This window comes from Haloferax sp. Atlit-12N, from assembly GCF_003383095.1.
Taxonomy (GTDB): Archaea; Halobacteriota; Halobacteria; order Halobacteriales; family Haloferacaceae; genus Haloferax.
The window spans coordinates 1,102,722-1,209,457 of the sequence record NZ_PSYW01000001.1 but is presented as its reverse complement, the minus strand read 5'-3'; the positions used below and the strand labels follow the sequence as shown (position 1 = coordinate 1,209,457).

Genomic DNA, 106,736 nt, shown 5'->3' with positions numbered 1-106,736 from the left:
TCGACTTCTTCGAGGGGCTTCCAGTCGTAGCGGTTCTCGTCTTCGCTCCAGAAGGTCCACCCGTTGAGCGCCAACTCGACTTTTGCTTCGTCGATGGCCCGTTCGAGAATTGTCTCCGAAAATGCCGCTTCGGCGAACATGCCGGCCTTGTAGCTCTCGATTTGCTGCCACATCTCGGCGTCTTTGTAGTTGCCGAGACCGAGGTTGGCGTCCGACAGGAACTGGTCTCTGTCGGTTGATTCGATGGCCTTCTCCATCACTTCGAGACTGGATTGTGGGCCACCACTCCGATGTTTGTCAGGGATGTTCGGGGTTCGGGATTTTGGTTGAGTCATGGGTTATCTGAAGGAGTCGAGACTCCGGAGAACGAGCGCCCCACCAGTCAGCATGACAAGTGATCCAAGTGGGAGCCGCGTGGGTGTCTCGACCGGCGTGTAGTCGTAATTGATCTGCGTCTCGTTCGCGTCGACGGCGACCTCTGTCTTGCCGCTCTGGTACTCAAGCGTCGTCCCGGTGACCATGACGCCGACTCCGAAGACGATGACCGCTCCGATGAGTGCGATCTCGTGATAGCCGGTGACGTAGCCAACGATGAAGACGCCAATACTGAGCGCCAATAAAAGGGCGAAAACGGTGAGGAGCATGGGGCTACCTCAGAGTCCGTCCATGGTTTTAGCGGCGAGCACTCCGAGGATGAGCAACGCCACGAACAGCGGGATGAGACCGGTAATAGTGGTCGTTGATCCGCTGGTCGCTTGATAGTCGTAGCTCACTCGGAGCGCTGCGCCGTCATCGATGCTTCCGCCGGACAGCGCGGTGACGCTCGCGGATGTGTCGTCGAAACTGTAGTCCGTCCCAGCAGTAGCTGTATTCCAGCCAGTACCGTTGTCGTAGTAGACGGTTTCAGAATCGACGACGACCTCGTAGCCGTCGAGGTCGACCGCGGTCCCGACATCAGCAGTAGCGGTCTCGTTGACCACCGACTGCGTGCCGGTGTTCCCGGAGACGGTGTTCGAGATTGGCATGAACAGCGTCGCCGCTATCGTAGCGGCAATCAGAACTGCTGCAATCCCTTTTGCGTTCATAATAAAGTACCCTGGTGGTGGTTAGATGCGACGCATGAGGGGCGACGCGAGCGCGATCAGAAGGAGCAGCGCCGCGAAGAGCGGCAGCAGTCCGAGAATCGTTGCTTCGGTTCCGGAAACGTTCGACGACGCGATTGCATCGTTGACGACCGGGATGAAGACCTGAATTGCGACGATAGCCGCAATCATCAGGCCGATGAATAGTCCGACGAGGTTGGTCTGTGCTCGGTCTTCCGACCGGGCGTTTGCGACCGCCGATTTGGCGGTGATCTTGATGAAGTCAAGCATATTGGGTGCCTCCTAAATCGGCGTTTATTTCTCCCACATATAGTATTTCTGAGAATTTGAACATGAATACGTGAGCGGTTGTACAGCATCTGTACAGATTGCTCAGAAGTATTACGTCGGTTGGCTAGAATTTCTTGGACATGGCACTATCGACGAAACACCGTCGAAATGGTCCGGTCATCAAGTCGCTTGGGTCGTTCTCTGTGACAGGCAACGACGAGAACGTGCGCGTGACGATCTCGAAGAAACTGGACTCAGCACCGTTCCCGAATGAGCCGTCTCGAAGTTTGCGCGCAGAGCTGGTCATCCCTGGTGACGATTCGTTGCCGTACCTCGAACTGCACCCTGTTCTTGACGGCGACGAGGTCGACGTGGAGAATCAGGAACTCATGCGGATGTGGGAGTCCCAGGTGGAGTGATGAGCGACTCGAATCCCAAAAAGCGTGGGACGCGGTGGGATGGCTACTCGAACTACGAGAAGGTCTCAGACCGCTATGCTCGTGCGGTCGATGACGCGCTCAACGCGTGGGCGTATATCGATGCGGCGCACGCTGAAGACGCCCAAATCCGCGCAGAAGACGCGGCCGAAGCTCGATCGCTAATCAAGGCGGCTGCGTTCCGTCTCATCCCAGAGATGGAGAACGACGAGGATGACGTCGAGCTGTACGGAGAGATTCTCGACCGGTGGCTCGGAGAAGACGGATTCATCGAGCGGTTCGAGTCGGTTTCGCTGACGACTTCGTCGCCGGGTTGGATGCACGAGTTCATGCTCGACATTCGACGCTCGGCGTGGGAAATCGGCTACTTGAAAGCCGGACGGACGCAGAAGGAAGAGCCCGAAGACAAAGTCGAGGCGGAGACTTCGGCCATGTTCACATGAGGTGACGAAGATGGAGAAAATTCAGCGATGGGTTGAGAAAATCCACGAACGGCGAATCGAGAAACAGTACGACGCAATCATCCTAGTCATCGCAGAGGAAGGGGACGGGAAGTCGACGCTGATGAACCAACTGACGTGGCTCTGGCAAGATGTTCGCGGCCTCGACCCGACGCCCGAGTCAGTCTTGGACCGCGTCGTCTGGGGTGAGAGAGACGAGTTCAAGCGCACCATGGCAACCGCGCCAGAACGGTCTGCAATCCCGGTCATGGACGCGGCACGTGCACTCTACAAGCGCGATGCAATGGATAGCGAACAGAAGGATGCCGAAAAAGATCTCCTCGACGTTCGGACGAGCGAGTATTTCATCATGTTGGGGTATCAGGGGTACGATGATATCCCGACAACGCTCGCAAAACGTCGAGCACTCGCGGCACTCAAAATCCCGCGAAACCAGCGGGGGAAACTCCGTGGGTACTCCCGTGAGTCACTCGACGAAAAATGGGAGACCGGCGAGTGGCCGGAGCCGGATATGCGAGACTCCTTCCCATCGCTCGAAGGCACGGAACTCTGGGAGGTGTTCAAACGCCGTGACAAGAAGAAAAAGAATGAGCGAATCGACCCTGACGACGACGAGGACGAGTCAGAACTCGACCTCGACCCGCGCGAACTCGCCCAAGAGATCGTCGACGAGGGGATCGGCCGCGTGGTGTCGATCCACGGCGGCAACAAGCAGCCCTACATCGCGTCTGAACTCATCGAGGTTCACTACGGTGCTTCGATGCGCAATGCGAAGAAGGTGAAATTGATTCTGGAAAACAGACCGGACGTCGACTTAGAGCGATTCGCGGAGGAAGCCTGAGATGAGACCAGACACTCACACACAGCACACACCCCTATTGACTTTTGCCTATATTTGCGCACTCGCGCTATGCGCGCGCCTGCGCGCGCGACCCCCGGTCAGATTCGATTTCGGGATTTTCTCGGGTTCTGGTGGTGGTTCTCGATGAGTTCGTCGAGTCTCTCACTACGGTTCGAGCGTTGGCAGTACCAAGTGACGATGTACGTGTCTGTCTGCGTGATCGTACTGTGCTACACCGGCTATCAATCCGGCATCGCACCGACTGTGACGGGCACATTCGCTATCGTCGGATTCGTCGTCACGCTGGTCTCCTCGAGTGGAGCTGCAACCTACGCGTTCGACGATCTCGTCAATGTTGGTATCGAGGAGGGCGATGACTGATGCCGACCCGACCGTCCCGGTCATCGAGACGTTCGTCAACATCGTCGCGGTCGTCCTTGTCGTCGACGTCGTCGCCGACTGGCTGGGTTTGTCGGAAGACGTCCACCTCGTGGTCGCCCTGGTCGCGATGGCGCTCGTCCTCGCTTTCGTCAAAGTCAGAGTTGAGCGAGGAGTTCGATGAGTCTACACGCGCGCAGGCGACGTCGTTCCCAATCTTCCTGATTCTACTGATGATTCTGTTCTTTGGAACCATCGTCCTCAACGAGTTCTGGGTGATGTTCAAATGAGCGAGGCTAAAGTCATCGAAGACGACGACGGAGAACTGTTGGTCCAGATGCCGTACGCCGAGGGATGTCGAGGGTACTGCATCGGCTTCTCTTATGCAGGCTTGTTGCTGGTGTCGGTTTCGAGCCTGATGTTCCTGACGGACGCACCGGTGTTCTGGCTGAGAGCCGCGAGATTCGGCTACATGGCAGGCATCTCGATTGCTCTTGTCGCGTTCGTCGCCGGCTACACGGTCCCGTGTCGGTTCTACGAGCTAATGGAGGATGAGCCGGATGTCTAACGAGCAAGAGGGTACTGTGGATTGCCCCCACGTCGACGGCGACGGTGCGTGCATGATCTGTATCCTCAAAGCAGACGCGAGAGGTGTCGAAGATGAACTCTAATTCCTCTGACCTAAGCAATCAACTGGGTGTTGCGATGCTTGTGACCGTTCTCGTGTTGGTGGCGGTCGCTAAGCTAATCTCAATCGAGGTCGCAGGTGGGTCTGGTGTGCTATTTCTCGCAGTTTGGGGTATTTACTTCCTGCACCCACGTGTCGAGGTGACTGAAATTGACTGAGGAAAACCAGCGAATCGACTTCTGGCACCTTGGGATTGTTATCGGCTTCACGTGCCTGTTCTCAGTCGGTGTCGCGTTCGCGAGTCTTTTCGTCGACCTCGGAGTGCCGCAGTGGTACACGGGTACGCTACTTGTCGGTTCGACAATCGCTCTCGTCGGCTGGGGCGTCGCAGGAGGGTTCCCTGGCCATGTCTAAGCTCCAATCCCGTGTCTACCATGCCGTGGGATGGGTCTTCATGGTATTACTCGGCCCGCTACACTTCGCGGGAGAAATGGTCGGGCCAACTGGCGCGACGGACTGGAGACAGTGGGCTTGCGCCATTTTAGGCACGTTTCTTTGGGTTGGTGTTGCCAGCGTGGTGATGCACAGTGTCTGATGGACTCCTCGGTGTAGTTCAGCACAAATTGTTCGGGCACAGGTTCGACTATGAAGAGCTCGACAGAGAAGAGACAGCAGTCAGGGCAACCTGTGTCTACGAGTTCTGTGACTACGACGAAGTTCTGACTGAGGAGTTGTTTGAATGACGCTCGACTCGGCGTCGGTGTTCAGTTCGTTGCCATGGGGACTCTTCGCGCTTGTCTTCGTTGCGATAATTCTGCTCGTGATTTACTACATGGTGTTCGTCGAGCGGTTCGGGTACTGGGAGGTCCGCTTATGAGTTCGGTGCGACCGCTTCCGAGAACCGACTATTCTCGTAACCAAATGCTCCTCGACGACGCGTAATCGACGTCTTTTCCGAGTAGATCAGCCCGACCGAACTAGCTAAGGTTCCGGGAAACAGAGATAACTACCAGAACTGGAACCATGCAGGTACGCCCATATCCATCGAAGTCAGGAAAGCGACTGTGGCTCTCACGCGCGGAACAAGAGAAACTCCTCTCGCTCGTCGAGGACGAATACCCACGGCGGCGTATCGCTCTGGACCTCGCACTCCACGGTCTCCGCAGCGACGAAGTCCGAAACGTGGAGCCGCGACACTTCGAACGCCTCGACGATGAGGGGAAGTGGCGACTGAGTGTCCCCGACGGCAAGAGCGGCGCTCGGGACACGCCGGTCTCGCGGAGTCTCCGCGAGCGCGTGAAGTACCTGAAGTCCGCGGCGCGATTGCGAGCTGACGAACCGGTGGTCGATGTCTCGACTCGCTCGCTTCGCGATTGGATTGCCGAAGCGCGAGAACAGTTGGCCGACGACCTCGACGACGACCGGTGGCACGACCTCGGGATGCACGACCTTCGACGAACGTGGGCGACGGATACGTTCTACTCACTCGCGTTCGAGGGTGTCCCTATCGCTGAGGAGTTGACGATGGCGTGGGGTGGGTGGGCGATGACCGATTCCGGGCGCGAGACGTTCCGTCGAAACTACCTCGGACCCGTGCCGGACCACGTCACCTCCAGGGCGATGGCTCACCTCGCTTTGGAGTAATCGACGTCTAAATTTTTCGCGCGGGCAAGCCGCGCCGAGTAGGCGCGGCGACCCCCGTTTCATCTGTTTCATCTGGAGCCTGAGCGCAGCGAAGGCTCCGGTAATCTTGAAGTGTGGCTCTTTAGCCACACATCTAACGGAGAATCAGGGGGGTCCCCCCGGATTCGGAGTGACGGCGGTTGCGGCGCTGGTCGAGGCGAGACGGCGCCAAGAAAAATGCAGTCGCTAACGTCCTGAAAACACAGACATTCTTGCCGGGACTAACGTCAGAGAACAGCGTTGCCACTCAGGAGTCGTCAGCTATCTGGCGAGCGTGACGACGTTCTTCGAGCCGACGAGACCGAGCAGATCACCGAGGAGGTATTCGAACCGACGACCCGAGCTGCGGGCACGGGCCTCGACCTCGAACTCACGAGCGAAGTCTTCGATGTCGTTGCCGGTGACCTCCGCCCAGGTCATCGCACCCGAGCGGATGATCCGACGGATGTCGTTGCGGTCAGGTTGATCGTCGAGTTCGAGGCGCTCGCGGTACTCGCCATCCTTCCGATCGACGACGTAGTTCCGAAGCCATCGCGACCACGGGTCGTTCTCGTGGCCGTAAGTGTCGGCGCGGATGATATCGTCGGTAGCCTCCTCGATCGTGGCTTCGACAGTCCGGCGCGCGGACTCGATGTGTTCGACGATCCCGTTCGCGATGTGTTTCGAGGCCAGCTCGACGCTGCCGTAATCGTGAATCACGAGATCACCGAGTCGCTTCAGCGCGCGATAGACGGTATCGATGTGGACGCCGATCCGCTCGGCGAGGTCGGCCGGCGAGATGTGGCCGCCGTCAGTCACCAGCTCCTCGGTGATCGCGACGTCCGTCTCCACGAGGTTCCCCGCGGTGGCGAACATCCGAATCTCGTCCTCCTGCTGCTGAGCGATACGCGGGAGCGGATTGTCGGCGACCTTCGCCATTCGCGCCTCGCCCTCGACGGCGAAGTAGTCGTCCGCGACGTACATCTGGTGGTCAGGCGTCACCGGCAGGTCCGACCAGTTCAGAACGTTCAGCAGCGCCTCGTCGAGTTCCTTGTGGAGCTGGTCGACGTCGTGGAACCGGAGGGTGTCGTCGTACAGCGAGTTCTGATAGGAAACACCGATCTTCGGGTTCTCCAGCGGTGTTCCAGCGACAGCGTCCGGGTTCTTCACGTGGTAGTGCTTGAACTCCTTCGGGAGTTCGTGACCACCGACGATCTCGGCCGCGCGCATCGCGCAGACCGTGGACGTGTGATACCAGCCTTCGCAGACGCGGTCGTCGCGAACAGTCTTCGAATAGCCGCTGCGCTCGCCGCCGAGGATGAGTGCGATGCGGTGAAGCGTCCCGTCGAGCGCGAACACCCGACCGGTCTCGCCCTTCTTCGCGCGGACGTACAGCTCGGCGTCGGTCACGTTCGACGACTTGTGTACCTTTTCGGGATGGAGCGCGTCGTAGTCGATTCCAGTGAACGAGTTCCAACCGAACTCGTCTTGGCGCTCGCGAAGCTCGCGCAGCGCCTCGAACAGGAGACTCGGATACTCGTCAAACTCGAAGTAGCTCCCTCGCGTCTCGACGTCGACGCCGAGGATGTCGTGCGGATTCGAGATGTTCTTCCCGCTCTTCGACTTCACACCGGGCCAGCGCGGACGGACGCGGAAGTACGCACGCTTTCGGTTGTCGTCCTTCGCCTCTTGGAACGACGGATACGTCTCGGGATAGAGTCGTATCATGAACTCGGGCACAGTATCGCCCTCGAGACGCCAATCCCACCGACCGAGGTCGGTATCTTCGTCGGGAACCGCAATTTTCGGATCGTCGGCGTAACCGAATTCGAGGTTCCACTCCTCTCCGCCGAACTCGATGCCGGCGCGGAGGTTCCCGTACTCCTCGAAGTCGTGCATCTTGTACAGCGAGATGAGGCCGAAGTACGTCGACAGCGATTCGGCCCACTTCAGGTACGCCGAGAACTCGTGCGGCTGCGGGAGGAGGAACTTCCGAAGGCCCGAGACGGCGGTCTTCGAATCCTGTCCGCGCATCGTCCGAGCGCGGGAGCCGCGTTTCAGCTTCCGCTCGTGCGCCTCCGCTTCCGAGCAGGCGTAGAAGTGGTCCTCGCGAACGTCCTTCCGGATGTGGGTACCGCCACAGAAGCGACACTCGCCAGTCGGCTCCAGGTCGCAGTTCCACTCGTGTTCGAGCGCGGCTTCCTCGGTCTCGAAGCTCGTCTGGCAGTAGCGACACGCCGCGACGAACTCGGGCATCTCGAACTCGACGTCTTCGGGGTCGTCGTCGATGGTCGAGCCGGGCTCGTATCCGTTGTCAACTGCGGACGCGATGGTGTCCTCGTCGCTCGATGTGACGACGTCCGCGTCGTCGAGGACAGAGAACTCCGCGACGACCTCGCCGGTATCGTCGCTCACCGGCGGTCACCTCCGACGTAATCGACACGGCTACCGCGAATCTCGTAGGCTTCGTAGAGCGACCACTCGGCAGACTCTTTGGCTTCTTCGTAGTCTGAGCGGACCTCGTGGCGAATGTCGCTGTTCCCGTCTCGGTAGACCTCTAAGACGACCCGGTGTTGAACGACTGCACGGCGACGATCGTAGCTCGTGTACGGTCGTTCCTCCCACTCGCAAATCTGTCGAGTGAAGCTCACCGGCGGTCACCTCCGTAGGCGACGCGAACTGGTTGGTCGAACCAGTCGACCACGGACTGCGAGGAGTAGCCGCAGATGTCACAGACGAGCACCCCGACGACCGACCCACGACTCCACTCGTGGCGTCCGTCGTCACAGGGGCCGTCCTGCGTCCGCTGTTGGAGTTCTTCGAGGACTATGCGGCGATGGTCGTAGCGGTCGTCGGAACGCCACGAGACGAGCAGGACGGGGCGCTCGTCGGCGTCGGACTGAACCGTCGCGAGGACTTCGCGAGGTCCGGTGGTTCGGAGGTAGCTCCGGAAGCGCGTCTCGAAGTCCGTCGACTGCCACGAGACTGCGAGCGCGTTGTCGACGCCGTCTGCATCGGCGGCCTCCTCGACCCGAGCCCGCGCGTGCTCAAGAGACTCGGGCGGTGCGAGGTGTGGGAGCGCGCGGTCGACGAGGTCGTCGGCCCACTCGGGAACGTCGCGGACGATAGCGAAGACTCGCGCGCGGTCGCTGGGAACGACATCCTCGTTCGCGAGCGCGGTGAAGTAGGTGCCGCGAACGCTCATCGGGACTCGACCTCCTCGCGGTCAAAGATCTGCGTCCAGGTGATCTGTCCGAAGGTCGCGCGCCCCTCCGCCTCGATCCATGAGAAGTTGAGGTCGGTGACCGAAGTCGCGGGAACGATTTTCGCAGCGATGACCTCGTCGGTGTTCGGGTCGCGGACGGTGAACAGATAGAACGCTCCGAGTTCGACGAGCGCTTCGTGCTGCTTCTTCCGAAGGTAGTAGCGACCGCGATCCTGCGACTCGTTGATGACGACCGCGCAGGATTTGGACTCGACTTCGGAGCCCTGTTCGAGGACGAGAACGCCGACGAAAGGAAGGTCCGGCGAGGGCCAGACCGCGCGAACGCAGACGATGTCGTACGGGAGTTCTTGCCCGTCGTCTCCGTTCTTCGGCGCGGCTTCGAAGCCGTCGACGCGCTGGATCTGGTCCGCTTCGGCGCGTTCGCCCGCACGCTTCGATGGTGCGAGGCTCACGCGCAGACCCCCCTCTGTTCGGGTGGAAAACCGCGGCAAAACAGGCCGCTTTGTTTATATACCCAATGGGACCGCCCGGATTTGAACCGGGGTCACGGGCACCCAAGGCCCGAAGTATACCAGGCTAACCCACGGTCCCGCATATACGTCTCTCCCCGTCGCGGAGTAAAGGGTTTCGTTCCGCCCCGTCAGGTCAGGGGGAAGAAGTACGCGACGCCGAGCGTCGTCACGACCCCGAGGAGCAACTGTAGCGGGCCGCCAACGCGGATGTAGTCCGTGAACTTGTAGCCGCCGGGGCCATAGACGAACAGGTTCGTCTGGTAGCCGACGGGGGTCATGAAGGCCGTCGACGCCGCGAACATGACCGCGAGGACGAACGAGAACGGGTCGGCGCCGAGCGTCGTCGCGGCCTCGATGGCAACTGGAATCATGAGCACGACGCTCGCGTTGTTCGAGATGACGTTCGTCAGGAGCGCCGTCACGAAGTAAAACACCCCAAGAACGGCGATGAGGGGGAGGAAATCGCCGGTCATCACGACCAGTTCCGCGAGGAGTTCGGCGGCCCCGGAGTTCTCCATCGCGATGCCGAGCGGGATGACGCCGGCGAGGAGGAAGATAACGTCCCACTGAACGGCGTCGTACAACTCAGTCGGCCGGAGACACTTCGTGGCGACCATGGCGAGCGCGCCGAGGAGCGCGGCGACGACGATGGGCAGGAAGTTGAGCGCGGCGAGCGCGACGACGCCGGCGACGATGCCGACGGCGACGGGAATCTTCGATTCGCGGTAGTCGTGGCGCTCGATTTCCTGGGCGACGATGAAGTTGCGGTTGTTGTCGAGGCGCTCGATGCTCTCGACGGTCGCCTGCACGAGCAGCGTGTCGCCGACGCGGAGCGGGAGGTTGTCCATCCGCCGGCGGATGAGTTCGCCGCCGCGGCGGAGCGCGAGCACGGTCGCGTCGTACCGCTGTCTGAAACTCGCCGAGGCGAGCGACTCGCCGACCAGCGCCGACCCCGGTGCGACGACGACTTCGACGAGGTTCTGGCCCCGGTCGGCGAGTTCGAGTTCGTCTTCGGTGACGGTCGCCGGTACGAGGTCGAGCCCCTCCACGTCGAGCAGTTCGACGAGCGTGTTGCGGTCGGTTCGGAGGGTAAACACGTCGCCCGGTTGGATTTCCTTCGGACCGAGCGGTTCGAGGAAGACGCTCTCGCCGCGGATGAGTTGGAGGAGGTCCACGTCGAACTCGGTCTCGACGAGCGCCCGCTGGACCTGTTGGCCGACGAGCGGGGAGTCCTCACGGACGACGACCTCGGTCAGGTACTCCGCCATCTCGAACTCCTCGGTGAGGTCGCGCCGGGGCTCGATTCGCGCCGGCGTGAGCCGCCGACCGACGGTCATGAGGTAGACGACGCCGACGGCCATGACCACCGCGCCGAGCGCGGTGAACTCGAACATTGTAAAGGGCGCTTCGCCCGTGATGCGCGAGTAGACATCGCTGGCGAGGATGTTGGTCGAGGTCCCGATGAGCGTCAGCATGCCGCCGAACATCGAGGCGTACGACAGCGGTAAGAGGAGTTTCGAGGGCGACGTTCGCCCGCGCTCGGCGAGGTCGGTCACCATCGGGAGCAGGATGGCGACCGCGGCGGTGTTGTTGATAAAGCCGGAGATGGGGCCGACGACGCCGACGGTCGCGCCGAGTTGCCGGAGTTCGCTGTCGCCGGTGAACGTTGATATTTTCGCGCCCAGAAGCTGGATGATGCCGGTCCGCTGGACGCCCTCGCTGAGGATGAACATCGCGAGGACGGTCAGCGTCGCCGTGTTGGCGAACCCCGAGAGGGCGTCGCCGGGGTAAGAGTCGAAGAGAACGATGGGCGCGCCGAGCATCCCCGCCGAGGCGAGCGCCTCAGAGGCGGGCTGAATCAACATCAGCGACACCATCACGCCGATGGCCGTCACGTCCACCGGGACGGGCTCGGTCGCGAAGAACGCCAACGCGACGAGGATGACGGCGAAGACGACGAGGATGGCCGGCGTTATCGCTACCACGCGGGCATCGACGCGTTGGCGGCCAAAAAGCGTGCGGGATTCGGAATGTCAGCCTCGGCCGAGCGCGTCGGTCGCTACCGGCCTTCCTCGTCGAGTTCGAGGTCGGCGACGATTTCGTACGGTGACGACCCCTTTCGGATGCCGTCGAGGATGGCGAACGCCTCTCTCGGCGAGAGGAACTGCCGGGTCACGGCGAGGCCGAGCGGTGTCGGGTCGAGGCCGTCGATGAAGCCCCACTCTAGAAGCTTCCCCACCGCGTGGGTCGTCGGCACCTCGCCGAGCATCCGGCTGTTGAGCGCCTTCGCCTTCTTGCCGGCGACGACGATGTTCGCCAGCGTCTCTTCGACCGCCGAGGACTGGTCGTACACCGTCCGGACCTCCTCCATCTCGCCTTTGAGGAGCTTGAACGCGACCTCGTCTTCGGTCATCTCCATCGTGTTGTGATAGCTGGCATCGGGTTCGACGAGTAGGTAGACGACGCCCTTGTCGTGGTAGTCGGGGCGGCCAGCGCGGCCGAGCATCTGGCTAAACTCCTGGACGGAGAGCCATTCGATGCCCATCGCCAGCGTGTCGAAGATGACCTGCGACGCCGGGAAGTCGACGCCGGCGGCGAGCGCGGCGGTCGTCACAACGGCCGCGAGGTCCTGATTGGCGAACTGTCGCTCCACGCGCTTTCGCTGGCCGTAGTCCAGTCCGGCGTGGTACGCCGCGGCGTTGTAGTCCATCTTCCGGGCGATTTCGTGACACCGCCGCCGGGAGTTGGTGAAGATGATGGTCTGGCCGCGGTAGCCCTTCGAGGACTTCGAGTCGAACGCCTGCCGCACGAGGCGGTTTTCGATGCGCGGCTTTTCTTGACCATCGGCGAAGGTGACGTGGCGCTCGATGGGGACCGGGCGGTCCTCGTACTCGACGAGATTGGCCCGGAGGTTCTGGGCGAGCCACTTCGGGTTGCCGACGGTCGCAGAGAGGTAAATCCACTGCGCGCCGCCGTACCCCTCACGACGCTTCGCGCGGGCCTCGCAGTAGTGTTTGAGGCGGGCTATCATCCCGTCGAGGCGGTGCCCGCGTTCCTCTTCTTTCAGGGTGTGGACTTCGTCGATGACGACCGTGCCGATGTCGCCGAGGTCCTTGCCCGTCCGGAGCGCGTGGTCGATGCCCTCGTAGGTGCCGACGATGACGTCGGCGTTCGGGTCGAATCGGTTGCCGTCGTCGTTGATTCGGCTCGCGCCGACGCGGATGGTCACCTTGCCGAGGTGGCCGTAGCGCTCCTTGAAGTCCTCGTGCTTCTGGTTGGCGAGCGCGACCAGCGGGACGAGAAACAGCATCTTCCCGTCGTCGTTCAGCATCCGGTCGATGCCGGCGAGTTCGCCGACGAGCGTCTTCCCGGTCGCCGTCGCGCTCACGACGAGCTGGTCGTCGCCGTCGAGCAGTCCGTTGTCGATGGCGAGGCTCTGGACGGGGAGCAGGGTGTCGAAGCGCTCGGTCAGCATCGACTTCAGGTTCGGGTGGAGGTCGAGCGTGCTCGTCTCGACCAGTTCCACGTCCTCCGTCGTCGCGCTGATGGTGTCGAACTTCGTCAGGTCGGGGTCCAACTCGCCCTGCAGTAAGTTCGTGATGCGGGTCAGGTCGCCCGTCTCGTAGAGCAGTTCCTCCAAGCGCTCTTGGGCCGCCTGCGTGAGCCCGCCCGCGAAGGAGAGTTCGCCCTCCAGTTCTTGGACGGCGCAGTCGCGGCAGATGTGCTCGTGTTCGGCCTTAATGGCCGTATCGTCGGTGATGGGCGAGTACCGGCCGTTGACTGCACAGCGGCGGCAGGTCCGCACCGTCAGCGCCTCCAACTGGTAGCCGTCGAGCATCTCTTTCAGCTCGTCGCGGCCGTCTTTCGGCGTCTGCTGAGAGATGCGGATACGGGCGGCCGACCGGGCGAGTTCGACGAACTGACTCGGGTCGCGCGGCGAGTCGTCTCCCTTTCGAGTCACCAGAAAGCGCAGGGGACGAGGCCCCGCGTTCGTCTCTTTGAGTTCGAGCTTGCCGCGGAGCACCCGCTTTCCGTCCCGGCGGGCGACGACGAGGTAGTCGTCTCCCGTCTGGTGGAGAAAGAGCGTGTCGACGCGGGTGACCTGTTTAGACACGGTGCCTGCTACGGCGACGTGGTATTTCAGCGATTCGCCTGCGAACGCTCAGGGACGATAGCGACCCGCATGCGCCCCCGTGGCTTGGTTCCGACGGTCACCGACGCCCGGCCGCGCTCAGGCGTCGGCGTCGTCGGCGAGTTCGATAGCGTCGTCGCCGTTGGGGACCGCACAGAGAAACGCCCCCTCCTCGTCGGACTCGTTTCGGTACCAGTGGACGACGCCGGCGGGAATCAAAAGCGAGTCGCCGGCTTCGACCTCGTACTCCTCGTCGCCGATGCCGACGACGTACCGCCCCGAGAGGACGTACTGCTCGTGTTCGACCTCGTTGGTGTGTTTCGGCACCGTCGCGCCGGGGTCGAGGACGAACCGCCGGATGGCGAAGTTCGGCGCGCCGTCGGCCTCGGAGACGAGGACGCCTTTCGACATCCCGTCGGCCGCGCCGACCGCCTCGTACTCGATGTCCGCGCTCCGCTTGACCACCGGCTCCGGTCGGGAATCGCTCATGTCTCCCCGTCGATTGCCCGCCCGCGTAAGCATTTCCCCGTCTCTTCGCCCTGACTGCTTAAGGCCCCTCCACGGTTACTACGGGTATGCGAGGAATCCGCATCGGTAGCGCCTTCGGCATCCCGATAAAGTTGGACCTCACGTTCCTCATCGTTCTCCCGCTTTTCGCGTGGCTCATCGGCTCGGACGTGACGAATCTCGCGCTCGTCGTCAACGACCTCTTCGGCTCGAACATCGACGGCGCGGCCATCTCCGCGGGGTCGATGCAGTGGGTGCTCGGGAGCGCGGCCGCTATCGGCCTGTTCGCCGGCGTCCTGCTGCACGAGTTCGGCCACTCGCTGGTCGCCATGCGCTACGGCTACGAAATCGAGTCTATCACGCTCTGGCTCTTCGGCGGCGTCGCCCGGTTCAAGGAGATTCCCGAGGACTGGAAACAGGAGTTCACCATCGCCGTCGCGGGTCCGATCGTCTCGGTCGCCATCGGCGTCGTCTCCTACGTCGGCTTCCTCTTGCTCCCCGAGTCGCAGGCTCCCGCGCAGTTCGTCCTCGGCTACCTCGCGCTGGTGAACGTCTCGCTCGCCGTGTTCAACATGCTCCCCGGCTTCCCGATGGACGGCGGGCGCGTCCTCCGGGCGCTCCTCGCGCGGAACCGCCCCCACGCGAAAGCAACCCAGATGGCCGCCGAGGTTGGCAAGGTGTTCGCGTTCCTGCTCGGCCTGTTCGGCCTCTTTTTCAACCTGTTTCTCGTCGCGCTCGCCTTCTTCATCTACATGGGCGCGTCCGGCGAGGCCCAACAGACGGTCCTCAAGGCGACGTTCCAGGACGTGGTCGTCCGCGACATCATGACCGGCCGCGAGAACCTCGACGTGGTCGACGAGAAGACCTCCGTCGCGGAGCTTCTCGAACGCATGTTCGTCGAGCGCCACACGGGCTACCCGGTCCTCAGGAACGGCGACCTCGTCGGCATGGTCACTCTCGACGACGCCCGCGGCGTCAAGGAGGTCGAACGCGACGCCTTCCGCGTGGACGACATCATGAGTGACGAACTGGCGACCATCACCCCCGACGCCGACGCGATGGACGCCATCGCACTCATGCAGGAACGCGGCGTGGGTCGCCTCCCGGTCGTCGATGAGGCGGGCGAACTCGTCGGTCTCGTCTCTCGGTCGGACCTCGTCACCGCCTTCAACATCATCCGCAGTCGCGGGTCGCTCGACGCCATGCCCCGCTCCGACGCCGGCCTCGCCCAACTCCGCTGATTCGCCGACTCACGCTCAGTTCTCGGGTGCGTCACTCCCTGCGTTTCTCTCGCGCGCCGCCATCACAGCCGCTTCGCTCTCGTAGAGGTCGACCGTCGCGTTCGCCTCGAACCACGCCATCGCTTCGTCGAGGACCGCCGGGTCGCCGCCGCTGAGTTTGATTCGCGTCGGCCCGCCGCTGTTGGGGTAGCTCCCGACGCCCACGCCGAACCGCTCGGCGACGACGCCGAGTTCGCGGGCGACGGCCCCCTCCGGCGCGTCGGCGTAGCACTCCCGTGACTGCGCGTCGCCCGCGAACCGCTCGGCGATGGACTCGAACATCGGCTTCATCTCCGTGGGGATGCCCGGCAGGACGTAGACGTTCCCCGCCCGACAGCCGGGCGCGAGACCCTCCTCGTTCCGGAGCACCTCGGCGTCGGCGGGCATCGACGCGTACCACTCCGGTTCGAGGTCGAAGTCGATGTCAGGCCGGCGTTCGAGAATCGCCGCGATGGTCGCTTCGACCTGCGCTTCGGCCTCGTCGTTGACGACGAACGCCCTGTCGAGACCGGCGGCGACGGCCTCCATGGTGATGTCGTCCGGCGTCCCGCCGAGACCGCCGGTGACGAGCACGGCGTCGAAGGCGGCCGCCCAGTCGGCGACCGTCTCGGTGATGACCCCGTGGTCGTCGGGGACCGTCTGAATCCGCGCCACCGTCGCCCCACCCTCGGTGAGCCGTCTGGCCAACCACGTCGCGTTCGTGTTCTCGATGTCCCCCGCGAGCAGTTCGTTGCCGACGGTGAGGATGGCGACCTGCATGGCCGGGTCGTAGGACGCCCGATAGAAAGACGTGCTCGTTTCCGGCGTTCCCTTCGGGTTGTCGGCGACGGCCCCGCTATCGACGGTTCGAGACGACTCTCGCTCGGTGGTTCGAGCGCGGAAAAGCGAGGTGGACCGACGGCGACCTGCGGAACCGACCGGTCAGCCTGTCGGTACCGTGGGGCCGACGGGCGCTTCGTTGTCCTCCGGGTCGCCGCGGTTGAGTATCGCGTCGCGGATGCGGTCGAACACCGAGTTGTCCGCGCGGAGTTGGGTTCTCATCCCACGTCGAATGTTAGTCCATGACATACTTGGTTCTGGTGGGAGTCTGAACCGGGCGTGTTGTCGGGCAGGTGTGAGAATTGAACGCCGTGAGGCTCCGCCTCGCGTACTCACGCTCGTTTCACTCGCGTGAACCTCAGTCGCTTCGTTCGCTCTCGCTCACTTCGCTCCCTGGTTCAATTCTCTCGGTCCGACTTCGCACATTCTCGTGAGTTCTCGCGGTGCTCGCTGGCGCGAGCACACGCTCGAAAGGTGAGAATGTAAAGAAGAGGTCCAGGTGCGAGAATTGAACCCGCGTCTCAGCCTCCACAAGGCTGAAGGATAGTCCACTACCCCAACCCGGACACGTTGCAACCCTTCCTAATCCGCTACGACTAAAATACGTTACGCTACGGTCCCGGAATGACAGTACGTAACAGAGCTCATCCGCGTCGACGACGCTGCGCCGGCGAGCGGGACGCTTTTGCCGCGGTGGCCCGAAGTCGCGGGTAGCAGTGGCTATCACCGACAAGATTTATCTCAAAAACCACCGCCAAATCGTCTCGCAACTGGATACGAACATCCCCAAGCGCGTCTTCAGCGGTGCGACCCTCGAAATTCTCTACTCCGGCGAGGGACTCGCCAAGGTGGACGACGCCACCCGCGACCGCCTGCTCGACTTCGCGCAGGACTTCCTCGACTGCGAGAACTCCGACGACATCTACACCGGCTACCCCGAGCGCCAGTTCATCGAGTATCTGCTCGAACTCCGCGCGCAGGGGCTCGGGCCCGACGCCATCGTGGACGTGATGAGCGACGACTACATGGTGTACGCCTACCCCGGCGACGTGCTCTCGTTCCTCGACGACGCGGTCCGGACGCTCGAATCGGTCGAAGCGCTCGCGGACGTGGAAGGAAACAGAGAGATGCAGGACGACGCGCGGCGGGCGAAGCAGGACCTCGTCGGTCCTCGCTGAAATCGGTGGGTGCGGACGCCGCAGAGAACAGTACGGAGCTTAGTTTACTTAGCTTAGCTTAGCCGAGGCGGAACGACGGCTCGTCGCCCGTGTCGAGGTCCTCCAGTTGGATGACCTCTTCGACGTCGTCGTGGTCGTTTTCGACCTGCTCGCGCAGATAGTTCACGTAGCCCTTGTGCTCTTCGAGCTGCTCGCGGAGGTGTTCGGCCTCCAGTTCGAGGCGCTCGTGCTCGCGGATGAAGCTCTTGGGAACTTCCACGGTCGGGGGGAACGACTCGTCTTCGCCCTCGCGCAGCTTTTCGAGTTCGTGTTTGGGGACGACCTGCACCTGACCGTCGTGGGCAACTAACGTGTCCACGTAGTCGCGGAAGACGGCGGACAGGGAGATGTCCCGCTCCTCGGCTATCTCCCGAAGGGTCTCGAACGCGTCCTCGTTGACGCGAAACGAGATGGTCTTGTTCTTGTTGCCCATGATATTCCTCGGTCCGTGGTGAGGCCACTTAATGGTTCGTCAGACGAGGGGTTGCGGGCGTCGTGATTCTCGGAAAAAGGGGCGTGTGACGGTGGAAATCGGCCGTCAGTCGGTGTTCGAGGGCGTTCGGTGGGTTCGGTGACCGATTCGAACCCCGCCGATGCGCCGGGTCGCGGGCGAGACGCTCGCTTACGCGCTGAGTTCGTCGGCCTGTTCGAGGCTTTCGAGCGCGGCGATGGCGGCGCGTTTGTACTCCTCGGGGTCGAGGTCGTAGTGCTCGCGGGCCATCCGCGCGTACTCGTTGCCCTCGTCGTCGAACGCCGCGATGCGGTCGAGTGTCTTGTCGGCGGTCTCGGTCACCCAGCGGTCGCGCGTGGCCGCGTCGACCTCGGTGATGGACTCGGGGCGGACGGAGACGTTGATGCTTCCGTCGTCGGTCTCGTACGTTCGCGGCTTGCCGACGACCGCGACGTAGGCGGGCGCGTCGAGGTCGCGCAGGGCGCTGGCGGCCTCGGGCTGGTACTGGCCGGCGTAGACGAAGAACGTCCCCGTCGGGTCGACGATGCGACCGCGCCAGTACTCGTTGTCCTCGCCGACGTCTTCCTTCTCGGTCAGCGTGCCGACGAGGAAGACGCGGTTCGCGCTCTCTCCCGTCGGGAGCAGCAGATAGACGGGCGCGCGCTCGTCGTCGGACTCTTTGAACGTGTAACCGGCGTCGTTGAACTCCTGTGCGAAGACGCGCCGGGCGACCTCTCGGGTGGGGATTTCGTTGGAACTCATTTACATCGACCTCGCTTTGATGAGCAGTTCTTCTGCGTCCGCTGGCTCGCTCAGCCGTTCGACTTCGTTGGCGAGCACGTACCGACCCAGCGTCGGGCCGGTGACGCGGTAGTAGAACCCCACGAGGTCACCGCGCATCTCCTCTTCGACGATGGTGGTGTCGAGGGCATCCATGGCCATCTGCTTTGCTTCGTCCAGTTCGATACCGGTCAGCTCCTCCGTCATCTCGCGGTTGAAGATGACTTCGTGGACCTCCTCGCCGTCGTCGACGACGGCCTTGATGCGGAGGTCGAACTCGCCTTCGACGCTACCGTGTTCGGAACAGCGCCCGTTCTGGAGGACGCGCGTACAGCCCTCCCCGGGACAGCGCTTGATGAGGCCGCTTCCGGACTGGATGTCCACGAGCGCGCCCTCGACGCTGGTCGAGTCGTCGCCGACTTCGATCTCTTCGTCGAGTTCGGTGATGCTCGTCGTCCGGTTGAGCTTCACGGAGAAGTTGCCCTGGTACTCGTCGGTGACGACGTTGCCGAGCGCGTACGACTTCCCTTCTTCGAGTTCAGGGAGTTCGGACGTGGTGAACGAGACGAACTTCATCCGCCCGGAGTCGTCGCCGAGCAGGCCGACCTGCGCGATGGACTCGCTCCGGGGTTCCCAGAGTTCGACGACCTTCGCGCGGACGTCGACCCACTGCTCGTCTTGGTCGATGTCGTTGAGCAGGGTCTGTTCGTTCCCGCCGGAGCCGCCGGCGAGCTCGTCGCGCTCGATGCCGGCCTCGTCGAGGTAACTGTTGACGACGCTCCGCCGCGCTTCGTCGACGGGGACACGGTACTCGCTGACGAGGCTCTCTAATCGTTCTTCGACTTCGTCCGCGGACACGTCTAGGTGGTCCGAGAACTGGTCGGCTATCTCAGCCGCGTGGGTTCGCAAATCAGTCATGGTCTACCTCGCCTCCACCTTGGTTTCCATTGGGAGGCATACTGAGCTTGGATGCGTACTCATATAAAAAGTTGCAAACGGCGCAGTGAAAGTGAACGTCACACCGGAGCGCGCGTCAGAACCGTCGCACCGAGCGAGGAATTGATAGCCTCGGAGACGCATTCGACAGCATGGACGACCGCCTCGAAAGCATCATCCGTAGTGCCGCTCGAAACGCCGGCAAGCGCTACGAGGAGGCCAAGCGAGCCTATCGAGACGGTCGCGACTCCTCTCCGGCGCACTCGCTCCCGCGGGACGGCGAGGGCCGCGCCAAAATCGTCTGTCGCCGCCACGCCGAGCGCCGCGCCGTCGCCGTCGACGGGAAGGGCCGCCCCGCCTGCTTCGACCCCGACCACCCGGACTGTCAGGGCTGCGTCGAGGACATCCGCGAGGGGATGGTCGAGACGTGGTAGGCGGAATGGTCGGCGACATGAGCAGCGATATGGTCGGCGATGTTCGGTGACGTAGGTAGCGACGTGGTACGGTTTTGAGGCTGTAGCGCCACCGGCCCGTATGGACCGACCACTCGTCGCGCTCGTCCTCGCCGGCGGCACCGGCACCCGCCTGTACCCCGCGAGCCGGAGCGACCGGCCCAAACAGTTCCTCCCGCTCGGCGGCGAGCGCTCCCTCCTCGCCGAGACCGTTGCCCGCGCCGACTTCGCCGACCATGTCGTCGTCTCGACGCGCCCAGAGTTCGCGGACGACGTCGCCGACCACGCGCCCGACGCCGAGGTCGTGGTCGAACCCGCGGCCAAGGACACCGGCCCGGCGCTCGTCTACGCGACCCACCGAATCGCCAAGTTGTACGACGACCCGGTCGTCGTCGTCCTCCCGAGCGACCACCACGTCGGCGACGGCTTCGCCGAAGCGATGACCCGCGGCGCGCGCGTCGCCGCCGACACCGACACCCTCGTCGCGTTCGGAGTCGAACCGACCCGCCCGGACACCGGCTACGGCTACATCGAACCCGGCGCTGACCGCGGCGACTACCGCGACCTCGCCGCGTTCCACGAGAAGCCGGACGCCGAGACGGCCGCCCGCTACGTCGAGCAGGGCTATCTCTGGAACGCCGGGATGTTCGCGTGGACGCCCGACGCGCTGTTTTCGGCCGCGCACGACTCGTCGCTCGCTCCCCTCCTCGAGGCCCTCGACGACGGCGACACGGACGCCGGCTTCGAGGCAGTCGATGACGTCAGCATCGACTACGCGGTGATGGAGCGCGCCGCCGACGCGGCGGTCGTCCCGGTCCACTTCGAGTGGGACGACCTCGGCTCGTGGGACGCCCTCGAACGAATCGTCGCCGCCGACGAGGACGGCAACGTCGCGCTCGGGGACGACCCGGTGTTCGTCGACGCCGCGGACAACGTGGTCGCCACCGACGGCGCGAACGTCTCGCTCGTCGGCGTCTCTGACCTCGCGGTCGTTGCGTGGGACGACCGCGTGCTCGTCGTGCCGAAAGAACAAGCGCAGAAAGTCCGCGACGCGGTCTCGGTTCTCCGCGACCGCGACGCGTTCTGAGTCGGGTCGAGCGCCGCGTCAGGCGCTCCGCAGTCGGCCGCCATCCACCGGGACACAGGCCCCGGTGACGAAACTCGCGCGGTCGCTGGCGAGGAACGCGACCACGTCGCCGAGTTCGCGCGGGTCGCCGACGCGGCCCAGCGGAATCCCGTCGGACCACGAGTCGAGGCCCTCCTCGTAGGTGTCGTGGTCGCCGCGCTCGACGGCCGCCTCGACCAGTTCCTCGATGCGACTCGTCTCGTGTGCGCCCGGCAGCACCGCGTTCACCCGCACGCCCGGTGCGAGTTCGCGCGACAGCGACTTCACGAGGCCGATGACGCCGCGGCGGACCGCGTTCGAGAGGATGAGGTCGTCGATGACCTCCCTGACAGAGGTGGAGGTGATGCAGGTAATCGTGCCCGCGTCGCTCGCTTCGAGGTGCGGCCGCGCCGCTCGCACGGTCCAGACGGCGCTCATGACGAGCATGTCGAACGCGCCGTACCACTCCTGTTCGGTCAGGTCGGCGAAGCCGCCTGGCGGTACGCCGCCGGCCGAGGTGACGACGTGGTCGACGCCGCCGAACTCCTCGACGGCCGCCTCGACCAGCGACTCGACGTCGCGCTTGCTCGTGATGTCGGTCTCGACGCCGAGCACGTCGCCGTCGAGGTCGCCCAGTTCCGATTCGGTCGCCGCGAGGCGCTCGGGGTCGCGCCCGCAGACGACGACGTTCGCTCCTTCGTCGGCCAGCGCCGCGGCGCTTGCGCGCCCGAGGCCGGCCGAACTCGCCGTGACGACGACCGTGTCGCCGTCGAGTCCAAGGTCCATGTCCGTGGCGACGACCGCCGCGAGCAAAAGCGTGGGCCTCGCGGCACGACGTGGGGTGAACCGAGGCCGTCGGATACGAGGGTGGCACCGACACCGACGCCGTCCGACACGGGCGCGGGCTCAGACTCCGTCGGCGTGCCGGCGGACCCGAACCCGACCGTCGCTCGTGACGCCGACGAAGAGCTGTTCTTTGATTTCCCGCCCCTCCACCGCGTCGCCGGCGGCGTCGGAGACGATTTTCATCAGGTCCGGCGCGGTCTGGTTCACCTTCACGCCCGCCTCGTCGCAGGCGTCGTACACCTGCTTGGGAACGTCGTAGAGGTCGCTTCCCGCGGGGACCTCGACGCGGACCGGCGCGGTGAGCGCGTCCACGAACGTCACCGTCTCGCGGGCCTTCTCGACGTTGGCGCGGGCGCTGGCTTCGATGCTGGAGACGTTCGCCCGCGAGGTGCCGAGGGAGTCGGCGATAGTCGACTGGCGGACGTCCCGCTCGCGCAGCGCGAGCACCTCCGCTTGCCTCCGGGTGAGGACGCTCGTCTCCGGGTCGAACCCGGCTCTATCGAGGAGTTCGTCTACGTCGGGGACCGTCTCGTCGTCGCGTCCGGCGTCGCTCATACCTCGGGGTAGGTCTCGGGGGTGAAAAAAGATACAGCAGGCTGACTGTCCACGGGACGCCGCCGACGACTCGGCGTTACTCGCCCCAGAAGTTGTCTCGGCTCCCGAGCGCCTCGGGACGCTTCGGGCCGTCGCGACCGCTCCCCTTGGACTTGGTGTCGGCTCCGGTCTCCTCGTCCGCGTCCGCGTCCGAGCCCGCGCCCGAGCCCGAATCTACGTCTTCGGCCTCGGGGTCGAGCGGCAGGCGCTCGACGATTTTCTTCGCGCGGGCGTGGCTCCCCTTCACCCGGTCGATGCGGACGATGGCGCGCGCGTCCGGCAGGAGCCCGTCCACGAAGACGATGAAGCCGTCTTCGGTCCGGCCGACTCCCGCACCGCTCTCGTGGATGTCCTCGACGGTGACGATGACCTCCTCGCCCGGCTTCACGGGCTGCTGTTTAAGCTCGTAGATGGGGCGCTCGTAGTGGTCGCACCACTCCGCGCCGCCGCGGTCGCCGTAGTACTGGCACCCCATGCCCGCGATTCGTTCTGAGAAGCTCGGGCAGTCGTCCGCGAGTGGACAGTCGGACATGCGGGGAGGTACACTAGGGGCACTCTAAACGCTTGCGGGTAGCCCGTCCGCCGCCGAAACGCTTTCCGTCGCTCGCTCGAACCCCGCGGTATGGCAGAACGCGTCCCTGAGTTCGCACTCCTCATCGGCGTCTTCCTCGGCCTGTCGGCGACCGTCTCCGCGGCGGTTCTCTCGGGGACGCTGTTTCGCCCGCTCCTCTTCGGTGCGGTCGTCTGTTACCCCTTCGCCGCCTTCGGCGTCCTCCGGTCGGCCGACCCCTCGGAGGCGCTCCCGCCGCGGGTCGTCCTCGGCCTCGGCGCGGCAATCGGCCTGCTGACCGCGGCGACCGCCGTCCTCGAACGCGCAACGGTCGAACCGCTCGACGGTCTGTTCGCCACCGTGGTGGTGTCGCTTCCGCCCGTCGCCTATGCGGTCCGGTTCGGCGCGGACGTGAACCCCCTGTCTCCGGTCCAGTCACTCGTCTGTTGTGCGGTCGTCGGCGCGGCGTTCCTCGCACTCGCGCCCCGGCTCGGCACGGTGAGCGCGCTCCTCGGGTTCGTCCTCGGGCTGTCGGGGGCGCTCTACGCCGACGCCCGCGGCTTTCGGCCGACACATCGCCAACAACGCGCCGGTATCGCCGCGGGCGTCCTCGTCGGCGTGTCGGTCGCCGCCATCGGCATCGCGATGCAACTTCCGCTCGGACCGACGACGGCCGCGGCGGCGGCGCTCGCGCTCACGCCGAGTCTGTTCGTCGCGCTCACGAGAACCCGGGCGCGGCGGCACCACCGCTTTCAGTCGTGATGGTGGCGTGATAGTCTGGAGGAAACAGAGAGAAACTCAGGCCAGCGGCGTCCGCTCGACGACCGTCCCAGTCCCACCTTTTTCCGGAGTTCGCTCACGCTCACTCCGCAAAAACCTGGACCAAAAAGAACGCAGAACTTAGGCCAGCGGCGTCCGCTCGACGACCGTCCTAGTCCCACCTTTTTCCGGAGTTCGCTCACGCTCACTCCGCAAAAATCTGGACCAAAAAGAACGCAGAACTCAGGCCAGCGGCGTCCGCTCGACGACCGTCCCGTCGTAGGTCGGGTACTGCTCGACGATTTCGCCGTCGTCGACGTCGCCGTCTTCGATCATCTCTTCGAGGAGCCACCACGCGACCTCGACGTGGTTCGACTTGATGCTGTAGAACTCGTCGGGGACGCCGAGTTCGATGAAGCGCTCGGCGGGCGTGTAGGTCTTGCCGTAGACGAGCGTGCCGTCGTCTGTCACCTCGTCGAACGGGCGGCGGAGGTTGCGAGCCATCCGCTTCAGGCGGTTTCGGTGCTGAGCGGCGTCCTTGAACACGGAGGTACAGAAGTAGACGCGCTCGTGGTCGCCCATCTCGTCGAGGATGGCCTCCTTCGAGCCGTCGACCGCCGACATGTGGCCGTCCTGCAGTTCGTAGCCCTTCTCCTGCATCCGGCGGTAGTTGCCGTCGGACATCTCGAACTCGTTGATGTTGCAGAACTCCGCGGCCCCCTCGTCGAGGAAGTCGAGGAACTCCCGCTCAGCGCGGATGCCCGGAATCTCGAACGCCGGGGTGAGGCCCTCTTCGCGGGCGATGTAGAGGATGTCCTCCCACTCGGTGCCGTGCATGTCGCCCCAGAGTTCGAGCGGCGGGTGGAAGCGAATCTCGTCGAGTCCGGCCTCGGCGAGGCGGCGCATGTTCTCGCGGCCGCCCGTAATACCGGTGTAGAGGTGGATGTGGTGGTCCTCGCCGAACTCGTCTTTGAGAAGCGAGATGTAGCGGCAGGTCTTGTCGAGCGCCTCCTGCGGTTCGCCGCCGGTGATGGACGAGCCGAGTGCGTCCATGCGTTTCGCCTCCTCGATGACGTCGGCGTCGGACTCGACTTTCCGCTCGTTGGCGTACACGTCGGTGACGTTCTTGCGATTCTCGCCGAGCGGGCAGTAGAAACAATCGCGCTGGTCGCAGTACCCGTAGACGAACAGCACCATCTTACCGCCCATGGCGCACTGTTCGCATCCCTTCGAGATCATTCGATTACGGAACCGTACTTGGCGCATCGTCAAAAGGCGTCCGACTTTGCCCGGGCAACCTTCCGCTCGCCGGTACGGTTATTATTGTATATGACTGACAACATGTCATGTCTCTCGGTCACGTCGTCCACGCTGAAGGTCCGGTTCGGGTCCTTCTCGTCGACGACGACCCCGAAACCGTCGCAGACACGGTTTCGGCGCTCGAGGCGTGCGACCGTCTCGAGGTCTCGGCGGTCGACGACCCGGCCGCGGCGCTCGAGGCGCACGCCGAGTCGCCGTTCGACTGTATCGTCACCGAGTTCGAGTTCGACGGTTCCACGGGCTTCGACGCGCTGCTCCACCTCCGAGAATTACCCAACCCGCCGCCGGTGATTCTGTTCACGAGACTCGACTCCGCGGACGTCGTACGGGAGGCGTTCGACGCCGGCGTCGCCGACGTGGTCGAGAAACCGCCGACAGAGGCTCAACTCGCGGTGCTCGCCTACCGCATCTCGAAGGCGGTCGCCGCGGCCCGTCAGTCGACTGAACTCGACGAACTGTACGCGTGGGTCCGGGTCATCGCCGACCAGTCGCTCGTCGGCCTGTACGTGATACGCGACGGTCGAATCGAGTTCGTCAACGACTATCTCTCGGATCTGCTCGGCTACGACACCGATGAGGTGGTCGGCCGCCCAATCACCGACTTCATCGTCGAGGAGGACCGAGCCATCGTCGACGAGAGCCTGAAGAGCCGGGAACACGGCAGCGTCGAATCGATGTCGTACACCGTCCGCGTCAGTGACCGAACCGGCGGGCAGACAACGCTGGAAATCACCGGTCAGCGGACGGCGGTCGACGGCGAGTCCGTCGTCGTCGGGACCGCGATGGATGTCACGGCCCGACTGGAGTCCGAACGGCTCCTCAGGCGCTCCGAGCGCCTCACCAGGCAGATAATCTCGTCGCTCCCGGATATGGTGTTCATCTCGGAGCCGACCGAACTGGACATCGTCTACATCAACGACCAGTTCGAGAGTGTCTGGGGACGAGACGTATCGCTCCTCTACGAGAACCCGCGTTCGTTCCTCGAACTCGTCCACGTCGACGACCGCGATCAACTGCGGCGGGCCATCGACGAGATGTTCGCCGACATCCGAGACGGCGTCGTCGACAAGGAGTACGAGTACGAGTACGAGTTCCGGTTCATCCCCGAGGGGAGCGAGACTATCCGCTGGGCGAACGCCCGCGCGGTCCCACTCCTCGACGAGAACGGCGACGTGACGAACATCCTCGGCGTGATGTCGGACCTTACGGAGCGCATCAGTCACGAACGCGAACTCGCCCAACAGAACGCCCGACTCGACGCCTTCGCTCGGGTTCTCTCACACGACATCCGCGGGCCGCTGGCAGTCGCTCAGGGCCGACTCGAACTCGCCCGCGAACTCGACGACGACAGCCACCTCGACCACGTCGAACGCGCCCACCAGCGCATCACCGACGTGGTCGAAGACGTGCTGTCTCTCGCCCGCGACGAGCAGTCCGTCCTCGACGCTGAGGACGTCCCGCTGGCGGACGCCGCGGCAACCGCGTGGGAGATGTGCTCCTCGAACGCCGGCAACGTGAGTTGTGAGGTCGGCGAACTTCCGGTGGTCGAAGCCGACGAGAGCCGGGCGACGCGGCTCTTCGAGAACCTGTTTCGGAACGCGCTCCAGCACGCCCGCAGTTCCCGAGACGACGACTCGGGACTCGTTATTCGCGTCGGTGCCCTCCCCTCGCACCGCGGCTTCTTCGTCGAGGACGACGGCCCCGGCATCCCGGCGTCGATTCGCGACCACGTCTTCGACTCGGGATTCTCGACCAAAGACGGCGACGGAAACGGTCTCGGCCTCGGTATCGTCCGGCAGATTGTCGACTCTCACGGCTGGATTATCCGGGTCGCCGACAGCGCGTCCGGGGCGCGCTTCGAGGTGCTTTTCGACCCCGTCGGCGAGACCGGCGCGTCCGACTGACCGGGGCGGCTCGCGGGAGGTCACGACCCCGCCGCGGCGGCCGACCGTCCGCTCCGCGAGACCGACGGACCGCGCCACCGCGACCGCGCCCCCGAAAGCAGATATATCCCCGTGGCATAGGAGTCAACGATGCTCTTGGTCCTCTGTGTCGACCTCGACGACGACCTCGGCCGCAAGACGGGTCTCTCGACGCCCGTCGTCGGCCGACAGCGCGTCGAGGACGCCGCGGTGGCGCTGGCCACCGCGGACCCGGAGGACTCCGACGTGAACGTCCTCTTTCAGGGCATTCAGGTCCACGACGAACTCCTCGAATCGGAAGACGAGGAGGTCGAGGTCGCGGCGGTCACCGGGTTGGAAGGCAGCGACGTGAAAGCGAACCGCGCTATCGGCGACGAGATAGACACCGTCCTCGCGAGCCTCTCGACCGGCGAACCCGTCCACGCCATCGTCATCACCGACGGCGCGCAGGACGAGTCGGTCCTGCCGGTCATCCGCTCTCGCGTCCCCATCGACGGGGTCCGTCGGGTCGTCGTCAGACAGGCCCAGAACCTCGAATCGATGTACTACACGATGAAGCAGGTGCTCGCCGACCCCGAGACCCGCGGGACCATCCTCGTCCCGCTCGGCATCCTGCTTCTCATCTACCCCTTCGTCACCATCGCTAGCTTCTTCGACGTGCCCGGCGCGGTCGTTCTCGGCCTCATCTCGGCGCTGCTCGGTCTGTACACGTTGTTCCGCGGGCTCGGCCTCGAATCCGCGGTCGACGAGGCGGCTAACCGGGCGCGCAACGTCCTCTACGCCGGTCGTGTCACCATCATCACCTACGTCGCCGCCGCGGCGCTCCTCGTCGTCGGCGGCGTCCGCGGGGTCGAACTCCTCGAAACCGTCTCCGACAGCGTCGGCGGCGACCCCGCCGCGGGGCTCATCCTCGCGACGCTCGTCCACGGCGCGGTCGAGTGGTTCGCCGCCGCCGGTATCACGAGCAGCCTCGGGCAGGTGACAGACGAGTACCTCCACGACCGGTTCAAGTGGCGCTATCTCAACGCGCCGTTCTACGTGTTCGCCATCGCCATCGTGCTGTACGCGCTCTCCGGCTTCTTCCTCCCCGAGGGCGTCCTCGGCGTCCAGAAGTTCTACCTCCCCGGCCTCGCCGTCGCGCTCACGGTCGGCACGCTCCTCGGTGTGCTGAGCACGCTCACGTTCGCGGTGGCGGAGTCGCGGTATCCGACCGGCTCGGACGGCGACGCCGAGCAACCGGCGTAATCAGTCGCGGGCGGTCGCTTCGCTCGGGGTGTTCTGTGGCGTCTTCCTCGCAGTCGGGACGAACCCGAACTCGCCCCGTTAGCTCTCGCGGACGATGACGAACTCCGCGAGGTCGCGGAGGTACTCGAGTGGCTCCGAGTCCTCGACACCCGAGGAGTCGAGAGCCGAAAGCGCTTCGTTGGCCTGCTGTCGGGCCCGGCGGTTCGCTTCTTCGGGGGTCAGGTCCGTCACCTGCACGAGCGACGGTCGGCCCATCTCGGCGTCCTGTCCAGTCGGCTTGCCGAGTTCCTCGGCGTCGGCCGTGGCGTCGAGCACGTCGTCGCGAATCTGGAAGGCGACGCCGACGCGGGCCGCGTAGTCGCCGAACGCCTCGACGACGTGGGCGTCGCCGCCGGCGGCGACCGCGCCGAGTTCGGCGGCGGCGCGGAACAGCGCGCCCGTCTTGCGGTGGGCGAGCTGCATGTACTCCTCTTCGTTTGACGGGACCGCGACCAGTTCGGTCGCCTCTCCCTCGCCGAGTTCGACCATCGATTCGGCGACGATGCGGGTGGCGCGGTCGGACGACGAGAGGAGGGCGAACGCCTCGCCGAGCAGGCCGTCGGAGGCGATGATGGCCGGGCCGTAGCCGTACTCGGCCCACGCGCTCGGCGTGCCGCGGCGGATGTCGGACCGGTCGATGATGTCGTCGACGACGAGCGAGGCGTTGTGGACGAGTTCGACGCCGACCGCGAAGTCGACGGCGTCTTCGGGGGTGCCACCGACGGCCTCGCAGGCGAGGATGGTCACGGCGGGGCGGACGCGCTTGCCCCCCGCGAGAGCGACGTGGTCGAGTTGGTCGGCGAGTTCCGACGGCTCGACCGCCGAGACGACCTCCTCGAGGCGGTCGTTTACCATCGTGACCCGGCGCTCCAGGTATTCCATTGTCGGTTCGTAGGGTTGGGTAGGGAAGTACGTACCGGATTTGGAGAAACCGCGCGACTGGGATGCGGCGGTGCTCGGAGAACACGCGACCCGGAGACGTCGCTCACGAGTCCGCATCCGCAAAAATCTGGACCAAAAACGGGAGGTGCTTACTCGAACTGCTCGATGAGTTCCGGAACGACCTCGAAGAGGTCGCCGACGATGCCGTAGTCGGCGATGTCGAAGATGGGCGCGTCGGGGTCGGTGTTGATGGCGACGATGTTCTCGGCACCCTTCATCCCGGCGACGTGCTGGACGGCGCCGGAGATGCCGATTGCGATATAGAACTTCGGCGTGACGACCTTCCCGGACTGGCCGACCTGTCGGTCCTTCGGGAGCCAGCCGTTGTCGACGATGGGCCGCGACGAAGAGAGCGTCGCGCCGAGCGCGTCGGCGAGTTCCTGCACGAGTTCGATGTTCTCTTCTTCTTCGATGCCGCGGCCGACGGAGACGAGCACGTCGGCGTCGGTGATGTCCACGTCGCCGCTGCCGACTTCCTCGAAGCCAGTTACGCGCGAGCGCACGCGAGACTCATCGAGGTCGAACGAGAAGGCCTCGACCGCGGGCTCGCCCGGCTCCTCGGCGGCGTCCCACTCGCCGGGACGGACGGTGACCGCGGCGCGGTCGGCGTCGACCTCGACGGTCGATTCGACCTTCGAGGCGTACATCTCGCGGGTGACGACGAGGCCGCCGTCGTTCTGGAGGCCGATGGCGTCGGTCACGAGCGGGCGGTCGAGGCGCTCTGCGACCGCGGGGGCGTAGTCGAGGCCGTTGACCGTGTTGCCCATGAGGACGTACGTGGGGTCGAGTTCCTCGGAGAGGGCCGCGACGGCCTGCACGTACACGTCGTGGTTGAACTCGTCGCCCTCGGCGACGGTGTGAATCGCGTCCACGCCGGCGAGCGAGAGCTCTTCGGCGAAGGCGTCCACGTCGCCGCCGATGACCGCGAGGTGGAGGTCGCCGCCGGTGTCGCCGACGAGGTCGGCACCGGCCGTCACGAGTTCGAACGACACGTCGCGGAGGCTTCCGCGGCGGTGCTCGACGACGGCGAGCACGTCGCTCATTGCGCGCCCACCCCCTTCTCGCGGAGGACGGTCGCAAGGTCGGCGGCCTGCTCCCCGGCGTCACCCTCGAAGTAAGTCGCGTCGGACTCGGTCTCCGGCTCGTACACGTCGGTCAGGACGAGGTCGGACTCGACCGCCGCGGCGTCGAGGCCGAGGTCGGAGAGCGCGAGCGGCTTGATTTCCTTCGACTGGGCCTGCCGAATCCCGCGAAGGCTCGCGTAGCGGGGCTCGTTGATACCGGTCTGGATGGTGAGGACCGCGGGCAGGTCAACCTCGGTGAGTTCCTCCACGCCGCCTTCGAGCTCGCGGCGGACGTTCGCCACGCCGCCGTCGGCATCGAGATCGAGCGCGTTCACGACCGCGGCCCACTCGAAGTCGATTGCCGAGGCGAGCGAGACGCCGGTCGCGCCGAAGCTGTCGTCGTTCGCCTGCACGCCTGTCAGGACGAGGTCGGGGTCTTCCTCCTCGACGACTGCCGAGAGCAGGCGCGTCTTCGCGCCCACGTCGAGCAGGTCCACGCCGTCGAGCGCGTCGTCCCACACGCGGACCGCGCGGTCGACGCCCTTGGCGAGCGCCATGCGGATGGTCTCCTCGGACCGCTCGGGGCCGATGGTGACGGCGACGACCTCCACGTCGTCGTCGCTCTCCTCGGCGATTTGGACGGCTTCCTCGACCGCGTACTCGTCCCACTCGTTGAGGTCGTAGTCGAGGTACTGGTCCGCCACGCGGAGCCCGTCGAGCTCGAAGTCCTCTTCGACCTCGGCGACCTCCTTGACGGTTACGAGAACTTTCATCAACGTTCACTACCGACGGGGGAGAATAAACGTTTTCGCACCGCGGCCGTCGGCGACGCCGTCGCCCGATTACTCCTCGTCTTCGTCCTCGTCGGGGAGTGAGATGAGGTTCTCGCGGCCGAGGCGCAGTTTCTCGACGCGCCCCTCGTCGGCCATCGCCGACAGGAGCTGTGAGACCTTGGCGTCGGACCAGCCGGTCTCCTTGACGATGTTCGCCTGCTTCATCCGCCCGCCGCTCCGTTCCAACAGGAGTTCGACCCGCTCTTCGTCCGAGAGTAAGTCGAGGTCGATATCGTCGGGCGCTTCGCCTGCTTCGCCGTCGTCGTCAGCCTCCTCGTCGGTGCCGAGTTCGTCGGCCGGCTCCGGCATCGGCTCCTGACGCCGCGTGGGCGTCGATGCCGACAGTCCGCCCGTGTCAGCGTCGGTCGGTCGCCGCCGGGTGAACAGGACGACTCCCGCCACGAGCACCAGGAAGACGATGGCACCGCCACCGACGAGCGTCCACGGGATGGCTCCGTCCGACCCTGTGGAAACGTAACTCACGCTGAGTTGCTCGGTCGACTCGAACGTCCGCGGCCCCTCGGCGACGACGGCGTTGTTCTCCAGCGGGATGTCCGTGTCACTGACGGCGTAGCCCGGGGGCGTCTGAATCGTGAGGTTCTGGTTCGACTGCAGCGAGGAGAGCCACGTCCCGCCATCGGCAGCCGAGAAGGCGTCCCCGACGCGCAGTCCCTCGTCAGTCTGTTCCGCGAAGTTCGTCCACGTGAACCTCAACACGAGGACGCCGGTCCCGTTTTCGACGTGGCCCGTCGTCGTCGCGTTCTGGACGGTCATCGACCGGCCGGTCTGCTCGGCGGCCGTCTGGCTGACGCGCTGAAAGAAGGCGGCATCGGGGCCGACGTCGGTGGTTCCCTGCTCGTACTCCTGTACGAACGATTCGAACGCCGCGGTCTCGTTTCGCGTCTCGAGCTCGTAGCGCATCTCGATGCGCCAGTCGGCCGAGCGGTCGTCGCGAACCCGAATCGATATCTCCGTCTGTGGCGACTGTTCGAGACTCGACTGCTGTGTGACGAGCGGTGCGCGGCCGAGGGAGGCAGGCGCTTGCGAGCGCGAGTCGGAACCGAAACCGTCGACTCCGGAGTCGTCGACTGCCGCGTCAACGCCGTGAGCGCCAGCCGCAGTCATATCTGTGGCCGCCGCCGGGACTGCGACGCCGGAGACGATGGTGAGGAGGGCAACGATGAGGGCGGCGCTCCGCATACGTAAATCCGTTTCATCCGGCGATGAAAACGCTTTCCATCGATTCAACAGCGTCATACGCCGCCGAGGTATGGTCTCCTTGGTCACCGTCGTCGACGGCGGCAAGAGGGTCATTTTAGTACCGGCGCCGTGTACTCCCACGTCGATGAAGGCCCTCCCGCTTGTCGTCGTCATGCTGTTACTGGCGTCGCCAGTGCTCGGCGCGGTCGGACCCGCCGACGGTTCGACCCGAGCGGCGGCTCTCGACGGGGCGGACCCCGCGCAGGTAGAGTCGCCGTCCAACGAGACGATTCACGTCCTCGATATCCCGTCGTCTGAACTGGTCCAGGCGACGGTCGAAGCACACCACGTCGACCTCGGTCCGTCCCTCGACTTCGCCGCCCTCAGGGCCGGTGAACAGATTCAGACGGGGGCGTCCATCGAGCGCATCGAATCGGCGACCAACGACAACACCCGACAACAGCTCATTCTCGACGAGCTAAACAGCATCGAGCAGCGCGCGATTGCACTGCAAAGCGCGCAACGCTCCGCAATCGAACGGTTCAACCGTGGGGACCTCACCGAGCGCGAACTCCTCGTCGAACTCGCGCGAATCGACGCCGAGGCCCGCGGACTCAACGAGCGACGCGTCGCCCTCCGCGAACTCGCCACCGAGACGCCGGACTTCTCTATCAACTCCGGCCGACTCGCGGCGCTTGAACGCGAGCTCGACACGTTCACCGGTCCGGTTCGGAAGTACGCCGTTACGGTCATGTCCGGCCAGTCCGACACCGCTCGGTTCTCCGTCCGAACGAGCGAGATGGGCGTCGTCCTCAGCGTCGTGGCCGACGGCGAGTACGTCCGCGAGGCCTACCGCGCCGGGCTCCGCAACCGCGACCAGAGTACGGTCTCTTACGAGGAGGCCCTCGACATCGTCGCGGAGAGCTACCCCACGATCTACTCGAGCCGCGCCGCGCAGAACGGGACCAACGTCATCAGCGCCGGAGACAGCCACCGGGTGCGAATCAACTACGACCGCGGCCAGCTGACCGCCTACGTCGATGCCGGAAGCGGGCGCGTGTTCAAGGAGTCGCAGACTCGGCCCCTCGGCTCGATAGCGACCGGTGCCGTCGCGACTGAGGTCAAAGACGGCCTCGCGCTCACCGTCGACCGGACCTACCCCGGCGGACCGCTCCGAATCCAACTGAACGAAAGCAGGAGCGACGACCCGGTAGACGCGAACGTGACCATCGGGCTCGAGGCCAGCCAGGAGAGTACCCTCCTCGGTCACACCGGCTCCGACGGGATGCTCTGGACCGTCTCGCCGTCGTCTCCCTACACGATTACGGTGATTAAGGGTAACTCGGCGGTCGTCCTCACTACTTCACCGACGTCGATGCCCATCCTCGTGACGAACACGACCGCGGGGACGAACGACACCGCCGCGATGGCGTCGTCGACGCCGACAGAGTCGAGCGAGAGCGCCTCGGTCGTCTCACACGGTGCGGCGGTCGGTCCGCCGGCAGTCATCTGACCGGAGGTTCTTATCTCATGACGGGACCACCCCGTCTCGATGTCTCGTCAGTTCCGCCGCTCGACTCGCGGCTCGTCCGTGCTTCTCGGGAGCGTGCTCCTCATCGGTCTCGTGGTCGTCGTCGCGGCCGCCGTGGGCGCGGCGGCGTTCGACGCGGCCGACTCCTCGCCGACACCGACTCGGCCGACGGCGCTGTCGCTCGGGGTCTCGGGTGACACACTGTCGCTGACGCACGAGGGCGGCGCACCACTCGACGTGGAGTCGCTCGCGATTCGAATCTCCGTGGATGGAGAACCGCTCGCACACCAACCGCCGGTCCCGTTCTTCTCGGCCAGCGGGTTCCGGCCGGGGCCGACCGGTCCGTTCAACGCCGCGGCCGACTCCCGGTGGACCGCGGGCGAGACGGCGACACTCGAACTCGCGGGGACGAACGACCCTGATATCGAACCGGGCGCGGCGGTGACCGTTCGCGTCTTCGACGGGGAGACGCCGGTCGCGGCGCTCGAAGCGAAGGCGTCGTGAGTCAGCGGTGACGAAAACGAGCGTCCGAGTCGAACGCGGCGGTCGCGTTTATTCCTCTGGTGCGCGCGCGATGGTCACGATGGCCCGTGGACTGCCGGGTTGGCGCTGGAGGATGTGGTGTTCGATGTCGACGAAGCCGGCGGCCTCGAACATCCGGTCGGCTTCCTCCTCGTCGTAGAACAGCATGATGGCGTCCGCCAACTTCTGGAAGACGCCGGATTTCGGGTCGTCGGGACCGACGACGAGAACTTTACTCCCCGGCTTCACCACGCGTCGGAACTCCTCGAGCGCGGTGACCGGGTTCGGCCAGTACTCGATGGAGCCGGACGACCAGATGACGTCGAAGGAGTCGTCGGCGAAGGGGAGCCGCTCTGCGTCCCCGCGATAGAACCTGACCTCGTCGTTCTTGCCGAACTTCTCCCACGCCTTCTGCATCTGGTGGATGCTCTGGTCGAGGCCGTGGACGTCGTCGGTGTAGCGGAGCAGTCCCTCGGTTCCGAAGCCGGTGCCACAGCCTACGTCGAGGACGCGGTCGCCCTGCTGGATGTCGAGCATCTCCAGCGCCTCGTCGCGCATCTCCTCGTTCCAGATGAACGGGTTCACCCGGTCGTACACCTTCGAGAGGTACTTGTAGAACAGGCGGGCCCGCGCTTTGTTTTCGAGGACTCCCATCGCGCCGGGATTAGGACTCACCGATGATAACGGTGCGGATTCGCCGCGCCGGTCGGCGTTCGCGGGGGGTTCGACCCCCCGTTTCGCGGGCGTCTGTCACAGACTTTCCGCAAACACCTTATACAGCGCTTGTGCAACGTTCCTGTGATACGAGTATGCCGAGACAAGAGGTTCTCGAACGAATCAAAACGGCCGAGCAGGAGGCCGACGACATCGTTGAAGAGGCCGAGGCCAAACGTGAGGAGCTCGTCGCGGAGGCGCGTCGCGAAGCCGATGAGATTCGCTCCGAGGCCGAAGAAGAGGCCGCAGAGCTCGAATCCGAGCGTCTACAGGAGGGACGCGCGGACATAGAGTCGGAGCGGGAACGCATCCTCGAAGAAGGCGAGGACGCCCGCGACGAACTGGTTGCCGAGGCGGAAGACCACATCGACGACGCGGTCGAATTCGCCATCGGCCAATTCGAGGAGGCGGTTGATGCTCAGACCTGAGCAGATGAGCAAGGTCTCGGTGACCGGTTCCAAGGGCGTCATGCCCGAGGTCATCGAGGCTGTCCACGACCTCCGACTGCTGCACGTCACCGAATACGACGGTTCGTGGCAGGAGGAGTTCGGATTCGAGACGGGGTCGCCCATCGAAGGCGCCGAGAGCGCGTCCGACAAGCTCGTCACCGTCCGCTCGCTCAAGAGCATCCTCGGGGTCGAAGACACCGACTCCGGCCGGCAGCGCATCGTCCCCGACGACGCGCTCGGCGAGCCCCTCGAAGAGATTCGAGCCGAAGTCAATGAACTGGACGACCGCCGCTCCGAGCTCGAAAACGAGCTCCGCGCGGTGGACGAAGAAATCGACGCGATGGAGCCGTTCGTCGACCTCGGACTCGACCTCGACCTGCTTTCGGGGTACGAGACCCTGCAGGTCGTCGTCGGACAGGGGAAGGTCGAACCCGTCGAGCGTGCCGTCGTCGACGCCGACGACATCAACGCCTACGAGATCTTCTCAGGTGAGCGCACGCACGCCATCTTCGGTCGCCCGGTCGACGGTGCCGACGAGATGGCGCTCGCCGACGCGCTCGTCGGCGTCGAGTTCGCCACGCTCGAAGTCCCGGACGCCTCGGGAAGCCCCGAAGAGCACATCCGCGACCTCGAACAGCAGAAGCGCGAAACCGAGTCGAAGCTCGAGACCGTCGAGTCCGAGCTTCACGACATCGCCGTCGAGGAGGGCGAGTTCCTCCTCGCCGCCGAGGAGCGACTCGCAATCGACGTCCAGAAGACGGAAGCGCCGCTTTCGTTCGCGACGACGGAGAACGCTTTCGTCGCCGAGGGCTGGATTCCGACCGAGCGCTACAACACGTTCGCGAGCACGCTCAAAGACGAGGTCGGCGAGCACGTCGCGGTCGAAGAACTCGAACGCGCCGAGTTCTCGCGTGACGGGCACGACCACGCGCGCGAGGACGTCGCCGAGACCGGCGGTACGGTCGCCGCCACCGACGGCGGAACGGTCTCGATGTCCAGCGACGACCCGCCGGTCGTCCAGAAGAACAGCGGCGCAGTCAAGCCGTTCGAAATCCTCGTTCAGGCGGTCAACCGCCCGAGCTACTACGAGTTCGACCCGACCATCATCCTGTTCCTGACGTTCCCGACGTTCTTCGGGTTCATGATCGGTGACCTCGGGTACGGTGTCATCTACACCGCCATCGGCTTCTTCCTCTACTCGAAGTTCGACGATGGCGCGCTCAAGAGCATGGGTGGCGTCACCATCGCCGCGGGGCTGTTCACGACGTTGTTCGGCATCCTCTACGGCGAGATATTCGGCTTCCACCTCATCACCGAATACTTCTGGGAAGGAGTGCTCGGGATGTCGCACCCGCCGATCGAGAAGGGACTGTCGCCGGCCACCTCTGAGTGGGCCCTCGGTTGGCTCACCGTGAGCGTCGCCGTCGGTATCTTCCACGTCAACGTGGGGTACATCCTCGACTTCTTCGAGAACTACGAACTCCACGGTGCGAAGGACGCAGTCCTCGAAAGCGGTTCGTGGATCCTCATGCTGAACGGCCTGTGGATCTGGATCTTCAGCGACGCGCTCGGTGGCGTGCCGCCGGAGTTCCTGTTCACCACGTTCGCGGCTGACGGGCTCATCCCGCTCGGCTTCTCCGGCTTCTCGTTCACCGTCGGCTGGATCGGGTTCGGGATGTACATCCTCGGCGCGGTGCTCCTCGGGATGGCCGAACTGGCCGAACTCGTCGAGTTCGCCGCCCCGCTTTCGAACGTCCTGTCGTACACGCGTCTGGGCGCGGTCCTCATCGCGAAGGCGTCGATGGCGTTCGCCGTCAACCTGCTCGTCTTCGGCGTGTACGTCGACGACCACGGCGGCTGGCACTTCGGGCTCGGCGGAATGCCCGACTCCGCCGCGGTTGCGGCACTCGGCGCGGGTGAAACGCTGAGTTACCACGGCTACGAAGTGACCGAAGTCCTGTTCGGCGGCATCTTCCACACGGGTGCCGCGGGCGTCGTGGGCGGACTGCTCGTCCTCGTCGTCGGTCACCTCGTCGTCCTCGCACTCGGCGTCACGAGCGCCGGCCTGCAGGCCGTGCGTCTCGAGTACGTCGAGTTCTTCAACAAGTTCTTCGAGGGCGGCGGCCGCGAGTACAACCCGTTCGGGTACGACCGCGAGTTCACGACCGAAGACTAACCCTCACCGACGATTCTTTTTTGAGTTTTGTCTGCTGGGAGCGACTGCTTTTGCAATGACGACGATTCCGCCGTCGTAGATAGACCGCTCCAGACGTTTTGGGAACCTTTATGATACGGCTGACGCCACATGCAGACGTTCGGAGACGACAATCCGGTACTCAGGAACACACAATGATTGAAGCAATTGAACCCCTCATGACTGCACTGCAGAATGAAACCGCTTCCTCGCCTGCTATCACCGCCGACGCTGCGGCGGCCCTCTCGGTCGGTATCGCCGCCTTCGCCGCAGGCTACGCGGAGCGTGGCATCGGTTCCGCTGCGATGGGTGCCATCGCGGAAGACGAGGACCTCTTCGTCAACGGGCTGGTCCTTACGGTTCTCCCCGAGACCCTCGTTATCCTCGCACTGGTCGTTGTCTTCGCGGCCTAAGCACCCCCTCTCTTTCCCATTATGAGTTTGGACAACGTCGTTGAGGACATCCGAGACGAAGCCCGCGCACGCGCAGAGGACATCAGGCAGGACGGCCAGGAACAGGCAGACGAGATCGTCGCCGAAGCCGAGGCCGATGCCGAAGAGCTCCTCGAATCGCGGAAGGCGGACGTCGAGCAGCAACTCGAACGGGAGCGCGAACAGGCGCTCTCCAGCGCGAAGCTCGAAGCCAAGCAGGCTCGACTCAGCGCCCGTCGTGACGTGCTCCAGCGCGTCCGCGAGCAGGTCGAAAGCGAGCTCGCCGAGCTGGAAGGCGACCGTCGCGAAGAGCTCACCCGCTCGCTGCTCGATGCGGCGTCGGTCGAGTTCGAGGACGAAGACGAAGTCTTCGTCTACGGCCGCGCCGCCGACGAGGACCTGCTTTCGAGCATCCTCGAAGACTACGACGGCTACGAGTTCGCCGGCGAGCGCGACTGCCTCGGTGGCGTCGTGGTCGAGGGCTCGAACTCGCGCGTCCGGGTGAACAACACCTTCGACTCGGTCCTCGACACAGTCTGGGAGGACAATCTGAAGGAAGTGAGTGCGCGACTGTTCGACGACCAATGAGCACTACAGGCGGCTCGAATCCCGAATACGTCATCGCTCGCGTTCGAGCGCGACGTAGTGCCCTGTTCGGCGACGAGGAGTACCGCAAACTGGTCCGTATGGGACCGGCCGAAATCGCTCGGTTCATGGAGGAATCGGAGTACGAGACCGAGGTCAACGCGCTCGGGAGCCGTTTTTCGGGCGTCGACCTCATCGAGTACGCGCTGAACCAGAATCTGGCGAAGCAGTTCAACGATATCCTCGACTGGGCAGACGGCCGCCTCTACGACCTCATCGCGCGGTACCTCCGCAAGTTCGACGCGTGGAACGTGAAGACGATTATCCGCGGCATCTACTCCGGCGCATCCCGTGAGGAGGTCGAATCCGACCTCATCCGCGCCGGCGAGTTCGACGACCGACTCTTTTCGCGACTGCTCGACGCAGGCGAGATGGAGGAAGTCGTCAGCATCCTCTCCGGCACCATCTTCGGTGACGGCCTCGCGGCCGCCTACGAGGAGTACGAGGAAGTCGGCGTCCTCGTCCCGCTGGAGAACGCGGTCGACCGCGCCTTCTACGAGCAGTTGCTCGAAGGTCTGGTCGTCGGCGAAGAGGCAAAGCAGTACCGCGAGTTCCTCGAAGCCGAAATCGACTTCCGAAACGCCCGCAACGCGCTCCGCATCGCTCGCAGCGGTGCCGACCTCGACCCCGTCGACTACTTCATCGAGGGCGGCACGCTGTTCCGTGCGTCGGAACTCGCGTCGCTGGCGACCAGCCCGGACGAGCTGGTGTCGAAGATTCGTGACAGCCGATACGGCGACCGCCTCTCGACGGCCCTTTCGGACCTCGAAGAGGCAGACAGCCTCATCGGCTTCGAGCGCGCCCTCGACGCGGCGCTCTTGGAGTACGCGGACACGCTCGGTTACGTGTTCCCGCTTTCTGTCACGCCAATCGTCTCGTACATCCTCGCCAAGGAGCGCGAGGTGGACAACATCCGGGCCATCGCCCGCGGCCGCGAAGCCGGGCTGGACCCCGATGCAATAGAAGAGGAGCTGGTCATCCTATGAGCCAGGAAATCGCAGTTATCGGCAGTCCGGACTTCACCACGGGCTTTCGGCTTGCGGGCGTCCGCAAGTTCGAGAACGTCCCGGACGAAGCGAAGGACGACGAACTCGACGAGGCCGTGACGCGAACGCTGGAGGACGAGGACGTGGGCATCATCGTGATGCACGAAGACGACCTCGACCACCTCTCGCGTAACGCCCGGCAGTCGGTCGAGCGCAGCATCGAGCCGACGCTCGTGACGCTCGGCGGTTCCGGCGGCGCGAGTGGCCTCCGTGACCAGATCAAGAGAGCAATCGGTATCGATCTGATGGACGAATAACCAAACATGAGTCAGGCAACACAAGATTCCGTTCGCGAGGACGGTGTCATCGCAAGCGTGAGTGGTCCGGTCGTGACCGCCCGTGGCCTCGACGCCCGCATGAACGACGTCGTCTACGTCGGCGACGAAGGCCTAATGGGCGAGGTCATCGAAATCGAGGGCGACCTCACGACTATTCAGGTGTACGAAGAGACCTCCGGCGTCGGTCCCGGCGAACCCGTCGAGAGTACGGGCGAACCGCTGACCGTCGACCTCGGTCCGGGGATGATGGACGCCATCTACGACGGCGTGCAGCGTCCCCTGGACGTGCTGGAGTCGAAGATGAACTCGGCGTTCCTCGACCGCGGTGTCGACGCGCCGGGTATCGACCTCGAAAAGGGGTGGGAGTTCGAACCCACCGTCTCCGAGGGCGACGAGGTCGCCCCCGGCGACGTCGTCGGGACGGTCCCCGAGACCGTGACCATCGAACACAAGGTCATGGTCCCGCCGGACTTCGAGGGCGGCGAGGTCGTCGCCGTCGAGGAAGGCGAGTTCTCCGTCACCGAGACGGTCGTCGAACTCGACAACGGCGAGGAGATCACGATGCACCAGGAGTGGCCGGTGCGTCAGGCTCGCCCCGCCGCCGAGAAGAAGACCCCGCGCGAACCCCTCGTCTCGGGGCAGCGCATCCTCGACGGCCTGTTCCCCATCGCGAAGGGCGGAACGGCCGCGATTCCGGGTCCGTTCGGGTCCGGGAAGACGGTCACCCAGCACCAGCTTGCCAAGTGGGCCGACGCGGACATCGTCGTCTACGTCGGCTGTGGCGAGCGCGGTAACGAGATGACCGAGGTTATCGAGGACTTCCCGGAGCTCGACGACCCGAAGACCGGGAACCCGCTCATGGCCCGGACGTGCCTCATCGCGAACACGTCCAACATGCCCGTGGCGGCCCGCGAGTCCTGTATCTACACCGGCATCACCATCGCGGAGTACTACCGCGACATGGGATACGACGTCGCGCTGATGGCCGACTCCACCTCCCGGTGGGCCGAGGCCATGCGCGAGATTTCCTCGCGTCTCGAGGAGATGCCCGGCGAAGAGGGGTACCCCGCGTACCTCGCCGCGCGTCTCTCCGAGTTCTACGAGCGCGCCGGCTACTTCACGACCGTCAACGGCGAGGAAGGTTCCGTCTCCGTCATCGGCGCGGTTTCGCCGCCGGGCGGCGACTTCTCCGAGCCGGTCACGCAGAACACCCTGCGTATCGTGAAGACGTTCTGGGCGCTCGACGCGGACCTCGCAGAGCGCCGTCACTTCCCGGCGATCAACTGGAACGAGTCGTACTCGCTCTACCAAGAGCAGCTCGACCCGTGGTTCGTCGAGAACGTCGAGGACGACTGGGCAGAAGAGCGCCAGTGGGCCGTCGACGTGCTCGACGAGGAGAACGAACTGCAGGAGATCGTTCAGCTCGTCGGTAAGGACGCCCTGCCGGAGGACCAGCAGCTGACCCTCGAAATCGCTCGCTACCTCCGCGAGGCGTACCTCCAGCAGAACGCGTTCCACCCGACGGACACGTACTGCTCCCCCGAGAAGACGTACGGTATCCTCACCGCCATCCACACGTTCAACGACGAGGCGTTCAAGGCGCTCGAAGCCGGCGTCCCCGTCGAAGAGATTCAGGCCATCGAGGCGGCTCCCCGTCTGAACCGCATCGGTGTGCAGGAAGACTGGGAGGCGTACATCGAGGACCTCAAAGCAGAGATCACCGAGCAGCTCCGCGAGCTGTACTGAGACCATGAAGGAATACCAGACCATCACCGAAATCAGCGGCCCGCTGGTGTTCGCCGAGGTCGACGAGCCGATCGGTTACGACGAAATCGTCGAAATCGAGACGCCCCAAGGCGAAACCAAGCGCGGACAGGTTCTCGAATCCTCCGAGGGCCTCGTCGCGATTCAGGTGTTCGAAGGCACGACCGGTATCGACAGGAACGCGTCCGTCAGGTTCCTCGGCGAGACCCTCAAGATGCCCGTGACCGAGGACCTCCTCGGGCGCGTGCTCGACGGGTCCGGCCAGCCCATCGACGGCGGCCCCGAAATCGTCCCCGACGAGCGTCGGGACATCGTCGGCGCGGCAATCAACCCCTACTCCCGCGAGTACCCCGAGGAGTTCATCCAGACCGGCGTCTCCGCCATCGACGGCATGAACACCCTCGTCCGCGGCCAGAAGCTCCCTATCTTCTCCGCGTCGGGGCTTCCCCACAACAACCTCGCGCTCCAGATCGCCCGTCAGGCGACGGTGCCCGAGGACGAAGACAGCGGCGAAGAGTCCGAGTTCGCAGTTGTCTTCGGCGCGATGGGTATCACGCAGGAAGAGGCGAACGAGTTCATGGAGGACTTCGAGCGCACGGGCGCACTCGAGCGCTCCGTCGTCTTCACGAACCTCGCGGACGACCCCGCAGTCGAGCGGACGGTCACGCCGCGTCTCGCGCTGACGACCGCCGAGTACCTCGCGTTCGACAAGGACTACCACGTCCTCGTCATCCTGACCGACATGACCAACTACTGCGAGGCGCTCCGCGAAATCGGTGCGGCTCGCGAAGAGGTCCCCGGTCGCCGTGGCTACCCCGGTTACATGTACACCGACCTTGCACAGCTCTACGAGCGTGCGGGTCGTATCGAGGGACGCGAAGGGTCTGTCACGCAGATTCCCATCCTCACGATGCCGGGTGACGACGACACGCACCCGATTCCGGACCTGACCGGCTACATCACCGAGGGTCAGATCTACATCGACCGCGACCTCAACTCGCAGGGTATCCGCCCGCCGATCAACCCGCTTCCGTCTCTGTCGCGTCTCATGGACGACGGTATCGGCGAGGGCCTCACCCGCGAGGACCACGCCGACGTATCCGACCAGATGTACGCGGCGTACGCGGAGGGTGAAGACCTGCGCGACCTCGTGAACATCGTCGGTCGCGAGGCGCTGTCCGAGCGTGACAACAAGTACCTCGACTTCGCCGAGCGCTTCGAAGCCGAGTTCGTCAACCAGGGCTTCGACACGGATCGGTCCATCGAGGACACCCTCGATATCGGCTGGGACCTCCTGTCGATGCTCCCGAAGTCCGAGCTCAACCGTATCGACGAAGAGCTCATCGAGGACTACTACGAAGAAGACGCCGAGTCGGTCGAAGCGGAAGCCTAGACCCCGACGAACGCCGCGTTCGTCCCTCGGTTCGATTCTCCTCTTCTATTCGCGCCGTCAGCTTCTCGAGCCGCGCGGCCGCGCGCCGCCCGCGAGAACTTCCTTACGTCTCGCCCACGACGACTCCACATGGACGCCACTTCGTCTCGCGCTCGCGTCCTCGCGGTCGTCGGTCCCGCCGTCGACCGGGAGCGACTGCTTGACGTGCTCTCGCCGCTTTCGGTGTCGGTCACTTCGTCGGTCGGGGCGGCGGGCCAGCGCGCCGAGGACGAACAGGCCGACTGCGTCGTGCTCGCGACTGACCGACTCGCGGACGTCGAAGCGGTCCACGGCGCGCTCTCGGTCCCGCTCGTCGTCGTCGTCCCGAGCGACGGCGACCTCTCGGCGGCGGCCGCCCGTGACGCCGGCGCGGCCGACGTGGTCCCGGTCGTCGATTCGAACCTCTTCGAGCGGCTTCCGGAGCGGGTCGAAAGCGTCGTCGCGTGGCGTCGCCGCGGCGCGGCGGCCGCGAGCAAGATAACGGATGACCTGAAAGAACAGGCGATAGACGAGGCTCCGGTCGGTATCACCATCGCTGACTGCTCGTTGCCCGACCGGCCGCTCGTCTACGTCAACGAGGCGTTCGAGACGATGACCGGCTACTCGGCCGACGCGGCGCTGGGGCGGAACTGCCGGTATCTTCAGGGGCCGAACACGGACCCCGAGCGCGTCGCCGAACTCCGCCGCGCCATCGAGGCCGAGGAGTCGGCGTCGGTCGAACTGCTGAACTACCGGGCGAACGGCGAGACGTTCTGGAACCGGGTCGACGTCGCGCCGCTGAGCGGGCCGGACGGCGAGGTGACACACTACGTCGGCTTCCAGACCGACATCACCGAGCGCGTGCGCGCGGAGGCGGCCGCCGAGCGGTACGCCGAGAGAGTCGACGAGGAGCGCGCGCGGCTCCAGACGCTCGTCGAGCACATCGAGGGGCTGTTGGAAGATGTGACGAGCGCGCTCGTCCGCGCGGAGAGCAGACAGGAACTCGAAGCGACCGTCTGCGACCGAGTCACCGCCGCCGGCTCGTTCGACTGCGCGTGGGTCGGCCACTGCGACCTCTCGCCTGCGGTCATCGTCCCGAACGAGCGCGCGGGCGCGGACGCGAACACGAACTTCCTCGACGGCCTCGAAATCGACCGGTCGGACCCCGCCGACCCCACGGCCCGCGCCGCGGAGACGCGGACCGTCCAGTCGGCGGCCGTCGGCGACGGGAGCGTCTCCGCGGAGGCGTTCGTCCCGTTCGACTCCGTCATCGCGGTCCCGCTGGTCCACAGCGGGACGCTGTACGGCGTCCTGACGGTCTACACCGACGTCGCGGAACTCGACGACCAAGTCCGGGTGGTGTTTGGGACGCTCGGCAGGGCGGTCGGCGCGGCCATCGACGCCTTCGAGAGCCGGCGGTCCCTGCTGTCCGACGAGCGGCTCGAACTCGAACTCGAGGTGCGCGACGAGACGCAGCCGCTGGTCCGACTCGCCGCCGCGGGGGACTGCGAACTCTCGTACCGCGGCTCGGCCCAACACGACGACGGGACCGTGAGTCTGTTCGTCTCGACGGACCCCGCGACGGAGTTCGAGGAAGCCGACACCGACCTCGACGGTCTCCGGAGCGTCGACGTCCTCCCCCGCGGTGACGACGCCGAACTCTACGAACTCACCTTCGCCGACGGGTCGCTCGTCCACCTCGTCGCCGACGCGGGCGGGCGGCTCGTCGACCTCGAAGTCGACCGCCTCGGCTGTCGGTTCACGGTCGTCGTCCCCGACCGCGTGGCGGGGCGGGCGCTCCTCGACGACTTCAAGACGGTCGCGGCGAACGCCGAACTCCGCTCCGTCACGAACCGGTCCGAACCGCCGGAGGCGCGCCGCGAGTTCGTCGCGAGCGTCAACGACGACCTCACCGACCGCCAGCAGTCGGCCCTCCAACTCGCCTATCTCGGCGGGTATTTCGAGTGGCCCCACGCCGTCACCGGCGACGAACTCGCGGAGACGATGGGCGTCTCGCGGGCGACGTTTCACCAACACCTGCACGCGGCGGAGCGAAAACTCATCTCTCGATTTTTCGATGGAGAACCGTACTAACGGGCATATCAGACGTTTCGACAGTCGCTCGATGTCTCCCGTCTCCGGGACGCCGACAGCAGCGCCCGTCGACCCGCGAACTGAATCGCGGTCTCGACCTACAGATGTGACGCCTTCCAGTCACGACCGATTCCAGCCGGTCTGGCCGGCCAGACAGTAAAAGATTAACACCCCAGGCGAACAACCCCCGCCAACGATGGCCGAAGACGTCAAGCCGACCCGCAAGAACTTGATGGCGATCGAAGATCGCATCGAACTCTCCGAGCGGGGCCACGACACGCTCGAGCAGAAGCGTGACGGGCTCATCATGGAGTTCATGGACATCCTCGACCAGGCCCAGGACGTGCGGGCCAACCTCAATCAGGACTACGAGCGCGCGCAGAACAAAATCAACATGGCCCGCGCCATGGAGGGCGACGTGGCGGTCCGCGGCGCGGCCGCCGCGCTGAAAGAGTACCCCGAAATCACGACGCAGTCGAAGAACATCATGGGCGTCGTCGTGCCCCAGATCGAGTCCTCGCGCGTGAAAAAGACCCTCGACCAGCGTGGCTACGGGCTGCTCGGCTCCTCGGCCCGCATCGACGAGGCCGCGGACGCCTACGAGGAGCTCCTCGAATCCATCATCCTTGCCGCGGAGGTCGAAACCGCGATGAAGAAGATGCTCGAAGAGATCGAGACGACGAAGCGCCGCGTCAACGCGCTCGAGTTCAAGCTCCTGCCGGAACTCTACGAGAACCAAGAGTACATCGAGCAGAAGCTCGAAGAACAGGAACGCGAGGAGATCTTCCGTCTGAAGAAGATCAAGGCGAAGAAGGAAGAAGAAGAGAAAGAAGAGCGCGCCGCCGAGAAAGCGGCAGCCGAAGCGGAAGCGGCGACGGCCGACTAACCCGACTGACCCGCTCTCTCTCGACCCCGTTCTCTTCTCGGTCGAGTCTCCGACCGTTTTTCACTGTCTCGGCGCGTAGAGACTCTCATGTCCTGTCCCGACTGCGACGGCGAACTCGCCGTCTTCGCAGTGCCCGAACCGCTAGCGTCTCACGCGCCCGAGGCGGCGCTGACTGTCGGGTTGTGCGCCGACTGCCTCCGACTTCACCCGGCGGAGACGGTGCCGACCGACGGCGACTCGCGGCCGCTCGCGGACGTGCTTCCCGAGGGTGATGCGGGCGCTGCGGTCGCGCTCCTCGTCGGCATGCTCGACTCGCTGGCGCTCAACCGCGCCGGCATCGTCGACTGCGTCGAGTTCGCCGAACAGTCTGGCATCGACGTGCATCTCACGCTCGACCGACTCCAGCGGGAGGCGACCGACCCGCACTTCGACGTCGCCCGTCGGCAGGCGCAGTTGGACGCGTTCCTCTGAGCGCCGCCGCTCTGTGCCGTCTGACACCGTGGCGCGCGAAGACGCCGAGGAGGAGTCGCTTAGACGCCGGTGGAGTACCGGAGGATGCCGGCGATACCGCCGAACGCGTCGTAGAGCTGTTCGCCTTTCTCGAAGTCCGTACTGATGAACTTCGTCTCGGTGCCGCGCTGGTCGGCGAGGTCCATGAGCCACTCGATGACGTCCTCGCGCTCTTTCAGTTCGGCCTCCGAGCCACCCTCGCACTCGTGGGTGGGCGTGTTGTGACGGTGGTCGACGAGTTCGTACTCCTCTTGCCCGTCGCAGTCGTAGATGGCGATGTCTTTCCGCAGGTCCTCGGAGATGAGGAGGCGGTCGACCGACCCCATCACGAGGTTCTTCCGGGTCGCTTCGAACCCGTAGGTGGACTCGTTGCCGCGGTGGAGTTTCTCGAAGAACTCCTCCATCTGCTTTTTGTCCTTGATGACCTCTTGGTCGGCCAGCGCGTCCTGGCCGGCGTCGACGAGGTCGTAGAGGCCGGACTCGTCGGTGTAGGCCACGTCGAACTTCCCGACGACGAGGTCCTGCAGTTCGTGGTGGAGGTAGTCGCCGTCGAGGAACTCGTCTTTCGTCGGCGAGGGGCCGCCCACGAGGATGCCGTCCATCTCGTGTCGTTTGGGGACGAACAGGTCGTTCGCCATGCCGGCGACCTCCTGGTAGAAGTTGTCGATGGCTTCGAGGCGGAGGCGGGCGAAACGCTGGGCGGACTGACCACCTTTGCGCTGCTTACCGGGGACGAGCGACGAGGCGCTCTTGACCGGCTCGACGCGCTTGCCCTTGAGCCAGCCGACGTTGGCCTCGCGGCGGTCGAGGACGATGAGGCCGAACAGGCCCTTGTCCATGAGCATGTCCTCGAGCGGTCCGGTGAGGAAGTTCGAGTCGCAGTGGTATCGGAACGACTGAATCGGCTCCGGCGGGCTATCCAGCACCTTCGTGACCATGTCCGTCTGGCCGCCGCCGGCGTTGACCGCGCCGGAGAACATCACGATGCCGTTGTCCGGCGGGAAATTCCCGTAGTACCGGAGCCGGTCTTTGATGCTCGTCAGGGCGTCTTGGACGTTCGTGCGCGTCTGCTTCGATTTGATGTTAGACGCTTCGCTGTGCTCCGTGATGACGTGTTCAACCACGTCGGAAATCTGCTTGTCTTCGGGGATGTAGATGGTGACGAGCTGCGTTCCTGACCCTTCGTACTCTCGCAGGTCCTCGATGACCTTCTTGAATTCGTACTTTCGGCGGTCCTCGCTCGCCTCCTCGGCGTCGCTACTCATCACTCCACCTAGTCCCTCCAGCGGCTAAGTAACCTTTGACTGGTCACGTTCCGCGGTATCCCGCCGCACGAGCCGCCCTACGTCCCGACTTCGAGACGAGCGCGGTCGGAGAACATTTATGTGCCTGTCACGGGTGGACTTCGACGTTGGAATTATGGCCCGGGTGTACGCAGTTGCCAGCGCGAAAGGCGGGGTTGGAAAGACGACGACCACGGCCAACCTCGGGACGACGCTCGCGATGGCCGGTCACGATGTCGTCGTCGTCGACGGTGACCTCGGGATGCCGAATCTCGCCGGCGCGCTCGGCGTCGACCCAGATGGGGCGACGCTTCACGACGTATTGACAGGCGAGGCGGCGGTCGAGGCGGCCGTCTACGAGGGACCGGCAGGACTCTCGGTGCTCCCCGGCTCGAACGCCCTCGAAGCGTTCGCGACGGCGAACGCCAAGGAACTCGAACCGGTCATCTCGGCGCTCGAATCGAGCTACGATATCGTCCTCATCGACACGGGTGCGGGGCTGAGCGACGACACCTTCGTCCCGCTGAAGCTCGCCGACGAAGTCGTCTTGGTCTCGACGACCGAGCGCGAGGCGCTCGGCGACACCGAAAAGACCCGACAGCTCGGCGAGCGCATCGGTGCCGACGTGGTCGGCGTCGTCCTCACGCGCGTCAACCAGTCGAACCCGAACGCCGACGTGGTCGCCTCGCTCCTCGACGCTGGCGTCATCGCCGTCGTCCCCGAGGACCCGGCCATCCGCGAGGCGCTCAGCACGCAGGTTCCGGTCGTCGCCCGCTCGCCCGACAGCATCGCGGCCGCGGGCTACCGCGCGCTCGCCGAGGCGCTCACCGGCGAACCGGTCCCGATTCCGGACGACGCAACCGACTCTCCCGAGAGCGAAGCCGACGCGACGAACGAGGCGGACCAGACCGCCGAACCGACGGACGCCGCCGACGCGCCGGAGACGGACGAACACACCTCGGTCGTCAACGTCGACGCCGACCCCGCCGCAGAGTCCGAGCCGGCCCCGGAACCCGAACCGGCCCCGGAACCCGAAGCCGACCCCAGCGACGTCGCCGCCGCCGTCGCGGACGACGACCGAGTTTCGGCGGATGCTGAACCGGACCTGAGCCCGGACACGGAACCGGACCCGGAACCGACGTTCGAAGCCGAGTCGGAACCGGGAACCGACTCAGCCGACGACGACCTCGCGGCGTCGATTCCGTTCTCCGGGGGTGCCGCCGAGGCGTCGGACGACCCCGTGGACCCCGACCCGGACGCCGCCGAAGACGGAGACGACCCAGCGGTCGAAACGGACGTGGTCACCGACCCGATGGACGCCGACGCCTCCGTCGAATCTGACGCCTCCGTCGAACCCGACACCGAAGTCGAGGCCGAAGACGCCGACGCGCCGGCCGACCCACTGGCCGCCGACGCGCCCGACGACTCGGTGGTCGCCGACCCCGACCCGGTCGGCGAGGAGGACCCCGACACCGACCCGCTGGCGGCGGACCTCGAAGCGGTCACCCGCGGAACGTCGGCCGCCGACGAGGAGACGCTCGGCGACGACGACCCCGTCTCGGACGCCGACGCCGGCGCGACGGGCGCGGACCCGCTCGCGGAAGATGCGGTCGAAGACGATTCGCTCGCCGCCCCGGCGGCCGATTCGCCGGTCGATGACTCCTCCGAGACGGTCGTCGAGGCGTCGGACGACGATGCCGATTCGGGGTCTGACATAGCCGAGGACTCCGAATCAGTAGACCCCGAACCGACAGACCTCGACCCCGCCGTCGAGGAGGTGGACGCGGCCGCGTCCGGCACGGACGAACCGCTCGTCGCCGAGGCCGAACCGGGCGCTTCCGAGGATGGTTCGGACGCTGACGCGGGTGCCGACCAACCGTCCGAAGACGGCGGCGACGAGGAGGGCGTCTACACCACTTCGCTCGTCGAGGAGGTCGAGTCGTTCGACGACGACGAGCGCGACGAGAAGAAGAAGGGATTCTTCAGTCGCTTCCTCGGCTAAACGGGAAGGCCTTTTACTCGCGTCTGCGGAAAGCCCTCTATGGCAGACTCTGAGTCCGTTCCCTTCTGGTGGATAGTCCTGTTTCTCGTCCTCGCACTCGGCAGCGGTGCCGCCGTCGTCTTCTCGGTCGGCGGGTCGCTCATCGCCGGGGCCGCGGCGCTCCCGCTTTTCTTCTGAATCGCTCGAAAAAAGCCGTCGCCGAAGAACTCGCTTAGCCCGCGGTCACATCGACTCGGGCGCTTCCACGCCCACGATTGAGAGCGCGTTCGCCACCGCGTTCCGCGAGGCCTCCACGAGCGCGAGGCGGGCCGCGCCGACCTCCTCGTCGGCGTCGAGCACGGGGCACTCGCGGTAGAAGGTGTTGAACACCTCGGCGAGTTCGCGGGCGAACGTCGCCACGGTGTGGGGTTCGAGGTCGTCGGCCGCGGTTTCGACGACCGCGGGGAACCGCGCGATGGTCGCCAGCAGGTCGCGCTCGGCGTCGGTCGTCAGCACGGCGGGGTCGACCTCGCTCGCGTCGAGGCCGGCGGCGGCCGCCTCGTCGGCGATGCCGCAACAGCGCGCGTGGACGTACTGGATGTACGGCGCGGACTGGGCCTCGAAGTTGAGCGCCTGGTCCCACTCGAAGGTGATGGTCTTCGTGGGCTGTTTGGAGACGATGTCGTAGCGGACCGCGCCGATGCCGACCTGCCGGGCGATGCGGTCGATGTCGGCCTCGCCGAGGTCGTCGTCGCGGGTGCGGCCTTCGAGGCGGGTCTCGACCTCGTCGCGGGCGCGGTCGATGGCCTCGTCGAGGAGGTCGTCGAGCATGACGCCCGTCCCCTTTCGGGTGGACATCGTCTCGCCGCCGGGGAGGTTGACCCACGAGTAGATGACGTTCTCCAGTTTGTCCACGTCGTTGCCGAGAATGTCGAGCGCGGCCCGGAGCTGTCCGGACTGGAGCTTGTGGTCCTCGCCGAGGACGGTCACGGCGCGGTCGTAGTTGTCGAACTTCCACTCGTGGTGGGCGAGGTCGCGCGTCGTGTACAGCGAGGTGTCGTCCGACCGGAGGAACACGAGGTTCTTCTCGAAGCCGTAGTCCTCGAGTTCGAGCTGCCACGCGTCTTCCTCATAGACGGCGTGGTCGGTCTCCTTGAGGCGCTCGGCGAGGTCACGGGTGCTCCCGTCGAACATGAAGCGCGTCTCCTTGACGAACTCGTCGAACTCCGCGGGGAGGCGTTCGAGACACTCGCGCATACCGCCGAGCACCTGGTCGACCACGGTCTCGACGCGGGCGTACGTCTCCTCGTCGCCCTCCTCGATGCCCTGGAGAATCTCGGTGATTTCGGCTTCGGCCTGTTCGACATCCTCGGGGTCGGCTTCTTCGAGGAAGGCGTTGCCCTTGCGGTAGTAGCGGACGAGGTCGTACTCGACGCGCTCCCGTGCGGGTTCGCTGTCGAGGTCATCCTCGTCGAACGTCTCGTAGGCCCACGTGAAGACGGCCATCTGGCGGCCGGCGTCGTTCACGTAGTAGTGGCGGTCGACGTCGTTGCCGGCGAAGTCGAGCAGGTTGGCGACGGCGTCGCCGATGACGGGGTTCCGGGTGCGACCGACGTGGACCGGGCCGGTCGGGTTCGCGCTCGTGTGCTCGACGACGACGCTGTCGCCGGTCGCGGGCAGGCGACCGTACTCCTCGTCGGCCGCGGCGGCTTCGAGGGTATCGTCGTAGTAGGCGTCGGAGACGTGGAAGTTGACGTACGGCCCCTGCGTGTCGACCGCGGCGAGGTAGTCGTAGCCCTCGACGGAGAGTTCCTCGGCGATGTCGGCGGCGATTTTCGGCGGCGGCGCGCCGACGACCCCGGCGAGTCGGAAGGCGACGCTGGAGGCGAGCGTCGCGGGTACGTCCTCCGGCGGTTCCTCGACCCCGAGGTCGTCGGTGGGCAGGTCGAGCGACGAGAGCGCCGCAGAGAGCGCCGTCTCGACCTCCTCACGGAACTGTCTGAACATGTACGCGGATTCTCGATAGGCGGCTAAAGGCCTTTCCGAACCGTCCGAGCGACCGCGCGCCGCGCCGGACGAGGACGTTCGTTTCCCTCGGTTTTCGGGGTGGTCTTAGCACCGCCCACGTCGATACCTTACCAGTAAGGTAATAGTGGTATATCGTAAGGGGACGACATTCAAATCACGGGCGGCGACCCGCCGCTCTCACCACCCCACCCATGAGTCAATGCAACCACTGCGATGCGTTCGTGTCGAACAACTTCGTCCGCGTCTTCGGCGACGAGGACGGCAACGTCTACGCGTGTCCCAGTTGCTCGGCGAACGCGGGTATCTCACAGGTCAGCACCGAGCGGAGAGCGTCGTCTCTCTGAGGTCGCCGTTCGGTCGCCGGCCCCGACGGACCGAAACGCGCGGAATCGCACGTACGGTGTTACTCGTACGGTGTCACCCCGTCGCTCACCCCACAGCGGTCCCCCGGCGTACCCCTGCCGTCGCACGCGCCGCCGACCCGTTCCACTTTGCCCCAACTCGGCCCGACGTTCCCCGATTCGGTCCCGGTCTATCGCCCCCGACCGCGGACCGAACCCCGGCCGTGAGACGCCCCACACCGATTTCAGCGACTGACGCCTCGCCCGTCGAATCACGCGGTACGACCGCGCTCCCTCCGGAATGACTCTTTTCACCGCGGTAGACTGACCGACGGACTTACCCGTCCGCGATTGGAACTGTCGCGTATCCACGGCGGTCGCGTCCGTTCGACCGCTCCGCCACTCCATCTCATTTTTGGAACGCATCTCACTTACGATACGCTTATGGGGCGCGCGTTCGAATCCGAGAGTATGTCAGAATCGGCAGTCGCCGCGGCGGTCGGGTACGACGAGTTGGCCACGCTCAAACTCGTCGCGCTCGACGGCGGGCGCTCCGGCCCGGTCAAGCTCTCCTGTTCCGGCGTCGCGAACCGACTCGATGTGTCGAACCAGACGGCATCGCGCCGCCTCCAGCGGCTCGAAGAGGCCGGTTTCATCGACCGCGAGGTCGTCGCCGACGGCCAGTGGATAACCATCTCCGACGCGGGCGAATCGGCCCTCAGACAAGAGTACGCCGACTACCGGCGCATCTTCGAGACGCCTTCCGTGGTCGTCCTCGACGGCGAGGTCACCGGGGGAATGGGCGAGGGCCGCCACTACATCTCGCTTTCGGGCTACATGAAGCAGTTCAAAGACCGACTCGGCTACGAGCCGTTCCCCGGCACGCTGAACGTCCGCCTCGACGACGACGCGGTCCGCGCCCGCGCCGGGATGACCGCCCTCGACGCGGTTCCCATCGACGGCTGGGAGGACGACGAGCGCACCTTCGGCCCGGCGACGTGTTACGCCGCCTCCGTCGCGGTCGGCGACGAGTCCTACGAGCCGGTCCACATCATCGTCCCCGAGCGGACCCACCACGACGAGTCGCAACTGGAGATAATCGCGCCGGATAAGCTCCGCGACGAACTCGACCTCGACGACGGCGACGCGGTCACGGTCCGCGTCGAGGAGGCGGCGTACGAATGAGCCGAACTGCCGAGTCGACCGGCGACTTCGACGCCGTCTCGCGCGTCCTCGACGCCTTCCGCGCCGGCGAGCCGGTACTGGTCCACGACTTCGACGACCGCGAGGGCGAGACTGACCTCGTCTACCCCGCGGGGGCGGTCGGCTCCGCCGATGTGGCCCGGATGCGCAACGACGCCGGCGGTCTCGTCTGCGTCGCCCTCCCGAACGACGTGTCCGAGTCCCTCGGCCTTCCGTTCATGGACGACGTACTCGACCACCCGGCCGCGTCGTCTCACGACCTCGCGTACGACTCGCGGTCGTCGTTTTCCTTCACGGTGAACCACCGCGACTCCTTCACGGGCATCACCGACCGCGACCGCGCGATGACCATCTCTCGGCTCGCGCCCGTCGCCGAGGCCACCCGTGCCGGCGAGTACGACGCCGACGACTTCGGCGGCGAGTTCCGCGCGCCCGGCCACGTCCACCTGCTCCGCGGCGCGCCGGACCTGCTTTCGGACCGGCAGGGCCACACCGAACTCGGCCTCGCGATGGCCGACGAGGCGGGTATCCCGCCGGCGGTCGTCGTCTGCGAGATGCTCGACGACGAGACCGGCGCGGCGCTCTCGAAGGACGCCGCCCGCGACTACGCCGACCGACACGGCTTCGCCTTCGTCGACGGCGACGGCCTCATCGACGAACTCGTCTGAGCGACGAGGGAGTCGCCCCGATTTACCTTCTCACGCGCGCCCGTCGCGCCACGACCACGTCGGTTCCCAGCCGAGCAGCCGCTCCGCCTTCTCGGTCGAGACGAGCGCCTCGTGGCCCGAAAGCGGCGTTCTCACCTCCGCGCCGGGGTAGACCTCGCGGGCGACTGTCGCTGACTCGACGGTCGTCGAGGTGTCGGCGGCCGCGGCCCAGAACACCTCGTGCCCCCCGAAGTCGGCTTCGAGCGCCCGGCGGACGAGTCTCGCGGCGTCCTCTCTGCCGAGGTACGAAAAGAGCGTGTTGCGCGCGGTGTGGAAGTGCCCGGCGTCCCGCAGTCCCGACAGCGAGCGGTCGGCCTCGGCGAATGTTTGCCTCGCCTCCTCCTCGCTCGGCATCCACGGGAACCGGAGGCTGGCGACCGTCTCCGGGGCGTCATCGCGGCGGACGAACCCCGCGGCGGTCTGCTCGGCGACGTACTTCCCGAGGCCGTAGGGGTTCGAGGGCGTCGCGCGGTGGGTCTCGTCCACCGGGAGGAAGTCGATTCGAGCGGGGTCGGGTTCGAAGCTTCCGCCGATGGCGCTCATGCTGGAGGCGAGGACCACGCGGTCGATGCCGAGCGCGGCGGCGACTTCGAGGACGACGTAGGTCGATTGGACGTTGCTCTCGAAGACGCGGTGGCCGGGGTCGGTCGTCGGCGTCGAGATGGTTCCCAGATGGACAACCGCGTCGGCGTCGACGTCGCTGAGCGCCGCCGTGAGGTCGCCCGGGTCGAGCGCGCTCACGCGGTAGTCGTGGTCCGCGAGCGACGACTCGCTGTGCCGCGAGAGATTCGTGACGGTGTAGCCGCTCGCGCGCAGGTGGGCGAGGACGGCCGGCCCGATATTTCCGGTCCCGCCCGTGACCGCGACGGATTCGAGGCTCATACCCCGTCATGGCGGCCCGCGAACAAAACGCCGGGGGCGGCGGTGGCCGGGTCGTCATGATTTTAGAGGGGGGCCGCCGAAGGCCACTACATGGGATTTGAAGAGATGGATGTCTCGACGATCTGGCAGAGTGGAGAGTACAAGGACTGGGAGGACGCGACGGTGCACGTCCTCACCCACGGTCTCCACTACGGGACGGGCGTCTTCGAGGGGGTTCGCGCCTACGACACCGACCGCGGCCCGGCCATCTTCCGCTGGGAGGAGCACCTCGAACGGCTCTATCAGTCCGCGAAGCCCTACGACATGGAGATTCCCTACACGCGTGAGGAACTCACCGAGGCGACGCTGGAGGTCATCCGGCGCAACGACCTCGACGGCGGCTACATCCGTCCCATCGCGTTCTACGGCTACGACTCGCTCGGCGTCAGCCCCAAGGACAACCCGACGGAGGTCGCCATCGCGGCGTGGCCGTGGGGCACCTACCTCGGCGAGGACGCCCTCGAAAACGGCGTCGACGTGATGGTCTCGTCGTGGCGCAAGCACGCCTCCAGCCAGATTCCGACGAACGCGAAGACGACCGGACTCTACGTGAACTCCATGCTCGCGGGCGAGGAAGCCCGCCGCAACGGCTACGTCGAGGCCATCGTCCTGAACAAGGAGGGCAACGTCGCCGAAGGTCCCGGCGAGAACATCTTCATGGTCCGCGACGGGAAGATTTACACCCCCGGCCTCTCCCAGAGCATCCTCGACGGCATCACCCGCGACACCGTCATCACGCTCGCCCGCGAGCGCGGCTACGAGGTCGACGACAGCGCGACCATCAGCCGCGGCGAACTCAACACGGCCGACGAGCTGTTCTTCACCGGCAGCGCCGCCGAAGTGACCCCCATCCGCAAGGTCGACAACGTCGTCATCGGCGAGGGCACTCGCGGCCCGGTCACGGAGGAACTGCAGACCGCCTTCTTCGACCTCGTGGAGCGCCGCACCGACGACCACGAAGAGTGGTTCACCTACGTCGACGAGCAGTAACCCGAGACGCCCGCGAAAACGAGTTTTCTTTTTGTCGCGGTCCCGCCGCGAGTCGATAGCGGCGCCCGCCGCCCGCCGGCGCGGGGCGCGAGCCTTACTCGTCGGCGACGACTCGCCCGTCGCCGGACTCTTCGGTCACTTCGATGTCGAACTCGTCGACGTGGTCCTGCTCGGCGAACCCGGCCGAGAGAACGCGCGTGAGGGCCTCTTCGACCTTCTCGCCGGTCTCCTCGATGTCTTCGGGGTCGACTTCCATCACGAACCCGGTGGTGATGTTCGGCGCGGTCGGCATGAAGACGATCTCCTTGCCGTCTTTGGTCGTCTTGCCCGTCTTGAACGCGGTCATTCGGATACCCGGCCACGTTTCGAGACGGACCGGCTTCTGGAGGTCTTCGGTGCCGGTGAGCGCGGTTTCGACCGCGAGCTTAGAAGCGTTGTAGATGACGCGAACGAGCGGGACCTTGTTCATCGAGGCGTCGAGGCCGGATTCGAGCAGGCGGCCAGCCGTCGTCCGCATCAGGTAGCCGACCGAAAGCACCAACAACAGGAAGATGATGATCGCGACGAAGAACCCGAACACCTCCGAGAGGTAGGCGTACGGATCCGGAAACTCCAACAGGCGGTCAACTCCCGGAATGCGGACGATTGCGCCGTACAGAATGGAGAGGACGTACAGAATAACGATGAGCGGAACGAGAACTACGAGGCCGCTGGCGAAGTCGCGTCTCCACGAGGACATTGATATCGGGTACGTGTACCCGCGGGCATAAGGGGATTTCTAGTGCGGGACGGGGCGTACCCGCACCCCGCCGCTCGCTCAGACGCCGACGACGGCCCGGAGCGCGAACAGCGCGTTTTCCTTGCGCTCGCGGACCCGGCGATAGAAGTACGAGAACCACTTGTCGCCGTAGGGCGCATACTGCCACACCTCGACGCCGTCGGCGGCGAGGTCGCGCTGGGCGTCCTCGCGCACGCCCATGAGCATCTGTACCTCGTAGTCGCGGTTGTACTCCGCGCCGAGGTCGCGCGCGTAGGCTATCATCTCGGGGTCGTGGCTCCCGACGGCGATACCGCCGTCGTACTCCCGAAACAGGTACGCGAGGAGTTCCTTGTACGCCTCGTTGACCGCCGATTTCTGCTTGTGGGCGACCGCGGCGGGCTCGTCGTACGCGCCCTTGACGAGGCGAATCTTCCCCGGCACGTCGGCGAGGCGTTCGAGGTCCTCTGGCGTGCGCTTGAGGTTCGCCTGCACGCACAGTCCCATCCCGCCGTCAAACTCGCGGGCGAGTTCCTCGAAGGCGTCGAGGGTCACGTCGGTCGTCTCGTGGTCTTCCATGTCGCACCACAGGAAGACGCCGTGCTCGTCGGCCGCCTCGGCGATGCGCCGGTAGTTCTCCTCGAACACGTGGTCGCCCGCATCGAGGCCGATTTGTGAGGGTTTGACCGACACGCAGGCGTCGATGCCGGTCGGGGCGATGTCCTCGACGAGGCCGACGTAGGCCGCCGCGTCCTCGTCCGCGGGGGCGCGCTCGTCGTAGTGCTCCCCGAGGAGGTTGAGGATGACCGCCACGCCGTCGTCGTTCATCCGTCGGGCGTGGTCGAGCGCTCCCGCCGCGGACTCTCCCGCGACGAACCTGCTCGCGATGGGCGGAATCATAACGGACGATTACGACCGTCAGCTATTGAGGGTTATCATCGATTCGGCCACGAAATCGAACGACACCGGCGCCTCGCCCGGCGACGAACCGTCGGAACTTACATTCTTCGCCGCCGACGGGTCGGTATGGTCGTCTCTCTCGTCGCCACCGCCTTCTGGGCGATGTTGCCCGCGTACGTGCCGAACAACGCCGCCGTCCTCGCGGGCGGCGGTCGTCCCATCGACGGCGGGCGCACGTGGGGCGGCCGGCGCGTCCTCGGGGACGGAAAGACGTGGCGCGGCACCGCCGCCGGGACGCTGGTCGGGACGCTCCTCGCCGTCGCCCTCAACGCCGTTGGGCCCGCGGTCTCGGGCGCGGTCGGCGTCTCGCTTCCGACGTTCCCGCTCGCCGCCGGGTTCGGCCTCGCGCTCGGCGCGATGCTCGGCGACATCGGCGCGTCGTTCCTCAAGCGTCGCTCGGGCCGCGAGCGAGGTGCCGCCTTCCCCGGTCTCGACCAACTCGATTTCGTCGTCGGCGCGCTCGTCCTCGCGTTCGTCGCCGCGCCCGGTTGGTTCTCGGCGACGTTCACCCTGCCCGTGCTCGCGGTCGTGCTCGTGATGACGCCCGTGCTCCACGTCGTCACCAACGTCGGCGCGTACCTCCTCGGGCTGAAAAACGAGCCGTGGTAACCCACTTTTTTCTGCGTCGGGGTCGCCTCCGGCGACCCGCTCCTTGAAAAACCTGGAGGAAAAAAGGCGGCGAGACTCGGCCTTCGGCCTCGCTCGCAGTACAGTAACAGAACGATTGCTGAACCGGTTCAACCGGACCTCGCCACGTCAGTTCTCCACGAAATGTCGAATATCGTCGGCAACGTCTCCTTCCTGTTTCTCAGGAACTCCTGCAAACCAGCTAAGCACCCGGTCTTCCTGTTTCTGTGTCTCCTCAATAACTACATCATCAGATACTGAAGCACGAAAGACCACGTTGTGCATCGTGGTGCGTCCGCGGATTGAAACTCGATACAGCGGACGAACTCAACCTTCTCTAAGACGACTGAGGTATCGAGAAGTGACTCGGTTTTCTGTCGAGCCACAGCCAGCCAGTCTTTGCCGTGTTCCGCAGGTGGTCCGGGTCGGAGAACGAATTCACATCTTCTCTCACAGGTAGGATGATATATCTCTCGGGTACAGCCGACTATTTGTGCCACCCACCCCGAACCGTCCCGCTTAAGCGCCTCCCTGAACCCTCTCGAAACAAGATGGCGAACGCAGCACTCATCGAGGCGCTTCGAGCCGCCGACGCGGTCCAGTTCGGCGAGTTCGAACTCTCCCACGGCGGCACGTCGAGCTACTACGTGGACAAGTACCTCTTCGAGACCGACCCCCGGTGTCTGAAGCTCATCGCCGAGGCGTTCGCGGAGCGCGTCGCGGACGACGACAAGCTCGCGGGCGTCGCGCTCGGTGCGGTCCCGCTCGTGGCCGCGACCGCGGTCGAGACGAACAAGCCGTACGTCATCGCCCGGAAGAAGGCGAAGGAGTACGGGACGGCCAAGCGCATCGAGGGCGCGCTCGACGAGGGCGAGGAAGTCGTCGTCCTCGAAGACATCGCGACGACCGGCCAGAGCGCCGTCGACGCCGTGGAGGCGCTCCGCGAGGCCGGCGCGGTCGTCGACCGCGTCATCGTCGTCGTGGACCGACAGGAGGGTGCAGCGGAGCTGTTAGCCGAACACGACATCGAACTGGAGTCGCTTCTCACCGCCGAGGACCTGCTGGCTGACGCCGACCGCTAATACACGCTTGTGACTAATTCACTCGGAATCGGCAATCGAAGTATTCATTTTTGTGCAAGTACGAAGGCGGAGGCATGAACAGAGCAGAGAAGGCCGCACTCCAGTTGCAGGCTGTCTCCGTGCTCCGGATGCTCAAAGAGACCCGGACGTACGACGAGTTGGCCGAACTCACGGACCTGCCGGCCGGCGACCTCAACCGCTACGTCAACGGGCACGTCCTGCCCGGGGTCGAACGCGCCCGCGAGGTCGTCGAGGGCGTCGGCCGCGACGCGCTCGCCGACGAACTCGAAGCCCGCGTCCGATTCGACGACGAGGGCTACGTCGACAACTCCGGCGTCGTCTTCGACCAGTCGTTCCTCGACCTCGTCGCGCCCGTCGCGGCGAACACGCTGGACCTCGAACGCCCCGACGTGATTCTGACCGCGGCGACCGACGGCATCACCCTCGGCGCGGCGATGGCGAGCTACTTCGGCGCGCGCCTCGCGTACGCGAAGAAGTCGAAAGAGACCGCCGTCGAGGACTTCATCGAGTCGCGCCAGCGCCTCGCGTCCGGCATCGAACTCACCTACTACCTCCCCGCCAGCGCCATCGACGACGGCGAGCGCGTCCTCGTCGTCGACGACCTCATCCGCTCGGGCGAGACGCAGGAACTCCTCTTGGACATCGCGCTGCAGGCCGACGCCAACATCGCCGGCGTCTTCGCGCTCATCGCCGTCGGCGACGAGGGGACGAACCGCGCCCGCGAACTCACCGACGCGCCGGTCGGCGCGCTGAGCAGTTTCGACTGACGCCTCACCACCGCGCTAATAAACGTCTCTAAACTAATTAGTTCAATTATATTTGGCGTAGAAATAGGCACTTCTGTGTCGTTAGTTCACGTCGAACGAGTCGTTTAATCCACGTTCGTGGGTAATTCTGCCCGCTCGGATGGTAATGCTTATGTGTGCAATCAGGGGTATGCTTAGTCGTGCATCATGGGGCTCTCTGAAACCCTCGCAAACTACTTCGACGTGCATAAACACGGGTCCACGGTCAGGACCGAGATTCTCGCGGGCTTGACGACGTTCCTCACGATGTCGTACATCGTGGTCGTCAACCCGTCGATTCTCGTAGACAACCCGAACATTCCGGGCGTCGACGGAATCGCCATCCAGGGATACGCGTGGACCGAGGTGCAGGCAATGCTCGCCGTCGTCACCATCCTCGCGGCCGCCATCGCGACCACGGTTATGGCGTTCTACGCCAATCGGCCCTTCGCGCAAGCGCCGGGCCTCGGCCTGAACGCCTTCTTCGCGTTCACCGTCGTCGGCGCGCTGGGCGTCCCGTGGCAGACGGCGCTCGCAGCCGTCTTCGTCGAGGGCATCATCTTCATCGCGCTCACCGCGGCCGGCGCGCGGGAAGCCATCATCAAGGTGTTCCCCGAACCGGTCAAGATGGCCGTCGGAACCGGTATCGGACTGTTCTTAGCGATTATCGGGTTACAAGCGATGGGCATCGTCGTCGACGACACCGCGACGCTCATCACGATGGGTGACCTCGCGTCGAACCCCGTCGCCATCATCTCCATCGTCGGCCTGTTCTTCACGTTCGCGCTCTACGCGGCGAACGTCCCCGGTTCCATCATCATCGGCATCGTCGGCACGTCGCTTCTCGGGTGGGGCCTCACCGTCTCGGGCGTCGTCTCGTCCGAGGCCGGTCTCGTCGCCGGTTCCTCGGCGGCCACCTACGACATCACGCCGCTGGCCGGCGCGTTCATCTCCGGCTTCGGCAACGTCGAGGCGTTCAGCTTCGCCCTCATCGTCATCACGTTCTTCTTCGTCGACTTCTTCGACACCGCCGGCACGCTCGTCGGCGTCGGTCAGGCCGGGGGCTTCCTCGACGAGAACGGCGACCTCCCCGACATCGACAAGCCGCTCATGGCCGACGCGGTCGGCACCACCGCGGGCGCGATGCTCGGCACCTCGACGGTCACGACGTACATCGAGTCCGCCACCGGCGTCGAAGAGGGCGGTCGCACGGGCCTCACCGCGCTCGTCGTCGCCCTCTTGTTCCTCGGCTCGCTCGCCATCGTCCCGCTCGCGACGGCCATCCCGCAGTACGCCTCCCACATCGCGCTCGTCGTCATCGGCGTCGTGATGCTCCGCAACGTCGTCGACATCAAGTGGGACGACCTGACCTTTACCATCCCCGCCGGTATGACCATCCTCGTCATGCCCTTCACGTACTCCATCGCCTACGGCATCGCGGCGGGCATCGTCTCGTACCCGCTCGTGAAGGTCGCCGCCGGCGAGTACGACGACGTCAGCGCCGGTCAGTGGGCGCTCGCCGCCGCGTTCGTCCTCTACTTCGTCGTCCGTACCTCGGGCATGCTGCAGGCGCAGGTCTAATCCCGTTCGGACGACCCTCTCACCGCGCTGATTTTCTCACGGCCCGACGGGATTCATAAAGTATTGGGCAGTCTCGGTTCTAAGCCTCTCCGTATGAGTATATCCACCGAGCGGCTCGCCCTCAGGGGAGTCGTGTTTCTCCTCATTATCGGCCTTCTCGCTCCCTCGGCGGTCTCCGCGTTGACGTACGACCCCTCCCAACAGACGAGTCTCGAACCGGGGACCGTCACCAGCCCCGCAAACGGTACGACGCTTGTGAGCGTCCAGGGATACACCTTCGACGGGAACACGAACCCCAAGAAGCCCGCGCGGGTCGTCTCGGTCGACGAGCGCGGGAGCCTCCAGTGGACGTACAACGACTCCGTCAACGGGAGCGCGTGGTTCTTCGACGTCGACCCGCTTCCGAACGGGAACCTGCTCGTCTCGTCGCCGCGCGGGACCGACACCGTCGTGTTCGAACTCGACCCGGACACCCGCGAACGCGTCTGGGAACAGCGGTTCGACATGGAGGACACCCACGACGTGGACGCCTTCGGCGAGGACGAACTCCTCATCGCCAACATGCGTGAGTGGAACGACTCCGCCGGCGTCAGCGAGGACCGAATCGTCGTGTACAACCGAACGACCGACGAAATCACCTGGGAGTGGTACTTCAAGAACCACTTCCCGGCCGACACCGACGGCGGCTACAACGCCGACTGGAGCCACGTCAACGACGTGGACTACATCGGCGACGGTCGGCTCTTGCTGTCGCCGCGGAACTTCGACCAAGCAATCGTCGTCGACATGGAGTCGAAAGAAATCGTCGAACGGCTCGGTACCGACGACAACCACGACGTGCTCAACGAACAGCACAACCCGGACTGGCTGGTCAGCGAGAACGGCACGCCGACCATGCTCGTCGCCGACAGCGGGAACAACCGCATCGTCGAGTACGCGAAGGAAGACGGCGAGTGGGTCCGAACGTGGTCCGTCGGGTCGGACACGCTCAATTGGCCGCGCGACGCCGACCGCCTCCCCAACGGGAACACGCTCGTCGTCGACACGCTCAACCACCGCGTGATAGAAATCACGCCGACCGGTGAGGTCGTCTGGGAATACTACGCGACGTGGGGCCCGTACGACGCAGAGCGCGTCGCCCACGGCGACGAGTCCTCCGGGCCGACGATTCGCGACCTGAACGCCAACGGCTCGTACCCAATTACCGGGAGCGCGAACCTCACCGCGGGCGGCGACGGAAGCGTGGACTTCGTCACGCGAGTCCAATCGACCTTCACCGGGACGCCGCTCGAAGAGCCGATGAGCGGGCTCTCGACGCGACTGTCGCACGTCCTGCCGTGGCTCCGCCCGGTGTGGATGACGCCGTGGGACCTGTTTTGGGCGGTGTGCGCCGTCGGCGTCGGTCTCACCGCGACGGGCGGAGAGTTGTATCTGATGCGCCGGCGGCTCCTCGCCGCGTTCCGCGAACTGCTCGGGAGGTAACGCCGACCCCACAGCGTGCCTTTCGGGGTCGTGTGGTGCGATTGCATAAGACCATGGCACTCATTAGCCGCGGCTCCATACGTCGGGTCGATGTCTGACCTCATCCTCTACGAACTGCAGGGCTGTCCGTACTGCGCGAAGGTGAAGAACAAGCTCGCCGAACTCGACCTCGAATACGAGTCGCAGATGGTCCCCAGCGCCCACGCCGAGCGCACGGAAGTCGAGGAGGTAAGCGGCCAGACCGGCGTCCCCGTCCTCGTCGACGAGGAACACGGTGTCGAGGGGATGCCCGAGAGCGACGATATCGTCGACTATCTCGAAGAGACCTACGGTTCGGCGGCGTAACTCCGTCCCCCCGTTCGGTTCGTCCCGCGGTGAGCGTCGTGCTCCCGCCTACTGTTCTCGTTTTCGACCGAGTGCCGCCTCGTAGCTCGCGCGGAGCGCGTCCGAGAGTTCGGCGATTCGGTTCGGTTCGATATCGACGGTCACCCACGACCCGACGACGCGACCGTTCGCCTCGAACGGCAGGACGCGGTGTCGTTCCGCAACCGCGGTTCTCGCCTCGGCCGGCAGCGACGTGAGCGAGAGTCCCTGCTCGGAGACGACGGCGAAGAGCGTCCCGTTCGCCCGGAACGACGGACAGCCGAAAAGCGCCGTCCGCTCGACCGCCGGCCACGACGCGGCCTCGCGCCACACCGCGGCCGCGAGCGTTTCGACGGCCGCCCGCGACCCCCTGCTCGTCCCTGCGCTCTCGTTTGCTCCCCTCGATTTCGACATCACAGTCGCTACGCTGGCGAGACGGATAACGATAGTCGCTCGGACGCGAGCGCCCGACGCCGCCGGGCTGGCGCGTCGGTTAGCTCTCTGCGGGGTCGCGGGTCCGCTCGCGAATCAGGTCGCGAATCTCGTCGGGGTCGTCGATGGCGGCGAGTTCCTCACAGCTGACGATGCCGGTGCCGTCGACCGACTCGCGCTTCTGCTGTTCCTCGACGAAGTAGACGGAGCGCGTCCGCGTGATTTCGCCGAGCGAAGACATGATTTGGGCGCGCTTTTCGGCACTCCGAGTGAACGGCGAGTGGCCGGTGAGGACGTTCGTCTCCTTCTTGCGTCCGGCGTCCTCGCTGACGGCCTTGAACGGTGCGCGGGCGGTCGGGTGGACCGTGAAGCCGGCGCGCGTCAGCACCGACAGGACGTGTTCGTCGTCGGGGTCCACGTCGGGGTCGTCGGGCGTCGGCTGGGCGTCGCGCACGTCCTCCGCGCCCGTGAGCACGTCGACCGGGTTCGAGAACGGCCGGTCGAACAGCTCTTCGAGGTGAATCGCCACCTCGATGCTCGCGTTCATGCCGTTTTCGTACTTCGAGACGGTGCGCCGCGAGACGCCGAGTTCGGTCGCGAGCTGTCCGAGGCTCCACCCGCGTTCTTGCCGCTCTTCGGCGAGCACGTCGCCGTCGAGGCTCACGTACAGCCCGCCGGGAGCGGCGTAGATGAGTGGGGGAACCTCCTCGACGAACAGGTCCATGGCGGTGTCGGGGTTCAACACCGGCACGCCGTGGCGGAAGTAGACGACGCCGGGTTTGAGGTCCTCGTCTCGGGTCCGAAGCCCGACGACCAACGGCGTGGCGTCGAGGTACGAACCGAGACGTCGCATCTCGGAGCCGGTGATGCCGTCGAACGCGTCGATGTTCCCCAGTATCTTGAGGAGCAACAGGTCCTCGCCCCTCCGAGCGGCGAGGTCGAAGCTCTTCGGCCGGATGGCGATGCGGTCGCTCACGACGAAGCCCGCGTCTTGGAGCATCGCGGCGACATTACCAACCAGCGCTGACCGGGACATAGGGGGCAATAAGCGATTCGGCCCATAAAGCGTTTTCCCCGGTATCGCCGCCCTCGCCGACGTGTATCCCTTCTCGATGCCACATTTATATAGTCGCGACCGACCCGAAAGGCGTTACTGCGCCCTCCGGCAATCTCCGCCGATGACCGTCATCGGCCTCGACGACACCGACTCCCGAACCCTCGGGATGTGTACGACCTATCTGGCGACGCTCGTCGCCGAGGCCGTCGAGGCGCGCGGCGGAACCGTCGAGCGGCGACTCCTCGTTCGCCTGAATCCGGCGGTCGAACACAAGACCCGCGGGAACGCGGCGCTGGCGATTCACACCGACCTCCCCGCGGGCGCGGCGTTCGACCTCGCCCGCGAGGAACTCGACCGCTGGGCCGTCCTCGACGACGACCGAACCAGTCCGGGCATCGTCGTCGCGCCGGGGTCCGCCGACACGGTTTCGACCGCCGTCGCCGACTTCGCCCGCCACGCCGTCCGCGACTTCCACGACCTCGACGCCGCGGTCGACCTCGCCGAGCGCTCCGGGTTCCTGACCGAGGGCTGGCACGGCGGCCGGGGCCGCATCGGCGCGCTCGCGGCCATCGGTGCGTGGGCCGCCTTCGACGAGTGGACCTACGAACACATCTCCTACCGGGAGTTCCACCGCTGTGGGACGCCCCGAGAGGTCGACTTCGACTCCGTCTTCGACGCCGCAGACGCGGCGTACCCCGACGCGTGGGACACCGTGGACCGCGAGGAGGGCGAGGCCGTCTGCGTGCCGAACGCGCCGGGGCCGATTCTCCACGGCATCCGCGGCGACGACGCCGACACGGTCCGCGAGGTCGCCGCCGCCATCGACTCGGAACCCGTCGACCGCTCGGCGACGTTTCTCACGAACCAGGGGACCGACGCGCACCTTCGAGACGGCGTCGTCTCGGACCTCCGCGACGGCCGCGCCTACCGCGTCGCCGGCACCGTCGCCTCCGACCCGGAGACGCGCCCCGGCGGCCACGTCTTCTTCGACCTCGAAGCCGACGGCTCGACGGTCCCCGTCGCCGCCTTCGAACCGACGAAGCGCTTCCGAAACCGGGTGCGGGCGCTCCGCGTCGGCGACGCGCTCACCGCCTGCGGCGAGGTCGGTGACGGGACGCTCAAACTGGAGAAGTTCGCGGTCCGCGACCTCGTGCGGACGGAACCCGCGACGCCCGTCTGTCCCGACTGCGGGCGGACGATGAAAAGCGCCGGGCGGAATCAGGGCTACCGGTGTCGCGACTGCGGGACCGACGCGCCCGGCAAAGTCGAGCGGGCGGTCGACCGCGACCTCGAACTTGGCTGGTACGAGGTGCCGCCCTGCGCCCGCCGACACATCGCCAAACCGCTCGTTCGCGGCGGGTTCGACGCGGCGACGCACCCCGAACGCTGAGGTCGTGGCCTGCGGTTTCTACGTTTAGGATTCCGGGTACTGCGCTCAGTCTTGGACGACGAGCACGTTCGTGTTCTCGCGGCGGTCAACGAACGAACTTCCTGCGGGCGGTTTCACGTCCACGACGAGCGTCCCGTCCTCGCGGTTCGCCCCAAGTTCGGCGTCGACGTGAACAGTCGCTGCCCCGCCGCCGCCGGTCTTTGCCGTCGCAACGCCGTCGATTTCCGCGGTACCGGATTTCACGATGACCGTCGCGCCCTCGACGGGATTTCCCTCGTGGTCGACGACGGTGAAGTCGAGGTCCTGTGCGCCCGGACCGACCACGTCGGGCGTCGGCTTCACGTCGAGTTCCGAGGTGGCGAGTCCCTGCACTCCCGAGAGCATGTTGAGCATGACGCTCATGCTGGCGACGCCGACCACGAGAGCGACGACGAGACGGACGGGGAGACCTTCGATAGCGCGCGTGTCTGACCGGAACATATCGAGCATGGACCGTCTGGCTGCGGGTTCGTATATAAATCCTCGTCCCGGGGTTCAAGTCGCATCACGGGGTCAGTCCGTGCCATGCACATCATCGGTCGCAAGTCGGGCGACGGCGGCCCAGTCTGCCAGTTCGGGAACTACCGCGCCCGCGACGGAAGCGACGGGGCAGCCGTCGGCCTCGACGTGAATCGCCCCCACGCGGCCGTCGTCGTCGGCAAGCGCGGAAGCGGGAAATCCCACACGCTCGGTGTCGTCGCCGAGGGGCTGGCACGCGCCGCGGGCGTCGCACCGGTCGTCATCGACCCGATGGGCGTCTTCGATGGCCTCGAGGCGTCGCCGGTAGACGGAACGGTCCACGACGCGCCGAGCGTCCGCGCCGACGCGCTCCCGCCGAGTGCGTGGCCGGACCTGCTCGGACTCGACCCGACCGCCCCCGCGGGGTCGCTCGTCTGGCGACTCGCGGCCGAGGAAGACTCGCTGTTGGCGATACGCGGAGCGGTCGACGACGCTGACGCCGCGCCCGAGACGCGCAGAGCCGCGGCGAACCACCTCGCGCTCGCCGACTCGTGGGACGTGTTCCACCCCGACGGACTGGACCCGCAGTCGCTCTGCGGTCCCACGCCCGACGTGCTCGACCTCTCCGGACTGGACGAGACTCCCGCGAGCGCCGTCGTCCGTGTCGTCGCCCGTGGCCTCTACGACGCTCGCGTCGCGGGGTCGGTCTCTCGAATTCCGTGGCTCCTTCTCGACGAGGCCCACGCGTTCGTCGGCGGACTCGCGGACTCCGCGCTTCGAACCCTTCTCACGCGCGGGCGAGCCCCCGGCGTCGGCGTCGTTCTCGCGACTCAGCGGCCCTCTGCGCTCCCCGAGGTCGCCATCTCACAGGCCGACCTCCGGGTCGTCCACCGACTCACCGCTGGCCCCGACGTGTCGGCGATGGCCGCCGCCGACCCGACGTATTTCGACGAGTCGCTCCGCGCTCGGCTCCCGCGGGAACGCGGGTGTGCGCTCGTCGTCGACGACACCACGGAAACGGTCCACGACGTGCGGGTGCGTCCCCGAGAGACGCCAGATGGCGGCGCGACGCCGCGGGCGGTTCCCGAGCGTGGACGTTCCGAAACCATGGAGTAGGCTCCCCGGAGAACTGTCGTATGGACCGCTCGGAACTGGTGTTGGTCGCCCTCGGCGGCTTCGCCGGGGCGCTCCTGCGCTATGGCGTCTCCGTCGCGATTCCCGGCGCGGGCGGCACGCTCGCGGTGAACGTCCTCGGAAGCTTCGCCCTCGGGACGTTCATCACGTCGGTCTCCTCCCGCCGAGCGCAGTTGTTCTTTGGGACCGGGCTCCTCTCGTCGTTCACGACGTACAGCACGTTCGCCGTCCAGACCGCGTCGCTGTCGCCGATGGGCGGCGCGCTCAACGTCGGCGCGAACTACGTGCTCGGCTTTGCCGCCGCCGCGCTCGGCCTCGCGTTCGGAGGGCGGCGGTGACTCCCTCGCTGCTCTCGGCCGTCCTCGTCGGCGTCGGTGGGATGGCCGGCGCGGTCGCCCGGCACACCGTCGACCAGCGAGTCGTCGGCAAGTGGAGCACCGTTACTGTCAACGTCCTCGGGAGCGTCGCGTTGGGATTCATCGTTAGTGCGTCCGTGGGCGACGCGGCGGCGACGCTCGCCGGAACCGGCTTCTGCGGGGCTTTCACGACGTTCTCCTCGTTCGCGGTCGGCGTCGCGGAACTCGCGGACGCGGGCGACTACGACACGGCGGCCCGCTACGCCCTCGGGACGCTCGTGGCGGCGTTGGTCGGCGTGGCGATTGGCGGGGCAGTCGGCGGCCTCGTCGGTTGAGTCCGGCGCTCGCGCCCGTTATCGTCCGACTGATTCGGCAGTCGCCTCGCGCCCGTCGAGGAACTGTTTGGTTCCTCGCTTGACGATGAACGGGAACCGGCGGGCGAGATACAGCCCGATTCTGGTCGTCAAGTCAGCGGTGATGACGAGGCGGGTAGATTCGATTTTGTCGGCGAGCTTTCGCCCCACGTCTTCTGGGTCGCTCATCATCGACGACGGGAGTCCGAGCCGGGCCGCCGATCGGGTGTTAGTGTACGGCGGGTGCATCACGGAACAGGAGACGTTCTCGTGTTGCAGTTCCATCCGAAGTGACCGGGTGAACGCCTCGATTGCGCCCTTCGTCGACGCGTACCCCGATAGTCCCGGCGTGCCGACGAGTCCAACGCCGGAGCTCACGTTGTGGATGTGACCCGAGTTCCGGGCCCGCATGTGCGGTAGAACGGCCCGTATCATTCGAAGGTAGCCGAAGTAGTTCACCTCGAACTCCTCGCGCGTGTCGTCGAGCGTTCGGTCGTCGAACAGGCCGAAGTTGAATATCGCCGCGTTGTTGAGGAGGATGTCGATATGCCCCCACTCGTCGAGGATTTCGGCCACCGCTGACTCCACGTCGCCGTCGTCCGTGACGTCGCACTCGTAGACGCGGACGCGGTCGGGAGATGCCTCCTGAAGCGGACGGAGATTGCCAACGTTGACGTCGAGCCCGGCGACTCGATAGCCCGTCTTCAGGAGTGACACCAGCGTGTGGTAACCGATTCCTTCGTTCGCGCCGGTCACCACGACGACTCGCCCGTCCGTTGTGCTGTTCATGATACTGTACAGACGTCACGCGAGAATATGGCGGTAGTGACGCTCCTCCAGTGGTCGGCGAGTAATTCATCGAAAATTCGCCCGAGGCGGGAGTTCACCGAACAGCGTGAGGTGAACTCAGGAACTCCCGTGAGTGAACGACGTGAACGAACGGGTGTGACGGGATTTGAACCCCGGTCGCTTTGCTCACTCCGTTCGCGTCGCTCCCTGATTCAAATCCCTCTGTCTGGCGGTTACCGCATATAGGGGTCGCGACGCGACAAGACGCGTCGCTTGGCTTGTAACGTTCGGAAAAGCGCCCGAGGCGGGAGTCCCGTGAGCTGTGCCGAACGGGACTCAGGAACACCAGCTTGCTGGTGTGACGTGATTTGAACCTCAGTCGCTCTGCTCGCTGACGCTCGCATCGCTCCTTGGTTCAAATCCCGCCTGCCACCACTTACAGATTTCACTCGCTGTCGCTCGGCGACGAGACGCCTCGCTGGAGGAGTTGAAATCAGAGAAGCGCCCGAGGCGGGATTTGAACCCGCGTCACGACCGTGACAGGGTCGTATGATGGGCCACTACACCACCCGGGCTTACTGAAGTGAGTTTGCGGTACGGAGAGCGCCCGAGGCGGGATTTGAACCCGCGTCACGACCGTGACAGGGTCGTATGATGGGCCACTACACCACCCGGGCCCTCCGTCTGCACTCATTCGTAGCCGAGGTTTATAGATAAGACTTACCATCTGGGTTGCCCTTGGCCCGCGGTACCGCGATTCTTGCCCCGAAGACATTTATATCGGGATACCCCATGCCAACGTGTGACGATTCGCGCATCTCCGGTGCGTGACCTCCGATAGCGTCGCCTTTCTTCGAGGCAGTTGGCAAGTGTTAAATGGGTGCGTCCCAAAATCAGCCGTAGTATCCCGTGACAGCTTCTTCCAGCACCCAGCAGCACCATACATGGTAGACGTAAGCCAACACAAACTGGTTCCGGAACACACGAAACTCGACGACGAGGCCGTCGAGGACGTGTTACAGGAGTACAACGTCGAGAAGACGAACCTCCCGAAGATCAAGCTGAAGGACCCGGCGCTCCCCGAGGACGCAGAGCCCGGCGACGTCATCAAGATCGTTCGGAACTCTCGAACGACAGACAAAGCAGTCGTATATCGACTGGTGATTGAATGAACCGACAAGCGCGACGCGAGGTCTCTCGCAAGTACTTCTCCGAAGAACGGCTCGCTGAACACCACTTCCGCTCGTTTAACGCGTTCCTCGAACGCGGCATGATGGACGTCGTCGAGGAGAAGGCGACCATCGAGACCGACATCGGCGACAAGGAGGGCGAGGAACCCGTCTACGTCGAACTCGGTGGCGTCCGCGTGGAGACGCCCCGCGTCCGCGAGGCCGACGGCTCCGAAGAACTGCTCTTCCCGCAGGAAGCGCGCCTGCGCAACATCACTTACTCCGCCCCCGTGTTCATGGAGATGTCCATCGTCCGCGGCGGCGAGGAAGAAGAGGAAGTCGTCGTCGACACCGCGGAGACGAAGGTCGGCCGGATGCCGATCATGGTCGGCTCCTCGAAGTGTAACATCGCGGAACTCTCCGACGAGGACCTCGTCGAAATCGGCGAGGACCCCGTCGACCCCGGTGGCTACTTCATCGTCAACGGCTCCGAGCGCGTGCTCATGACCTCGGAGGACCTGGCGCCGAACAAGATTCTCGCCGAGTACGACACGAAGTACGGCGACGAGATTCAGGTCGCGAAGACGTTCAGCCAGCGCCGCGGTTACCGCGCGCTCGTGCTCTGTGAGCGCAACCGAGAGGGACTTCTCGAAGTATCGTTCCCGTCCGTCTCCGGGAGCGTCAACTTCGTCACGCTCGTCCGCGCGCTCGGTCTCGAATCGGACGAGGAAATCGTCCACCGCGTCTCCGACGACCCGGAGATTGTGAAGTTCATGCTCGAGAACCTCGAAGAGGCCGAGGTGCAGACCCAAGAGCAGGCCATCGAGGCGCTCGGCAAGCGCGTCGCCGGCGGTCAGGGTAAGAACTACCAGCTCAAGCGCGCCAACTACGTCATCGACCGCTACCTGCTCCCGCACCTCCACGAGGAGGGCGCGGAAGAAGAGGAAGTGCGCATGAACAAGGCGTACTACCTTTGCCGCATGGCCGAGGCGTGTTTCGAACTCGCGCTGCAGCGCCGCGACTCCGACGACAAGGACCACTACGCCAACAAGCGCCTGAAGGTCTCCGGCGACCTCATGAAGGACCTCTTCCGGACGGCGCTCAACAAACTGGCACGCGACGTGAAGTACCAGCTCGAGCGCGCCAACATGCGGAACCGGAACCTGACGGTCAACACCGTCGTCCGGTCCGACGTGCTCACCGAGCGGCTCGAACACCCCATCGCGACGGGTAACTGGGTCGGCGGCCGCTCCGGCGTCTCCCAGCTCGTCGACCGTACCGACTACATGGGTGTGCTGTCGCACCTGCGTCGCCTTCGCAGTCCGCTGTCGCGGTCGCAGCCGCACTTCGAGGCGCGCGACCTGCACGCGACCCAGTGGGGTCGCATCTGTCCCTCCGAGACCCCCGAGGGACCGAACTGTGGACTGGTGAAGAACTTCGCGCAGGCGATGGAGCTCTCCCAGAACGTCGAGGACGAACAGTCGCTGAAACGAGAACTCGCGTCGATGGGTGTCGAGGGTATCCCCGGCATCGACAGCGTCGACGCCACACCCGCGGACGACTAACATGGCTCAGGCACAGCGAGAAGCGAAAGTATACGTCAACGGTAGTCTCGTCGGGACCCACCCGGACCCCAACCAACTCGCGGCACAGATCCGAGAAGCGCGCCGCCGCGGTGACGTGAGCCAGATGGTGAACGTCTCCGTCAAAGAGCGCACCCGCGAAGTCATCATCAACGCCGACGCGGGCCGCGCCCGCCGTCCGCTCATCGTCGTCGAAGGCGGTGAGCCGCTCCTCGACGACGACCACGTCGAGGCGCTCGACAACAACGAACTCGACTTCGACGACCTCGTCGAGCGCGGGCTCGTCGAGTTCATCGACGCCGAGGAGGAAGAGGACATCTACGTCGCGGTCGACGAGGACGAACTCAACGAGGACCACACGCACCTCGAAATCGATCCACAGCTCATCTTCGGTATCGGTGCCGGGATGATTCCGTACCCGGAACACAACGCCTCGCCCCGCATTACGATGGGTGCAGGGATGATGAAGCAGTCCCTCGGGCTGCCCGCGGCGAACTACCGCATCCGCCCGGACACCCGTCAGCACCTCATGCACTACCCGCAGCTCTCGATGGTCAAAACGCAGACCACGGAGCAGATCGGGTTCGACGAGCGACCCGCGGCCCAGAACTTCGTCGTGGCCGTCATGTCCTACGAGGGCTTCAACATCGAGGACGCGCTCGTCATGAACAAGGGCTCCGTCGAACGCGCCCTCGCCCGCTCGCACTTCTTCCGCACCTACGAGGGCGAAGAGCGCCGCTACCCCGGCGGTCAGGAAGACCGCTTCGAGATTCCGTCGCAGGACGTGCGCGGCGCGCGCGGTGAAGACGCGTACTCGCACCTCGACGAGGACGGCCTCGTCAACCCCGAGACGGTCGTCGACGAGAACTCCGTGCTGCTCGGCAAGACCTCGCCGCCGCGGTTCCTCGAGGAACCCGACGACATGGCAGGGCTCTCGCCGCAGAAGCGCCGCGAGACCTCCGTCACGATGCGCTCGGGCGAGTCCGGCGTCGTGGACACGGTCACGCTCATGGAGGGCGAAGACGGCTCGAAACTCGCCAAGGTGTCCGTCCGCGACCAGCGCGTTCCGGAACTCGGCGACAAGTTCGCGTCCCGTCACGGACAGAAGGGCGTCGTGGGCCACCTGGCACCCCAGGAGGACATGCCCTTCACTGCCGACGGCGTCGTTCCCGACCTCGTGCTCAACCCGCACGCCCTGCCGTCGCGCATGACGGTCGGCCACGTGCTGGAGATGCTCGGCGGTAAGGTCGGAGCGCTCGAAGGCCGCCGCGTCGACGGCACCGCCTTCCAGGGCGAAAACGAAGAGGAACTCCGCTCGGCGCTCGAAGAGCGCGGGTTCATGTCCTCCGGCAAGGAGGTCATGTACTCCGGCGTCACCGGCGAGAAGATCGAGGCCGAAATCTTCGTCGGCATCATCTTCTACCACAAGCTGTACCACATGGTGAGCAACAAGCTGCACGCCCGCTCGCGCGGTCCCGTGCAGGTTCTCACCCGCCAGCCGACGGAAGGTCGCGCCCGCGAGGGTGGCCTCCGTCTCGGGGAGATGGAGCGCGACACCGTCATCGGACACGGTGCCGCGATGGTGCTTCAGGAGCGCCTGCTCGACTCCTCCGACAAGGAGAAGGTCTACATCTCCGCCGACACCGGCATGGTCGCCGTCGAGGACCGCGACCAGCGCCGCATCTACGACCCGGTCACCGGCGACGAGGACAACATCCACGAAATCGAGATCAGCTACGCGTTCAAGCTGCTCCTCGACGAGATGGTCGCGCTCGGCGTCCGGCCGCGAATCGAACTGAAGGACGCGGTCTAACCACTCATGTCAATGCAGACACCCAAAGAAATCGGCAGCATCCAGTTCGGGTTGATGGACCCGGAGACGTACCGAGACATGTCCGCGACGAAGGTCATCACCGCGGACACCTACGACGACGACGGCTACCCAATCGACATGGGTCTCATGGACCCGCGGCTGGGCGTCATCGACCCCGGGCTGCAGTGCCGCACCTGCGGCCAGCACTCCGGGTCGTGTAACGGGCACTTCGGCCACATCGAACTGGCCGCGCCCGTCATCCACGTCGGCTTCACGAAGCTCATCCGCCGCCTGCTCCGCTCGACGTGCCGCGAGTGCGGTCGCCTCTCGCTCACCCAGGAGGAAGCAGACGAGTACCGCGACAAGCTCGGTCGCACGAAGGAACTCGGCGACGACTGGAGCGACGTGATGAAGTCGGCGGTCCGACAGGCCCGCAAGGCCCACCGCTGTCCCCACTGTAGCGCGCCGCAGCACGACATCAAACACGAGAAGCCGACGACCTACTACGAGGTCCAGAACGTGCTCGCCGGGGACTACTCCGAGCGCATCGCCGAAGCGATGCAGCCGGACCCCGACGACGAGGACGACGAGGGCGTCGACCCCGTTACCCTCGCCAACGAGACCGGTCTCGACGCCGAGCGCGTCAATCAGGTGCTCGCCGGCGAGTTCCGCCCGGTCGGCGACGACCGCAAGGCGCTCGAAAAGGCGCTCGACCTCGACCTCACCGAAGAGGACATGAACAAGCTGATGCCCTCGGACATCCGCGACTGGTTCGAGGACATCCCGGACGAGGACCTCATCACGCTCGGCATCGACCCCGACCGGTCGCGCCCCGAGTGGATGATTCTGACCGTCCTCCCCGTCCCGCCGGTCACGGCGCGTCCCTCCATCACGCTGGACAACGGCCAGCGCTCCGAGGACGACCTGACCCACAAGCTCGTGGACATCATCCGCATCAACCAGCGGTTCATGGAGAACCGCGAGGCGGGTGCCCCGCAGCTGATTATCGAGGACCTGTGGGAACTGCTCCAGTACCACGTCACCACGTTCATCGACAACGAGATTTCGGGCACGCCGCCGGCGCGCCACCGCTCCGGCCGCCCGCTGAAGACGCTCAGCCAGCGCCTGAAGGGCAAGGAAGGTCGCTTCCGCGGCTCCCTGTCCGGCAAGCGCGTCAACTTCTCGGCGCGTACCGTCATCTCGCCGGACCCGACGCTCTCGCTCAACGAGGTCGGCGTCCCGGACCGCGTCGCGTCCGAGATGACCCAGACGATGAACGTCACCGAGCGCAACATCGACGAGGCTCGCCAGTACGTCCGTAACGGACCCGAGAGCCACCCCGGCGCGAACTACGTCCGCCGCCCGGACGGCCGTCGCCTGAAGGTGACAGAAAAGAACTGCGAGGAACTCGCAGAGAAAGTCGAACTCGGCTGGGAGGTCAACCGCCACCTCGTCGACGGCGACATCGTCATCTTCAACCGACAGCCGTCGCTGCACCGGATGTCCATCATGGCGCACGAAGTCGTCGTGATGCCGTACAAGACGTTCCGCCTGAACACCGTCGTCTGTCCGCCGTACAACGCCGACTTCGACGGCGACGAGATGAACATGCACGCCCTCCAGAACGAGGAGGCCCGTGCCGAGGCGCGCGTCCTCATGCGCGTCCAAGAGCAGATTCTCTCGCCGCGCTTCGGTGAGAACATCATCGGCGCGATTCAGGACCACATTTCGGGCACCTACCTGCTCACCCACGACAACCCCGAGTTCGTCGAGACGCAGGCGCTCGACCTGCTCCGCGCGACGCGCGTGGACACGCTCCCCGAACCCGCGGGCGAGAACGAGGACGGCCAGCCCTACTGGACCGGCCAGCAGATCTTCTCCGAACTCCTGCCGGACGACCTGAACATGGAGTTCACCTCGAAGGTCGGCGACACGGTCACCATCGAGGACGGCCAACTCACGCAGGGTACCATCGACGAGGACGCCGTCGGCGCGTTCGGCGGCGAAATCGTCGACGCCCTCGCGAAGGACTACTCGAAGACGCGCTCGCGCATCTTCATCAACGAGATTGCGTCGCTCGCAATGCGCGCAATCATGCACTTCGGACTCTCCATCGGTATCGACGACGAGTCCATCCCGGACGAGGCGACGGCGCAGGTCGACGAGGCCATCGACGCCGCCTACGACAAGATTCAGGAACTCATCGAAATCTACGAGGCGGGCGAACTCGAGTCCCTGCCGGGCCGCTCCGTCGACGAGACGCTGGAGATGAAGATTATGCAGCGCCTCGGCAAGGCGCGTGACTCCGCCGGTGAAATCGCGGAGGACCACTTCGAGGAGGACAACCCCGCGGTCGTGATGTCGAAGTCCGGCGCGCGTGCGTCCATGCTCAACCTGACCCAGATGGCCGGCTGTGTCGGTCAGCAGGCAGTTCGGGGCGAGCGCATCAACCGCGGCTACGAGGGTCGCACCCTGAGCCACTACCAGAAAGGCGACCTCTCGGCCGAGGCCCACGGCTTCGTCGAGAACTCCTACCGCGCCGGCCTCACGCCGCGTGAGTTCTTCTTCCACGCGATGGGTGGCCGCGAAGGGCTGGTCGACACGGCAGTCCGGACCTCGAAGTCCGGGTACCTGCAGCGTCGGCTCATCAACGCCCTCTCCGAACTCGAAGCGCAGTACGACGGCTCCGTCCGCGACACGTCGGGGACCATCGTCCAGTTCGAGTTCGGCGAAGACGGCACGAGCCCGGTGAAGGTCTCGTCCGACGACGAGACGCCCATCGACGTCGAGAACATCGCCGACCGCATCCTCACCTCGGAGTTCAGCTCCAACGAGGAGAAGGAACGCTTCCTCGGCGAGCGCGAACCGCCGACCAACCTCTCCGAGCACGCCGAACCGCGTGTCGACGCCCGTGCGGGGGTCGAATCCGATGACTGAACACGACGCAACCGCCGACTACGAGTTCGTCGACGACGATATCGTCGACATCGTCGAGTCCAAAGAGCTGTCTCGACGCCTGAAGGACCGCATCTACCAGACCATCGAAGAGCGCGAGGGCGTCACGCTCGACCAGGCCGGCGAAATCGCGCAGGCCGTCGAGGCGCGCTACCTCGACACCCGCGTCGACCCGCTCGACCCCGTCGGGACGGTCTCGGCGCAGTCCATCGGTGAGCCGGGGACGCAGATGACGATGAACACGTTCCACTACGCGGGCGTCGCCGAAATCGACGTCACGCAGGGACTGCCGCGCCTCATCGAACTGGTGGACGCGCGGAAGACCCCCGACACGCCGATGATGACGGTGTACCTCGAAGACGAGTACGCGAACAACCGCGAACTCGCCCACCAGGTCGTCTGGAACATCGAGTCCACGAAGATTCTGGCGCTCGGTGACATCTCGACGAACGTCGCCGACATGGTCGTCCAGATCGACCTCAACGACGAAACGCTCCTCGAGCGCTGGCCGACGTACGACGACGAGGGCGTCGTCGCGAGCGAAATCGCCGAGACCATCGAGGACGCGCTGGGCATCAAGACCCGCCGCGAGGGGACGCTCATCGAGTTCGGCCCCGAGAGCCCGAGCTACCGCCGGCTCCTCCAACTCGTCGAGGAACTGCGCGACATCGTGTTCAAGGGCATCGAGGAGGTCTCCCGCGTCGTCATCCGCAAGGAGAACAACGAGGACACCGACGAAGAGGAGTTCGTCCTCTACACCGAGGGTTCGGCGTTCGGTGACGCGCTCGCCATCGAGGGCGTCGACGCCTCCCGGACCACCTCGAACAACATCCACGAGGTGCACAAGCAACTCGGCATCGAGGCCGCCCGCGAGGCCATCATCGACGAGACGATGAACACGCTGCGCGAGCAGGGTCTCGACGACGTGAACATCCGCCACCTGATGCTCGTCGCGGACATCATGACGAACGACGGGACCATCGAGTCCATCGGTCGCCACGGAATCTCCGGGTCGAAGGACTCCGTCCTCGCCCGCGCCGCGTTCGAGGTCACGGTCAACCACCTGCTCGACGCCGCCATCCACGGCGAGGAAGACGACCTCGACGGCGTCATCGAGAACGTCATCGTCGGCAAGCCGATCGCTATCGGCACCGGCGACGTGGACCTCCGCATGGGTTCGCTCGACGTCGAAGACGCGGACGCCAACGCGGCACCCGAACCGTCTGACGACTGACGATGAAAGTTACGCTGTCGGATACGGCCCGCCGCTTCATCGCCCTCTTCGAGGAGGAGACGGAGGCGACCGCCCACGACTGCCTCGTGTTCGAAGACCGGGTCGTCTTCCTCGTCGCCGCGGGCGACATGGCGACGGCTATCGGCCCCGGCGGGCGGACCGTCCAGTCGGTCGAGCGACAACTCGGTCGGTCGGTCGAACTGGTCGAGGACGCCGACACGCCGGAGGCGTTCGTTGCGAGCGCGCTCGCGCCGGCGGCCGTCCGACACGTGACTCTCTCGCGGCAGAACGACACCGTCGCGTACGTCGAGGTCGCCGAAGCCGACCGCGGCGTCGCCATCGGCGCGAGCGGGAAGACCATCGACACCGCGCGCGAACTGGCGCGTCGTCACTACGACATCGACGACATCCAGTTGACGTAGGGCGGCGGTCGACTCGACCACACGTTTTTGTCTCCACCGACCCGCGAGCTACGCATGTCGCCGATACGACAGTCTGTCGGAGTCGCGGTCGGACAACTCGACCCGACGCAGTTTTCGGAGTACGAGGAACTCGCGAGCGCGACCGCGGGATTCGCCGCCGCGGCGGTCGTGGTCTATCTCGCCGGGCGGCTCCTGTTGGTCCCCGGCGTGACGAGGCTCGTCAGCGCCCGCAACCGGAACAACCCGACGCTGGAGTCGGCGACGGAGACCTACGCGCACGCGTTCGTCATCGCGCTGGCGACGCTCGCTGGCGTCGTCGGCGCGGGCTACGCGTCGGTGCTGACCGACACCGCGCTCATCGTCGCGGCGCTGACGCTCGTCGTCGGCGTCGCCGGACAGGAGGTCATCGGCGCGCTCATCAGCGGTCTCTTTCTCGTGGCCGACCCGGACTTCAACGTCGGCGACTGGATATCGTGGCCCGGCGGCGAGGGAGTCGTCGAGGCGGTCGACTTCCGGGTCACGCGCGTGCGGACGGTGAACAACGAGACCATCTCCGTGCCGAACACGGAACTCACGACGAACGCGCTCACCCGCCCGTACGGCCGAGAGCGGTACCGAATCACCGAGCGCGTCGATATCGCGTACACCGACGACGCGGAGTTGGCGCTCCGCGAACTCGTCGAGACGGCGCGGGAGGACGACCGCGTGCTCGACGACCCGGAGCCGACCGCACGCATCGTCGAGTTCGCAGGGAGTTCGATCGGCCTGCAGGCGGAGTTCTGGGTCGCCTCGCCGATGGACGTGAGCCTCGTCGACGTTCGCTCGCAGTACCGACGGCGCGTCAAGCGACGATTCGACGAGGAGGGGCTGACACTCGGTCCGGCGTCGGGCCGCGAAGTCAGTGGCCGCCTCGACGTGGACCTCGTCGGCGAGCGCGGCGGCGAGTGACCCGGGGAGACGGGCGTGTCACCCCGCGTGCGTGTCGTTCGCACGGATGGCCGAAACGACACAATCTCCGGGCGGTTTAGTCCCTCTTCGCCGCGGAGGGGGCGTCGTTCGAATCGGAGAAACGACCTCAGATTCCTCCTTAGGGGTCGCTAATCGCTCCTGAAGCCGTCTCGTCGGATTCGAAAAGGGAGGCTTAAGTAGCTCCATCTGGAACTGTTGTTCACTATGGCGAACGGCAAATACGCCGCGCGCAAGCTCAAGCAGGACCGGCAGAAGCGCCGCTGGTCCGACTCTGAGTACGCGCGCCGTGAGCGCGGTCTCGGCAAGAAGTCCGACCCGCTCGAGGGTGCCCCGCAGGGTCGTGGCATCGTCCTCGAGAAGGTCGGTATCGAAGCAAAGCAGCCGAACTCGGCGATTCGGAAATGCGTCCGTGTTCAGCTCATCAAGAACGGAAAGCAGGTCACCGCCTTCTGTCCCGGTGACGGCGCGATTTCGTTCATCGACGAACACGACGAAGTCACCATCGCCGGTATCGGCGGCGCGAAGGGTCGCGCGATGGGTGACCTTTCGGGTGTCAACTACAAGGTCGAGAAGGTCAACGGCGTCTCGATGATCGAACTCGTCCGTGGGAACGCTGAAAAGCCGGTGCGCTAACCATGTCGGAAAGCGACGCACCCGAGCCTGAGTCCCCCGCGAGTAGTGAAGAAGCGAAAGAGAACGCGCTTCTGTTCGGCGTCTGGGACGTCTCCGAGATGGAGTACACCGACCCCAGCATGAGCCGGTACATCAAGGCGACCCCCATCGCCCACACGATGGGTCGTCACGCCTCGAAGCAGTTCCAGAAGTCCGAAATCAGCATCGTCGAGCGGCTCATCAACCGCCTGATGCAGACCGAGGACAACACGGGACACAAGCAGAAGACGAGCAAAATCGTCAAGGAAGCGTTCGAAATCGTCAACGAGCGCACCGAGGAGAACCCCGTGCAGGTGCTCATCCGTGCGGTCGAGAACGCCGGCCCCCGCGAGGAGACCGTCCGCCTCAAGTACGGCGGTATCTCGGTCCCGCAGGCCGTCGACGTCGCCCCGCAGCGCCGCGTCGACGAGGCGCTGAAGTTCATCGCACAGGGCACGCTCAGCGGCTCCTACAAGACCACGACCACCGCCGCCGAGGCCCTCGCACAGCAGCTCGTCGGCGCGGCCGACTACGACGTTCAGACGTACGCTATCTCCCAGAAAGAGGAGAAAGAGCGCGTCGCCGAAGCGGCCCGGTAATCTCTCCACTCTCTTTCGTTTTTCATCGCGGCGAGTGGCGATGCCGCACGCCGGGCTCGCGGCCCGTTCGCCCGCGCGCTCCCGGCCGGCGCGCGGCGCTCAGTCGGCGGCCATCCCCGGGTTGACGACGTAATGTTTCACCACGTCGACGAGCGTCCGGCGGTACTCGCTTTTCGAGGGGTCGTCGGCGAGCGTCCGGAACTGTTCTTTGAACGTGTCGAGCGACACCGACGGCGCGTCGTCGCCCGCGGCGTGCGCGAGGTCGTACAGCCGGTGGTCTGACTCGACGAGGTCGTGTCGCTCCACGAGTGCGAGGGCGAATGCGGCGTTCACGGCCGTGATTTCCGGGTCCGAGCCGGCGGTGACGAGTCGGGAGCCCGGCCGTCCCGACGCCTGCGGCCGGTCGGCGAGCGCCGCCGCCAGTTGCGATTCGAGGAACTGGACGAGCTTGTCCGCGGGCGCGACAGACAGCGTCAGGTCGTCGGCATAGATATCCTTGCAGTGGTTAGCGATTTGATAGCAGTGCGCGAGCTTCCGGCGCTCGACGGTTCGACCCGCGAGCGCGAGAAAGACCGCCTCGCGGGTGGACTGGTAGTGCGAGACGTGGCCCTCCTCGTTTCGGGCCATGTGCGATAGCTCGTGGAGCGCGAGTTCGCGGGCCATCGCGCTGGTGGCGGCCTGTCGGGAGATGTTGAGGACGTGGTGATCCTGATAGTGACCGGCCCACGTGCGGGAATCGGGGTCGTCGCGCACGTGCACGAACACGGGGTACGAAAGCTCGAACTCGGTTTCGAACAGGTCGGCGGCGCTCAAGAACGGGTCTGCCGGTGCGCCCCCGACGACTCGGAGGTCCATTCATCTTGAGGAATGTTATCAACCAACATGACTCTTGCGCCGAGGGCGGCGACGAGATTCGCGTCCGGCGGACAGTCTCGCCTATCGTGACAAAAATGCTCATACCCCGGCGGTAGGACGGCTGAAAATGGGGAATCCGCTCGGCAAAAACACTACTCTTTTGACCCTCCTGCCGGTAGACCCCTGTATAATGGGCCGACGAAAGAAGATCGTCCAGGAATGTGAGAAACTGATGGACAAGCCGGAGCAGATCCGGAACATCGCCATCGCCGCTCACGTCGACCACGGTAAGACGACCCTCTCCGACAACCTCCTCGCAGGTGCAGGCATGATCTCTGACGAGACTGCCGGCCAGCAGCTCGCGATGGACACGAAGGAAGACGAACAGGAACGCGGCATCACCATCGACGCCGCAAACGTCTCGATGACCCACGAATGGGAAGGCGAGAACCACCTCATCAACCTCATCGACACGCCGGGCCACGTCGACTTCGGTGGCGACGTGACGCGCGCGATGCGCGCCGTCGACGGTGCGCTCGTCGTCGTCGACGCCGTCGAGGGTGCCATGCCGCAGACCGAGACGGTCCTGCGTCAGGCGCTCCGCGAGGGCGTCAAGCCGGCGCTTTTCATCAACAAGGTTGACCGCCTCATCAACGAGCTGCAGGAAGGTCCCGAGGAGATGCAGAAGCGCCTCGTCGACGTCATTTCCGACGTCAACGAGCTCATCCGCGGGATGACCGAGGAGAAGGACTACGACTGGACGGTCTCCGTCGAAGACGGGACCGTCGCCTTCGGGTCCGCCCTCTACAAGTGGGGTGTCTCCATGCCGTCGATGGAGGAGACCGGTATCTCCTTCGGCGACATCATGGAACTCGAGCGCGGTGGCGACCGCCAGGAACTCCACGAGCGCACGCCGCTTTCGGACGTCGTCCTCGACATGGTCGCGGAGCACTTCCCCGACCCCCTCGACGCCCAGCCCCGTCGTATCCCGACGGTCTGGCGCGGTGACTCCGAGTCCGACCTCGCGCGCCAGATGCGCGAAGTCGACGACGAAGGCGAAGTCGTCTTCATGGCGACCGACATCTCGATGGACCCCCACGCGGGCGAAATCGCGACGGGTCGCCTCTTCTCCGGCACCATCCGCAAGGGTCAGGAGCTCTACGTCTCCGGGACCGCGGGCAAGAACCGCGTCCAGTCCGTCGGTGTCTTCATGGGCGGCGAGCGCGAGGAACTCGACCGCGGTGTCCCCGCAGGGAACATCGCGGCCGTCACGGGTCTCCGTGACGCCATCGCCGGTTCTACCGTCTCCTCCGTCGAGATGACGCCGTTCGAGTCCATCGAACACATCTCCGAGCCTGTCATCACGAAGTCCGTCGAGGCAGAGCGCATGGACGACCTGCCGAAGCTCATCCAGACGCTCCAGCAGGTCGCGAAGGAAGACCCGACCATCCGCATCGAGATTAACGAGGACACGGGCGAGCACCTCATCTCCGGTCAGGGCGAGCTCCACCTCGAAGTCATCACCCAGCGTATCCGCGACAACCAGGGCATCCCGGTCCGCACCGGTGAGCCGATTGTCGTCTACCGCGAGCAGGTCCAGGGCAAGTCCCACGAGGTCGAGGGCGTCTCCCCGAACCGCCACAACAAGTTCTACATCACGGCGGAACCCCTCTCGCAGGACATCGTCGACTCCATCAAGCTCGGCGAAATCTCGATGGACATGCCCGAACTGGAGCGCCGCGAGGCCCTCCAGGAAGCCGGCATGGACAAGGACACGTCCCAGAACGTCGAACACATCCACGGGACGAACATCCTCATCGACGACACGAAGGGTATCCAGCACCTCAACGAGACGATGGAACTCGTCATCGAGGGTCTCGAAGAGGCGCTCGACGACGGTCCGCTCGCCGCGGAGCCCGTTCAGGGAACGCTCCTGCGCCTCCACGACGCGCGCCTCCACGAGGACACCATCCACCGCGGTCCCGCCCAGGTCATCCCTGCGACGCGTGACGCGGTCCACCGCTCGCTCATCGCGGGTCAGGTGAAGCTCCTCGAACCCATCCAGAACGTCCGCATCGACGTCGCCTCCGAATACATGGGCTCGGCCTCCGGCGAGATTCAGGGTCGCCGCGGCCGCGTCGACGACATGTACCAGGAAGGTGACCTCATGGTCATCGAGGGCATCGCGCCCGTCGAAGAGATGATCGGCTTCTCGTCGGACATCCGTTCGGCCACGGAAGGTCGCGCCTCCTGGAACACGGAGAACGCCGGCTTCCGCGTGCTCTCGGACAACCTCCAGCGCGAGAAGATCATGGAGATCCGCGAGCGCAAGGGCATGAAGCTCGAGCTCTCGCAGGCTATCGACTACATCTAAGCGCGAGCCTTCGCGCCTTCTTTCGTTTTTTCACCCGGGCAGCGATGGCCCCGGTCCGTCGGCCCGTCGCCGTGCCGCGTCCGACGGCCTTCCCGCGTCGTCCTCCGGTGACCGAGACGGTATCCGAGCGCTCTGTCGCGGTCGACCCCCCGTGACACATGCCAGCACGCTCTCGACGTCGGCAAACCGTGTCGGCTGCGAAGGCTTATACCACGTGGCCGAATCACGGATACGTATGCGTAAGGGTACGTCTCTCGACTCCTGGCGCGACGACGCGAAACCACGACCGAACCGCGCGTCGCGGACAACAGCGTCGGGACGGCCCACGGGGGTGGGGCGATGAGCGCACAGGACCTCGACGGCGGGAGCGACGCCGAGACCGACGGGAGCGGCGAGATGCCGAAACCGCACACGATTCGGCTCGAGCTCGTCGACGAGCCCGGACAGCTTTTGGCCGCGCTCAAACCCATCTCCGACAACGGCGGCAATCTGCTTTCCATCTTCCACGAGCGCGGGAGCCTGACTCCCCGGGGGCACATCCCCGTGGAGGTCGACCTCGAATGCCCGCCCGACCGCTTCGAGCGAATCGTCGAGGCGCTCCGCGAGGCCGGCGTCAACGTCATTCGCGCCGGCGCGGAGCACTTCGGCGAGGAGGTAATGGTCATCCTCGTCGGCGACATCGTCGATTCCGATCTCTCGGACACGCTCCACCGCATCGAGTCCTCGGCGGACGCGACCCTACAGGACCTGTCGCTGTCCGCCCGCGAGGGGACCGACGAGGCGTCGAGCGCCCGACTCCGACTCGCGGTCCGCTCCGGCCGCGTCGACGAGACGCTGTCGGTCGTTCGCGACCTCGCCGCCGAGAAGGGACTGCACGTCGTCGAGCCGCTCGCGGAGGGGTCCCAATGAGCCTCAGACTCGCCGTGCTCGGCGCGGGCGCGGTTGGCGGTTCGGTCCTCGACCTCGCGGGCGACTACGGCCACGATGTCGTCGCGTTCGCTGACTCGTCTTCCTCCGCGGTCGACCCCGCCGGGCTCGACCCGAGCGCGGTCCACGACCGCAAGGAACGCGAGGGCGTGGTCGGCGAGGCGGACCCCGAAGCGGTGTTCGACGCCGATTACGACGTGCTTGTGGAGGCGACGCCGACGACGCTCGGCGACGCCGAACCCGGCTTCTCGCACGTCGAGCGCGCGCTGGGTGACGACCGTCACGTCGTGCTCGCGAACAAGGGCCCGGTCGCGGAACGGTACGCCGACCTGCGCGCGCTCGAAGCCGAGAGCGAGGGGACTGTCCAGTTCGAGGCCGCTGTCGGCGGCGCGATTCCCATCCTCTCGACCATCTCTGACCTCGGCGCGCCGCACGTGACGGCCGCACGCGGCGTGCTGAACGGGACGGCGAACTTCATCCTCTCCCGGATGGCCGCCGAGGGCCTCGACTACGAGCATGTCCTCGCGGAGGCACAGGACCTCGGCGTCGCCGAGGCCGACCCCACCTTCGACGTGGACGGCATCGACGCCGCGCTGAAGTTCGTCATCCTCGCGAACGTCCTCTCCGACGGCGAGAGCGAGTACGCGCTCGACGACGCCGACGTCGAGGGCATCCGTAACGTCCCGGGAACGGCGCTCGACCTCGCCGCCGAGGACGGTCGGACGGTCCGCCTCATCGGCGAGGCGACCGCCAACGGGGTTCGCGTCGCCCCGCGGCTGATTCCGCAGGGCTCCGCGCTGTCGGTCACGGGCACGCAGAACATCGTCCAGTTGGAGACCAAACACGCGGGCCAACTGAATATCAGCGGCCGCGGGGCTGGCGGTCCGGAGACGGCGACCGCCGTCCTGTCCGACGTTTCACGCCTCGAATAGCGGCACAGGCGGCCCGTACCCTCTGTTTCTTTCGACTGTCGGTATCCACCGGACACTCCATTTCCGCGACCGTGGTATGGTTCCGCAAATCGCAGTACGGCGGTTAGACGGCCCGTAGCGCGTATCGAAATCGTTTTAGGGGTTTCAGCAAAAACATTCCCCACAGAGCGCCTTAGCGCGTGAACACACCAATGAGCGACAAACCCCACCAGAATCTGGCCATCATCGGCCACGTCGACCACGGTAAGAGTACGCTCGTCGGCCGACTCCTGTTCGAGACCGGCTCCGTCCCGGAGCACGTCATCGAGCAGCACCGAGAGGAAGCCGAGGAGAAGGGCAAGGGCGGATTCGAATTCGCCTACGTCATGGACAACCTCGCCGAAGAGCGCGAGCGCGGTGTCACCATCGACATCGCCCACCAGGAGTTCGACACGGACGAGTTCTACTTCACCATCGTCGACTGTCCTGGCCACCGCGACTTCGTCAAGAACATGATCACCGGTGCCTCGCAGGCTGACAACGCGGTCCTCGTCGTCGCCGCCGACGACGGTGTCGCGCCTCAGACCCGCGAGCACGTCTTCCTCGCCCGCACCCTGGGCATCGGCGAACTCATCATCGCGGTCAACAAGATGGACGTCGTCGACTACAGCGAAGACAAGTACAAGGACGTCAAGGAGCAGGTCAACAAGCTCCTCAAGCAGGTCCGCTTCAACTCCGACGACGCGACCTACGTCCCGATTTCGGCCTTCGAGGGCGACAACATCGCCGAGCGCTCCGACAACACGTCGTGGTACGACGGCGACATCCTCCTCGAAGCACTCAACAACCTGCCGGCACCGCAGCCGCCGACGGACGCGCCGCTGCGCCTGCCCATCCAGGACGTCTACACCATCTCCGGCATCGGTACGGTCCCGGTTGGCCGTATCGAGACGGGTACCCTCAACCCCGGCGACAACGTGAGCTTCCAGCCCTCTGACGTCGGCGGCGAGGTCAAGACCGTCGAGATGCACCACGAGGAAGTCGACCAGGCCGGTCCTGGCGACAACGTTGGTTTCAACGTTCGTGGCGTCGGCAAGGACGACATCCGCCGCGGCGACGTCTGTGGCCCGGCTGACGACCCGCCGAAGGTCGCCGAGACCTTCAAGGCGCAGGTCGTCGTCATGCAGCACCCCTCGGTCATCACCGCTGGCTACACGCCGGTCTTCCACGCCCACACGGCGCAGGTCGCGTGTACCATCGAGTCGATCGACCAGAAGCTCGACCCCGCGTCGGGCGAGGTTGCTGAGGAGAACCCGGACTTCATCAAGTCCGGCGACGCCGCCATCGTGACCGTCCGTCCGCAGAAGCCGCTCAGCATCGAGCCGTCCTCCGAGATTCCGGAGCTCGGCAGCTTCGCTGTCCGTGACATGGGTCAGACCATCGCGGCCGGCAAAGTGCTCGAAGTCAACGAGCGATAACGATGCAACAGGCACGCGTTCGGCTCGCCGGCACGAGTCCGGAAGACCTCGACGATATCTGCGACGACGTCCGCGAGATCGCGAACAAGACGGGCGTCAACCTCAGCGGGCCGATCCCGCTGCCCACGAAGACGCTCGAAGTCCCCGCCCGCAAATCGCCTGACGGCGAGGGGACGGCGACGTGGGAGCACTGGGAGATGCGCGTCCACAAGCGTCTCATCGACCTCGACGCTGACGAACGCGCTCTGCGCCAGCTGATGCGCGTTCAGGTTCCGAACGACGTCAGCATCGAGATCGTCCTCGAAGACTAACGACGGCGCTGTCCGGACTCCCGGACCGCCCGTTCGTGACGGCCCGCCCGTCACACTCGCGGTTGTCGAGGCGCGCGTCCGGAGGACTCTGCCTCCGAGCTGACTTTCAGCGCTAAGGCGCGTGTCATCTCACTTCCGTTCGACGCGCGAGCAGACGCCCGCAGAATCGCCCGACGGAACGGGATGCTATCGCATGCCCGACCGCGGACAAAACATAGGGTATAAGTGTATCCCACGACTCCGTGGGAATGAGGGCTCGTAGATCAGTGGCAGATCGCTTCCTTCGCAAGGAAGAGGCCCGGGGTTCAAATCCCCGCGAGTCCATCCACGTTTTCACAACGTTTCTAAGGCCCGCAAGACGCTTCTCTTGCGGTCTCACGCTGTAACGTTCACCGACCAGCGGCTGAACAAAACACCGGTTTCATCGAGAGTTCCTACTTACTCTCCAACCACCCCGCTCACGTCGGGCGATTTTCGGGAGGGAATTACGGCATGAATTACCGCCCGAAGTGTCACGACTGCGACGCGGAGATGCCAGACCCGATCGAGTCCGAACAGACGGCTCGGAACCTCGCCGCGTTCCACGCAGATCGGTCCGGCCACCGCGCCTACGTCGAGGAGGTCGATGAGCCATGAGCGGTGAGAAGGTCCACGCCAAGTGCCTCCGCTGTGGCTGGCACGTCCGCGCGGGCGACTGGCTCGCCGCGGACCTCGTCTCGGACGCGCACGAGGATGAGACGGGTCACGAGACGACGACCGTCGCTGACGGGGAACTGGAGTTCTCGAAGGCATCCGAGGTCGGAGGATCGGCATGAGCGCGGACGAACCCTCGGGGTCGCAGGGTGCAGGACCGGATCTTAGTCACCTCGAAGTCGTCGCGTTCCGGAAGTTGCTCAACACGCTCGCCGTCCCGGACGACGAAGAGCGGATGAACACGGACCTCGGTCCCATCGACGCGGCTAACCGGATCGTCGACCGCCTCGACCGCCTCGAAAACGAACTCGAACAAGAGCGGGAAGCTCGGAAGCGCGCGGAACAGCTTGCCGAGGACGCGCTGGCGATGGCCGAACAGATCGACGATGGTCGACGCCCGGACGGTGGTCCGTCGAAGAAAGAGGTCGCGATGCGCATCTCTCGTGACGAGGTTATCGTCCAGACTGCGAAGGGGAAGAACGCGGGTCCACGAAACGCGGGCGGGAAGCGCGCGGATCAGATCGGGTCGGTGTCGAACTCTGAGGTTCAGGCGATGGCTCGGCCGCAGCACGACCTCCGCTGGCAGTCCGTCGACGACGCTTGGACCGACCTCGTCTCGTCCTTTGAGGCGTTCCACGTCGACGAGTCGGGCGAGGAGAAACGCCTCACGGTGAATCCCGAACTACTCACCGGATCGTTGGTTCGGACGGTCGAACGCTCTGTGGGTCGGAGTGACCTCGCCAAGCGACTTGTTGGTGACTCCGAGACTGCCGGGGGTCGATAGCCGATGAAACACGCCTCGGACCGGCCACCACCAACTCAATAATTAAGAATACAGCAGTACAGCCTCTCGTAAGCAACTATTCATTAGTCGTAGGTACGTCGGTCGGAGCGTCGTCGGAGCGTCGACGGTGCGGGTTTTCTGGGGGCTTGGTGGCTTCGAGGCCGCCAACAAGTCTCTTGGTGAATCTTTCTTAGAGCTCGCTCTCTAATGCGTCAATTACGTCTTGTCGGTTATCTTCGAGACTACCAAATAGCTCCCCTACCGCCTCAGTCGAGACATTGCCACCCGTCTCAGCCAACGTTTTTGCAGAAAGGAGACCACTATAGAATTGAGCGACTGCTTTCGCTTCTTTCTTAGTGAGGTTCCCAATTTTGTCTGTATTTGTCTCATAAACCCTTGAAACGGGTATGTCGGTAGTTTTGTCAAAATGGACTAACTGAGACATAGCATCACTATCGAGATCCGGGAGTGCATTGATCTCCGATATTAGAGCAATTCTAAGGCTCTGTATTGCGTTTCTTTGCTCATGTCGTTTAATCGCAAATTGTGTTATAGAGCCGATGAATGCACCGAATAGCGTTGCAGCAGCGACAAAGAGGGTTGATTGCTGTGTAGTTAATGATCCGAGCATCTGACTGTACACCTAAAATGTATCTACGTTGTCTTATAGTTCGTTTATTACCTCGGTTTTGTCTCTTTAGCTACTGCGAACACCCGATGATATCCCGCGAGCGTCAGGACCAACCACAGCGGCAGGTCAACTGTCTGCGTCAGCGCCTCAATCATCGTCGATAACCTCGCCGCCGTCAGGGATGTAGACGTTCTCCAGTCGACCGATCCGCGAGCGGACGCCGCGGATATCCTCGTGCAGCGACGCTTTCACCTCGCGGACGTACAGGCCGAGGACGACCAGGAGCAACGCGACGACTGGGTCAGTCGTCTGCAAGAGCAAGTCGGTGAGTTCACTCACCGTCACCACCGACCGCGAGGATCAACTCGAGGAGCGGCGCGACCAGGTACAGAACGACGAGCGCCGCGAGGAAGGCGAGCAAGAGCTTCGTCTTCATCTCCGCGGTGCCGTGTTCTTCTCCATCGCGTTCGACAACCACGTCGACGGCGCTCCCTTCCGAACCCCACAGGCCGGGACCGAGGAGGTCGACGGTATCCTCCTGTCCGTTCAGCGTACCGTCGTAGTCCGTCACCGTGTCGTAGAGCGACCGCGCGAAGTCTCCGCGGAGATACCTGTTGTTGTAGGTGTCCGTCTCGGAGTCGTTCGTCTCGCCAGTACGCCCCACGTCGGCGAATCCGCCGCCGGGTTCATCGTCGAACTGCCGACCGATGGATTCGTCGACGGAGCCGGCCAGGTGATCGAGGCCGCCAGCGACGGAACCGAGGATGCTCACCGCGACTCACCACCACCGATAGCGGCCGCGAGTGCCGCGAGGAGTCCGATGATGAGGGCCGTAACCCCAAGGGTTCCGAGGTTGAAACCACCCTGCGCACCGGACTGAACCTCGCCCATCCCGGCGAGGTCCTCACGGAAGTCGCGGATGGCTTCCTCGACGTTTCCGAGTTCGTCGACGGCGGACCCTGATCCGCTTCCACCGACGAGATCCGAAACGTTCTCTCGAATCTCGTCAAGGGTCCGGCTCGTCCGGTCGGTGTCGACCGAGGCGGAACCGTCCGGGTTGATCGTCACTTCGTCGCCGTCGCTGTTTTCGTTCGGGTCAGGACTGACGATGTCGTTGGTCGGCGTCCCCGCGCCCGGCATCCCCGACTCGGAGTTGTTGGTATCCTCGTCGTCGACGATGTCCGAGTAGGTTTGCCGGTCGTCGTCATCGTCGTCATCATCACCGCCACCACCGCCGAGTTGGTTGGCGAGGCGTTCGCCCGCGGTGAGGTCCTCACGCGGGTCGTACGTCTCCCCGGCGCTCGGCGAGTCGTCTGGTGCGACGTACACCATCGGTTACGCACCCCCGCTCGTCTTTTCCGCCAGCAACTGACGGTAGCGTTCTGTGACGGCGCGGGCGACTTCCTTCCCGAGTTCCAGCGGTGCGTTCGCGGTGACCTCCGACTTGGAGGTGACTCCGGTTCCGTCCGTCTCCGATAGTGCTTGCTTTGCCAGTTCCGTGTCGTTGGGCGTCCATTCGATGACTGCGCCCGAGTCGTGCGTTCTCGTGTACATTAGAGTACTGTGTGGCCGGACAGCGTCACGGAGCTCACCGCGTCGTTGGCCGCGAGCGTGTCGCTGTCCGTGAGATATATCTCGACGAGCGTTGCGTCTGCCTCGTTGCTCCCCGTGTTGCTTCGCTTGATGACCGGTGCTCCATTCAGGTCCAGCGTCGCAGTCGCCGAACTCGACTCATCGAAGCCGAGCATGGTGAGTCGCCAGACCTCGCCGCTCGGTGGACTGATGCTCTCACTCGCGGCGAGCGAGACGTTCACCGGGTCGCCGATCTGACCGCCGGTCGCAGAGGGTGCGATGCCGGTCATTCGCCAGCCCACCCTCCAGCGAGCGTCGATGCGGTCGCGTCCGGGTCACGGAACGTCACGGTGTCGATCTCCCACTTGTCGAACGAGCCAACGTTCCCAGCGAGAGGGATAGTGAACGTGTCACCCCCGGTGGTTGTGACCTCCATGTCGATGTTTCCGGTCTTCGTCAGGACGAGTTCTTGAATCGTCTCGGCTGGATTCAGCGTGTAGGGGTACGCGGAGCCGTCGAAGTCGAAGCCGTCGCCGTGGGCGTAGTTGTCCGTCTCGACGGTCCCCTGCGTGCTGGTGGCGAGGGTGCCACCGGAGCCGCGGACCTCTTGGCTGAACTGGTCAACACCCATCAGAACAGCCTCCGTAGCCGGCCGAGAAAGGAGTCGACCGGGCGGGCCACACCTCCGGCTCTGTCGACGACCATGTCGACGGCGTAGTCGTAGGTGTTCGACCCATCGATGTTGCGGACCTCGACCCCGAGGAGTTCGCCCTCGTGAACCGCTTCGCTGGTCGGGAAGATCCAGTAGTCGTCATCGCCGTCGACGTACTCCTTCCCGCGAAGTTCGACCAGCGGGATACGCTCTCTGTATCCCGGTTCACCCCGCTCGACGAACGGGACGATCTGGAGATCGAGGCGCGGCCCCTGGTAGATCCGAACGGCGACTTCTTCGACTGTCGCGTCTTTCTGCAGGGCGTACGTCTCGGTCTCCACGTCGTCAGGACCGACGTTTCCGGCGAAGCGGAGGCTACTCTTGCGCTCTGAGTTGGTAGACATGAAAGAGGGACCTCCGGGTTAGTTGAGCTTCCCGTGGTAGATACGGGCGCTCGACGCGCTCGGGTCGATCTCGGCACCGTCGGACTCCTCGTCCGCGACGATGCGAAGCTGAATCCGCTGGTCCTCCCGCGCGATGGGCGCGAGCGCCGGCATGATGGGTCGCTCAGTACGCGGGTCCGCCGCGGCGTCGGCGAGGGTTTCGAGGTCACCGATGTTGTAGCGGTGGAGCACGTCGCGGCCCTCCGAGTCGGTGATAACCGCGATGAGGTCGCCCTTGATCGCGTCGCCAGCCGTGGCGCTTCCGTTACCGCTGGCCTTCAGCTGGGCGTAGATGTGCGAGGCGTTCCCTGCCTGCTTGTTCCGGTAGCCGAAGCCCCAGAACAGGTACTTGTCGGCGGGACACGACTCCTCGTAGACGACGATCTCGTTGCCCGCGCGGAGCGTCGTCTGCTTGAGCATCGCGCCCTTGACCGGCTTCGAGTTACCAGCTTCCGCGAGTTCGGTGTTGTAGGTGAGCGGCGTCGACATGCTTACTCACCTGCCACCGGGATGCCGGTCCCCTGGTCGACGCCAGTCGTTTCCTTCAGCTTGTTGTACGCCCACGTCGCCGCGCCCATGATGGCGAGGAAGATCATCACGCCGATAGTGGCGAGACCGAGGTTCTGTGCCGATTCTCCGGGTTCGTCCGTGTCAACTTCCGTGTCGAGGAACGGAACTCCAACCTTTGGCATTGCATTCGGGTCGATGGCCGGGTGTTCAAAAGCCGAAAGTGGAGTGTACAGCACTCAACGCTCAATAATTGAGTGTCGAGACTCGTTGATGTTTCATATAGTCACGTCGATAAGAACGACTCATGCCTGTGCTTGGCTATCCGACACTCGTTTTGGGCGCTCTCGTTGCCCATCTCCGGGCTTCTGAGAGTTCCCGCCCGTTCGTCAAGAACGCCTTTCTCCTCGGCGTCGCGGGCGAGTGTGGCGTACTCAGCGGTATCGTACACTTGTCTGGTTCGGCGGGCGCGAGCATCGCCTCGGCGCTCAATTTCGTCGCGGGGGCAGTCGCATGAGCGGCGGAACCTACGAACCCCAATCGGCGACTGACCAGCAATGTGAGCACTGTGGGCTGTATTTCCGCGCTCAGGGAATCCACAATCACGAGACCTCATGCTACCTCCGAGACCACGACACGATGATTCAACCGCTCGATGACCCGGTTTCAGTCCGAGAGACTGAGTCCGGCACACAGGACGAATCGCCGGACACGGAAGTGCCGGACACTCAACCCGAGGTCGAGGCGGTGACTGACGGCGGGAACCCGGCACTCGATGCCCCTGACCCAGTCGAGGGCATCGCCACCGACGGCGGAGAGCCGGAGGACCCCGAGTGCCCCGACTGCGGAAGCGACCGGTACGGCATCGTCGACGAACACCGCCGGGCGCTCCCCACGTGGGCGCACGAGTACGACTACATCTGCGCCGACTGCAAGGAGGTCTACAATGGCTGAGGGGCCGCCGTCGCCCGGTGAATCCCTCACGCCGGAGGAAGGCGTCGCACCGTCTCACGCCGCGGCAGAGGGCGCTCCTGCAGAGGAAGCGATGGGGTCGGCATCGACCGCGCGGGAGATGCTGTTCGCCACCGAACCGCACCAGTCGCTCGACGGGATGGAATCGCCGTGGGACCCGGACCGCGGCGGTCCGAAGCGACTCGTCCGCGGGTTCCAGAAGATGATCGACGTTGACGGCGTTCCGGCTATCGTCGACGTGACGGTCGGAACGCTGGAGACGCTGGTCGTCATGCGCAAGAACATCGAGAAGGCGCAGCAGGCCGGTGAGGACGATGCGGGTCACAACGAGGACGATGGCATCGACCCGGACCTCGCGTCGCTGGTGAGTACGGAGGGCCGGTAATGGACCGGTATCACGTCACGGTCGTTGGTGACTCCGGCTCCGGGAAGACGACCTTCCTCCGGGAGATGCACGACACGTTCCCCGGTCTCTCTATCTGGATCGACGATACGGACGCCGGTGGCATCTCCGGGCGCGACCTCGACGACGCCACGACTGTCTACTCCGCAGCTGAAGCTCGTCGGGCGACTGCCTCGCGCATCCGGTGGGTGTGCGACGACGCGATGGAGGTGATAGAGCATGTACGCGCCATCGCCCACGACTACCACGAGCGCACCGGCTACCCCGTCCAAGTCGTCGTCGACGAGGCCCATCGGCATCTACCCGATTCCGAGAGCGAATCCAGCGCGAAGGTCAACACGTTGGCCGCGATGCTCCACGAGGACCGAGACAAGGGCGTCAAGGTCGTTATCGCCTCGCAGGACCCACAGGACTTCTACTACCCGCCGGTCAAGCAATGCAAATACCTCGTGTGGGTCGGCCCGCCGTCGACGTTCCACCGGGGTTTCATCCGTTACTACAACCTGAAGGATCTCGACGGCGAGGGACTTCCCTCGGAGCGGTGGGAGTACGTCGTGATCCGTCCGACTGAGCCGCCGCAAGCCGTCTATCACGGTGAGACGCGAGAGGTGTACGGATGAAGATCGTTCGTATGCGCGACCTCTCGCGGCACCAGAAAGAGCGACTGCAGAGCGGTGAGACCGCGACGCTCGCCGAGGAGTTGGTCGCCGATGTCTACGGCCTCGACCACCGACCGGACGACGCGTCCTGGTACGATTGCGTCCATCCCAACAGCGGCGCGAAGACCGAGGTCAAGTCAACTTCCGTGCGGATCGGTGAGAAGTATCCCGCGCATGGCCGCTTTCGACTTCGACACGACCAGACTCGGTCGCTACTCGCGGCGGACGCTCGGGGAGTCGCGTGGTATGCGTTCGTCCTCTACGACTTCGACAAGGGGGAGATTCGGATTCGTCGGGCGAAGCCGTCGACGGTGAGTAAATGGGTGCGTGAGGCTGGTGGGTGGAACGAAGCGGGTCACGAGGAGTTCGAGGAGCAACAGAAACTCCCGATGAACACAGTTGCATGACGGCAATCAGGAGACTCTACTGCGACCGCTGTGGCGACGAAATAAGCGGTCCGGATGGATACAACTACGTTGAGATCACCGCGGCACCAGGTGCAGTAGGTGCCGCTGACGGTGGCCACGCCTGTCCCGCTTGCGCGGCAATCGTTCGGTCGTGGTTCTCTAACTGATTTTCCTGTCGATTGATTTATTGGTGCTTACCGAGCGGATTTCCGTAGGTGTAACCACTTGACGGATTACCACCGTTCCCTTGCGTCGATGCGGCTCACCTTCGAGGGCCGGCCCGCTCAGGTTGACGACGGAATTAAGCAGTTCATGGTCGACCTCTGTAAACTCGAATCAGACCTGATCGAATTAGAGAATCGAGTTGGTAACCTGTCCATCGGTTTGACCGGACTGGAAGCGTCACGGACGCTTGGGGGCCTTGAAGCAACCCACGCCGACTTCCTTGACGAGATTTATACTGCCCGTGAGGCAGTGCTCACGTCTCATCTATCCAGATTTGAGAGGTACGAGCAGGGGGATCATCCTCGCGACACCCAGTACGCAGTACCAGACTACCAAGCAGATTTCCTTCAGATGATTCATCACCTTCAGGACCTCGCTGACCGTGTAGGTGGCCGAATTGATGCCAAGCGAAATACTGCAAACTCTCGAATTGTGTTGACTGTGTCTGCGACTGCAGCAGTAATCTCTGTGTTCAGCCTACTCAGTCAGCTTGTCTCTCTCGGTTCTCAATTGTCGCTTTAGTCCTCTGGAGATGAGTGAAATTCAACTCTATCTGGTAAGCCGTTGACAAGGGCGAAATAAAGAAAGAAGTGGTCATGAGGTATTCGAGGCCATTTCGTGCTTTGGAATAGAATTTCCTATAGTACTATTTTTCAATGTTATTGAGGTTGAGGAACTCCGATAGACATTAGTCAGTTCAATTGCTACTTACACATGGTTCCGGAGATCACCAGAAAAGAACCATCCATGACCAAACAGGCTGAAGTGGCCTAGAAACCACTATCAAACAACTGTACTACCAGTCTGGGTTATTGGTCATATATATTCCACTTTCAAAAAATTATCAAGATAAGCTGCAGCTCTATTCGCTAGAGTCTGCAGTATACAACTGTACTACAGTCCATAGACCGAGAGACACAATTCCGAAGAAAAGTGCCCACCTCGGGAAACCGTAGATAACCATCGCACCTGCAACTAGAACGCCGGTGGATGGCGGTGAGATATCAGTAAACATATATATTCCACTTTTGCTACCGATTCTTGGTAGCATTTAATCATTATTCTGTAAGTAGAAAAGTATACTTGAAGCATCTTATTGAAACCCTCAATAAACACGGAAGATTGATATAGTATTATTCTTGTTTTTCTTCAGATCGAGACGAGAGTACACGATACGGCCGTAAATCGCGATTCACACTTTCACCTGAGTCATCTGAATTAAGATTGAAAATGCCTTCTGCGTGTTCTACCGCAACGTACAGCGACAGTATAATGACAATAATAAATAAATCTACTATAAGATCTATCCAGAGCGACGGATCAGTATCTTTCACTACAATACCTGCAACCCCACCAGCAAGTATTGCTTTTATACCTTCTTTTAGCGTCTCTTCCTTACTTGACATCGTTCATTTTAGCGCCACTTCACGATCTGGCTAGCTTAAGGTTCGCTCCGGATAGTGTGCCAGCCACGAAGATCTAATCTATTTTATGGGGACTTCTCGCTTTTATCTTCCTCCGCTAACAGACTTGGGTCATCAATTGCTTTCCGCATCAGTCGGCGAATCGCCTCACTCCGAGACATATCCAACGGGAGGTCACCCTCGATCTGTCCCTGCTTCAGGGCGCGGTCAAAGTCCTCGACAAAGTCGTCGTCGACCTTGATCGAAATATTTCGGGACCCACCATTCCCGTTGTCGTAGGTTGCACTCATAGTATTCAATTAGTAAGTCAATGAGTGAATACCTTAGGGAGAAAGTATCTAAGCACTACAGTCAGTAAGGAAGTAAGTAATAAGTACGGTGCTTACATACTGTCGAACGCATGGCGCTATCAGTCAATGTCACCATCTCGATGCCGCCAGAGATGGTCGAGAAAGTCGACGAGCAGAGCAAGAACTACGGAATGAGTCGTGCCGAGTACGTCCGTCACCTCATTCAGCAAGCTCCAGATTCGCCATTCGATGAACCAGACCTGCGGCTCACCGAGAGTCCACAGGTAGACGCTTAGAAGGGGGGACTGGAGGCCTTGGAAAGTACCCACTCCCCCAAAGACAGACAGCGGCGCGAGGCACGTAAGACTGCCGTTCGGGAGGTATTCGAGTGACTGACCTCGAACCACTCTCTCCGGAGGACGGCGTCGAGCGGTTCATCGCCTACCGCGAGCCGAGCGTCCGCGAGTCGACCCTGCAGAACGCGAAGACACGGCTGAATCACTTCCTCCGCTGGTGCGAGGTCGCTGGCATCGACAACCTCAACGACCTCACCGGACGGAAGCTCAACGACTTCGTTACGTGGCGTCAGGGCGATATCGCGCCCATCACGCTCCAGAAGCAACTCAGTAGCGTCCGCATGGCGCTCGATTTCTGGAGCGACCTGGACGCCGTCGAGGACGGACTGCGCGAGAAGCTACATGCGCCGGAACTCCCCGACGGAGCCGAGGCGCGCGACATCCATCTGGAGCCGGATACTGCAGAGACGATTCTGGAGTATCTGGACCGCTACCACTACGCGAGCCGGATGCACGCCGTCATGGCGCTCATCTGGCGGACGGGGATGCGCCGCGGAACCGTCCGCGGGCTGGATGTTGGCGACCTCAACGAAGACGAGCACGCCATTCAGATCGTCCACCGACCCGAGTCCGATACCCCGCTGAAGAACGGGAACAAGGGCGAACGGTGGGTGTTCATCGGTCCTGAATGGATGCGCATCCTGCAGGAGTACATCAGCGAGAACCGGCACAAAGTCACCGACGACTACGGGCGTCGTCCGCTCATCACCACGAGCTACGGGCGTATCACGGGCGACACCCTGTACAAGATCGTCAACAAGGCAACCCAACCGTGTGAGTACGGCCTTCCCTGCCCACACGACCGTGACCCATCGGCCTGCGAAGCCCGCGGCACGCACGGGTTGCCGAACAAGTGTCCGTCGTCGAAGTCGCCCCACGCGGTTCGTCGAGGACACATCACGCACTACCTGTCGCGGGATGTCGAGCCGGAAATCATCTCGGAACGCTCCGACGTGTCGCTCGAAATCCTGTACCAGCACTACGACGCGCGCACCGCCCGCGAGAAAATGGAAGTCAGAAAGGAACACCTGCCATCATGAACCCAACTAACACTCCCCCGCGAGTCCATTTCCTTCGGTCGTTTCACTCCCTCAGTCAATGGACTCGCTTGCCCCCACTCGCTTCGCTCGTGGGGACCCCGCGAGTCCACTACTTTCTGACGACACCGTCCGGAGAGACGTGAGTCCGTAGGACTCCGTCTCGACACCTCAGTATCATCGAAATCGTGACTGTCTGAGCGGGGATTTGAATCACCAAGGTACCGGAACCGACTCCCCGTCAGTTCTGGCACAAGACTTTCACTAACCACGCGTCAAGAGCGACCAATGTTCGAGACACCGGCGTCAACCCAGGGATACGGTCCGGTCGTCGCAGTCTTTTGGGTTTACGTTCTCATCGCACTCGGAGTTACGCTGGGTCTTCGTCAGTTTGGGCTCCCGGATGAAGCGACGCTCTACGTCTTTCTCGGAGTCGGGCTCGTCCTCCTCAAACCGTTCGTCCCGCTGTTCAAGCGTTACTCTCCGTAGCGGCATCGATTACCGAGCGTTCACTTCCGCTGAATCCTACACTTTCACCCCGCTCATGGCGGACCCTCTTACCGTCTCGCTCCGAGGCCGTCGGTATGGAAACACGACGAGGCGAACCCCCGTCGGACCCGACGGCCCTCTTTCGAGCCATCGTCTCGAAACTCCGCGAGACGCGCCGCGGGGTCCACCAACACCGGATGGCGCAGGCGCTCCTCCAGAAGGACGCCAACGGGTCGCGGCTGGTCGGACTCGATGAGGACACCGAGCGGGCGGTCTTCTTCAACCCCGCGTCGCGGACGCTCGAACTGATACCCTTCGACCGGGAGGGAACGCATGAAGAGCGCGCGGAGGTGCTGTCGCGTCGGCTGAGCGACCCGTCGTCGTGGGTTGAGGCCAACGCGGCGGGGTTGTCGTGGGTCCACCCGCACTTCCGGTGGGCCTGTGGGTTGGACGACGCCGGGCAGCCGTGAGTCGAGAATCGTGAGTCGTCTCTGACGGTGACCGGTGTCCGACCGTGAAGAATTATACGCACGCCGCGCGCACAACACGTCCATGAACGACGAGGAACTCGACGAACTCCGGTCGTCGCTCACGCCCTACGAGTCGAGCGGCGGCGTCACCACCTACCAGAACACCGTCTCTATCGCCTGTCCGGCCTGTGAGAAACCGTTCGACGACTTGGTCGTCTGCGAAAACGACTACAACAGTCTCGAACTGAGCATGATGCTCGACCTCTGTGTGACCCAGCACGACGGCGACGTGCTGCTGTTCACGCACAAACAAGAGGAGTAACGCGGCCGACGACGGTGGGACGCGGTCTACCGCTTCAGTCTCTCAGTTACGAGTCCGTCACTCCGCGCCCATCTCGCCAGTAGCGGCCGGTGAGTTCTCGTCGGCCAAAAACGAGTAGTTGCGCGACGAGTGCCCGTCTCGGTTATTCGCGCGGCGGGAGGCCGTTTTCGTCGATGACCTCGCCGTCGTCGTCGACGGTGACGATACCGCGGTTGTTGACGGCGTAGGGGTCTAAGCCGACCTCTTGGAGGAACTGCTTATAGAGCCGCTCGGCCGTCTCGGCGTCCTTCTGACGGTCCGAGGCGCGGTCGCAGAGTTCGACGAGGTCTTCGGGCACGTCGTTTTCGTGGACGATCCAGTGGTTGATGAGGTCCGACAGCCGCCGGATGGGCGAGGTGAAGTGGCCGTAGATGTCGAAGTTGAGCGCGTAGTGGCCGCCGAAGGGGTCGTTCATGTACTTCGCGCGGGGCATGACCTTCAGCACGGCGCGCTGAATCTTGTTCAGCGTGCGGGAGTTCGCGCTCTCCAAGGCGTCGTTGACGGCCTTCCGCGGTTCGTCCCACGACGTGGACTTGATGCTCACGCCGTCGAGTTCGGTGATTTCGCGGAGCGCCTTGTCCCACTGGTCGGGAGTCGGCTGCGGGTGGACGCGGTACATCGCCTCGACGCCGCGGTTCCACATGAGTTCGTGCGTGACGGCCTTGTTCGCCTTCAGCATGCACTCCTCGATGATGGTGTGGGCGCGGTCCCGGCTCGGGTTGAGAACGAGCGAGCCGTCTTCCTTGCGCTGTTCGTGGAGTTGGTCCGCGAGGTCGAAGACGAGGGAGTTCTCCTCGTGGAGGGGGAGGTCGGGGTCTTCCAGCCGGTTTTCACATTGCGTGTAGGTGAGCCGTTCGTTGGAGTGGATGACGGACTTGTAGATGTCGATAGACTCGAACGAGAGCGTGTCCTTCTTGATCTCCATCTCGACGGTGTGGGCGAGGCGGTCCTCCTCGGGGACGAGAGAACAGACCGTCTCGGCCAGCGCCGGCGGAAGCATGTGGATGGTGTAGGCGGGGAGGTAGACGGTGTTCCCGCGCTTGACGGCCTCGGCCCACATCTCCGAGCCGGGGTGGACGTAGTGGGTCACGTCGGCGATGTGGACCCACAGCGTGTACGTCTCCTCGTTCTCGCGGATGCTCAGGGCGTCGTCGAAGTCCTGGGCGTCGACGGGGTCTGTCGTCCACGTCGTGAGATCTCGGAGGTCCTTGCGGTGTTCCAACTCGTCTTCGATCTCCTCGTGGACGCCGTCGGTGCGCGCACGCGCCTCCGAGAGGACTTCCGGCGGGAACTTGTCTCGAATCTCGAACTCCTCGAACAGGTCCTCGCGCTTGTTCTGGAGGTGTCGCGCGAGTTCGGCGTCTATCTCCACCGGTCCTTGCCCTTCGGCGGTCCCGGCGTACGCCTGCGCGTCGTCTGACATAGCCCCGACTAGACGGGGCAGGGAGAAATGAGTGTCGGGCACGACCCGCGACCAGAAGGAAACGATATCGCTCGCGACCACGACCTCGGCCGCCTTGGCGACGGTCCGACGGCTACGTCCTCAGCGGCCGCGCTCGCCGGGCGATTCGTACCGCTCTTTGACCGCGTCGAAGTAGCGAAGCAGGAACTCCTCGTTGGAGATGCTGTGTTCTTCGATGTCGATGAGGAGGCCTTCGAGCTCCTCGCGGGGCTGGTGACAGAGCCCCCGATAACAGGCCTTACAGAGGTGTTCGAACCGCTTGCCGTGCCGTTCCCAGCGGTTCCCCTCTTTGTCGTACTCGCGCGCCGCCGACCGGAGGACCGCGTCACCGCATGCGATGCACACGACACGTTTCCGGTCCCCGTTCGTCCGGGAGCGCCACATATCGTTGGAGTAGACCCAATCGTACTTAGCAGTTTATCCTGTCACAGTCTGACGCGCGTCAGACATCAACGGGGCAGGTCGGGTCGCGCCCGTCAGACTCCGGGCGGCGTCGCCGACCACTCGATGCGGAGCGGTCGATTTATCGGCCGTGAGCGTCCACGACCCGGTATGAAGGTCAAGTCTCGCCACCACCTCCGAAGCGACGAAATCGACGCGCTGTGCGACTCCATCGAATCGTCCCTCGGCGTCGCCCTCGACGGCGACGCGTTCGAGGCGGTCGAGTTCGCCGACGCCGACTACGAGGTCGTCCTCGTCGACGGCGAGCCGGCAGTCATGTACGTCGACGACCAGCCGTTTCTCACGGTCAAGGGCGCGAACCAGTTCCCGCCGACGACGAACGTCGTCACGGTCGACGCAGGCGCGGTCTCGTTCGTCTCCAGCGGGGCCGACGTGATGCGCCCCGGCATCACCGAGGCCGACGACACCATCGAGGCGGGCGACCTCGTCGTCATCGCCGAGGAGACCCACGGCAAGGTGCTCGCCGTGGGCCGCGCGCTCGAAGACGGTGCGGACCTCGTCGGCGACTCCGGCAAGGTCGTCGAGTCCATCCACCACGTCGGCGACGACCTCTTCGAGTTCTCGGTCTGAGCCGACCGCCGCGGTCTCAGGCCTCGGCGCTCAGAACTCTCGCTACTCTTCTGCGTACTTCTCCAGCGCCGCCTCGTACCCCTCACGCGCCATCGAGAACGTCTCTCGAAGGTCGCGCAGCGGCGTCTCGGTCGCGTCGACGCGGAGGTCGTTGTAGTACGGCTCCATCTCGCGGTCCTCGGTCGAGGTCACGACGACGGCCGCGCTCTGGATATCGAGGTCGTCGCGCTTGTCGCCGCCCGCGGCGTGTCCCGCGCCGAGCGCGTCGATGAGCCTCTTCGCGAGCGGTTCGTCGCCCTCGGCGTTCCGCTCGTACGCGTCGGCGGTGGCTTCGACGACTTCCGCGCCCGTGAGCAGGTTGCCCGCGACGGTGTAGTCGTCGCTCTCGCGGTGGCCCGCCCAGCCGAGGCAGTCGTCGCCGGTGAAGGCGAACGTCGTCTCGGAGCCGACGCCGTGGAGCTGTCGCTCCGCCCGCCCGTCGTCGGCGTTCAACAGCGCCTGTAGGGCGTCGTCGGCGGCGAGACCGTCTTCGAGGTAGTCCATCCCCTTCTCCCCGAGTTCGACGTTCGTCAGCGCCTGTGTCGCCACCGCGCCGTGTTCACTTGCAAACGGACAGAGTGCGCCGACCCCCGGGAGGCGGGTCGTCACGGCGACGCCGAAGCGGTCCTGGTCGTCGCCGTCGGCGTCGACGTACGACTCGCGGACGCAGATGCTGAAGGTCATCGTGTTCGTCTGCTCCCGCGCGCCGCGAGGTAAAAACACCCGGCGAAACGCCGCGCCCGGCGCGCGCGTCGGCCGTCAACGGGAATTGACGCCCCCCGCGACACCGTCCTCGTGTGGCGGTACTGCCGTCGATTCGTCGGGTCGCCGGGGGAAGAAGTGTCTAAAAACCGATAGTCGTCTGACGTAAGAACTAACCCCGTTGTGGCCTCTCTACGTCCTATGGGTATCATGAGTAAGATTCTCGGTGGTGGTGGTTCCCGAACGACCGAGGACTACGTCGAACTCGACCTCGACGACTTCGACACCGCTCGCGGCGACGCCGGACTCTCGGTTCACATCGCCGAAATCGGCGGCCAGCAGGACGTTATCGCCATCAAGGACGCCGTCTACGACGGTAATCTGGTCATCGCGGACATCACCCGCCACACGACCTCCGACAACACGATGGAACACATCATCGACGACCTCCGGCAGGTCGCGCGCGAGGTCGACGGCGACATCGTCCAGAAGGGCGACGACCAAATCGTCATCACGCCCACGGGCATCTCTATCTCGCGGCAGAAGCTCAACGGCTGACGGCGGCGGACGACACCCCGCTTACGCGCCGGTTTCTCCCCGACTCGCAGACGCGAGCGATGCGGTTCGAACGGCCCGAACCGATGCCTATTCGGTCCTCTCGTTCCTAGAGTCGTCCGAATGAGCAAGGACTACATCGAGGTTCGCGGTGCTGAAGAGCACAACCTCAAGAACCTCGACGTTCGCATCCCCCGCGAGACGTTCACCGTCGTCACCGGCCTGTCGGGGTCAGGCAAGTCCTCCCTCGCGTTCGACACCGTCTACGCGGAGGGCCAGCGGCGGTACATCGAGTCGCTTTCGGCCTACGCGCGGAACTTCCTCGGCCAGATGGACAAGCCGAAAGTCGAGGCCGTCGAGGGCCTCTCGCCCGCCATCTCCATCGACCAGAAGAACGGGGCCAACAACCCTCGGTCGACCGTCGGGACCGTCACTGAACTCCACGACTACCTCCGCCTCCTGTACGCCCGCGTCGGCACCCAGTACGACCCCATCACGGGCGAGGAGGTCGGCGAGCAGTCCGCACAGGACATGGTCGACCAGATTCTCGAACTCCCCGAGGGCACCCGTGCGAAGGTCGTCGCGCCGGTCGTCCGCGACCAGAAAGGCGAGTTCAAGGACCTGTTTTCGGACCTCGTCTCCGAGGGCTACGCCCGCGTCGAGGTCGACGGCGAGGAGTTCGACCTCTCGTTCGAGACGCCCGAACTCGACAAGAACTACGACCACACCATCGACGTGGTCGTCGACCGCGTGAAGGTCGCGCCCGAGGCGCGCTCCCGCATCGCCGACTCCGTCGAGACCGCCCTCGACGAGGCCGGCGGCGTCCTCAAACTCATCGTCCCCGACCCGCCCGAGGACCTCCCCTTCGCCTCCAACACCCGTTCGACCGGGTCGCTCGCGGGCGAGGGCGACGACCGTCTCGTCGTCGAGTTCTCCGAGGAACTCGGCAACCCGAACTCGTCGTTCCGCTTTTCGGAGATCGAGACGCGGTCGTTCTCGTTCAACAGCCCCCACGGGGCCTGTCCGGAGTGCGAGGGCCTCGGCAAGGCCAAGGAGGTCGACCCCGATCTCGTCGTCACCGAGCCGTCGAAGCCGCTCAAGCACGTCTTCGAGCCGTGGAGCTACAACCGGACGTACTACCGCCGCCAGCTCGACAACGTCGCCGACCACTTCGGCGTCAGCGTGGACACGCCGTTCGAGGAGCTTTCCGACGAGGTGCAGGACGCCTTCCTGTTCGGCACCACCGAGGACGTGGTGTTCGAGTGGACGACGAAAAACGGCACGCGCCACAAGGAACACCCCTTCGAGGGCGTCGTCGGCAACCTCGAACGCCGCCACGTCGAGACCGACTCCGACCGGACGCGCGACCACATCGAGGAGTTCATGGCCGTCACGACCTGCCCCGACTGCAACGGGTCGCGGCTCAAAGAGCAGTCCCGCCACGTCCGCGTCGGCGGCACGACGCTCCCCGAGGTCAACCGCATGACCATCGCGGGCGCGCTCGAACACTTCGAGGGCCTCGAAAGCGACCTCTCGGAGCGCGACCGGACCATCGCACAGGAGATTCTCAAGGAGATTCGCGCCCGCCTCGGCTTCATGACCGAAGTCGGCCTCGAATACCTCACCTTGGACCGCGAGGCCGCCACGCTCTCGGGCGGCGAGTCCCAGCGCATCCGCCTCGCCACGCAGGTCGGCTCCGGCCTCGTGGGCGTCCTCTACGTCCTCGACGAGCCGTCTATCGGCCTCCACCAGCGCGACAACGACAAACTGCTCAACACGCTCGAAGGCCTCCGCGACCTCGGTAACACGCTCATCGTCGTCGAACACGACGAGGAGACGATGCGCCGGGCCGACGAAATCATCGACATGGGCCCCGGCCCGGGCAAGCGCGGCGGCGAGGTCGTCGCGCAGGGCGACTTCGACGACATCGTCGCGGCCGACGACTCCATCACGGCCGACTACCTCTCGGGCCGCAAGGACATTGACGTGCCCGAGAGCCGCCGCGAGGGCGACGGCGAACTCGTCATCCGCGGCGCGCGCCAGCACAACCTCGACGACCTCGACGTGCCGATTCCCCTCGGGACGTTCACGGCCGTCACCGGCGTCTCGGGGTCGGGCAAGTCCACCCTGATGCACGAGATTCTCTACAAGGGGCTCGCCCGGCGGATGAACGACAATACCTCCGTCGACCCCGGCGAGCACGACGCCATCGA

Annotated in this window: 125 protein-coding genes and 5 tRNA genes (2 of these 130 cut by a window edge); 75 read left to right on the top strand and 55 right to left on the bottom strand. The window is 64.8% G+C overall.

Annotation, left to right across the window (positions count from 1 at the left end):
• From C5B90_RS06375 to C5B90_RS06360, 4 genes are all read right to left on the bottom strand, one after another.
• Positions 1 to 335 carry the 5' portion of a hypothetical protein gene (locus tag C5B90_RS06375; RefSeq protein WP_148708200.1) on the bottom strand. The gene continues 289 nt to the left of window position 1, outside the view, so the window shows 335 of its 624 coding nt (coding positions 1–335); its start codon is at positions 333 to 335; the stop codon falls past the left edge of the window.
• 3 nt (positions 336 to 338) lie between these two features.
• Complete coding sequence (locus C5B90_RS06370) at positions 339 to 644, bottom strand: hypothetical protein (RefSeq protein ID WP_115879963.1); 306 nt, start codon at positions 642 to 644, stop codon at positions 339 to 341.
• Between the two features lie 9 nt (positions 645 to 653).
• Positions 654 to 1,025, bottom strand: a complete 372-nt coding sequence (locus C5B90_RS06365) for a hypothetical protein (protein ID WP_115879961.1) — start codon at positions 1,023 to 1,025, stop codon at positions 654 to 656.
• Between the two features lie 81 nt (positions 1,026 to 1,106).
• The gene (locus C5B90_RS06360) at positions 1,107 to 1,373 is read right to left on the bottom strand and encodes a hypothetical protein (protein WP_115879959.1); all 267 of its coding nucleotides are present in this window, start codon (positions 1,371 to 1,373) and stop codon (positions 1,107 to 1,109) included.
• 140 nt (positions 1,374 to 1,513) lie between these two features.
• Between C5B90_RS06360 and C5B90_RS06355 the strand changes: the two genes are divergently transcribed.
• The 9 genes from C5B90_RS06355 to C5B90_RS06320 all read left to right on the top strand — a co-directional run bounded on the left by C5B90_RS06355 (position 1,514) and on the right by C5B90_RS06320 (position 5,762).
• The gene (locus C5B90_RS06355) at positions 1,514 to 1,792 is read left to right on the top strand and encodes a hypothetical protein (RefSeq protein WP_115879957.1); all 279 of its coding nucleotides are present in this window, start codon (positions 1,514 to 1,516) and stop codon (positions 1,790 to 1,792) included.
• Positions 1,792 to 2,253 (top strand): hypothetical protein, encoded by a 462-nt coding sequence (locus C5B90_RS06350; RefSeq protein ID WP_115879955.1) that lies wholly within the window; start codon positions 1,792 to 1,794, stop codon positions 2,251 to 2,253. Before C5B90_RS06355 ends, C5B90_RS06350 begins: the two co-directional genes overlap by 1 nt.
• Positions 2,254 to 2,263: 10 nt before the next feature.
• The gene (locus tag C5B90_RS06345) at positions 2,264 to 3,112 is read left to right on the top strand and encodes a hypothetical protein (RefSeq protein WP_115879953.1); all 849 of its coding nucleotides are present in this window, start codon (positions 2,264 to 2,266) and stop codon (positions 3,110 to 3,112) included.
• Between the two features lie 144 nt (positions 3,113 to 3,256).
• Positions 3,257 to 3,493 (top strand): hypothetical protein, encoded by a 237-nt coding sequence (locus tag C5B90_RS06340; protein WP_148708199.1) that lies wholly within the window; start codon positions 3,257 to 3,259, stop codon positions 3,491 to 3,493.
• Entirely contained in the window at positions 3,486 to 3,674 is a 189-nt protein-coding gene (locus C5B90_RS06335) for a hypothetical protein (RefSeq protein ID WP_115879949.1), read from the top strand. The genes C5B90_RS06340 and C5B90_RS06335 overlap by 8 nt, the downstream gene beginning before the upstream one ends.
• Before the next feature lie 102 nt (positions 3,675 to 3,776).
• Complete coding sequence (locus tag C5B90_RS06330) at positions 3,777 to 4,058, top strand: hypothetical protein (RefSeq protein ID WP_115879947.1); 282 nt, start codon at positions 3,777 to 3,779, stop codon at positions 4,056 to 4,058.
• 647 nt (positions 4,059 to 4,705) lie between these two features.
• The gene (locus C5B90_RS20520) at positions 4,706 to 4,861 is read left to right on the top strand and encodes a hypothetical protein (protein WP_158547215.1); all 156 of its coding nucleotides are present in this window, start codon (positions 4,706 to 4,708) and stop codon (positions 4,859 to 4,861) included.
• On the top strand, positions 4,858 to 4,995 hold the full coding sequence (locus C5B90_RS20515; RefSeq protein WP_158547214.1) for a hypothetical protein: 138 nt from the start codon (positions 4,858 to 4,860) through the stop codon (positions 4,993 to 4,995). Before C5B90_RS20520 ends, C5B90_RS20515 begins: the two co-directional genes overlap by 4 nt.
• Before the next feature lie 146 nt (positions 4,996 to 5,141).
• Positions 5,142 to 5,762 carry a site-specific integrase gene (locus C5B90_RS06320; protein WP_115879943.1) on the top strand — a complete coding sequence of 207 codons (621 nt, stop codon included), beginning with the start codon at positions 5,142 to 5,144 and terminating at the stop codon, positions 5,760 to 5,762.
• A 300-nt stretch (positions 5,763 to 6,062) separates the two neighbouring features.
• On the opposite strand, the gene C5B90_RS06315 is transcribed toward C5B90_RS06320, so the two are convergent.
• From C5B90_RS06315 to C5B90_RS06280, 8 genes are all read right to left on the bottom strand, one after another.
• A complete protein-coding gene (locus tag C5B90_RS06315; protein WP_233511908.1) occupies positions 6,063 to 8,195 on the bottom strand; it encodes an AsnC family protein in 2,133 nt (710 codons plus the stop codon).
• Complete coding sequence (locus C5B90_RS06310; protein WP_115879941.1) at positions 8,192 to 8,431, bottom strand: hypothetical protein; 240 nt, start codon at positions 8,429 to 8,431, stop codon at positions 8,192 to 8,194. Before C5B90_RS06310 ends, C5B90_RS06315 begins: the two co-directional genes overlap by 4 nt.
• On the bottom strand, positions 8,428 to 8,985 hold the full coding sequence (locus C5B90_RS06305; RefSeq protein ID WP_115879939.1) for a hypothetical protein: 558 nt from the start codon (positions 8,983 to 8,985) through the stop codon (positions 8,428 to 8,430). Before C5B90_RS06305 ends, C5B90_RS06310 begins: the two co-directional genes overlap by 4 nt.
• Positions 8,982 to 9,458: a hypothetical protein gene (locus tag C5B90_RS06300; RefSeq protein WP_233511906.1), complete on the bottom strand. Its 477-nt coding sequence runs from the start codon at positions 9,456 to 9,458 to the stop codon at positions 8,982 to 8,984. Before C5B90_RS06300 ends, C5B90_RS06305 begins: the two co-directional genes overlap by 4 nt.
• 66 nt (positions 9,459 to 9,524) lie before the next feature.
• Positions 9,525 to 9,597, bottom strand: a tRNA-Pro gene (locus tag C5B90_RS06295).
• 49 nt (positions 9,598 to 9,646) lie between these two features.
• On the bottom strand, positions 9,647 to 11,503 hold the full coding sequence (locus C5B90_RS06290) for an SLC13 family permease (protein ID WP_042663983.1): 1,857 nt from the start codon (positions 11,501 to 11,503) through the stop codon (positions 9,647 to 9,649).
• Positions 11,504 to 11,577: 74 nt separating this feature from the next.
• Complete coding sequence (locus C5B90_RS06285; RefSeq protein ID WP_115879937.1) at positions 11,578 to 13,632, bottom strand: DEAD/DEAH box helicase; 2,055 nt, start codon at positions 13,630 to 13,632, stop codon at positions 11,578 to 11,580.
• A gap of 117 nt (positions 13,633 to 13,749) precedes the next feature.
• Complete coding sequence (locus tag C5B90_RS06280; RefSeq protein WP_115879935.1) at positions 13,750 to 14,139, bottom strand: cupin domain-containing protein; 390 nt, start codon at positions 14,137 to 14,139, stop codon at positions 13,750 to 13,752.
• Positions 14,140 to 14,225: 86 nt separating this feature from the next.
• On the opposite strand from C5B90_RS06280, the gene C5B90_RS06275 reads away from it, so the two are divergent.
• On the top strand, positions 14,226 to 15,398 hold the full coding sequence (locus C5B90_RS06275; protein ID WP_115879933.1) for a M50 family metallopeptidase: 1,173 nt from the start codon (positions 14,226 to 14,228) through the stop codon (positions 15,396 to 15,398).
• Positions 15,399 to 15,413: 15 nt separating this feature from the next.
• On the opposite strand, the gene C5B90_RS06270 is transcribed toward C5B90_RS06275, so the two are convergent.
• Entirely contained in the window at positions 15,414 to 16,196 is a 783-nt protein-coding gene (locus C5B90_RS06270; protein WP_115879931.1) for a molybdopterin-binding protein, read from the bottom strand.
• A 553-nt stretch (positions 16,197 to 16,749) separates the two neighbouring features.
• Positions 16,750 to 16,822, bottom strand: a tRNA-His gene (locus C5B90_RS06265).
• A gap of 150 nt (positions 16,823 to 16,972) precedes the next feature.
• Here C5B90_RS06265 and C5B90_RS06260 point away from each other — a divergent pair.
• A complete protein-coding gene (locus C5B90_RS06260; RefSeq protein ID WP_058826779.1) occupies positions 16,973 to 17,434 on the top strand; it encodes a DUF5814 domain-containing protein in 462 nt (153 codons plus the stop codon).
• Between the two features lie 58 nt (positions 17,435 to 17,492).
• Here C5B90_RS06260 and C5B90_RS06255 read toward each other — a convergent pair whose 3' ends face one another.
• From C5B90_RS06255 to C5B90_RS06245, 3 genes are all read right to left on the bottom strand, one after another.
• Entirely contained in the window at positions 17,493 to 17,906 is a 414-nt protein-coding gene (locus tag C5B90_RS06255; RefSeq protein ID WP_004044633.1) for a ribbon-helix-helix protein, CopG family, read from the bottom strand.
• A 189-nt stretch (positions 17,907 to 18,095) separates the two neighbouring features.
• Entirely contained in the window at positions 18,096 to 18,686 is a 591-nt protein-coding gene (locus C5B90_RS06250; RefSeq protein WP_004973682.1) for an RPA family protein, read from the bottom strand.
• The gene (locus C5B90_RS06245; protein ID WP_115879929.1) at positions 18,687 to 19,622 is read right to left on the bottom strand and encodes a replication factor A; all 936 of its coding nucleotides are present in this window, start codon (positions 19,620 to 19,622) and stop codon (positions 18,687 to 18,689) included.
• A gap of 170 nt (positions 19,623 to 19,792) precedes the next feature.
• Between C5B90_RS06245 and C5B90_RS06240 the strand changes: the two genes are divergently transcribed.
• Both C5B90_RS06240 and C5B90_RS06235 read left to right on the top strand, forming a co-directional pair.
• Entirely contained in the window at positions 19,793 to 20,074 is a 282-nt protein-coding gene (locus C5B90_RS06240) for a hypothetical protein (RefSeq protein WP_058568259.1), read from the top strand.
• Between the two features lie 100 nt (positions 20,075 to 20,174).
• Entirely contained in the window at positions 20,175 to 21,179 is a 1,005-nt protein-coding gene (locus tag C5B90_RS06235) for a mannose-1-phosphate guanylyltransferase (protein WP_115879927.1), read from the top strand.
• Positions 21,180 to 21,197: 18 nt separating this feature from the next.
• On the opposite strand, the gene C5B90_RS06230 is transcribed toward C5B90_RS06235, so the two are convergent.
• The 3 genes from C5B90_RS06230 to C5B90_RS06220 form a co-directional block, all read right to left on the bottom strand.
• Positions 21,198 to 21,983 (bottom strand): SDR family oxidoreductase, encoded by a 786-nt coding sequence (locus C5B90_RS06230; protein ID WP_115879926.1) that lies wholly within the window; start codon positions 21,981 to 21,983, stop codon positions 21,198 to 21,200.
• A gap of 120 nt (positions 21,984 to 22,103) precedes the next feature.
• Positions 22,104 to 22,598 carry a Tfx family DNA-binding protein gene (locus C5B90_RS06225; protein WP_115879924.1) on the bottom strand — a complete coding sequence of 165 codons (495 nt, stop codon included), beginning with the start codon at positions 22,596 to 22,598 and terminating at the stop codon, positions 22,104 to 22,106.
• A gap of 76 nt (positions 22,599 to 22,674) precedes the next feature.
• Complete coding sequence (locus C5B90_RS06220) at positions 22,675 to 23,169, bottom strand: TRAM domain-containing protein (RefSeq protein ID WP_115879922.1); 495 nt, start codon at positions 23,167 to 23,169, stop codon at positions 22,675 to 22,677.
• A gap of 90 nt (positions 23,170 to 23,259) precedes the next feature.
• On the opposite strand from C5B90_RS06220, the gene C5B90_RS06215 reads away from it, so the two are divergent.
• Positions 23,260 to 23,949, top strand: coding sequence for a hypothetical protein (locus C5B90_RS06215; RefSeq protein WP_115879920.1), 690 nt, complete (start codon positions 23,260 to 23,262; stop codon positions 23,947 to 23,949).
• A 240-nt stretch (positions 23,950 to 24,189) separates the two neighbouring features.
• Here the strand turns inward: C5B90_RS06215 and C5B90_RS06210 are convergent, their stop codons facing one another.
• Positions 24,190 to 25,185 (bottom strand): radical SAM protein, encoded by a 996-nt coding sequence (locus C5B90_RS06210; protein ID WP_049904989.1) that lies wholly within the window; start codon positions 25,183 to 25,185, stop codon positions 24,190 to 24,192.
• A gap of 107 nt (positions 25,186 to 25,292) precedes the next feature.
• Here C5B90_RS06210 and C5B90_RS06205 point away from each other — a divergent pair, with 107 nt between their 5' ends.
• Complete coding sequence (locus C5B90_RS06205) at positions 25,293 to 27,170, top strand: PAS domain S-box protein (protein ID WP_115879918.1); 1,878 nt, start codon at positions 25,293 to 25,295, stop codon at positions 27,168 to 27,170.
• 129 nt (positions 27,171 to 27,299) lie between these two features.
• Positions 27,300 to 28,433: a DUF373 family protein gene (locus C5B90_RS06200; protein ID WP_115879916.1), complete on the top strand. Its 1,134-nt coding sequence runs from the start codon at positions 27,300 to 27,302 to the stop codon at positions 28,431 to 28,433.
• 78 nt (positions 28,434 to 28,511) lie between these two features.
• Here the strand turns inward: C5B90_RS06200 and C5B90_RS06195 are convergent, their stop codons facing one another.
• The 4 genes from C5B90_RS06195 to C5B90_RS06180 form a co-directional block, all read right to left on the bottom strand.
• Positions 28,512 to 29,354 carry a polyprenyl synthetase family protein gene (locus C5B90_RS06195; RefSeq protein WP_058568250.1) on the bottom strand — a complete coding sequence of 281 codons (843 nt, stop codon included), beginning with the start codon at positions 29,352 to 29,354 and terminating at the stop codon, positions 28,512 to 28,514.
• Positions 29,355 to 29,503: 149 nt separating this feature from the next.
• Complete coding sequence (locus tag C5B90_RS06190; RefSeq protein WP_115879914.1) at positions 29,504 to 30,457, bottom strand: electron transfer flavoprotein subunit alpha/FixB family protein; 954 nt, start codon at positions 30,455 to 30,457, stop codon at positions 29,504 to 29,506.
• The gene (locus tag C5B90_RS06185; protein WP_004973659.1) at positions 30,454 to 31,251 is read right to left on the bottom strand and encodes an electron transfer flavoprotein subunit beta/FixA family protein; all 798 of its coding nucleotides are present in this window, start codon (positions 31,249 to 31,251) and stop codon (positions 30,454 to 30,456) included. Before C5B90_RS06185 ends, C5B90_RS06190 begins: the two co-directional genes overlap by 4 nt.
• A gap of 69 nt (positions 31,252 to 31,320) precedes the next feature.
• Entirely contained in the window at positions 31,321 to 32,511 is a 1,191-nt protein-coding gene (locus C5B90_RS06180) for a hypothetical protein (protein ID WP_115879912.1), read from the bottom strand.
• A gap of 145 nt (positions 32,512 to 32,656) precedes the next feature.
• Between C5B90_RS06180 and C5B90_RS06175 the strand changes: the two genes are divergently transcribed.
• Together C5B90_RS06175 and C5B90_RS06170 are read left to right on the top strand one after the other, a co-directional pair.
• Positions 32,657 to 34,024, top strand: a complete 1,368-nt coding sequence (locus tag C5B90_RS06175; RefSeq protein ID WP_115879910.1) for a hypothetical protein — start codon at positions 32,657 to 32,659, stop codon at positions 34,022 to 34,024.
• Between the two features lie 39 nt (positions 34,025 to 34,063).
• The gene (locus C5B90_RS06170) at positions 34,064 to 34,546 is read left to right on the top strand and encodes a type IV pilin (protein ID WP_115879908.1); all 483 of its coding nucleotides are present in this window, start codon (positions 34,064 to 34,066) and stop codon (positions 34,544 to 34,546) included.
• Positions 34,547 to 34,594: 48 nt separating this feature from the next.
• On the opposite strand, the gene C5B90_RS06165 is transcribed toward C5B90_RS06170, so the two are convergent.
• Positions 34,595 to 35,218, bottom strand: coding sequence for a methyltransferase domain-containing protein (locus C5B90_RS06165; RefSeq protein WP_004973651.1), 624 nt, complete (start codon positions 35,216 to 35,218; stop codon positions 34,595 to 34,597).
• 155 nt (positions 35,219 to 35,373) lie between these two features.
• Between C5B90_RS06165 and ahaH the strand changes: the two genes are divergently transcribed.
• From ahaH to C5B90_RS06110, 11 genes are all read left to right on the top strand, one after another.
• Entirely contained in the window at positions 35,374 to 35,706 is a 333-nt protein-coding gene (gene ahaH, locus C5B90_RS06160; RefSeq protein WP_008091423.1) for an ATP synthase archaeal subunit H, read from the top strand.
• Positions 35,693 to 37,903 carry a V-type ATP synthase subunit I gene (locus tag C5B90_RS06155; protein WP_115879906.1) on the top strand — a complete coding sequence of 737 codons (2,211 nt, stop codon included), beginning with the start codon at positions 35,693 to 35,695 and terminating at the stop codon, positions 37,901 to 37,903. Before ahaH ends, C5B90_RS06155 begins: the two co-directional genes overlap by 14 nt.
• A 173-nt stretch (positions 37,904 to 38,076) precedes the next feature.
• On the top strand, positions 38,077 to 38,334 hold the full coding sequence (locus C5B90_RS06150; RefSeq protein ID WP_004973645.1) for a F0F1 ATP synthase subunit C: 258 nt from the start codon (positions 38,077 to 38,079) through the stop codon (positions 38,332 to 38,334).
• Between the two features lie 21 nt (positions 38,335 to 38,355).
• Positions 38,356 to 38,940: a V-type ATP synthase subunit E gene (locus C5B90_RS06145; RefSeq protein WP_115879904.1), complete on the top strand. Its 585-nt coding sequence runs from the start codon at positions 38,356 to 38,358 to the stop codon at positions 38,938 to 38,940.
• On the top strand, positions 38,937 to 39,983 hold the full coding sequence (locus tag C5B90_RS06140) for a V-type ATP synthase subunit C (protein ID WP_115879902.1): 1,047 nt from the start codon (positions 38,937 to 38,939) through the stop codon (positions 39,981 to 39,983). Before C5B90_RS06145 ends, C5B90_RS06140 begins: the two co-directional genes overlap by 4 nt.
• Positions 39,980 to 40,300 carry a V-type ATP synthase subunit F gene (locus C5B90_RS06135; RefSeq protein ID WP_004044608.1) on the top strand — a complete coding sequence of 107 codons (321 nt, stop codon included), beginning with the start codon at positions 39,980 to 39,982 and terminating at the stop codon, positions 40,298 to 40,300. The genes C5B90_RS06140 and C5B90_RS06135 overlap by 4 nt, the downstream gene beginning before the upstream one ends.
• 6 nt (positions 40,301 to 40,306) lie before the next feature.
• Positions 40,307 to 42,067 (top strand): ATP synthase subunit A, encoded by a 1,761-nt coding sequence (locus C5B90_RS06130; protein ID WP_115879900.1) that lies wholly within the window; start codon positions 40,307 to 40,309, stop codon positions 42,065 to 42,067.
• 4 nt (positions 42,068 to 42,071) lie between these two features.
• On the top strand, positions 42,072 to 43,478 hold the full coding sequence (locus tag C5B90_RS06125; protein WP_042663443.1) for an ATP synthase subunit B: 1,407 nt from the start codon (positions 42,072 to 42,074) through the stop codon (positions 43,476 to 43,478).
• Between the two features lie 129 nt (positions 43,479 to 43,607).
• Positions 43,608 to 45,590, top strand: a complete 1,983-nt coding sequence (locus tag C5B90_RS06120) for a bacterio-opsin activator domain-containing protein (RefSeq protein ID WP_115879898.1) — start codon at positions 43,608 to 43,610, stop codon at positions 45,588 to 45,590.
• A 196-nt stretch (positions 45,591 to 45,786) separates the two neighbouring features.
• Positions 45,787 to 46,476, top strand: coding sequence for a V-type ATP synthase subunit D (locus C5B90_RS06115; protein ID WP_115879896.1), 690 nt, complete (start codon positions 45,787 to 45,789; stop codon positions 46,474 to 46,476).
• Between the two features lie 87 nt (positions 46,477 to 46,563).
• Positions 46,564 to 46,947, top strand: a complete 384-nt coding sequence (locus C5B90_RS06110) for a DUF6276 family protein (protein WP_115879894.1) — start codon at positions 46,564 to 46,566, stop codon at positions 46,945 to 46,947.
• 59 nt (positions 46,948 to 47,006) lie between these two features.
• Here the strand turns inward: C5B90_RS06110 and prf1 are convergent, their stop codons facing one another.
• The gene (gene prf1 / locus C5B90_RS06105) at positions 47,007 to 48,251 is read right to left on the bottom strand and encodes a peptide chain release factor aRF-1 (RefSeq protein ID WP_115879892.1); all 1,245 of its coding nucleotides are present in this window, start codon (positions 48,249 to 48,251) and stop codon (positions 47,007 to 47,009) included.
• A gap of 154 nt (positions 48,252 to 48,405) precedes the next feature.
• Here prf1 and minD point away from each other — a divergent pair, with 154 nt between their 5' ends.
• Together minD and C5B90_RS20765 are read left to right on the top strand one after the other, a co-directional pair.
• A complete protein-coding gene (gene minD / locus C5B90_RS06100) occupies positions 48,406 to 50,271 on the top strand; it encodes a cell division ATPase MinD (RefSeq protein WP_115879890.1) in 1,866 nt (621 codons plus the stop codon).
• 39 nt (positions 50,272 to 50,310) lie between these two features.
• The gene (locus tag C5B90_RS20765) at positions 50,311 to 50,448 is read left to right on the top strand and encodes a hypothetical protein (RefSeq protein WP_193492883.1); all 138 of its coding nucleotides are present in this window, start codon (positions 50,311 to 50,313) and stop codon (positions 50,446 to 50,448) included.
• A gap of 45 nt (positions 50,449 to 50,493) precedes the next feature.
• Here the strand turns inward: C5B90_RS20765 and argS are convergent, their stop codons facing one another.
• Positions 50,494 to 52,257, bottom strand: a complete 1,764-nt coding sequence (gene argS, locus C5B90_RS06095) for an arginine--tRNA ligase (protein WP_115879888.1) — start codon at positions 52,255 to 52,257, stop codon at positions 50,494 to 50,496.
• Between the two features lie 242 nt (positions 52,258 to 52,499).
• On the opposite strand from argS, the gene C5B90_RS21200 reads away from it, so the two are divergent.
• From C5B90_RS21200 to ribB, 3 genes are all read left to right on the top strand, one after another.
• Positions 52,500 to 52,622 carry a hypothetical protein gene (locus C5B90_RS21200; protein WP_004969035.1) on the top strand — a complete coding sequence of 41 codons (123 nt, stop codon included), beginning with the start codon at positions 52,500 to 52,502 and terminating at the stop codon, positions 52,620 to 52,622.
• Positions 52,623 to 53,063: 441 nt separating this feature from the next.
• Positions 53,064 to 53,804: a DUF120 domain-containing protein gene (locus C5B90_RS06090; RefSeq protein ID WP_199517443.1), complete on the top strand. Its 741-nt coding sequence runs from the start codon at positions 53,064 to 53,066 to the stop codon at positions 53,802 to 53,804.
• Positions 53,801 to 54,490: a 3,4-dihydroxy-2-butanone-4-phosphate synthase gene (gene ribB, locus C5B90_RS06085; RefSeq protein ID WP_115879886.1), complete on the top strand. Its 690-nt coding sequence runs from the start codon at positions 53,801 to 53,803 to the stop codon at positions 54,488 to 54,490. Before C5B90_RS06090 ends, ribB begins: the two co-directional genes overlap by 4 nt.
• A gap of 30 nt (positions 54,491 to 54,520) precedes the next feature.
• Here ribB and C5B90_RS06080 read toward each other — a convergent pair whose 3' ends face one another.
• On the bottom strand, positions 54,521 to 55,411 hold the full coding sequence (locus tag C5B90_RS06080) for an NAD(P)-dependent oxidoreductase (protein WP_115879884.1): 891 nt from the start codon (positions 55,409 to 55,411) through the stop codon (positions 54,521 to 54,523).
• Between the two features lie 90 nt (positions 55,412 to 55,501).
• On the opposite strand from C5B90_RS06080, the gene C5B90_RS06075 reads away from it, so the two are divergent.
• Positions 55,502 to 56,440: a branched-chain amino acid transaminase gene (locus C5B90_RS06075; RefSeq protein ID WP_042663448.1), complete on the top strand. Its 939-nt coding sequence runs from the start codon at positions 55,502 to 55,504 to the stop codon at positions 56,438 to 56,440.
• A 94-nt stretch (positions 56,441 to 56,534) separates the two neighbouring features.
• Here the strand turns inward: C5B90_RS06075 and C5B90_RS06070 are convergent, their stop codons facing one another.
• Positions 56,535 to 57,179, bottom strand: a complete 645-nt coding sequence (locus C5B90_RS06070; protein ID WP_115879882.1) for a DUF502 domain-containing protein — start codon at positions 57,177 to 57,179, stop codon at positions 56,535 to 56,537.
• Positions 57,180 to 57,257: 78 nt separating this feature from the next.
• Entirely contained in the window at positions 57,258 to 58,097 is an 840-nt protein-coding gene (locus C5B90_RS06065) for a proline dehydrogenase family protein (protein ID WP_115879880.1), read from the bottom strand.
• A 126-nt stretch (positions 58,098 to 58,223) separates the two neighbouring features.
• Between C5B90_RS06065 and C5B90_RS06060 the strand changes: the two genes are divergently transcribed.
• On the top strand, positions 58,224 to 58,766 hold the full coding sequence (locus C5B90_RS06060; RefSeq protein WP_115879878.1) for a CDP-2,3-bis-(O-geranylgeranyl)-sn-glycerol synthase: 543 nt from the start codon (positions 58,224 to 58,226) through the stop codon (positions 58,764 to 58,766).
• 147 nt (positions 58,767 to 58,913) lie between these two features.
• On the opposite strand, the gene C5B90_RS20510 is transcribed toward C5B90_RS06060, so the two are convergent.
• The gene (locus C5B90_RS20510) at positions 58,914 to 59,069 is read right to left on the bottom strand and encodes a hypothetical protein (protein WP_158547213.1); all 156 of its coding nucleotides are present in this window, start codon (positions 59,067 to 59,069) and stop codon (positions 58,914 to 58,916) included.
• A 266-nt stretch (positions 59,070 to 59,335) separates the two neighbouring features.
• Between C5B90_RS20510 and pyrE the strand changes: the two genes are divergently transcribed.
• From pyrE to C5B90_RS06035, 5 genes are all read left to right on the top strand, one after another.
• On the top strand, positions 59,336 to 59,866 hold the full coding sequence (gene pyrE, locus C5B90_RS06055) for an orotate phosphoribosyltransferase (RefSeq protein ID WP_004973603.1): 531 nt from the start codon (positions 59,336 to 59,338) through the stop codon (positions 59,864 to 59,866).
• A gap of 74 nt (positions 59,867 to 59,940) precedes the next feature.
• Positions 59,941 to 60,654: a phosphoribosyltransferase family protein gene (locus C5B90_RS06050; protein ID WP_115879877.1), complete on the top strand. Its 714-nt coding sequence runs from the start codon at positions 59,941 to 59,943 to the stop codon at positions 60,652 to 60,654.
• Positions 60,655 to 60,840: 186 nt separating this feature from the next.
• Complete coding sequence (locus tag C5B90_RS06045; RefSeq protein WP_115879875.1) at positions 60,841 to 62,253, top strand: NCS2 family permease; 1,413 nt, start codon at positions 60,841 to 60,843, stop codon at positions 62,251 to 62,253.
• A gap of 93 nt (positions 62,254 to 62,346) precedes the next feature.
• Positions 62,347 to 63,735 carry an aryl-sulfate sulfotransferase gene (locus C5B90_RS06040; RefSeq protein ID WP_115879873.1) on the top strand — a complete coding sequence of 463 codons (1,389 nt, stop codon included), beginning with the start codon at positions 62,347 to 62,349 and terminating at the stop codon, positions 63,733 to 63,735.
• A gap of 90 nt (positions 63,736 to 63,825) precedes the next feature.
• On the top strand, positions 63,826 to 64,080 hold the full coding sequence (locus C5B90_RS06035; RefSeq protein WP_115879871.1) for a glutathione S-transferase N-terminal domain-containing protein: 255 nt from the start codon (positions 63,826 to 63,828) through the stop codon (positions 64,078 to 64,080).
• A gap of 48 nt (positions 64,081 to 64,128) precedes the next feature.
• On the opposite strand, the gene C5B90_RS06030 is transcribed toward C5B90_RS06035, so the two are convergent.
• Both C5B90_RS06030 and C5B90_RS06025 read right to left on the bottom strand, forming a co-directional pair.
• Complete coding sequence (locus C5B90_RS06030) at positions 64,129 to 64,512, bottom strand: MmcQ/YjbR family DNA-binding protein (protein ID WP_115879869.1); 384 nt, start codon at positions 64,510 to 64,512, stop codon at positions 64,129 to 64,131.
• A gap of 79 nt (positions 64,513 to 64,591) precedes the next feature.
• Positions 64,592 to 65,566 carry a transcriptional regulator gene (locus C5B90_RS06025; RefSeq protein ID WP_115879867.1) on the bottom strand — a complete coding sequence of 325 codons (975 nt, stop codon included), beginning with the start codon at positions 65,564 to 65,566 and terminating at the stop codon, positions 64,592 to 64,594.
• A gap of 142 nt (positions 65,567 to 65,708) precedes the next feature.
• On the opposite strand from C5B90_RS06025, the gene C5B90_RS06020 reads away from it, so the two are divergent.
• Positions 65,709 to 66,977 (top strand): tRNA(Ile)(2)-agmatinylcytidine synthase, encoded by a 1,269-nt coding sequence (locus C5B90_RS06020; RefSeq protein WP_115879865.1) that lies wholly within the window; start codon positions 65,709 to 65,711, stop codon positions 66,975 to 66,977.
• A gap of 45 nt (positions 66,978 to 67,022) precedes the next feature.
• On the opposite strand, the gene C5B90_RS06015 is transcribed toward C5B90_RS06020, so the two are convergent.
• The gene (locus C5B90_RS06015) at positions 67,023 to 67,466 is read right to left on the bottom strand and encodes a carboxypeptidase regulatory-like domain-containing protein (RefSeq protein ID WP_115879863.1); all 444 of its coding nucleotides are present in this window, start codon (positions 67,464 to 67,466) and stop codon (positions 67,023 to 67,025) included.
• A 75-nt stretch (positions 67,467 to 67,541) separates the two neighbouring features.
• On the opposite strand from C5B90_RS06015, the gene C5B90_RS06010 reads away from it, so the two are divergent.
• Genes C5B90_RS06010 through C5B90_RS06000 form a run of 3 tightly spaced genes read left to right on the top strand, consistent with a single transcriptional unit; the run spans position 67,542 to position 69,300 of the window.
• Positions 67,542 to 68,591 carry an ATP-binding protein gene (locus C5B90_RS06010; protein ID WP_115879861.1) on the top strand — a complete coding sequence of 350 codons (1,050 nt, stop codon included), beginning with the start codon at positions 67,542 to 67,544 and terminating at the stop codon, positions 68,589 to 68,591.
• A 20-nt stretch (positions 68,592 to 68,611) separates the two neighbouring features.
• Entirely contained in the window at positions 68,612 to 68,947 is a 336-nt protein-coding gene (locus C5B90_RS06005; protein ID WP_115879858.1) for a CrcB family protein, read from the top strand.
• Positions 68,944 to 69,300: a CrcB family protein gene (locus C5B90_RS06000; protein ID WP_115879856.1), complete on the top strand. Its 357-nt coding sequence runs from the start codon at positions 68,944 to 68,946 to the stop codon at positions 69,298 to 69,300. Before C5B90_RS06005 ends, C5B90_RS06000 begins: the two co-directional genes overlap by 4 nt.
• Before the next feature lie 18 nt (positions 69,301 to 69,318).
• Here C5B90_RS06000 and C5B90_RS05995 read toward each other — a convergent pair whose 3' ends face one another.
• The 3 genes from C5B90_RS05995 to C5B90_RS05985 all read right to left on the bottom strand — a co-directional run bounded on the left by C5B90_RS05995 (position 69,319) and on the right by C5B90_RS05985 (position 70,784).
• Positions 69,319 to 70,107 (bottom strand): SDR family oxidoreductase, encoded by a 789-nt coding sequence (locus C5B90_RS05995; RefSeq protein WP_115879854.1) that lies wholly within the window; start codon positions 70,105 to 70,107, stop codon positions 69,319 to 69,321.
• Between the two features lie 502 nt (positions 70,108 to 70,609).
• A tRNA-Asp gene (locus tag C5B90_RS05990) sits at positions 70,610 to 70,682 on the bottom strand.
• Positions 70,683 to 70,711: 29 nt separating this feature from the next.
• Positions 70,712 to 70,784 (bottom strand) — tRNA-Asp (locus C5B90_RS05985).
• Positions 70,785 to 71,051: 267 nt separating this feature from the next.
• On the opposite strand from C5B90_RS05985, the gene C5B90_RS05980 reads away from it, so the two are divergent.
• From C5B90_RS05980 to C5B90_RS05940, 9 genes are all read left to right on the top strand, one after another.
• Positions 71,052 to 71,279, top strand: a complete 228-nt coding sequence (locus C5B90_RS05980) for a DNA-directed RNA polymerase subunit H (protein ID WP_004044577.1) — start codon at positions 71,052 to 71,054, stop codon at positions 71,277 to 71,279.
• A complete protein-coding gene (locus C5B90_RS05975) occupies positions 71,276 to 72,841 on the top strand; it encodes a DNA-directed RNA polymerase subunit B'' (protein ID WP_004969057.1) in 1,566 nt (521 codons plus the stop codon). Before C5B90_RS05980 ends, C5B90_RS05975 begins: the two co-directional genes overlap by 4 nt.
• Before the next feature lies 1 nt (position 72,842).
• Positions 72,843 to 74,672, top strand: a complete 1,830-nt coding sequence (gene rpoB / locus C5B90_RS05970; RefSeq protein ID WP_115879852.1) for a DNA-directed RNA polymerase subunit B — start codon at positions 72,843 to 72,845, stop codon at positions 74,670 to 74,672.
• Between the two features lie 12 nt (positions 74,673 to 74,684).
• A complete protein-coding gene (locus C5B90_RS05965; protein ID WP_115879850.1) occupies positions 74,685 to 77,609 on the top strand; it encodes a DNA-directed RNA polymerase subunit A' in 2,925 nt (974 codons plus the stop codon).
• Entirely contained in the window at positions 77,602 to 78,861 is a 1,260-nt protein-coding gene (gene rpoA2, locus C5B90_RS05960) for a DNA-directed RNA polymerase subunit A'' (RefSeq protein ID WP_115879848.1), read from the top strand. The genes C5B90_RS05965 and rpoA2 overlap by 8 nt, the downstream gene beginning before the upstream one ends.
• Positions 78,862 to 78,863: 2 nt before the next feature.
• Positions 78,864 to 79,283: a NusA-like transcription termination signal-binding factor gene (locus C5B90_RS05955; protein WP_004973575.1), complete on the top strand. Its 420-nt coding sequence runs from the start codon at positions 78,864 to 78,866 to the stop codon at positions 79,281 to 79,283.
• Between the two features lie 54 nt (positions 79,284 to 79,337).
• Entirely contained in the window at positions 79,338 to 80,231 is an 894-nt protein-coding gene (locus tag C5B90_RS05950; RefSeq protein WP_115879846.1) for a mechanosensitive ion channel family protein, read from the top strand.
• Between the two features lie 225 nt (positions 80,232 to 80,456).
• Entirely contained in the window at positions 80,457 to 80,885 is a 429-nt protein-coding gene (locus tag C5B90_RS05945; RefSeq protein ID WP_004044570.1) for a 30S ribosomal protein S12, read from the top strand.
• A 2-nt stretch (positions 80,886 to 80,887) separates the two neighbouring features.
• Positions 80,888 to 81,502, top strand: a complete 615-nt coding sequence (locus C5B90_RS05940; protein ID WP_008091508.1) for a 30S ribosomal protein S7 — start codon at positions 80,888 to 80,890, stop codon at positions 81,500 to 81,502.
• Positions 81,503 to 81,601: 99 nt separating this feature from the next.
• Here the strand turns inward: C5B90_RS05940 and C5B90_RS05935 are convergent, their stop codons facing one another.
• Positions 81,602 to 82,357: a DUF5781 family protein gene (locus C5B90_RS05935; protein ID WP_115879844.1), complete on the bottom strand. Its 756-nt coding sequence runs from the start codon at positions 82,355 to 82,357 to the stop codon at positions 81,602 to 81,604.
• A gap of 190 nt (positions 82,358 to 82,547) precedes the next feature.
• Between C5B90_RS05935 and C5B90_RS05930 the strand changes: the two genes are divergently transcribed.
• The 8 genes from C5B90_RS05930 to C5B90_RS05895 all read left to right on the top strand — a co-directional run bounded on the left by C5B90_RS05930 (position 82,548) and on the right by C5B90_RS05895 (position 89,835).
• Positions 82,548 to 84,731 (top strand): elongation factor EF-2, encoded by a 2,184-nt coding sequence (locus C5B90_RS05930; RefSeq protein ID WP_004969064.1) that lies wholly within the window; start codon positions 82,548 to 82,550, stop codon positions 84,729 to 84,731.
• Between the two features lie 339 nt (positions 84,732 to 85,070).
• Entirely contained in the window at positions 85,071 to 85,640 is a 570-nt protein-coding gene (locus tag C5B90_RS05925) for an amino acid-binding protein (protein ID WP_004973566.1), read from the top strand.
• The gene (locus C5B90_RS05920; protein WP_115879843.1) at positions 85,637 to 86,590 is read left to right on the top strand and encodes a homoserine dehydrogenase; all 954 of its coding nucleotides are present in this window, start codon (positions 85,637 to 85,639) and stop codon (positions 86,588 to 86,590) included. Before C5B90_RS05925 ends, C5B90_RS05920 begins: the two co-directional genes overlap by 4 nt.
• A gap of 191 nt (positions 86,591 to 86,781) precedes the next feature.
• On the top strand, positions 86,782 to 88,047 hold the full coding sequence (tuf, locus tag C5B90_RS05915; RefSeq protein WP_004044564.1) for a translation elongation factor EF-1 subunit alpha: 1,266 nt from the start codon (positions 86,782 to 86,784) through the stop codon (positions 88,045 to 88,047).
• Between the two features lie 2 nt (positions 88,048 to 88,049).
• Positions 88,050 to 88,358: a 30S ribosomal protein S10 gene (gene rpsJ / locus C5B90_RS05910; RefSeq protein WP_004044563.1), complete on the top strand. Its 309-nt coding sequence runs from the start codon at positions 88,050 to 88,052 to the stop codon at positions 88,356 to 88,358.
• A gap of 252 nt (positions 88,359 to 88,610) precedes the next feature.
• A tRNA-Ala gene (locus C5B90_RS05905) sits at positions 88,611 to 88,682 on the top strand.
• 308 nt (positions 88,683 to 88,990) lie between these two features.
• Complete coding sequence (locus C5B90_RS05900) at positions 88,991 to 89,173, top strand: hypothetical protein (protein WP_115804450.1); 183 nt, start codon at positions 88,991 to 88,993, stop codon at positions 89,171 to 89,173.
• Positions 89,170 to 89,835 (top strand): hypothetical protein, encoded by a 666-nt coding sequence (locus C5B90_RS05895; protein ID WP_115879841.1) that lies wholly within the window; start codon positions 89,170 to 89,172, stop codon positions 89,833 to 89,835. Before C5B90_RS05900 ends, C5B90_RS05895 begins: the two co-directional genes overlap by 4 nt.
• A 190-nt stretch (positions 89,836 to 90,025) precedes the next feature.
• Here the strand turns inward: C5B90_RS05895 and C5B90_RS20265 are convergent, their stop codons facing one another.
• The 11 genes from C5B90_RS20265 to C5B90_RS20505 all read right to left on the bottom strand — a co-directional run bounded on the left by C5B90_RS20265 (position 90,026) and on the right by C5B90_RS20505 (position 94,091).
• A complete protein-coding gene (locus C5B90_RS20265) occupies positions 90,026 to 90,478 on the bottom strand; it encodes a hypothetical protein (protein ID WP_148708198.1) in 453 nt (150 codons plus the stop codon).
• A gap of 135 nt (positions 90,479 to 90,613) precedes the next feature.
• Positions 90,614 to 90,805, bottom strand: a complete 192-nt coding sequence (locus tag C5B90_RS05890; RefSeq protein WP_115880597.1) for a hypothetical protein — start codon at positions 90,803 to 90,805, stop codon at positions 90,614 to 90,616.
• Complete coding sequence (locus tag C5B90_RS05885; RefSeq protein WP_115879839.1) at positions 90,798 to 91,238, bottom strand: hypothetical protein; 441 nt, start codon at positions 91,236 to 91,238, stop codon at positions 90,798 to 90,800. The genes C5B90_RS05890 and C5B90_RS05885 overlap by 8 nt, the downstream gene beginning before the upstream one ends.
• Positions 91,235 to 91,798, bottom strand: coding sequence for a hypothetical protein (locus tag C5B90_RS05880; protein ID WP_115879837.1), 564 nt, complete (start codon positions 91,796 to 91,798; stop codon positions 91,235 to 91,237). The genes C5B90_RS05885 and C5B90_RS05880 overlap by 4 nt, the downstream gene beginning before the upstream one ends.
• A gap of 3 nt (positions 91,799 to 91,801) precedes the next feature.
• Positions 91,802 to 92,020, bottom strand: coding sequence for a hypothetical protein (locus C5B90_RS05875; protein WP_115879835.1), 219 nt, complete (start codon positions 92,018 to 92,020; stop codon positions 91,802 to 91,804).
• Positions 92,020 to 92,328: a hypothetical protein gene (locus tag C5B90_RS05870; protein ID WP_115879833.1), complete on the bottom strand. Its 309-nt coding sequence runs from the start codon at positions 92,326 to 92,328 to the stop codon at positions 92,020 to 92,022. Before C5B90_RS05870 ends, C5B90_RS05875 begins: the two co-directional genes overlap by 1 nt.
• Positions 92,325 to 92,669, bottom strand: coding sequence for a hypothetical protein (locus C5B90_RS05865; RefSeq protein WP_115879831.1), 345 nt, complete (start codon positions 92,667 to 92,669; stop codon positions 92,325 to 92,327). The genes C5B90_RS05870 and C5B90_RS05865 overlap by 4 nt, the downstream gene beginning before the upstream one ends.
• Positions 92,669 to 93,094 carry a hypothetical protein gene (locus tag C5B90_RS05860; RefSeq protein WP_115879829.1) on the bottom strand — a complete coding sequence of 142 codons (426 nt, stop codon included), beginning with the start codon at positions 93,092 to 93,094 and terminating at the stop codon, positions 92,669 to 92,671. Before C5B90_RS05860 ends, C5B90_RS05865 begins: the two co-directional genes overlap by 1 nt.
• Positions 93,095 to 93,112: 18 nt before the next feature.
• Complete coding sequence (locus C5B90_RS05855) at positions 93,113 to 93,622, bottom strand: hypothetical protein (RefSeq protein ID WP_115879827.1); 510 nt, start codon at positions 93,620 to 93,622, stop codon at positions 93,113 to 93,115.
• A gap of 2 nt (positions 93,623 to 93,624) precedes the next feature.
• Positions 93,625 to 93,825, bottom strand: a complete 201-nt coding sequence (locus tag C5B90_RS05850) for a hypothetical protein (protein ID WP_050458542.1) — start codon at positions 93,823 to 93,825, stop codon at positions 93,625 to 93,627.
• Between the two features lie 101 nt (positions 93,826 to 93,926).
• A complete protein-coding gene (locus tag C5B90_RS20505; protein WP_158547212.1) occupies positions 93,927 to 94,091 on the bottom strand; it encodes a hypothetical protein in 165 nt (54 codons plus the stop codon).
• A gap of 62 nt (positions 94,092 to 94,153) precedes the next feature.
• On the opposite strand from C5B90_RS20505, the gene C5B90_RS05840 reads away from it, so the two are divergent.
• The 5 genes from C5B90_RS05840 to C5B90_RS05820 all read left to right on the top strand — a co-directional run bounded on the left by C5B90_RS05840 (position 94,154) and on the right by C5B90_RS05820 (position 96,828).
• Positions 94,154 to 94,594 (top strand): hypothetical protein, encoded by a 441-nt coding sequence (locus C5B90_RS05840; RefSeq protein ID WP_233511903.1) that lies wholly within the window; start codon positions 94,154 to 94,156, stop codon positions 94,592 to 94,594.
• Positions 94,587 to 94,997, top strand: a complete 411-nt coding sequence (locus tag C5B90_RS05835; protein WP_115879823.1) for a hypothetical protein — start codon at positions 94,587 to 94,589, stop codon at positions 94,995 to 94,997. The genes C5B90_RS05840 and C5B90_RS05835 overlap by 8 nt, the downstream gene beginning before the upstream one ends.
• Positions 94,997 to 95,635, top strand: a complete 639-nt coding sequence (locus tag C5B90_RS05830; protein WP_115879821.1) for an ATP-binding protein — start codon at positions 94,997 to 94,999, stop codon at positions 95,633 to 95,635. The genes C5B90_RS05835 and C5B90_RS05830 overlap by 1 nt, the downstream gene beginning before the upstream one ends.
• A complete protein-coding gene (locus C5B90_RS05825; RefSeq protein WP_115879819.1) occupies positions 95,632 to 96,081 on the top strand; it encodes a hypothetical protein in 450 nt (149 codons plus the stop codon). Before C5B90_RS05830 ends, C5B90_RS05825 begins: the two co-directional genes overlap by 4 nt.
• A 255-nt stretch (positions 96,082 to 96,336) precedes the next feature.
• On the top strand, positions 96,337 to 96,828 hold the full coding sequence (locus C5B90_RS05820) for a hypothetical protein (RefSeq protein WP_115879817.1): 492 nt from the start codon (positions 96,337 to 96,339) through the stop codon (positions 96,826 to 96,828).
• 611 nt (positions 96,829 to 97,439) lie between these two features.
• Here C5B90_RS05820 and C5B90_RS20260 read toward each other — a convergent pair.
• Together C5B90_RS20260 and C5B90_RS05815 are read right to left on the bottom strand one after the other, a co-directional pair.
• Positions 97,440 to 97,712 carry a hypothetical protein gene (locus C5B90_RS20260; RefSeq protein WP_148708197.1) on the bottom strand — a complete coding sequence of 91 codons (273 nt, stop codon included), beginning with the start codon at positions 97,710 to 97,712 and terminating at the stop codon, positions 97,440 to 97,442.
• A gap of 83 nt (positions 97,713 to 97,795) precedes the next feature.
• Positions 97,796 to 98,020 (bottom strand): hypothetical protein, encoded by a 225-nt coding sequence (locus C5B90_RS05815; RefSeq protein WP_115879815.1) that lies wholly within the window; start codon positions 98,018 to 98,020, stop codon positions 97,796 to 97,798.
• Between the two features lie 110 nt (positions 98,021 to 98,130).
• Here C5B90_RS05815 and C5B90_RS05810 point away from each other — a divergent pair, with 110 nt between their 5' ends.
• The 5 genes from C5B90_RS05810 (at position 98,131) to C5B90_RS05790 (ending at position 100,694) form a co-directional block, all read left to right on the top strand.
• Positions 98,131 to 98,316: a ribbon-helix-helix domain-containing protein gene (locus tag C5B90_RS05810; protein ID WP_115804460.1), complete on the top strand. Its 186-nt coding sequence runs from the start codon at positions 98,131 to 98,133 to the stop codon at positions 98,314 to 98,316.
• 92 nt (positions 98,317 to 98,408) lie between these two features.
• Positions 98,409 to 99,416 carry a site-specific integrase gene (locus C5B90_RS05805; protein ID WP_115879813.1) on the top strand — a complete coding sequence of 336 codons (1,008 nt, stop codon included), beginning with the start codon at positions 98,409 to 98,411 and terminating at the stop codon, positions 99,414 to 99,416.
• Positions 99,417 to 99,701: 285 nt separating this feature from the next.
• Positions 99,702 to 99,902 carry a hypothetical protein gene (locus C5B90_RS05800; RefSeq protein ID WP_115879811.1) on the top strand — a complete coding sequence of 67 codons (201 nt, stop codon included), beginning with the start codon at positions 99,702 to 99,704 and terminating at the stop codon, positions 99,900 to 99,902.
• Positions 99,903 to 99,997: 95 nt separating this feature from the next.
• Positions 99,998 to 100,372: a hypothetical protein gene (locus C5B90_RS05795; protein ID WP_115879809.1), complete on the top strand. Its 375-nt coding sequence runs from the start codon at positions 99,998 to 100,000 to the stop codon at positions 100,370 to 100,372.
• Between the two features lie 82 nt (positions 100,373 to 100,454).
• Entirely contained in the window at positions 100,455 to 100,694 is a 240-nt protein-coding gene (locus C5B90_RS05790; RefSeq protein WP_004065334.1) for a hypothetical protein, read from the top strand.
• Between the two features lie 142 nt (positions 100,695 to 100,836).
• On the opposite strand, the gene C5B90_RS05785 is transcribed toward C5B90_RS05790, so the two are convergent.
• Positions 100,837 to 102,156, bottom strand: coding sequence for a ribonuclease R family protein (locus C5B90_RS05785; RefSeq protein WP_042661929.1), 1,320 nt, complete (start codon positions 102,154 to 102,156; stop codon positions 100,837 to 100,839).
• A gap of 120 nt (positions 102,157 to 102,276) precedes the next feature.
• Positions 102,277 to 102,579, bottom strand: coding sequence for a hypothetical protein (locus tag C5B90_RS05780; RefSeq protein ID WP_115879807.1), 303 nt, complete (start codon positions 102,577 to 102,579; stop codon positions 102,277 to 102,279).
• A gap of 168 nt (positions 102,580 to 102,747) precedes the next feature.
• Between C5B90_RS05780 and C5B90_RS05775 the strand changes: the two genes are divergently transcribed.
• On the top strand, positions 102,748 to 103,227 hold the full coding sequence (locus C5B90_RS05775; RefSeq protein WP_004969073.1) for an RNA-binding protein: 480 nt from the start codon (positions 102,748 to 102,750) through the stop codon (positions 103,225 to 103,227).
• 42 nt (positions 103,228 to 103,269) lie between these two features.
• Here the strand turns inward: C5B90_RS05775 and C5B90_RS05770 are convergent, their stop codons facing one another.
• Entirely contained in the window at positions 103,270 to 103,950 is a 681-nt protein-coding gene (locus tag C5B90_RS05770) for a DUF1028 domain-containing protein (protein ID WP_115879805.1), read from the bottom strand.
• Between the two features lie 219 nt (positions 103,951 to 104,169).
• On the opposite strand from C5B90_RS05770, the gene sepF reads away from it, so the two are divergent.
• A complete protein-coding gene (gene sepF, locus C5B90_RS05765) occupies positions 104,170 to 104,526 on the top strand; it encodes a cell division protein SepF (protein WP_004969075.1) in 357 nt (118 codons plus the stop codon).
• Between the two features lie 120 nt (positions 104,527 to 104,646).
• A protein-coding gene (gene uvrA, locus C5B90_RS05760; protein WP_115879803.1) for an excinuclease ABC subunit UvrA crosses the window boundary here: on the top strand, positions 104,647 to 106,736 show its 5' portion. 859 nt of this gene lie beyond the right edge of the window; 2,090 of the gene's 2,949 nt are visible here — the first part of the coding sequence; it begins with the start codon at positions 104,647 to 104,649; its stop codon lies off the right edge, out of view.

Excerpts from the sequence above, each read along its gene's own strand:
- C5B90_RS06370 (WP_115879963.1), bottom strand. The coding sequence starts at position 644 with ATGCTCCTCACCGTTTTCGCCCTTTTATTGGCGCTCAGTATTGGCGTC.
- C5B90_RS06365 (WP_115879961.1), bottom strand. The coding sequence starts at position 1,025 with ATGCCAATCTCGAACACCGTCTCCGGGAACACCGGCACGCAGTCGGTG.
- C5B90_RS06360 (WP_115879959.1), bottom strand. The coding sequence starts at position 1,373 with ATGCTTGACTTCATCAAGATCACCGCCAAATCGGCGGTCGCAAACGCC.
- C5B90_RS06355 (WP_115879957.1), top strand. The coding sequence starts at position 1,514 with ATGGCACTATCGACGAAACACCGTCGAAATGGTCCGGTCATCAAGTCG.
- C5B90_RS06350 (WP_115879955.1), top strand. The coding sequence starts at position 1,792 with ATGAGCGACTCGAATCCCAAAAAGCGTGGGACGCGGTGGGATGGCTAC.
- C5B90_RS06345 (WP_115879953.1), top strand. The coding sequence starts at position 2,264 with ATGGAGAAAATTCAGCGATGGGTTGAGAAAATCCACGAACGGCGAATC.
- C5B90_RS06340 (WP_148708199.1), top strand. The coding sequence starts at position 3,257 with ATGAGTTCGTCGAGTCTCTCACTACGGTTCGAGCGTTGGCAGTACCAA.
- C5B90_RS06335 (WP_115879949.1), top strand. The coding sequence starts at position 3,486 with ATGACTGATGCCGACCCGACCGTCCCGGTCATCGAGACGTTCGTCAAC.
- C5B90_RS06330 (WP_115879947.1), top strand. The coding sequence starts at position 3,777 with ATGAGCGAGGCTAAAGTCATCGAAGACGACGACGGAGAACTGTTGGTC.
- C5B90_RS20515 (WP_158547214.1), top strand. The coding sequence starts at position 4,858 with ATGACGCTCGACTCGGCGTCGGTGTTCAGTTCGTTGCCATGGGGACTC.
- C5B90_RS06320 (WP_115879943.1), top strand. The coding sequence starts at position 5,142 with ATGCAGGTACGCCCATATCCATCGAAGTCAGGAAAGCGACTGTGGCTC.
- C5B90_RS06305 (WP_115879939.1), bottom strand. The coding sequence starts at position 8,985 with ATGAGCGTTCGCGGCACCTACTTCACCGCGCTCGCGAACGAGGATGTC.
- C5B90_RS06280 (WP_115879935.1), bottom strand. The coding sequence starts at position 14,139 with ATGAGCGATTCCCGACCGGAGCCGGTGGTCAAGCGGAGCGCGGACATC.
- C5B90_RS06275 (WP_115879933.1), top strand. The coding sequence starts at position 14,226 with ATGCGAGGAATCCGCATCGGTAGCGCCTTCGGCATCCCGATAAAGTTG.
- C5B90_RS06270 (WP_115879931.1), bottom strand. The coding sequence starts at position 16,196 with ATGCAGGTCGCCATCCTCACCGTCGGCAACGAACTGCTCGCGGGGGAC.
- C5B90_RS06255 (WP_004044633.1), bottom strand. The coding sequence starts at position 17,906 with ATGGGCAACAAGAACAAGACCATCTCGTTTCGCGTCAACGAGGACGCG.
- C5B90_RS06250 (WP_004973682.1), bottom strand. The coding sequence starts at position 18,686 with ATGAGTTCCAACGAAATCCCCACCCGAGAGGTCGCCCGGCGCGTCTTC.
- C5B90_RS06245 (WP_115879929.1), bottom strand. The coding sequence starts at position 19,622 with ATGACTGATTTGCGAACCCACGCGGCTGAGATAGCCGACCAGTTCTCG.
- C5B90_RS06240 (WP_058568259.1), top strand. The coding sequence starts at position 19,793 with ATGGACGACCGCCTCGAAAGCATCATCCGTAGTGCCGCTCGAAACGCC.
- C5B90_RS06235 (WP_115879927.1), top strand. The coding sequence starts at position 20,175 with ATGGACCGACCACTCGTCGCGCTCGTCCTCGCCGGCGGCACCGGCACC.
- C5B90_RS06230 (WP_115879926.1), bottom strand. The coding sequence starts at position 21,983 with ATGGACCTTGGACTCGACGGCGACACGGTCGTCGTCACGGCGAGTTCG.
- C5B90_RS06225 (WP_115879924.1), bottom strand. The coding sequence starts at position 22,598 with ATGAGCGACGCCGGACGCGACGACGAGACGGTCCCCGACGTAGACGAA.
- C5B90_RS06220 (WP_115879922.1), bottom strand. The coding sequence starts at position 23,169 with ATGTCCGACTGTCCACTCGCGGACGACTGCCCGAGCTTCTCAGAACGA.
- C5B90_RS06215 (WP_115879920.1), top strand. The coding sequence starts at position 23,260 with ATGGCAGAACGCGTCCCTGAGTTCGCACTCCTCATCGGCGTCTTCCTC.
- C5B90_RS06210 (WP_049904989.1), bottom strand. The coding sequence starts at position 25,185 with ATGATCTCGAAGGGATGCGAACAGTGCGCCATGGGCGGTAAGATGGTG.
- C5B90_RS06205 (WP_115879918.1), top strand. The coding sequence starts at position 25,293 with ATGTCTCTCGGTCACGTCGTCCACGCTGAAGGTCCGGTTCGGGTCCTT.
- C5B90_RS06200 (WP_115879916.1), top strand. The coding sequence starts at position 27,300 with ATGCTCTTGGTCCTCTGTGTCGACCTCGACGACGACCTCGGCCGCAAG.
- C5B90_RS06195 (WP_058568250.1), bottom strand. The coding sequence starts at position 29,354 with ATGGAATACCTGGAGCGCCGGGTCACGATGGTAAACGACCGCCTCGAG.
- C5B90_RS06190 (WP_115879914.1), bottom strand. The coding sequence starts at position 30,457 with ATGAGCGACGTGCTCGCCGTCGTCGAGCACCGCCGCGGAAGCCTCCGC.
- C5B90_RS06185 (WP_004973659.1), bottom strand. The coding sequence starts at position 31,251 with ATGAAAGTTCTCGTAACCGTCAAGGAGGTCGCCGAGGTCGAAGAGGAC.
- C5B90_RS06180 (WP_115879912.1), bottom strand. The coding sequence starts at position 32,511 with ATGCGGAGCGCCGCCCTCATCGTTGCCCTCCTCACCATCGTCTCCGGC.
- C5B90_RS06175 (WP_115879910.1), top strand. The coding sequence starts at position 32,657 with ATGAAGGCCCTCCCGCTTGTCGTCGTCATGCTGTTACTGGCGTCGCCA.
- C5B90_RS06170 (WP_115879908.1), top strand. The coding sequence starts at position 34,064 with ATGTCTCGTCAGTTCCGCCGCTCGACTCGCGGCTCGTCCGTGCTTCTC.
- C5B90_RS06165 (WP_004973651.1), bottom strand. The coding sequence starts at position 35,218 with ATGGGAGTCCTCGAAAACAAAGCGCGGGCCCGCCTGTTCTACAAGTAC.
- ahaH (WP_008091423.1), top strand. The coding sequence starts at position 35,374 with ATGCCGAGACAAGAGGTTCTCGAACGAATCAAAACGGCCGAGCAGGAG.
- C5B90_RS06155 (WP_115879906.1), top strand. The coding sequence starts at position 35,693 with ATGCTCAGACCTGAGCAGATGAGCAAGGTCTCGGTGACCGGTTCCAAG.
- C5B90_RS06150 (WP_004973645.1), top strand. The coding sequence starts at position 38,077 with ATGATTGAAGCAATTGAACCCCTCATGACTGCACTGCAGAATGAAACC.
- C5B90_RS06145 (WP_115879904.1), top strand. The coding sequence starts at position 38,356 with ATGAGTTTGGACAACGTCGTTGAGGACATCCGAGACGAAGCCCGCGCA.
- C5B90_RS06140 (WP_115879902.1), top strand. The coding sequence starts at position 38,937 with ATGAGCACTACAGGCGGCTCGAATCCCGAATACGTCATCGCTCGCGTT.
- C5B90_RS06135 (WP_004044608.1), top strand. The coding sequence starts at position 39,980 with ATGAGCCAGGAAATCGCAGTTATCGGCAGTCCGGACTTCACCACGGGC.
- C5B90_RS06130 (WP_115879900.1), top strand. The coding sequence starts at position 40,307 with ATGAGTCAGGCAACACAAGATTCCGTTCGCGAGGACGGTGTCATCGCA.
- C5B90_RS06125 (WP_042663443.1), top strand. The coding sequence starts at position 42,072 with ATGAAGGAATACCAGACCATCACCGAAATCAGCGGCCCGCTGGTGTTC.
- C5B90_RS06120 (WP_115879898.1), top strand. The coding sequence starts at position 43,608 with ATGGACGCCACTTCGTCTCGCGCTCGCGTCCTCGCGGTCGTCGGTCCC.
- C5B90_RS06115 (WP_115879896.1), top strand. The coding sequence starts at position 45,787 with ATGGCCGAAGACGTCAAGCCGACCCGCAAGAACTTGATGGCGATCGAA.
- C5B90_RS06110 (WP_115879894.1), top strand. The coding sequence starts at position 46,564 with ATGTCCTGTCCCGACTGCGACGGCGAACTCGCCGTCTTCGCAGTGCCC.
- prf1 (WP_115879892.1), bottom strand. The coding sequence starts at position 48,251 with ATGAGTAGCGACGCCGAGGAGGCGAGCGAGGACCGCCGAAAGTACGAA.
- minD (WP_115879890.1), top strand. The coding sequence starts at position 48,406 with ATGGCCCGGGTGTACGCAGTTGCCAGCGCGAAAGGCGGGGTTGGAAAG.
- C5B90_RS20765 (WP_193492883.1), top strand. The coding sequence starts at position 50,311 with ATGGCAGACTCTGAGTCCGTTCCCTTCTGGTGGATAGTCCTGTTTCTC.
- argS (WP_115879888.1), bottom strand. The coding sequence starts at position 52,257 with ATGTTCAGACAGTTCCGTGAGGAGGTCGAGACGGCGCTCTCTGCGGCG.
- C5B90_RS06090 (WP_199517443.1), top strand. The coding sequence starts at position 53,064 with ATGGGGCGCGCGTTCGAATCCGAGAGTATGTCAGAATCGGCAGTCGCC.
- ribB (WP_115879886.1), top strand. The coding sequence starts at position 53,801 with ATGAGCCGAACTGCCGAGTCGACCGGCGACTTCGACGCCGTCTCGCGC.
- C5B90_RS06080 (WP_115879884.1), bottom strand. The coding sequence starts at position 55,411 with ATGAGCCTCGAATCCGTCGCGGTCACGGGCGGGACCGGAAATATCGGG.
- C5B90_RS06075 (WP_042663448.1), top strand. The coding sequence starts at position 55,502 with ATGGGATTTGAAGAGATGGATGTCTCGACGATCTGGCAGAGTGGAGAG.
- C5B90_RS06070 (WP_115879882.1), bottom strand. The coding sequence starts at position 57,179 with ATGTCCTCGTGGAGACGCGACTTCGCCAGCGGCCTCGTAGTTCTCGTT.
- C5B90_RS06065 (WP_115879880.1), bottom strand. The coding sequence starts at position 58,097 with ATGATTCCGCCCATCGCGAGCAGGTTCGTCGCGGGAGAGTCCGCGGCG.
- C5B90_RS06060 (WP_115879878.1), top strand. The coding sequence starts at position 58,224 with ATGGTCGTCTCTCTCGTCGCCACCGCCTTCTGGGCGATGTTGCCCGCG.
- C5B90_RS20510 (WP_158547213.1), bottom strand. The coding sequence starts at position 59,069 with ATGCACAACGTGGTCTTTCGTGCTTCAGTATCTGATGATGTAGTTATT.
- pyrE (WP_004973603.1), top strand. The coding sequence starts at position 59,336 with ATGGCGAACGCAGCACTCATCGAGGCGCTTCGAGCCGCCGACGCGGTC.
- C5B90_RS06050 (WP_115879877.1), top strand. The coding sequence starts at position 59,941 with ATGAACAGAGCAGAGAAGGCCGCACTCCAGTTGCAGGCTGTCTCCGTG.
- C5B90_RS06045 (WP_115879875.1), top strand. The coding sequence starts at position 60,841 with ATGGGGCTCTCTGAAACCCTCGCAAACTACTTCGACGTGCATAAACAC.
- C5B90_RS06040 (WP_115879873.1), top strand. The coding sequence starts at position 62,347 with ATGAGTATATCCACCGAGCGGCTCGCCCTCAGGGGAGTCGTGTTTCTC.
- C5B90_RS06035 (WP_115879871.1), top strand. The coding sequence starts at position 63,826 with ATGTCTGACCTCATCCTCTACGAACTGCAGGGCTGTCCGTACTGCGCG.
- C5B90_RS06030 (WP_115879869.1), bottom strand. The coding sequence starts at position 64,512 with ATGTCGAAATCGAGGGGAGCAAACGAGAGCGCAGGGACGAGCAGGGGG.
- C5B90_RS06025 (WP_115879867.1), bottom strand. The coding sequence starts at position 65,566 with ATGTCCCGGTCAGCGCTGGTTGGTAATGTCGCCGCGATGCTCCAAGAC.
- C5B90_RS06020 (WP_115879865.1), top strand. The coding sequence starts at position 65,709 with ATGACCGTCATCGGCCTCGACGACACCGACTCCCGAACCCTCGGGATG.
- C5B90_RS06015 (WP_115879863.1), bottom strand. The coding sequence starts at position 67,466 with ATGCTCGATATGTTCCGGTCAGACACGCGCGCTATCGAAGGTCTCCCC.
- C5B90_RS06010 (WP_115879861.1), top strand. The coding sequence starts at position 67,542 with ATGCACATCATCGGTCGCAAGTCGGGCGACGGCGGCCCAGTCTGCCAG.
- C5B90_RS06005 (WP_115879858.1), top strand. The coding sequence starts at position 68,612 with ATGGACCGCTCGGAACTGGTGTTGGTCGCCCTCGGCGGCTTCGCCGGG.
- C5B90_RS05995 (WP_115879854.1), bottom strand. The coding sequence starts at position 70,107 with ATGAACAGCACAACGGACGGGCGAGTCGTCGTGGTGACCGGCGCGAAC.
- C5B90_RS05980 (WP_004044577.1), top strand. The coding sequence starts at position 71,052 with ATGGTAGACGTAAGCCAACACAAACTGGTTCCGGAACACACGAAACTC.
- C5B90_RS05975 (WP_004969057.1), top strand. The coding sequence starts at position 71,276 with ATGAACCGACAAGCGCGACGCGAGGTCTCTCGCAAGTACTTCTCCGAA.
- rpoB (WP_115879852.1), top strand. The coding sequence starts at position 72,843 with ATGGCTCAGGCACAGCGAGAAGCGAAAGTATACGTCAACGGTAGTCTC.
- C5B90_RS05965 (WP_115879850.1), top strand. The coding sequence starts at position 74,685 with ATGCAGACACCCAAAGAAATCGGCAGCATCCAGTTCGGGTTGATGGAC.
- rpoA2 (WP_115879848.1), top strand. The coding sequence starts at position 77,602 with ATGACTGAACACGACGCAACCGCCGACTACGAGTTCGTCGACGACGAT.
- C5B90_RS05955 (WP_004973575.1), top strand. The coding sequence starts at position 78,864 with ATGAAAGTTACGCTGTCGGATACGGCCCGCCGCTTCATCGCCCTCTTC.
- C5B90_RS05950 (WP_115879846.1), top strand. The coding sequence starts at position 79,338 with ATGTCGCCGATACGACAGTCTGTCGGAGTCGCGGTCGGACAACTCGAC.
- C5B90_RS05945 (WP_004044570.1), top strand. The coding sequence starts at position 80,457 with ATGGCGAACGGCAAATACGCCGCGCGCAAGCTCAAGCAGGACCGGCAG.
- C5B90_RS05940 (WP_008091508.1), top strand. The coding sequence starts at position 80,888 with ATGTCGGAAAGCGACGCACCCGAGCCTGAGTCCCCCGCGAGTAGTGAA.
- C5B90_RS05935 (WP_115879844.1), bottom strand. The coding sequence starts at position 82,357 with ATGGACCTCCGAGTCGTCGGGGGCGCACCGGCAGACCCGTTCTTGAGC.
- C5B90_RS05930 (WP_004969064.1), top strand. The coding sequence starts at position 82,548 with ATGGGCCGACGAAAGAAGATCGTCCAGGAATGTGAGAAACTGATGGAC.
- C5B90_RS05925 (WP_004973566.1), top strand. The coding sequence starts at position 85,071 with ATGAGCGCACAGGACCTCGACGGCGGGAGCGACGCCGAGACCGACGGG.
- C5B90_RS05920 (WP_115879843.1), top strand. The coding sequence starts at position 85,637 with ATGAGCCTCAGACTCGCCGTGCTCGGCGCGGGCGCGGTTGGCGGTTCG.
- tuf (WP_004044564.1), top strand. The coding sequence starts at position 86,782 with ATGAGCGACAAACCCCACCAGAATCTGGCCATCATCGGCCACGTCGAC.
- rpsJ (WP_004044563.1), top strand. The coding sequence starts at position 88,050 with ATGCAACAGGCACGCGTTCGGCTCGCCGGCACGAGTCCGGAAGACCTC.
- C5B90_RS05900 (WP_115804450.1), top strand. The coding sequence starts at position 88,991 with ATGAGCGGTGAGAAGGTCCACGCCAAGTGCCTCCGCTGTGGCTGGCAC.
- C5B90_RS05895 (WP_115879841.1), top strand. The coding sequence starts at position 89,170 with ATGAGCGCGGACGAACCCTCGGGGTCGCAGGGTGCAGGACCGGATCTT.
- C5B90_RS05880 (WP_115879837.1), bottom strand. The coding sequence starts at position 91,798 with ATGGTGTACGTCGCACCAGACGACTCGCCGAGCGCCGGGGAGACGTAC.
- C5B90_RS05875 (WP_115879835.1), bottom strand. The coding sequence starts at position 92,020 with ATGTACACGAGAACGCACGACTCGGGCGCAGTCATCGAATGGACGCCC.
- C5B90_RS05870 (WP_115879833.1), bottom strand. The coding sequence starts at position 92,328 with ATGACCGGCATCGCACCCTCTGCGACCGGCGGTCAGATCGGCGACCCG.
- C5B90_RS05865 (WP_115879831.1), bottom strand. The coding sequence starts at position 92,669 with ATGGGTGTTGACCAGTTCAGCCAAGAGGTCCGCGGCTCCGGTGGCACC.
- C5B90_RS05860 (WP_115879829.1), bottom strand. The coding sequence starts at position 93,094 with ATGTCTACCAACTCAGAGCGCAAGAGTAGCCTCCGCTTCGCCGGAAAC.
- C5B90_RS05855 (WP_115879827.1), bottom strand. The coding sequence starts at position 93,622 with ATGTCGACGCCGCTCACCTACAACACCGAACTCGCGGAAGCTGGTAAC.
- C5B90_RS05850 (WP_050458542.1), bottom strand. The coding sequence starts at position 93,825 with ATGCCAAAGGTTGGAGTTCCGTTCCTCGACACGGAAGTTGACACGGAC.
- C5B90_RS05840 (WP_233511903.1), top strand. The coding sequence starts at position 94,154 with ATGAGCGGCGGAACCTACGAACCCCAATCGGCGACTGACCAGCAATGT.
- C5B90_RS05835 (WP_115879823.1), top strand. The coding sequence starts at position 94,587 with ATGGCTGAGGGGCCGCCGTCGCCCGGTGAATCCCTCACGCCGGAGGAA.
- C5B90_RS05830 (WP_115879821.1), top strand. The coding sequence starts at position 94,997 with ATGGACCGGTATCACGTCACGGTCGTTGGTGACTCCGGCTCCGGGAAG.
- C5B90_RS05825 (WP_115879819.1), top strand. The coding sequence starts at position 95,632 with ATGAAGATCGTTCGTATGCGCGACCTCTCGCGGCACCAGAAAGAGCGA.
- C5B90_RS05820 (WP_115879817.1), top strand. The coding sequence starts at position 96,337 with ATGCGGCTCACCTTCGAGGGCCGGCCCGCTCAGGTTGACGACGGAATT.
- C5B90_RS20260 (WP_148708197.1), bottom strand. The coding sequence starts at position 97,712 with ATGTCAAGTAAGGAAGAGACGCTAAAAGAAGGTATAAAAGCAATACTT.
- C5B90_RS05815 (WP_115879815.1), bottom strand. The coding sequence starts at position 98,020 with ATGAGTGCAACCTACGACAACGGGAATGGTGGGTCCCGAAATATTTCG.
- C5B90_RS05810 (WP_115804460.1), top strand. The coding sequence starts at position 98,131 with ATGGCGCTATCAGTCAATGTCACCATCTCGATGCCGCCAGAGATGGTC.
- C5B90_RS05800 (WP_115879811.1), top strand. The coding sequence starts at position 99,702 with ATGTTCGAGACACCGGCGTCAACCCAGGGATACGGTCCGGTCGTCGCA.
- C5B90_RS05795 (WP_115879809.1), top strand. The coding sequence starts at position 99,998 with ATGGAAACACGACGAGGCGAACCCCCGTCGGACCCGACGGCCCTCTTT.
- C5B90_RS05790 (WP_004065334.1), top strand. The coding sequence starts at position 100,455 with ATGAACGACGAGGAACTCGACGAACTCCGGTCGTCGCTCACGCCCTAC.
- C5B90_RS05785 (WP_042661929.1), bottom strand. The coding sequence starts at position 102,156 with ATGTCAGACGACGCGCAGGCGTACGCCGGGACCGCCGAAGGGCAAGGA.
- C5B90_RS05780 (WP_115879807.1), bottom strand. The coding sequence starts at position 102,579 with ATGTGGCGCTCCCGGACGAACGGGGACCGGAAACGTGTCGTGTGCATC.
- C5B90_RS05775 (WP_004969073.1), top strand. The coding sequence starts at position 102,748 with ATGAAGGTCAAGTCTCGCCACCACCTCCGAAGCGACGAAATCGACGCG.
- C5B90_RS05770 (WP_115879805.1), bottom strand. The coding sequence starts at position 103,950 with ATGACCTTCAGCATCTGCGTCCGCGAGTCGTACGTCGACGCCGACGGC.
- sepF (WP_004969075.1), top strand. The coding sequence starts at position 104,170 with ATGGGTATCATGAGTAAGATTCTCGGTGGTGGTGGTTCCCGAACGACC.